Here is a 90,000-nt window from a genome sequence, read left to right as displayed (position 1 = left end):
GCACCCCGGAAGGGGAGTGAAATAGATCCTGAAACCATGTGCCTACAAGTTGTCAGAGCCCGTTAATGGGTGATGGCGTGCCTTTTGTAGAATGAACCGGCGAGTTACGATTCCATGCAAGGTTAAGCAGTGAATGCGGAGCCGCAGCGAAAGCGAGTCTGAATAGGGCGATAGAGTATGGGGTCGTAGACCCGAAACCAGGTGATCTACCCATGTCCAGGGTGAAGGTAAGGTAACACTTACTGGAGGCCCGAACCCACGTACGTTGAAAAGTGCGGGGATGAGGTGTGGGTAGCGGTGAAATTCCAATCGAACCTGGAGATAGCTGGTTCTCTCCGAAATAGCTTTAGGGCTAGCCTCAAACTTAAGAATCTCGGAGGTAGAGCACTGTTTGGACTAGGGGCCCATCCCGGGTTACCGAATTCAGACAAACTCCGAATGCCGATGATTTATGTTTGGGAGTCAGACTGCGGGTGATAAGATCCGTAGTCGAGAGGGAAACAGCCCAGACCACCAGTTAAGGTCCCCAAGTATTCGTTAAGTGGAAAAGGATGTGGCGTTGCCCAGACAACCAGGATGTTGGCTTAGAAGCAGCCATCATTTAAAGAGTGCGTAATAGCTCACTGGTCGAGTGGCGCTGCGCCGAAAATGTACCGGGGCTAAACGAATCACCGAAACTGTGGATTGACATCTTAGATGTCAGTGGTAGGAGAGCGTTCCAAGGGCGTCGAAGCTAGACCGTAAGGACTGGTGGAGCGCTTGGAAGTGAGAATGCCGGTATGAGTAGCGAAAGAAGGGTGAGAATCCCTTCCACCGAATGCCCAAGGTTTCCTGAGGAAGGCTCGTCCGCTCAGGGTTAGTCAGGACCTAAGTTGAGGCCGAAAGGCGTAGACGATGGACAACAGGTTGATATTCCTGTACCACCTCCCCGCCGTTTGAGCAATGGGGTGACGCAGTAGGATAGGGTGAGCGCGCTGTTGGTTATGCGCGTCTAAGCAGTGAGGTGTGGAATGAGGCAAATCCCGTTCCTATAACATTGAGCTGTTACAGCAAGGGGATTTATCCCTGAGTCCCTGATTTCACGCTGCCAAGAAAAGCCTCTAGCGAGGCGGGAGGTGCCTGTACCGCAAACCGACACAGGTAGGCGAGGAGAGAATCCTAAGGTGATCGAGAGAACTCTCGTTAAGGAACTCGGCAAAATGACCCCGTAACTTCGGGAGAAGGGGTGCTCTGGTAGGGTGTTAAAGCCCGAGAGAGCCGCAGTGAATAGGCCCAGGCGACTGTTTAGCAAAAACACAGGTCTCTGCAAAACCGCAAGGTGAAGTATAGGGGCTGACGCCTGCCCGGTGCTGGAAGGTTAAGAGGAGAGGTCAGCGCAAGCGAAGCTTCGAATTGAAGCCCCAGTAAACGGCGGCCGTAACTATAACGGTCCTAAGGTAGCGAAATTCCTTGTCGGGTAAGTTCCGACCCGCACGAAAGGCGTAACGATCTGGGCACTGTCTCAACGAGAGACTCGGTGAAATTATAATACCTGTGAAGATGCAGGTTACCCGCGACAGGACGGAAAGACCCCGTGGAGCTTTACTGTAACCTGATATTGAATTCCGGTGCAGCCTGTACAGGATAGGTAGGAGCCTTGGATTCCGGAGCGCTAGCTTCGGATGAGGCGTTGGTGGGATACTACCCTGGCTGTATTGGACTTCTAACCCATGCCCCTTATCGGGGCAGGAGACAGTGTCAGGCGGGCAGTTTGACTGGGGCGGTCGCCTCCTAAAGAGTAACGGAGGCGCCCAAAGGTTCCCTCAGAATGGTTGGACATCATTCGTAGAGTGCAAAGGCATAAGGGAGCTTGACTGCGAGACCTACAAGTCGAGCAGGGTCGAAAGACGGGCTTAGTGATCCGGTGGTTCCGCATGGAAGGGCCATCGCTCAACGGATAAAAGCTACCCCGGGGATAACAGGCTTATCTCCCCCAAGAGTCCACATCGACGGGGAGGTTTGGCACCTCGATGTCGGCTCATCGCATCCTGGGGCTGTAGTCGGTCCCAAGGGTTGGGCTGTTCGCCCATTAAAGCGGTACGCGAGCTGGGTTCAGAACGTCGTGAGACAGTTCGGTCCCTATCCGTCGCGGGCGCAGGAAATTTGAGAGGAGCTGTCCTTAGTACGAGAGGACCGGGATGGACATACCTCTGGTGTACCAGTTGTCTTGCCAAAGGCATCGCTGGGTAGCTATGTATGGACGGGATAAATGCTGAAAGCATCTAAGCATGAAGCCCCCCTCGAGATGAGATTTCCCATTACGCAAGTAAGTAAGATCCCTCAAAGAAGATGAGGTTGATAGGTCTGGGGTGGAAGCACGGCGACGTGTGGAGCTGACGGATACTAATCGATCGAGGACTTAACCAATTTTGAAAAGGGCTTGATTACCCTGATTCGTGTAGCACAATGTCTGTTTTATTCAGTTTTGAGCGAACAAGCTCAAAGAGTCTGGTGACGATTGCGAAGAGGTCACACCCGTTCCCATCCCGAACACGGAAGTTAAGCTCTTCAGCGCCGATGGTAGTTGGGGGTTTCCCCCTGCGAGAGTAGGACGTCGCCGGTCTCATTGAAAGGTCATTACCTTATAGGTAGTGGCTTTTTTTGTGTTTATTTTTAATGACAATTTGAGATCGTGTTTGGCGATAAGTAGGAGTATGAAGTGGAAATTAGAAATTAAAAAGAGAAACGTATGTCTATCATTTAAAAATGAATCTAGCTGTAATTAATTCGATTATATAATAGGCCTGTGATGCGTTATGACTGGTCAAACTGAAACAACACACGCCATCTTTCAATCCCGAATCCTTGTAATTATCTTTGATAAAGCCTATTGTTTGTAGACAACTAAAGTTAAAGGAGCTAATCCTATGAGTACAGTCTATGAATTCTCAGTCAAAAAAATAAACGGTGAAATTCAATCAATGGAAGACTATAAAGGAAAGCCTTTGATTATCGTAAATACAGCAAGTAAGTGTGGCTTTACTAGCCAGTTCAAAGAATTGCAGGAACTATATGAAGAACATAAAGAGCAAGGTCTTGTCGTACTTGGTTTTCCATCGGATAATTTCAATAACCAGGAATTCGATGACATTGAAAAGACAATGGAGTTTTGTGAAATCAATTTCGGCGTAACTTTTCCGATGTTTGCAAAAGTCGATGTCAAGGGCGGCCAAGCCGAACCACTTTTCACATATCTTACTTCCCAAAAGAAAGGGATGCTTACAGAGGGCATCAAGTGGAACTTTACGAAGTTTTTGATTGACCGTGAGGGGAATGTTGTAGAACGCTTCGCACCCCAAACATCACCACTTAAAATGAGTAATGCCATTAACGATATTATTCAGTGAATAATAGGAATACTTTTACTTGTTATCACTGACTTGACAGGTATTGTAGCCGCTGATAACCTTTTAATAATATTCAATTGAAACTAATAGGGGGTATATTGAAATGTGGGAATCAAAATTTACGCGTGAAGGGCTTACTTTCGATGATGTGTTGCTTGTACCGGGACCTTCTGAAGTATTACCTAAAGATGTGTCGCTCTCTGTCAATCTGACGAGTAAGATAAAATTAAACATTCCGGTTATCAGTGCAGGAATGGATACAGTTACTGAGTCGAAGATGGCAATTTCCATGGCACGTCAAGGTGGCCTTGGTGTCATCCATAAAAACATGAGTATTGAAGAACAGGCTGAACAAGTTGTTACGGTAAAACGCTCTGAAAATGGCGTAATTACTAATCCATTCTTCCTGTCACCTGAACATCAGGTTTTTGACGCTGAGCATTTGATGAGTAAATACCGCATTTCTGGTGTTCCAATTGTGAATAATAATGAAGAACTAAAACTTGTCGGTATCCTGACGAACCGTGATCTTCGTTTCATTCAAGATTACTCACTTGTTATCGATGATGTTATGACCAAAGAAAACCTTGTGACAGCACCTGTAGGCACAACATTGGAAGATGCAGAGAAAATCTTGCAAAAGTATAAAATCGAGAAGCTTCCAATTGTCGATGAAAATGGAATCCTTAAAGGTTTGATCACAATCAAGGATATTGAGAAAGTAATCGAGTTCCCAAATGCAGCGAAAGATAAACAAGGTCGACTACTTGTTGGTGCTGCTGTTGGTGTTACTACTGATACGATGGTACGTGTAGAGAAGCTTGTGAAAGCGGAAGTCGATGTTATCGTTATTGACACGGCACATGGGCATTCTAAAGGTGTTCTAGACGTAGTTGCTCAGATCAGACAGCGGTTCCCAGAACTTGAAATTATTGCGGGTAATATTGCCACTGCAGAAGCTACACGTGCGCTCTTTGAAGCGGGCGCTGACGTTGTCAAAGTTGGAATTGGCCCTGGTTCAATTTGTACAACGCGTGTCGTTGCTGGTGTTGGTGTTCCGCAAATTACAGCTATCTACGAATGTGCTTCAGAAGCACGTAAGTTAGGCAAAACGATTATTGCTGATGGTGGCATTAAATATTCTGGTGATATCGTCAAAGCACTTGCTGCTGGTGGACATGTTGTCATGCTTGGAAGTCTTCTCGCAGGAACGACGGAAAGTCCAGGGGAAACTGAAATTTTCCAAGGACGCCGTTTCAAAGTCTATCGTGGTATGGGATCGATTGCTGCAATGGAGCAGGGTTCTAAAGATCGTTACTTCCAAGACGATGCAAAAAAACTTGTACCCGAAGGAATCGAAGGGCGTATGCCTTACAAAGGTCCCTTGTCTGATACGATTCATCAGCTAATCGGTGGTGTTCGTGCAGGAATGGGCTATTGTGGTACTAAAGATCTGCAAGATCTGCGTGAAAAAGCACAGTTCATTCGTATGACGGGTGCAGGATTACGTGAAAGTCATCCACACCAAGTACAAATTACAAAAGAAGCTCCGAACTATTCACTTTGATAAAAGGCTTTAACCCAGGAACTAATGTTTTTTGAGTTTTAGGTCGGAATGAAGGAACTTCAGCACCTTTCCTGCGTCTCCATATGAGCAGAAAGGTGCTTTTTTGGTTTAATACCCAAAGAGTAGCCGAAATATGATAAAATGACTTAGGGAAATAGCAATGATGGAGGTATTATGGTGAAGCGAGAAATGAGACGATGGGTGGCATTTTTGTTAGTGCCGCTACTACTAATAATGACACTCGGGACGGTTCCAGTTTACGCCGACTCAGCACTAGGACTCCATGTAGATGGTGCAATATTAATTGACGCGGAAAGTGGAAAAATATTATATGAAGAAAATGCAGATACGCCACTAGGTATTGCAAGTATGACGAAAATGATGACTGAATATATCCTTTTCGAGGCAATCGAAGAAGGTAAAATAAGCTGGGATCAGGAATATAAAGTGAACGATTATACATATGCGGTTTCACAAGACCGTCGGCTTAGTAATGTTCCACTGCGGAGAGATGGTACATACACGATTCGTGAATTGTATGAAGCAGTAGCCATCTATTCTGCAAATGGGGCGACGATAGCCGTTGCAGAAACAATTGCAGGAACAGAAACTGAATTTTTGAAGCTGATGAATGCGAAAGCAGAAGAGCTTGGCTTGAAAGATTATAAATTTGTCAATTCCACGGGTTTGAATAATAGTGACCTTCAAGGAATGCATCCACAAGGGACAGGTGCAGAAGACGAAAACGTCATGCCTGCAAAATCTGTCGCAAAACTAGCTTACCATTTGTTACATGATTATCCGGAAGTTTTGGAAACGACGAAAGTCAAAACAAAAATATTCCGTGAAGGTACTTCTGATGCTATCAAAATGGACAACTGGAATTTCATGCTTCCAGGGTTTGTTTATGAATACGAAGGCGTTGACGGTCTCAAGACAGGTACGACTGACTTTGCAGGACACAACTTCACCGGGACGGCAACACGCGATGGTAAACGGGTCATTGCAGTTGTTATGAAAGCGGTTGATGCGAAAGGTGTAGGCTCGTACAAAGCACGATTTGATGCGACGCGTGCTTTGTTCGACTACGGTTTCGGTCAATTCTCAGAAGTTGAATTTGTTCCGGCTGGTTATCAGTTCAAAGATTCTAAAACGCTCGACGTTGTCAAAGGGAAAGCGAAAACTGTCGCTGTAGAGGTAAAGGAACCGATCCGTATGATGGTGAAAACGAGTGAAAAGGATCTCTATGTACCTGAACTTGTGATTGATGAATCAAAAATGAAGGACAATGCACTTCAGGCACCTATTAAAAAAGGTACAGTTGTCGGTCATGTCAATCTCGTGAAAACAGAAGGAACGGATTATGGCTTCATTGATTCAACTAATCCGGGAGCTGATGTTGTTACGAAGGATGCAGTTGAGAAGGCTGGCTGGTTCTCGCTTACAATGAGTGCAATCGGTGACTTTTTCGCAAGCATTTGGAGTAGTGCAACAGGATTTGTAAAAGGTTTGTTTAAATAAAACATCAAGGCGAGGAATCCTTAAATGGATTCTTCGCCTTTTTCAATGGACCATGCATACATGAGATCCTCGATTGCTTGTTTAATGGCCTCTGTAGAAAGGCCGCCGAAGCCGAGAAGGAAGGATGGTTCACCTTCTTTGGGAGCTGTTCTGTAACCGTTTAAGCCGTATACGCGGATGCTTGCCTTCTTTGCTGCTATTGCTAGGGATCTTTCATTTGTTTCAGTGTGGACGGTAAGAATAATGTGCATGCCTGCTTCATCGCCTGAAAATGAAACATGCGGAGCGTAGGATGACAGGGCCTCTGTGAGAACTTGAAGTTTACGTTTATATATTTTCCGCATCCTATTTAAATGGCGTGAAAAGTGACCGTCAGCCATGAAGCGGGCCAGGATGTGCTGGTCGAGCCTTGGTACTGTTGCTGAATAATGAATGAATGCTTTTTCATAACGACTTAGTAACATAAGGGGAAGCACCATATAAGCAATCCGTAGCGATGGCATCAGAGATTTTGAAAATGTACTTAAATATATGACGTTGCCGCCTTTATCCATACCTTGCAAGGAAGGGATTGGCCTTCCAGTATATCGGAATTCGCTGTCATAATCGTCTTCGATGATAAAATGTTCGTCACCTGATGATGCCCAGTTCAATAAAGCAGTCCTACGCGCTGCTGAGAGGACGATGCCGGTAGGGAATTGATGAGAGGGAGTCACATAGGCAACAGTCGCACCTGAGTGTTGTAGAGAGCTTACATCCATCCCTTCTTCATCGACTGCAATCGGAATTGCTTCCCGGTTGTTGTGGAAAAAAACGTGATGAGTAAGCGGGTAGCCGGGATCTTCGATTGCATATGTCGCTGCCGTTCCTAGAATGCGGATGACAAGCGGCATAAGTTGTTCTGTACCTGAACCAATGATGACTTGCTCCGGCGTACAGTCAACGCCGCGGGAGTGATATAAATAGCGTGCAATTTCTTGACGAAGTTCCCAATCACCGTGAGGGTGCCCGAGAAGCAGGAGATCCTTGGAAGACTCGTCCATCACATCTTTTGCGTACTTTCGCCATTGTGTAAAAGGAAATGATTCTGTATCGATTTTACCGGGTGAAAAGTCGAAGGTTATATCTTCAATTTTTTCAACCGGCCTTTTTACGGACAGCTGCATCGGTTGGGCGTAAGCTAGTTCTTCAATTGCCTGCACATAAAAACCTTTTCGAGGTTTCGATGAAATAAACCCCTCTGCTGCAAGCTGTGCATAGGCAAGTTCAACCGTCGTCTGACTGACATCAAGAAAGTCACCAAGTTTTCGTTTAGATGGAAGTTTCATGCCAACTGGCAATTTCCCATCTGTAATATCCCGTCGTATTTGGTTGTACATTTGTTCATATAGCGGCGTATCTGTACTTTTTTCCAATTTGATTAATAGCATCTCCACAGCAACCACTCCATCTGACCCCTTCAACTTGTTTGGAACTGGATGTTTCAATAAGGTCATATTCTATTATACTGAACAATAAGAAAAGAGGGAAGCGCCTGTTCAGAGGCAACAGGCATAAGACGGGCTGACGGAACGGCGCACTTTGCCGTATAGTCGGCACGGCTTATGACCCGAGCCTCTAGGCGCTGGACTCTAGACAATAAGAAAAGAGGGAAGCGCCTGTTCAGAGGCGACAGGCATAAGACGGGTATATAGGAAGGCAGTCTAAGTTCGCGACGTCGTGTCGCAACGACTGCATGACCTGCATCCGGCAGGCCCAAGCGGCGTTCTTTGCCGTATAGTCGGCACGGCTTTCAATGATCACAGCCTAAATTCGCCGCTTCCTGCGGCAATGTCTGTGTGACCCACATCCTGTGGGCCTCCGAGCCTCTAGGCGCTGGACTCTAGACAATAAAAAAAGGGGGAAGGTAACATGAATTTTAAATACGGAGGCGTCATCATGGACGTCATTAATGCGGAGCAGGCAAAAATAGCGGAGGCGGCAGGGGCAATTGCAGTAATGGCACTTGAGCGCGTCCCTTCTGATATAAGAAAAGCGGGCGGTGTTGCACGCATGGCGGATCCACGAATCATTACGGACGTACAAGGTGCTGTTTCAATTCCGGTGATGGCGAAAGCACGTATCGGTCATATTTCCGAAGCCCGCGTACTTGAGGCACTTGGTGTTGATTATATCGATGAAAGTGAAGTACTTACTCCTGCGGATGAGGAATTCCATTTACTGAAGAGCGCATACAGTGTGCCGTTCGTTTGTGGAGCTCGTGATCTTGGAGAAGCAGCGCGTCGTCTTGGTGAAGGGGCTAAAATGCTTCGTACAAAAGGCGAACCGGGAACGGGGAATATTGTCGAAGCGGTACGTCACCTTCGTATGGTGAATGCCCAAGTGAGTAGACTTGTTCATATGAATGACGACGAAGTAATGACGGAAGCGCGCAATCTTGGTGCACCTTATGAAATCCTTCTTGCCATCAAAAAACACGGACGTCTACCTGTGACAAACTATGCAGCGGGCGGCGTGGCGACACCTGCAGATGCCGCACTTATGATGGAACTTGGCGCAGATGGCGTATTCGTAGGTTCAGGTATTTTCAAATCCGAAAATCCTGAGAAATTTGCACGTGCAATTGTTAAAGCAACAGAAAACTTCAAAGACTATAAACTGATTGGTGAACTGTCTAAAGACATTGGTGAACCGATGAAAGGGTTAGAAATCGGAACCCTTCAAGTGGAAGAGCGTATGTCAGAACGCGGTTGGTAATTAATTAAGAAAAAAGTGGGGGAGAAATCCCTCGCTTTTTTGTATACTTAATTATAGGGGTGATAAGAATGGAACAATTAAAGGTCTTCGATGAAAACTATACCTATTTGAGAAATGAAAATAGAGCCAAGGTCCACTGTGAGGGACTGTGGCATGAAACCTTCCATTGCTGGCTAGTCGATGATCAGTTTGTCTATATTCAAAAAAGAAGCGCTATTAAAAAAGACTTTCCGGGATTGTTTGATATTACCGCTGCAGGGCATATTCTCTCAACAGAAACTGTGGCAGATGGCATTCGTGAGGTGGAAGAGGAATTAGGCATAGAAGTCGATATTACGAAGCTGCATTCGAAAGGTGTTGTGCAGAACATTATCAAATTGCCCACCTTTATTGATCGTGAGTTTTCGAATGTCTTCTTATATGACTCAACTTTTGCAGCAAGCGAATTTTCATTGCAACAAGAGGAAGTAGAAAGTGTCCATGTCGTGGAGCGACAAGCACTAATTGACCTTTTCGTTAATGAAGTAATGACAGTTAAATGCATCAATATTTTCGAGGGAACATTGGCGGAAATTGGTCTCAGCGACTTTGTTCCACACGAAAGAAATTATTTTGAACAAGTTGCACATATCTTTAAAGAGTAATCTTAAGAAAGCGGATACATTTTTTCTTTGAGTGACTTGCCAAAAAAACCAGCTTGTAGTAAAGTAAGGGTAATTTCAAACATGAGACGATGATGGGAAGCAGTAACAAGCACGTTTTTTGAAGAGAGCCGGCGGGTGGTGTGAGCCGGTAAAAACACTTGTGAATCCGTCCCTGAGTAGCCGGGCTGAAACGTTTAGTAGGCCTGAGCCGGCAGTTGAGCCGTTATTTCAATGGAGTGGGTTGGACTTGGTTGTCCGGTCAATTTGGGTGGCAACGCGGGTAGTTCTCGTCCCTTTTATAGGGAATCGAGGGCTTTTTTTGTTGTCCAGCTTCAGGTGTCAGCCCCTCGAGTCACTTCCGTCTTACTGATAAAGGCAAAAAGTACCTTTGTTAGCAAGCCTTTCAGCGCTTGTCGGAGCTAAGTGACACCTTACGCTTTTCTTTGTTGTCCACTTTCCATTATCGTCTAAAAATTAAGGAGGAATTATTCATGCTAGATATTAAAAAAGTCCGTGCAAATTTTGATGAAGTGAAAGAGAAGCTATCTAAACGCGGAGAGGATATTTCTCAGCTCGATAAATTCCAAGCACTTGATGATAAGCGTAGAGAATTGATTGCAAAAGTTGAAACCTTGAAAGCGGAACGTAACGAAGTATCTCAAAAGGTCGCTGAAATGAAGCGTAATAAAGAAAATGCAGATGACGTTATTGCACGTACGCGTCAAGTTGGGGAAGACATCAAAAAACTTGACGAAGAACTGCACACAGTTGAGGAAGAATTGAATTATATTATGATGCGTATCCCTAATATCCCGCATGACAGTGTTCCTGTTGGCGATAGCGAAGACGACAATGTCGAAATTCGCGTGTGGGGAGAGAAGCCTGAATTTGGATTTGAGCCAAAGCCACACTGGGAAGTGGGAACGGATTTAAATCTCCTTGATTTTGAACGTGCTGCAAAAGTGACGGGAAGCCGTTTTGTTTTTTACCGAGGACTGGGAGCTCGTCTTGAGCGCGCATTGATTAACTTCATGCTTGACCTTCATATTGAAGAGCACGGCTACGAAGAAATGTTGCCGCCGTATTTGGTGAATCGCACAAGCTTAACGGGTACAGGACAGTTGCCGAAGTTTGAGGAAGATGCATTTTTAATCAACGAAGAGGATTACTTCCTTATTCCGACATCTGAAGTGCCTGTAACGAACTTCCACCGCGACGAAATCTTGAATGTTGCACAATTACCGGTGGCATTTGCGGCGTATAGCACGAACTTCCGTTCAGAGGCGGGATCTGCTGGCCGTGATACGCGCGGTCTAATCCGTCAGCACCAGTTCAATAAAGTTGAGCTTGTTCGTTTCGTGAAGCCGGAAGATTCTTATGATGAACTCGAAAAATTGACAGGTCACGCTGAAAAGGTATTGCAGTTATTGAAATTGCCATACCGTGCGCTAAAAATGTGTACAGCAGATTTAGGATTCACAGCTGCGAAGAAATATGATTTAGAAGTGTGGATTCCAACACAAAACCTGTACCGCGAGATCTCTTCTTGTTCAAACTTTGAAGATTTCCAGGCGCGTCGTGCAAATATTCGTTTCCGCCGAGAAGCGGGTGCGAAACCGGAATACGTTCACACATTGAATGGCAGCGGGCTAGCAATTGGCCGTACTGTGGCGGCAATCCTTGAAAATTATCAGCAGGAAGATGGTTCTGTCGTTATTCCTGAGGTTCTTCGTCCGTATATGGGTGGAAAAGAAGTTATTACCCTTTAAAAAAAGAAAACGTGCAAGGCGTCATTCGACGTCCTGCACGTTTTCTTTTTTCTCCTGTCTAGGATTCAAGCTCTTGATCAAGGCGCTTACGCTTTTGGTCACTCTTTTTCCGTTCACGAATGGCCCTGAAAAATGCCGTAAGCATCTCCCCGCATTCATCCGCCGACACGCCTTCAACCACATCACATTCATGATTAAATCGTGGATCGTTCAATAAGCGATAGAGTGAGTCGACGCAACCGCCTTTTGGATCACGAGCACCGTAGACAACACGTGGGATTCTAGACTGTAAAATAGCACCTGCGCACATTGGACATGGCTCTAGTGTCACATATAGAGTTGTATCTTCAAGGCGCCAGCTGCCAATTTCTTGACATGCATCTTGAATTGCCGACAACTCTGCATGGGTAACTGCGTTTTGGGTGGTTTCTCGCAAATTATGTGCCCGTGCAATTACTTTATCCTCATGAACGATGATTGCGCCAATCGGTACTTCGCCAAGAGCCTGTGCTTTCATCGCTTCGTCAATTGCCATCTGCATATATAGCCGGTCTTTATTAAAAGTATCCAAAGTCATCACTCCTTGGTGATAGTGTAGCATTATCTAGTGGTGAATGAAGGATGTTTTCTTAATCGAGGTGTTGTCTAACTACAGCGTCCAGTTGCGGGGTCAGAAGTCGGTACGGCTAGGAAGGATTAAGCTGCATCCATCCCGGATATAGGGCACTGCTTCACCGTTCCTTAAAATTGTTCCACGTGGAAAAAGTCTGAATGTTGAAGAGTGTGAAACATTTGCTACACTCTATTTTTCATTTCAACCGTGTGATAAAATAAAGAGTACTATATATTATGACGACGTGAAGGAGGATTTCTGATGTCTGTTCCGTTCATAACGGTCGAAGGTCCGATTGGAGTTGGAAAAACGTCACTTTCCAAGGCAATCGCGGACACACAGCAATTCCATCAGCTAAAAGAGATTGTGGATGAAAATCCATTTTTAAATAAATTTTATGACAACATCGAGGAATGGAGTTTCCAAACCGAAATGTTTTTTCTTTGCAATCGATATAAACAGCTTAGCGATATTAAAACCGAGATATTGAGTGAACAAAAACCGGTTGTTGCTGATTATCATATTTTTAAAAACCTCATTTTTGCAAAACGTACATTAGATCCAACAGAATATGTGAAGTACGAGGAAATCTATAAGATTTTGACGAAGGACATGCTTGTTCCGAATATAATTGTTTACCTACACGCGAGCCTAGACACACTTATGAAGCGTATTTCACAGCGTGGGCGTGCATTTGAGAAAAACATGGATCCCGCTTATTTGCAGCAACTTGCGGAAGATTACGAGACGTTCATCACGTATTTTGAATCGGCACATCCTGAAATTCCTGTTCTTCGGTTCAACGGAGATGATCTAGATTTCGTTAACAGCGAAGAGGATCTGCAATTCATTTTAGATACTGTCGATGCGACGATACGAAAAGGAGTTACATTGAATGAACTTACGTGAAAAATACGGCATCCCTCAAAATGCTGTCATTACAATTGCAGGGACGGTGGGGGTCGGCAAGTCAACGATGACGCAGGCACTTGCGGATGCACTGAATTTCAGGACATCATTTGAAAATGTCGATCAGAATCCCTACCTCGATCTTTTTTACAATGACTTTGAAAAGTGGAGCTTCCATTTACAAATTTACTTCTTGGCAGAGCGATTCAAGGAGCAGAAACGTATATTTGAATATGGCGGCGGATTTATCCAAGACCGTTCGATTTATGAAGATACAGGTATTTTTGCAAAAATGCATATGGAAAAAGGGACGATGAACCCGGTTGATTATGATACGTATACGAATCTGTTTGAAGCAATGGTTATGACACCCTATTTTCCGCATCCGGATTTGCTGGTTTATTTGGAAGGACCGCTTGACGGCATCATTTCACGTGTCAAAGAACGCGGTCGCGTGATGGAACAGGAGACACCGGTTTCATACTGGGAAGAGATGCACGGACGCTATGAGAATTGGATCAATTCGTTCAATGCATGCCCGGTATTACGTCTAGATATCAATGATTATGATCTTCTTACTAATCCGCGAGAAGTGGAAACGATTGTTGAGAAAATAGGACATTCCCTGAAGCAAACGTCACTTTTGAAAAAATGAAATCATCCCCAAAAATATAACGGATACTCTTTTTGAGGACAAAAAATTAGCAGGGCAAAACAGGGGCCAATTCGCATTAGCGGACAGGTCCCTATTTGTTCAACTAACTGGCCAGTTTGATCTTTAAGCCGACAAAAACAACAAACAGGCCTTTACACGATGTGGTAAAAGAGAACTGTTCTTTTCTCTAAACCTAATCGTCTGTCTTGGATGTCAACTTGATGTCAGCCAGGTGCTTCGCGACAACCTTCTTCCCTTCTTCCACTTGCTCGTCCGTGAAACCTTTACTCGTCATATTCGACTGCCACCTTACAAGATAGTCGCTTACTCTGTCCACTCGATCTGCTGTGCTGGCCGCGGATACTTCATGGCTAAAGCTGAGTTCCTCCTCAGCCCAATCATCAATAAAGTGGGCGCTGGCTAAAACCAAAACTGAACATGCAATGGCGACTATTGAACACACTATGGCTATCACTTTGTACGGCATTCCCATTCCCCCCAGACAGCTTCTTTTCTTAACTGTACAGGAACTTCAGGGTTAATTAAAACTAAAAATTCCGATAAATAACGAGAGATACCCATTTATTTCGGAAGGAATTTCATCTTATCCATTTCCTTCGACAGCTTAATTTGTCTAATGCTGATGGTGTGTAGGGGAAATTTCTTTTTTCGCGAGTCATTAAAATTGTTGCGATAGAAAAGCGGTTAATTCGTGGGAAATACGGAAAAAGCCCTAGTACTTGGAATGAATTAGGATTCCCACTAATACCGCTTCGACGCTTTGTGGATGCCTCCCGCGATAAGCCAGAAAGGAGACCGCTTTCAGTCTTATCGCTCCGGCTACCACGAAGACGCGCCTGCGCTTGATAGTCTATGTGAGAAAGCGCATTTCATAATCAGGGATTAGACCCGCAATCTGTATTGCAAATTTCTCGAATTAAATTTATATCAAATAGTAATCACCTTACATTCTCGCCATATACATCTCAAAATCGCATTTCTCTCGATATTGAATACCCTAGCGCAGGCGTGGCAAAGGGTTCGCCAAAGCGCCAAGCGTTCTACAATTCACACCCCGAATTACACCTCGTTTATTATTGAGTGCCATGGCAGATTCAATGGGATTCTTTAACTCAACTTATCATAGAGAATGGAGAAATAATCATACATAAAAATCCGTCGATTGATGGAGAATCAGATTGATAGTCACAACTGTTGATTAACCATTTTCTCGCATAAAAAACAGGTAAGAAAGGCTTGAAAAACTCTGTTTTCACGGGATCATTTCCGGTCAGCTTTTGGCAAACCAGCCACACCCTTTTTAGTAATCCCGTTATGAATAGTTACCTGTCGCATTCCTATACATCAAAACATCTCGGTAATCGTATAGAGGTCGTTCAATCCAAAGATACTGTACAAGAAGTGCCTAGTGTTTGATTCAGTTATTCACTGGTATTTTTTGGTTAATCAACCCATGTGATTGAAAGTAGAACTATAAACACCCATCTCACATAGAAGCAGTTTCCGGGTATGTTTACGCCACTAATTTAAGACAAACGGCACATCATCTCATTTAGATGGTGTGCCGTTTTATCTATATGTATATTGAATAATTGGATACCTATATAAACTCATTAAGTGCAGGCGCCTTAACAGGGGGAGCCAACCGAAAAACGAAGAATACAGTTAATGCCAAGAGGCATCCCCGAGCGTCGTAGCGTATTCAATGGCATTTCTTATTTAAAATGTTTTTCTTTGTAATCGATATAAACAGCTTAGCGATACGAAAACCGAGATATTGATTGATCAAAAACCGGTTGTTTCTGATTATCATATTTTTAAAAACCTCATTTTCGCGAAACGGACATTAAGTCCGTAAGAGTATATGAAGTACGAGGAAATTTATAAGATTTTGACGAAGGACATGCCTGTCCCAAACGTCATTATCTACCTTCACGCAAGCTTGGACACGCTTGTAAAGCGTATTTCCCAGCGCGGGCGTGATTTTGAAAAAAACATGGATCCCGTTTATTTGCAGCAACTTGCGGAAGATTACGAGACGTTCATCACGTATTTTGAATCGGCACATCCTGAAATTCCTGTTCTTCGGTTCAACGGAGATGATCTTGATTTCGTCAACAGTGAAGAGGATCTGCAATTCATTTTAGATACTGTCGACGCGACGATACGAAAAGGAGCAAGATTGAACGAACTAACGCGAAAAATACGGCATCCCGCAAAATGCTGTTATTACAATTGCGGGGACAGTTGGCGTTGGCAAGTCGACGATGACGTAGGCGCTTGCGGATGCACTCCACTTACAGATTTACTTCCTGGCAGAGCGCTTCAAGGAACAGAAACGAATTTTCGAATATGGCGGCGGTTTTATCCAAGACCGTTCGATTTATGAAGATACAGGCATTTTTGCGAAAATGCATATGGAAAAAGGGACGATGAATCTCGTTGACTATGATACGTATACCAATCTGTTTGAAGCGATGGTTATGACACCGTATTTCCCGCATCCGGATTTACTTTCCTACTTGGAGGGGCCGCTTGACGGGATTATCTCGCGTGTGAAAGAGCGCGGTCGTATAATGGAACAGGAGACACCAATTGCTTACTGGGAAGAGATGCATGGGCGGTATGAGAATTGGATTAATTCATTCAATACGTGCCCAGTATTACGTTTCGATATTAATGACTATGATCTTATTAATAATCCTATTGAAGTGGAAACGATTGTCGATAAAATCGGGCATTCCCTGAAGCAAACGTCACTTTTGAAGAAATGAACTAAACTACAAGAATGTAGCCGGTATTATGGGCTGCATTTTTTATTTCACAAGTTTTACCCATTTTGAATAGGATGTAATGGTTACACCTGTGGGAGACTTGGGAGTTAAGAATGATTGCGGATACGATTGTTAAGCAATTTCCTTATCTGTTTATTTGAATGAAACTATGGCTTAAAGGAGTGATTGTGAAGTGAACCCTTATTCGAACGGATTACCCTCTTATCCTGTCGGGCCGAGTTATCAAGGGCCATATTCACATTATACGGCGCCCGTCAGGTATATCTTAAATAACCAAACTGATGTATATGGCAGATGTTGCATAAGTAAGGCGAAAGCCGACTTTATGAGCATGAACCGGCTTCTCTGGATGGAGCATGTCAACTGGACGAGGATGACGATTATGGGCATCGTATTCGGCTTGCCGGATTTACCGTCTGTCCAAGAGCGTCTTTTGAGAAATGCGACGGATTTGGGGAATTGCTTACGGCCCTTTTATGGCGATAATATAGCGGATAGATACGCCGCACTGATTAAAGAACATTTAGTGCTAGCTGCTGAATTAGTAACGGCAGCTGCAAAAGGGGATCCGAACAAGGCGGCGGAAGCGGAGAAACAATGGTATAGGAATGCAGACGATATCGTCGACCTTTTAAGTAGCATCAATCCGTATTTAAACAAAGAAGAATTTAGAAAAATGTTTTATACGCATTTGGCTTTAACCAAACAGGAAGCAGTTTATATGCTTCAGAAAAACTATAAGGCTGATATTGAAGTGTTCGATAAAATCGAAGCGGAAGCTTTAGAAATGTCGGATTTGATAGCGGGTGGCATTGTTAAGCAGTTTCCAGGTATGTTTATGCCGCTATGTTAAGACAAATGGCACACCATCTAATGAGATGGTGTGCCGTTTTATCTATATGTATATTGAGTAATTCGATACCTAAATAAACTCATGGAGCGCAGGCGCTTTAACAGGGGGTAGCCAACCGAACGACGAAGAATATTGTTAATTCCAAGAGGTTAATCCATATAGGTTAATGGATACTTTATCTGGCTTATGGTGGGAGGAATCCCCGAGCAACGTAGCGAATTCAATGGAATTTTTTATTAGTTGGAAAGAACCGCAGATTTCAGAAAAAATTCAGCGTACAGTTCTTTTAAGATTTTTGTTTCGTCTTTTTTATGAACGCCGAAGACAAGGCTGACTTCTGATGAACCTTGGTTGATCATTTGGATACTAGCACCAGTGCGTGCGATGGCTGAGGCGGCACGTGCAGCCAGTCCAGTAGAATGACGCATTCCTTCGCCTACAAGAACGATCATGGAGTAATTAGAATGCATATGGACGTGATCCGCGTTCAATTCCTCTTTTGCTCGGCGTACAATCCGTGCTTCTTTATCCGCATTGAGAAATTTACTTCTGATGATGACAGACAAGTTATCAATACCGGAAGGCGTGTGCTCAAATGGAATTTCTTCTTCCTCTAGGATTTGCAATAACTTTCTTCCGAAACCAATTTCCTGGTTCATTAAATATTTGTCGACAAACAGTGTGGAAAATCCACTATCAGCGGCAATACCAATGACCGGCTGTGCAAAGTAATTTCGTTCATTGACGATAAGTGTTCCCGGAGCCTCCGGATTATTGGTGTTTTTAATGCACACAGGAATGGAACGACGGAATGCGGGCATTAGCGCTTCGTCGTGAAAGACGGAGAATCCTGCATAGGCTAGTTCCCGCATTTCACGGTAAGTCATTTTATCGATGCCGACCGGATTGTCGACAACATTCGGGTTGGCTGCAAAGACTGAGTCAACGTCTGTAAAATTTTCATACAGCTCAGCTTCTGTCGCTGCGGCAAGTAGAGATCCTGTGATGTCCGATCCACCTCTGTTGAATGTCCGAAGTGTTCCGTCTGTCGTGTAGCCAAAAAAGCCTGGGAAAACGATAATACCTGGTTTGTCGCGTAATTGTGCAAGCTGGTCATCGCCTTCAGGGAGTGCGCGTACCCGTTCTGGTCGTTCATTGACCAGTAGACCGGCCTCTTTTGGACACATATAGTGTGCATCCATTCCAATGTGTGTGAAGTAGGCAGCAATTAGCTTCGCGTTGTTGTCTTCCCCAGATGCTTTCAAGCAATCCATGAAGAGATTGGCGTCATTTACATCGTTAGCGAGACGTCCATGCAAATCATTTTCGATAACGGATACGATCTCCATTGAAAGACCAAGTCCTGCAGCGATCTGTTGGTAGCGGGCTACTACTTCCTTAAATTCAATTTCTGTGTCTTCCCCCCTAAGGGCTTTTTCAGCAAGTTGGATTAGTAGATCTGTTACTTTTTCATCTGAGCCAAACCGTTTGCCGGGTGCTGAGACAACAATGATTTTACGACTGGGATCAGTTTTTACGATTTGAGCGACTTTTTTTATTTGATCGGAAGACGCTACTGAAGTACCTCCAAATTTGCAAACTTTCACAATCATCAAATCCTTTCTATTATATAATGGGATGAATGTATTTATTCTATGACTTTATCACAAAAAGGTTGTTATTATCCGAATATTTCACTATAATGTCTTTATGCAAAGAACAATTGTTTTTTCATAGTGTACATACAGTTAGGAGAATCGTCAATGAGAAATGAAATTAATATTGGATTATTAGGATTTGGGGTTGTCGGCAGCGGGGTGGCTAAAATCTTGCAAGATCACCAAGAAGACCTCCATCATAAACTCGGCGTTCCTGTCAAAATTAAAAAAGTTCTTGTGAAAAATTTACATAAAAATCGGGAAACAACACTTTCATTGGAAACATTCACGGATAATTTGTATGAAGTGCTTGAAGACTCGTCTATAGATTTAATAGTAGAAGTGATGGGCGGGACCTTCGATGCGAAAGAAGCGATTGAAAGTTCCCTGCGCGCTGGAAAAGGTGTCGTAACTGCCAATAAAGACGTTATGGCAGAATTCGGACCTGGATTATTGAAGCTGGCGGATGAAAACAAGTGTGATCTGTTTTACGAAGCAAGCGTCGGGGGCGGAATCCCGTTAATTCGCACCCTTGAAGATGGACTTGCTTCTGACCGAATCCGTGCATTGACAGGTATTGTGAATGGAACAACGAACTTCATCTTAACAAAAATGAAACATGAAAAAATGTCTTATGAAGATGCATTGGCAGAGGCGACAGCACTTGGTTTTGCAGAGGCAGATCCATCGGCGGATGTTGATGGCATTGATGCAGCGCGCAAAATGGTTATTTTGGCTTCATTGTCTTTCTCAACCGAAGTCCGTCTAGGCGATGTTTTTGTGAGAGGGATGAAGGAAATCCAAGAAGGCGATCTAGAACTGGCTGAGCAGTTTGGCTATACGGTGAAGTTAGCGGGGTCAGCTAAGAAGAATGAGGATGGTATTGAAGTAGCTGTAGAGCCTGTGTTTTTCCCGAATTCGCATCCTTTGGCATCAGTGAACAATGAGTTCAATGCCGTATATATTTATGGAGATGCAGTTGGAGAAACAATGTTCTATGGACCGGGGGCTGGATCAATGCCGACTGCCACGTCTGTAACGGGAGATATTATTGCAGCGTGCCGTAATTTGCTGCTAGGTGTCAACGGCAAAAGGTTACACGCACCTCAGTATGAGCGAAAAGTGAAAAGTGATAGTAATAAGTTCGCACGTTATTTCCACCGAATTCGCGTGAGAGACGAAGTAGGTGTCCTGACGAAATTAACGTCTATTTATAGCAAGCACGGTGCAAGTCTGGCGACGGTTGTTCAGCATTCCGATAAAAAGGCGGCTGACGCGGACCTGATTTTCATCACGCATCAAATTTCGAGACAACAGCATTTAGATATTGTGAATGAATTGAACGAGACACCAAAGGTAATCGGCGTACTAAGCCATTACCGGGTAGAGGGGGAAGAATGATGAAAAGATGGAATGGATTAATTGAGGAATATAAAGAATGGTTACCGGTGACAGAAAATACGCCGGCGTTAACGTTGCAGGAAGGGAATACCCCTCTTATTCACATGCCAAATTTATCTGAACAATGGGGCATTAACCTTTACGTGAAAACGGAAGGAACGAATCCAACTGGTTCATTTAAAGACCGGGGCATGGTTATGGCGGTCGCAAAAGCGAAAGAAGAAGGAAAAAAAGTTCTTATTTGTGCATCAACGGGTAATACGTCTGCAGCGGCGGCGGCATACGGTGCTCGTGCTGGAATGCGGACAATTGTAGTTATTCCGGAAGGTCGAATCGCACTTGGCAAGTTGGCTCAGGCGAAAATGTATGGCGCAGAAATTGTAGAAATCGAAGGCAACTTTGACGAAGCATTGGCTATGGTGCGTGCGGCTGGCGAGGGAGACGTTGCGCTCGTGAACTCGGTTAACCCGTATCGCCTTGAAGGTCAAAAGACAATTGCGTTTGAAACGATTGAGCAACTTGGAAAAGTACCGGATATTTTTGCACTTCCGGTTGGGAACGCAGGTAATATTTCGGCGGCTTGGAAAGGTTTCAAAGAATATGCTGATAAGAAGGGTACTGAGTTACCGGTTCTTCTTGGTGTACAAGCCGACGGAGCTGCACCGATTGTTTATAATCGCGTATTCGAAAACCCCGAAACGGTTGCAACGGCAATTCGAATCGGTAATCCCGCAAGTTGGGAACTGGCGAACAATGCCTTGGCGGAGTCGAATGGAACAATTCTCGCTGTAACAGATGAAGAGATTTTAGAAGCATATAGTTTAATCGCTTCATCTGAAGGTGTTTTTGCAGAACCAGGCTCGTGTGCTTCAATTGCGGGCGTTAAAAAACAAGTGGAGAGCGGCTTGTTGAAAAAAGGTTCAACTGTAGTTGCTGTATTGACGGGTAACGGTCTAAAAGATCCAGATACAGCAATTGAAGTAAATAAAGAGAAACCAATGATGTCACGGGAACAATTTGATGCGTTTCTTAGTGAGTTAAAGGCGGGGGCAAAGTAATGGCAGAATCCAATTTTTCCGTTGTCGTACCTGCATCGACGGCAAATCTTGGGCCAGGCTTCGATAGTATCGGACTTGCACTTAATCTTTATATGACGGTGAATGTATCGCCGTCAGAGGATTGGGAAGTTACGTATAAAGACGATGGTTTTGAAGATTTACCGACCGGTGAAAATAATTTAATTGTGAAGACAGTTACTAATATAGCTGAGCGAAAAGGGCGTGTTGCACCAGCATCACGACTTATCATTCAGTCGGATATTCCGCTTGGTAAAGGACTTGGAAGCAGTGCAACGGCAATTGCAGCAGGAATTGAAATTGCAAACCAACTTCTTGAATTGAATCTTTCCGCGAAGGAAAAAGTGCTTCTAGGTAGTGGATATGAAGGGCACGCGGATAATATCTCGGCTGCACTTCTTGGGGGAGTGACAATTTCTTATTTTGATGGCGTGGAAATGGATGTCGTTCATATAAGAGAACCAAAAATGGGAGCTGTGATACTTGTTCCGCCTGAGGCATTGCTGACGGAAGCATCTAGGGGGCTTCTGCCAGGCCAACTCTCACATTCAGAAGCAATACGTAGTAGCGCAGCGGGGAATGTACTTTCAGCAGCGATTGCCCGGGATGATTGGGAAACGGCGGGGCGTATGATGGAAAAGGATATCTTTCATGAGCCGTATCGTAAGAAGTTATTTCCTGAGTTCGACCGGATCCGTGAAGTTTGCCACGAGTACGGTGCGTATGGCATGACAATTAGTGGAGCGGGTCCTTCTCTTTTCGTGGCTGTGAAACAAGGTAACGAGGGCGAATTGGCAAAGCGATTGGCAGTTGCGTTCCCGTACTATGGTTGTATTGCTGTCAAACCGTCTAATGCGGGTGCTGTGGTTAATTGAATAGAGAAAAGCGCTGGCCGACTAAATTCACCACGTCCTGTGGCAACGTCGGCACTAGTACGTCCTGTACGTCGGAGGGTCTGAAGATAAAGGCGCTCTTTGCCTTTAACTTAAGGACTGAAGCAACAGAGGAAGGCAGCTTAGGATCGCGACATCCTGTCGCAACAGCTACATGACCCACGTCCTGTGGGCCCAGGGGCTAGGCGCTGGAGCCTAGACAGAACAAAAAAGAAGCGGACCAGTAAAATGGCTCCGCTTCTTAAAGTTTAATTACTATAATAGGCAAAATAAAAATTCGTTATCTACTAACGAATTCGATTTCAAGCATATACGTTTAGTTGGAAAAATGGAGGAGGTAGAGGGATTCGAACCCCCGCGGGATTTGACTCCCCTGTCGGTTTTCAAGACCGATCCCTTCAGCCGAGCTTGGGTATACCTCCGTATCAACAATTAATAATTTATCATGTTTGAAATGAAGTGTCAACAGTTTTATAAAAATAACTTTGTTCACATGATATTAATTGATTTAATCTAGCAGATTGAGTATACTTGTAAATGCCGTGCTAGGTGGGGAGATAGCGGTGTCCTGTAACTTGCAATCCGCTCTAGCAAGACTGAATCCCTTCCCGAGGCTGTCCGTATTGTAGGGTCTGCCTCTTGCACGCAGTGTTGACGTTTGGGTCCCGCGCAATGGGAACCTATGAACTATGTCAGGTCCGGAAGGAAGCAGCATTAAGTAGAATTTCTCATGTGCCGCGGGGTCGCCTAGACCGAGCTGGCGACAGGAGTAACGCTTATGTGTGGCTGTCGGAGGAAGGTGCACGGCATTAATTTCACAATTCGACTCGTCCGTTTCTGCGGACGAGTTTTTTGTTGCGCTAATAAAGGATTCGTATAGGCGTTTGTGCTATAATGGAAACATTAGCGCATTGCGTCAAAAGGAGAGGAAACTGTTGGTGTATCAAGCTTTTTACCGCGTATATCGGCCTCAATCATTTGCTGAGATGTCCGGACAGCAACATGTGAAACAGACACTTCAGAACGCCCTCCTTCATAATAAGACGACACATGCTTATCTTTTCTCGGGTCCAAGAGGTACAGGGAAGACAAGTGCGGCGAAAGTTTTTGCGAAAGCGTTAAATTGCGAAAATGGTCCAGCAAAAGAACCGTGCAATGAGTGTCCGACGTGTATCAGCATCACGGAAGGGTCGAATACGGATGTCATCGAATTTGATGCAGCTTCGAACTCACGTGTTGAGGAAATGCGAGACATTATTGAAAAGGTACGGTTTGCCCCGTCGAATGCTCGTTTTAAAGTATATATTATCGATGAGGTACATATGTTATCAAATTCGGCATTCAATGCGCTTTTGAAAACTCTTGAGGAACCGCCATCGCATGTCGTATTTATCTTAGCAACCACAGAACCGCATAAACTACCATTGACGATTATTTCGAGGTGTCAGCGCTTCGATTTTAAACCAATTACACCGGCTGATATTACTAATCGAATGAAGACGGTACTTGCGGATACGGGTATTGAGTCTGATGAAAGTGCTTTGAAAGTAATTGCGCAGGCGGCTTCTGGAGGAATGCGTGATGCACTCAGTATGCTTGACCAAGTTGTGTCGTTTAGTGGAGACAAGATAACAATTGAAGATGCACTGCTTGTAACTGGATCAATTGGTGAAGACATTTTCCATCAGTTGGCGGAAGCGCTACTTGGTAAAGACGCTGGCATGGTACTGACATTGCTTGATCGACTTATTGCGGAGGGAAAAGATGTTTCCAGGCTAGCAGAAGATTTAATCACGTTTTTCCGGGATCTTCTTCTTCTGCGAACAGCACCCAGCTTAAAAGATTTACTCGAACTCATACCTGGCGATGAACGGTTTGTAGAAATGGCACAACGATTTGAAATGGATACGTTGTACTTATTCATTGACATACTGGCAAAAACGCAACAGGAAATGCGGTTCTCCAATCATGCAAAAGTCTATATTGAGTCTGCCTTTTTGAAAATGATTCATCTTGACAGCCCTGTGCAGGTCAGTGGAGGCAATCATGCCATTGATCCGGGGCTTACGCAGAAGGTAGCAGATCTTGAGCGCACAATTATGGAGTTGCAACAGCAGATGTCTAGTGGTGGAATGAATAAGCAGACGGCTGCAGATCAATCCGCTCAACCACGGAAAAATGCGTCGAAATCGTCGCAAGGCTTCAAAGTTCCGACGGGTAAAATTCACGAAGTATTGAAATCTGCGACAAAACAAGACATCCAGACGATTCGGGAAGAATGGGCGGGGATGATGCAGACAATGCAAAGGTCACATGCCGCGCTTCTCGAAGAGACAGAACCAGTCGCAGCATCAGAGAATGCTTTTGTGTTAAAATTCAAATATGAAATCCATTGCCTCATGGCGTCTGAAAATCCGTCACTTCGGTCGGGCTTGTCAGATGCCTTACGTTCACGAACCGGGAAAGCATATGAAGTCGTGTATGTGCCTGAAGAAGGTTGGTTGAGTGTAAGGGGAGACTTCATTCGGAAAAATGGGCTCGCTAAACAACAAGAGCCGGAAAGTTCTGATGAAGGGGTGCCTGGTGAAGAAATGCTTTCTTTCGTAAAGGAAGCAGAACAGGAAAATGCGGATCCGATTGTAACTGAGGCGGAAAAGATTTTCGGTAAAGATTTCATAGAAGTCCATGACGATTAAAAATTAGAGGAGGAAACAAACATGAAGGGTATGGGAAATATGCAAGGCATGATGAAACAAATGCAGAAAATGCAAAAACAAATGGCTGTAGCACAGGAAGAGCTTGGTGAAAAACGTCTTGAGGGTGCAGCAGGTGGCGGTATGGTAAAAGTCATCGTATCTGGAGATAAGCAGGTTGTCGAAGTAATCGTTGACCCGTCCGTAGTGGATCCGGAAGATGTTGAAATGTTACAAGACCTTATTGTCATTGCTACGAATGATGCTATGGCTAAAGCGGAAGAATTAACGAACTCGACGATGGGTCAATTCACAAAAGGATTGAATCTGCCAGGAATGTTCTAGGAGGCACATAAATGCATTATCCTGAACCAATATCAAAACTGATGGATAGTTTTATGAAATTGCCAGGTATCGGCCCGAAAACAGCGGGTCGTCTGGCGTTTTTTGTCTTAAGCATGAAGGAAGATACTGTGTTGGATTTTGCAAAAGCTCTGGTTGACGCTAAACGGAATCTGCGTTTTTGCTCAGTTTGCGGTCATATTACAGATATCGATCCCTGCCACATTTGTCAGGATACACAACGCGATGGTTCGATAATTTGTGTTGTTCAAGACCCGAAAGACGTTATTGCCTTGGAGAAGATGAGGGATTTCAAGGGGCTTTATCATGTCCTTCACGGTGCTATCTCGCCGATGGATGGAGTTGGCCCTGAGGATATTAATGTCCCGTCGCTACTTGTTCGATTGCAGAATGAAGAGGTTGAGGAATTGATCCTAGCCACGAACCCTACAATAGAAGGAGAAGCGACTGCGATGTACATCTCGAGGCTTGTTAGACCTTCAGGAATCAAAACAACTAGAATTGCGCATGGACTACCTGTCGGCGGTGATCTCGAATACGCGGATGAAGTTACATTATCGAAGGCGCTGGAAGGTCGCCGGGAGTTATAGGGGGTCCGCTTCGGTGTTTAGACGAAAAAGTAAGCTGAAAAAAGAGTTTGATGAACGCCTTCATTCATTAATGGTAGCAACGAAAGAAGACTGGGAACAGGCAAGAGGGATTGAGCGCTATCTCAATGATTATGATCAAGAAGTAATTGTTAGACGTAAAATAGCCGAGTGTAAACACTTTTACTTATATAAAGAAGCAAAAGCTCGACAGTTAGGCAAGGATTGATATATTTTCACGGGATCGCATAGAATGGATCATTCATTGAAAAAGGAGTGTTTCCCGTGAAAGTTATCGGTATTGTTGTCGTTATATTGGTTCTCCTTCTATTAGTAGTGGTGGATAAGAAACATATCCACCGAGCTTTGGAACATTTATCGGTCTATTGGTTTCGGTTGGCATTCGCGTTCCTTGTTCTTTTTGCAATGAATGTTGCAGGAGGTTTTGTGGGTATCTATGTGCCTGTAAACATCACGTCTGGACTATTACTCGCGATTTTAGGGATACCAGGAATCGCCACGCTATGCGCTTTTGCAATATTTTTATGAAAGTTTGTTATAAAGTGTTGACTTATGTTCAGAGACGTAGTAATCTTATGTATGTCGCCAGTGAGGGACGCGAAACACACGAGGGATTGCAAGTTGATTCCATTACAAATGAACCTTGAAAACTGAACAGCAAAACATCAATGAAATACAGCGAGAGTGCTAACGCATTTGAGCAAAACGTTTCTAACTAAATCAGCTTCGGTTGGTTGAAAAGAAACACACACAAGAATCTTCGGATTCGAGTCAGCAAGAAATGAGCTATTCATTTTCTTCTATTATGGAGAGTTTGATCCTGGCTCAGGACGAACGCTGGCGGCATGCCTAATACATGCAAGTCGAGCGGAATGATGAGAGCTTGCTCTCTGATTTTAGCGGCGGACGGGTGAGTAACACGTGGGCAACCTGCCCTACAGATGGGGATAACTCCGGGAAACCGGGGCTAATACCGAATAATCAGTTTGTCCGCATGGACAAACTCTGAAAGACGGTTTCGGCTGTCACTGTAGGATGGGCCCGCGGCGCATTAGCTAGTTGGTGGGGTAATGGCCTACCAAGGCAACGATGCGTAGCCGACCTGAGAGGGTGATCGGCCACACTGGGACTGAGACACGGCCCAGACTCCTACGGGAGGCAGCAGTAGGGAATCTTCCACAATGGACGAAAGTCTGATGGAGCAATGCCGCGTGAGCGAAGAAGGTTTTCGGATCGTAAAGCTCTGTTGTAAGGGAAGAACACGTACGGGAGTAACTGCCCGTGCCATGACGGTACCTTATTAGAAAGCCACGGCTAACTACGTGCCAGCAGCCGCGGTAATACGTAGGTGGCAAGCGTTGTCCGGAATTATTGGGCGTAAAGCGCGCGCAGGCGGTTCTTTAAGTCTGATGTGAAAGCCCACGGCTCAACCGTGGAGGGTCATTGGAAACTGGAGAACTTGAGTACAGAAGAGGAAAGCGGAATTCCACGTGTAGCGGTGAAATGCGTAGAGATGTGGAGGAACACCAGTGGCGAAGGCGGCTTTCTGGTCTGTAACTGACGCTGAGGCGCGAAAGCGTGGGGAGCAAACAGGATTAGATACCCTGGTAGTCCACGCCGTAAACGATGAGTGCTAAGTGTTAGGGGGTTTCCGCCCCTTAGTGCTGCAGCTAACGCATTAAGCACTCCGCCTGGGGAGTACGGCCGCAAGGCTGAAACTCAAAGGAATTGACGGGGACCCGCACAAGCGGTGGAGCATGTGGTTTAATTCGAAGCAACGCGAAGAACCTTACCAGGTCTTGACATCCCACTGACCGGTGTAGAGATACGCCTTTCCCTTCGGGGACAGTGGTGACAGGTGGTGCATGGTTGTCGTCAGCTCGTGTCGTGAGATGTTGGGTTAAGTCCCGCAACGAGCGCAACCCTTGATCTTAGTTGCCAGCATTCAGTTGGGCACTCTAAGGTGACTGCCGGTGATAAACCGGAGGAAGGTGGGGATGACGTCAAATCATCATGCCCCTTATGACCTGGGCTACACACGTGCTACAATGGATGATACAGAGGGTTGCCAACCCGCGAGGGGGAGCCAATCCCATAAAATCATTCCCAGTTCGGATTGGAGGCTGCAACTCGCCTCCATGAAGCCGGAATCGCTAGTAATCGTGGATCAGCATGCCACGGTGAATACGTTCCCGGGTCTTGTACACACCGCCCGTCACACCACGAGAGTTTGTAACACCCGAAGTCGGTGGGGTAACCCTTACGGGAGCCAGCCGCCGAAGGTGGGACAGATGATTGGGGTGAAGTCGTAACAAGGTAGCCGTATCGGAAGGTGCGGCTGGATCACCTCCTTTCTAAGGATTATTACGGAATGTAAACCACGGGTTTACACATTGATGTTTTGCGTTCAGTTTTGAAGGTTCATTAAGCTTTTTAAGCGTTTTTTCGCTTGAAGAAGCCTCTATATATGAACATTCAAAACTTGTTCTTTGAAAACTGAATGAAACGACATTGATAGCAACAAATCAAGTAATCAACGTAGAGAAATTCGTTTCTCTAGATTAGCGCATGCAAATGAGCTAATCATGCAATGCCTTTTACGAATTCCGATTTACATCGCTGTAAAGGAGAATTCACCAAAGAGGAATTCAAGAAGCGTAAGCTTGTTGAAAACCAAAGGGTTAAGTTAGAAAGGGCGCATGGCGGATGCCTTGGCACTAGGAGCCTAAGAAGGACGGCACTAACACCGATATGCTCCGGGGAGCTGTAAGTAAGCTTTGATCCGGAGATTTCCGAATGGGGAAACCCACTGTCCATAATGGGACAGTACGTTTACGTGAATACATAGCGTAAACGAGGCACACCCGGAGAACTGAAACATCTAAGTATCCGGAGGAATAGAAAGAAAAATCGATTCCCTGAGTAGCGGCGAGCGAAACGGGAAGAGCCCAAACCAAGAAGCTTGCTTCTTGGGGTTGTAGGACACTCTATACGGAGTTACAAAGGAATGGATTAGACGAAGCGACCTGGAAAGGTCCGCCGTAGCGGGTAAAAGCCCCGTAGTTGAAAGTCCATTCTCTCCAGAGTGTATCCTGAGTACGGCGGAACACGTGAAATTCCGTCGGAATCCGGGAGGACCATCTCCCAAGGCTAAATACTCCCTAGTGACCGATAGTGAACCAGTACCGTGAGGGAAAGGTGAAAAGCACCCCGGAAGGGGAGTGAAATAGATCCTGAAACCATGTGCCTACAAGTTGTCAGAGCCCGTTAATGGGTGATGGCGTGCCTTTTGTAGAATGAACCGGCGAGTTACGATTCCATGCAAGGTTAAGCAGTGAATGCGGAGCCGCAGCGAAAGCGAGTCTGAATAGGGCGATAGAGTATGGGGTCGTAGACCCGAAACCAGGTGATCTACCCATGTCCAGGGTGAAGGTAAGGTAACACTTACTGGAGGCCCGAACCCACGTACGTTGAAAAGTGCGGGGATGAGGTGTGGGTAGCGGTGAAATTCCAATCGAACCTGGAGATAGCTGGTTCTCTCCGAAATAGCTTTAGGGCTAGCCTCAAACTTAAGAATCTCGGAGGTAGAGCACTGTTTGGACTAGGGGCCCATCCCGGGTTACCGAATTCAGACAAACTCCGAATGCCGATGATTTATGTTTGGGAGTCAGACTGCGGGTGATAAGATCCGTAGTCGAGAGGGAAACAGCCCAGACCACCAGTTAAGGTCCCCAAGTATTCGTTAAGTGGAAAAGGATGTGGCGTTGCCCAGACAACCAGGATGTTGGCTTAGAAGCAGCCATCATTTAAAGAGTGCGTAATAGCTCACTGGTCGAGTGGCGCTGCGCCGAAAATGTACCGGGGCTAAACGAATCACCGAAACTGTGGATTGACATCTTAGATGTCAGTGGTAGGAGAGCGTTCCAAGGGCGTCGAAGCTAGACCGTAAGGACTGGTGGAGCGCTTGGAAGTGAGAATGCCGGTATGAGTAGCGAAAGAAGGGTGAGAATCCCTTCCACCGAATGCCCAAGGTTTCCTGAGGAAGGCTCGTCCGCTCAGGGTTAGTCAGGACCTAAGTTGAGGCCGAAAGGCGTAGACGATGGACAACAGGTTGATATTCCTGTACCACCTCCCCGCCGTTTGAGCAATGGGGTGACGCAGTAGGATAGGGTGAGCGCGCTGTTGGTTATGCGCGTCTAAGCAGTGAGGTGTGGAATGAGGCAAATCCCGTTCCTATAACATTGAGCTGTTACAGCAAGGGGATTTATCCCTGAGTCCCTGATTTCACGCTGCCAAGAAAAGCCTCTAGCGAGGCGGGAGGTGCCTGTACCGCAAACCGACACAGGTAGGCGAGGAGAGAATCCTAAGGTGATCGAGAGAACTCTCGTTAAGGAACTCGGCAAAATGACCCCGTAACTTCGGGAGAAGGGGTGCTCTGGTAGGGTGTTAAAGCCCGAGAGAGCCGCAGTGAATAGGCCCAGGCGACTGTTTAGCAAAAACACAGGTCTCTGCAAAACCGCAAGGTGAAGTATAGGGGCTGACGCCTGCCCGGTGCTGGAAGGTTAAGAGGAGAGGTCAGCGCAAGCGAAGCTTCGAATTGAAGCCCCAGTAAACGGCGGCCGTAACTATAACGGTCCTAAGGTAGCGAAATTCCTTGTCGGGTAAGTTCCGACCCGCACGAAAGGCGTAACGATCTGGGCACTGTCTCAACGAGAGACTCGGTGAAATTATAATACCTGTGAAGATGCAGGTTACCCGCGACAGGACGGAAAGACCCCGTGGAGCTTTACTGTAACCTGATATTGAATTCCGGTGCAGCCTGTACAGGATAGGTAGGAGCCTTGGATTCCGGAGCGCTAGCTTCGGATGAGGCGTTGGTGGGATACTACCCTGGCTGTATTGGACTTCTAACCCATGCCCCTTATCGGGGCAGGAGACAGTGTCAGGCGGGCAGTTTGACTGGGGCGGTCGCCTCCTAAAGAGTAACGGAGGCGCCCAAAGGTTCCCTCAGAATGGTTGGACATCATTCGTAGAGTGCAAAGGCATAAGGGAGCTTGACTGCGAGACCTACAAGTCGAGCAGGGTCGAAAGACGGGCTTAGTGATCCGGTGGTTCCGCATGGAAGGGCCATCGCTCAACGGATAAAAGCTACCCCGGGGATAACAGGCTTATCTCCCCCAAGAGTCCACATCGACGGGGAGGTTTGGCACCTCGATGTCGGCTCATCGCATCCTGGGGCTGTAGTCGGTCCCAAGGGTTGGGCTGTTCGCCCATTAAAGCGGTACGCGAGCTGGGTTCAGAACGTCGTGAGACAGTTCGGTCCCTATCCGTCGCGGGCGCAGGAAATTTGAGAGGAGCTGTCCTTAGTACGAGAGGACCGGGATGGACATACCTCTGGTGTACCAGTTGTCTTGCCAAAGGCATCGCTGGGTAGCTATGTATGGACGGGATAAATGCTGAAAGCATCTAAGCATGAAGCCCCCCTCGAGATGAGATTTCCCATTACGCAAGTAAGTAAGATCCCTCAAAGAAGATGAGGTTGATAGGTCTGGGGTGGAAGCACGGCGACGTGTGGAGCTGACGGATACTAATCGATCGAGGACTTAACCAATTTTGAAAAGGGCTTGATTACCCTGATTCGTGTAGCACAATGTCTGTTTTATTCAGTTTTGAGCGAACAAGCTCAAAGAGTCTGGTGACGATTGCGAAGAGGTCACACCCGTTCCCATCCCGAACACGGAAGTTAAGCTCTTCAGCGCCGATGGTAGTTGGGGGTTTCCCCCTGCGAGAGTAGGACGTCGCCGGGCACCATGGATAACACAAAACGAGATGATTCTTTAGAATCATCTCGTTTTGTGTTATCTGCATGTTTTTTCCGGAAATTAAAGCAAAAGTACATAGAAAACATGGATTTGAAGAAATGTAGTCATTGCCAGCAAGTAGGTAATGACTTTTTGTTCGTCTAGAGTCGCCTTCTGTCCTGTAAGTAAAGGTAATAAGAACGCCTTGTCGGGGCTGAACAGGCGCTACATGACTGGTTGAACTCATATCTGTTGATTAACCAAAATAACCAGTGAATAAAGTAATCAAACACTAGGTGCTTCTTGTATGGTTGTCGTTCATCCGTCGATCTCCATGGCTATAATAGGTACTCAAAGTGCTGAGGCTTTGGGGGATGAGGGAATAGATGGCTTCTCCGGAAACATACTAGTCCAAATGAAGACTTTGGAGCCTCCTTTACCAGTATGTTGTGTAAGAAAATGGTTATTCAACAGATGTGGGTTGTACTGGTTATATGATCGGTCTGAAATACTATATAATAGAAGGAAAGGAAGTGTGATTTACAATGAAAGATCCTAATCGGCCGCTTATTGAAGCGTTAACTAAGTTCAAAGAAGCAAACCCGATTTCATTCCACGTGCCTGGACATAAAGGGGGAATACTTTCTGGACTACCGACCGAGTTACGGATGGCTCTTCAATATGATTTTACTGAGTTAGAGGGACTTGACGATCTTCATGAGCCGAGTGGTGTAATTGAAGAGGCGCAACAGAAGCTGTCGTTACTCTATGGTTCGGATCAAAGCTTCTTTCTTGTGAATGGTTCAACGGTAGGGAATTTGGCAATGGTCTATGCGGCGTGCCGTGCGGGTGAAACAGTTATTGTTCAGCGCAATGCACATAAGTCGATTTTCCATGCGATTGAGCTGACTGGTGCAAGGCCAGTGTTTGTGTCACCGGTTTGGGATGTGACTACAAAGACAGCGGGAGGCGTGACCGCTGCGCAAGTCGGCGAGGCGCTCAAGGCCTATCCTGGGGCCAAGGCTGTTATTCTTACCTACCCGACGTACTATGGCCTAACAGGGGCCGAGTTAGAAGAGACTATCAACCTTTGTCATACATATGGAGTTCCAGTCTTGGTAGATGAGGCACACGGTGCACATTTTGTTGTAGGTGAACCGTTTCCTCGTTCAGCGTTGGAGATGGGTGCGGATGTAGTTGTTCATTCAGCGCATAAAACATTGCCAGCGATGACGATGGCTTCTTTTTTACACGTACGCTCAGACTTCATCGCTGCAGAAAAAGTTGCCCGTTATTTAGGGATGCTACAGTCTAGCAGTCCATCTTATTTGTTGATGGCATCGCTTGACGATGCCAGAGCTTATGCAGAGTCTTATAATGAAGAAGATAAAAAGGTCTTCGTGGAATGGCGGGTATCTTTTATCAAACGTTTGAAACTGATACCAAGACTTCGAGCGTTTGAAACGGATGATCCGTTAAAGCTTATTTTACGCATTGAAGGTTATTCTGGTTTTGATCTACAAAAGAAACTGGAAGCGGAAGGAATTTATAGTGAAATTGCAGATCCCTATCAAGTGTTGTTCGTGTTACCGTTATTAAAAGTGGGGTCGATTTATCCTTTCGATGAAGTTTACGAGAAAATTAAAACTGCGGTTACTTGTTTGGATGGAGTGGATAAGATAATAAGTACAATAGAAGCACCACTACTTGGGGAGGGACTTTCTCGTCTTGCTTACACGTCAGAGGAAGTGGCGAATATGGAAGTGGAGTGGATTCCATACGTGGATTCCCTGGGGCGTGTGGCGGCCGCTTCCGTGATTCCCTATCCGCCGGGTATCCCGCTTTTAATTGCCGGAGAAATTGTAAAGGATGAGCATGTTCAAACTTTAGGGAAATTGCTCCAAATGGGGGCGAAATTCCAGGGGGAAATTCGAATTAACGAAAAACAGATAGTTGTAGTAAAGAATAGAGTGGAGGAATAACATGATACAGAAAGGTGTATTCATTACATTTGAAGGACCTGAAGGGGCTGGAAAGACAACAGTCATCAAAGAGTTATATAAACGTATGGAAGAACAAGGATTGAAGGTCATTCTTACGCGCGAACCGGGTGGAATTCGTATTGCGGAGAAAATCCGTGAAATAATCCTCGATAATGATCATCAGGAAATGGATGCGAAGACGGAAGCACTTCTCTATGCAGCCGCACGAAGGCAGCATCTTGTTGAAAAAGTGATGCCTGCACTTAAGGACGGAATGATTGTCCTATGTGATCGTTTTGTTGATAGTTCGCTAGCTTATCAGGGGCATGCGCGCGGACTTGGAATTGATGAGGTTCTATCGATTAATGAGTTTGCTATAAGTGATACGATGCCGGATCTGACGGTCTTTTTTGATATTAATCCAGAACAAGGACTTGCGCGAATTGCGGCAAATGACAAACGAGAAGAGAATCGATTGGATAATGAAAGTATCCATTTTCATCAAAACGTTTATGAGGGTTATCAGGAGCTCATTCGTCGTTACCCAGAACGGATTCACTCAACGGATGCATCGCTCTCTAAAGAGCAAGTAACGGAAAATGTTTGGAAAATCATATGCTCCCAACTCATTAAATAGTCAGATTCATGATATAATAGTTGGAAAGCGGAAAAGGGGAGATTATCGTGAAATTGATTGTGGCAGTTGTACAGGACCAAGACAGTAACCGGTTGTCTACGGCTTTGACCAAAGGTGACTTCCGAGCGACGAAATTGGCTAGTACGGGAGGATTTTTACGGTCGGGAAATACGACATTTTTGATTGGTACCGATGATGCCCTCATTCCGAAGGCGCTTGAACTTATTCGAGAAAATTGCCGTTCACGAGATCAAATGGTAGCTCCAGTTTCTCCAATGGGTGGAAATGCAGACTCATACATTCCTTACCCGGTTGAAGTCGAGGTTGGCGGTGCTACCGTATTCGTCCTTCCAATTGAACATTTTCATCATTTTTGATGAATAAGAGGTGAACCTAAATGAAAGTCAATAGTGACTACCGGTCAGGCCTCGATAAGATGAGGAACGATCCTTTACATTCATCTCAAGGTGGAGCGCGGTTCGGCCAAATGGTCGTTAAACAAGAGCAGCGCCTCCAAGGAGAGCAGGTTACTAAGCTCCTCGGCGATATTTCATCGGCAGGGGACCGAATTGCCCGTTCTCGCAATTTGCGCGATATGGCTAAATTTAAAATGCTAGTTCGACGTTTTCTTAAAGAAGCCGTTGAATCTGGAATGGGACTTAAACAGTCTCATACATGGAATCGTTTCGGTGAGGGACGCAGGTTGAAAATTGTCGAAACGATAGATGAAAGGCTTATTGAGTTGGCAGAAGACTTGTTGAATGAAGAAAAAACATCTGTCGATCTATTAGCTAAAATTGGTGAGATCAAAGGGCTACTCATCAATCTATACATGTGATTCCGTGTTTTCTGTCGTTTAAGAAACACGGTTTTTTTTGAACACGGAGGTGTGTGCTTATGCAAGATCAAATGAATAACCGACTTGTAGTAGAGCAAAAAAAAATAACTGAACGATTAAGTTCTTCTTATAAAAATGGGCGAATTGGACATGCATATATGTTTGACGGTGAACGTGGAACAGGAAAAGAAGCAGTTGCACTTTTTTTCGCCAAACTTCTTCTTTGTGCTAGTCCTGAAAACTTTGTTCCATGTGAAACATGTCATTCTTGTCGACGAGTGACGTCCAGTAATCATCCAAACGTAACGCTTATTCGACCAGATGGTCAGGATATCAGGAAAGAGCAGATGTCCAATCTTGTGTATAGCATGACGAAAAAGGGTTACGAGTCGGGTAGGAAAATATATATTATTACTAGGGCAGATCGGATGAACGTTGCTGCGGCGAATACGTTGCTTAAGTTTCTTGAGGAACCCGAAGGCGATGTAACGGCAATCCTTTTAACGGATTCATATCAATCGATATTGCCAACGATCCAATCACGGTGTCAACGGTTATCTTTTCTACCGCCGTCTAGAGAAATGATGATTAGTGAGCTAGTCGAGAAGGGGATTACACCTTCAATGGCAGCGACCGTTACGATGGTCACTGCCAATCTGGATGAAGCTTTTCGACTGGCTGGAGATGATCAATTTGCACACATGCGAAAAACAGTGTTAAAATTGGTTGAAGCATCGGATAGACATGTCCATGAAGCGTTGTTATTCATTCAATCAGAATGGGCCCCTTTATTTAAAGAGAAGGAAGAGACTGAGAGTGGACTGGATTTACTGCTTTATGCTTACAGAGATGTGGTGGCATCCAAAGCCGGTTTGCAGTCAACAGCAACATTTCCCGATCAGCAAGAACTAGTTAGAGGTCTTTCGATGAAGATGACATATAGCCAGCTGTCTGCTAATATGGAGGCAATATTGCAGTCGAAAAAGCAATTGCATGGCAATATGAATCGCACACTTTTAATGGAACAATTGGTGCTCAGCATGCAGGAGGGGTTACTTGTTGTATAAAGTTGTAGGTGTCCGCTTTAAGAAAGCGGGTAAAATATATTATTTCGATCCACTGGAGTACACGCTCGACGAAGGTGACTACGTCATCGTTGAAACAGCACGTGGAATCGAATACGGTAAAGTTACAGGTAAGGTAAGAGAAGTTGGTGAGAATGATGTTGTCTTGCCACTCAAAAAGATCATTCGTCCAGCGCAAACGGAAGACCTCGAAAAAGTAGAGGAGAACCGTCTTGAGGCTGAACGGGCTTTTAGTACAGGTGTAGAAAAGATTGTAGAACATTCGTTAGAGATGAAGTTGGTTGATGTCGAGTATACATTCGATCGAAACAAGATTGTCTTTTACTTTACGGCTGAAGGTCGCGTTGATTTCCGGAATCTTGTTAAAGATCTTGCTTCGATTTTCCGGACACGTATTGAACTGCGACAGATTGGTGTACGTGATGAGGCGAAAATGCTTGGTGGCATTGGACCATGTGGCCGGATGCTTTGCTGTTCAACATTCCTAGGTGATTTCGAACCGGTTTCGATAAAAATGGCAAAAGATCAGAACTTATCACTTAATCCTTCTAAAATATCAGGTCTGTGCGGACGTCTTATGTGCTGCTTGAAATATGAGAATGATGATTACGAAGAAGCAAAAGCGCTTATGCCAGATGTAGGAACACGTGTCCAAACACCTGAGGGGCCTGGAAAAGTAGTTGGACTGAATCTGCTTGAACGCCTTCTTCAAGTAAGTATGACGGATCAGGATTTGGTATTGGAGTATACGTTGGAAGAAATAATGGAACAACAAAAAAATATGGCTCAATTGATGAAATAATGAGGTGGGATAGTTGAAAGAAAAGAGTTTTCTGGATAGGGTTATGGAATTCGAGCAAGAACTCGAATCTATGCAAAAGCAATTCCGCGAATTGATTGGATTCGTCGCGCAGATGACGGAAGAGAACCATTCGCTTCAACTCGAAAACCATCATTTGCGCAAGCGGCTTGAAGAAATGGACAAACAAATTGATGAAGAAGTACAGACAATCAACACAAGGCAACATCGGAAAAAAACGAATAAAATAGACGTTGGAGAAGGCGTTGATAATTTAGCGCGCCTATATAATGAAGGATTTCACGTCTGCAATGTCCATTACGGTGGTATTCGTAAAGGGGAAGATTGTCTGTTCTGCCTCTCTTTCTTAAATAAACAAAACGTGTAAAATGAGCCGATCCTATTGCAACGTAGGCATCGGCTTTTCTTTTATTGTGGGCCCACAGGGGGTGGGTCATGCATCGGAGAGGGATTGATCTACACCCCTCTTTGTTGCCGCAGGACGCGGCGTACTTAGGATGTGTCCCTTAATTCGGCGCTTCACGCATTTTTATTATGGAGGAAAATATTATGGATGAAATTTTACAAGATGATGAACGACTCGATTATTTATTAGCGGAAGATTTGCGGATTATTCAAAGTCCGTCTGTATTTTCTTTTTCTTTGGATGCAGTACTACTTGCAAGATTTGCCTATGTCCCGCTACAACAAACTGGAAAAATTGTAGATATATGTGCAGGTAACGGAGCGATTCCGTTGTTTTTAAGCGCCAGAACGAACGCTACTATTACTGCTGTTGAATTACAGGAGCGGCTTGCAAATATGGCGGTAAGAAGTGTCCGGTATAATGGGCTGGAAAGCAGGATTCGCATCCTTAATGATGATGTCATTGGCATTGCGGCAAAAATCGGCTATGAGAAATACGATACAGTAACATGTAACCCTCCCTACTTCCCAGCGCATGAGGCAAGCGAAAAGAACTTATCGGAGCATCTGGCAATTGCCAGGCATGAAATCCATCTAACGCTTGAACAGGCTATCCAGTCGGCAAGCGAATTGTTAAAGCAGGGGGGAAAGGCAGCGTTTGTCCACCGTCCAGGACGTTTACTCGACATTGTCACTGCAATGCGTGCAAATCGACTTGAGCCAAAACGAATTCAGTTTATTTATCCGAAAGAAGGTAAAGAAGCAAATACATTGCTAATTGAGGCGATTAAAGACGGTAAGCCAGATTTGAAAGTATTACCGCCTCTCTATGTGTATGGTGCTGATAATGAATATACGGAAGAAGTGAGGCTCCTCCTTTATGGACAAAATGGGTGATCACTTATTTTATGTATTAGAATGCAAGGATGGGTCCTATTATGCCGGTTATACGAATGATTTGGAAAAGCGTGTTCGTGTACATAATGAAGGGAAGGGCGCTAAATATACACGCGCAAAACGACCTGTACAATGTATTTACCATGAGAACTTCGAAACAAAACGTGAAGCTATGCAGGCAGAGTATCAATTTAAACAACTGAAGAGGAATGCGAAAGAGATCTATATTAGAAAGAGGCGAAACGTAAATGAAGTCACAGAAAAGTGCTGAACCAGGCGGTGGAAAACTGTTTTTAGTCGGAACACCAATCGGTAATCTTGAAGATATGACATACCGAGCGATTCGTATCTTGAAAGAGGTAGATATGATAGCGGCAGAGGATACGCGAAATACAATCAGGTTATGTAACCATTTTGAAATTAAGACACCGCTAACAAGTTACCATGAACATAATATTGAAGTTGGTGGCGAAAAGATTTTGGCCATGCTTGCGGATGGAAAGACGGTTGCACTCGTGAGTGATGCGGGTATGCCATGCATTTCTGATCCGGGGGCAGACATTGTAGCCAAGGCAATTATTGCAGGGTACGACGTAGTTCCTGTTCCAGGTGCGAATGCAGCAATCAGCGCGCTAGTTGCTTCAGGGTTAGTACCGCAACCTTTTATGTTCTTTGGTTTCTTATCACGTCAGAAGAAGGCCAGGAACATTCAATTAGACGATTTAAAACAACGAGAAGAGACGGTTATTTTATATGAGGCACCTCACAGGCTAAAGGAGACTTTACGCGCGTTACAGACGAGCTTCGGTGGGACACGCTCTGTTGTCCTGGCAAGGGAATTGACAAAACGTTTTGAGGAATTTCTTCGTGGTACGCTTGAAGAAGCTGTTTTATGGGCAGAATCAAATGAAATACGTGGCGAGTTCTGTATTGTAATCGAAGGCAGTGACGGAGTAATTGTAGAAGAGCAACAGGAGTGGTGGAACGACTTAGAAATTCGTGATCATGTGACAGAATTGATGGAAAGAAAAGGTCTTCGTTCAAAAGAGGCAATCCGAGAAGTAGCAAATGACCGTGGATTAAGCCGTCGCGATGTTTATAAAGAATTTCATGTCGAAGATGAATGACAGACAGTAGTACATAAGAAATGCACTGTAGTCTGGACGTGAAATTTATATGTTGCAATGTATTCACAGTATGAGGTTTCATAGTATCCTAAGCAACGAAAAAAAATCCAGAACGGTTAACCGATCCGGACAATACTATTATTGATTTACTTTTTTAAGCTATCTTCAATTTCCTTGATGAGTTGTTTTGCGCCTTCTGGGCTCAAAATTAACTTGCCATCGATAAGACTTAAATTGTCGTCAGACACATCGCCCGTAATCGAGCATGTCATATTCGGCATATATTTCTTCAAGATGATTTTATCTTCATCAACGTAAATTTCCAAAGCGTCTTTTTGTGCAATACCAAGTGTACGGCGTAATTCAATTGGAATTACTACACGTCCAAGTTCATCGACTTTTCTTACAATACCAGTTGATTTCATGAGTTTAACTCCTTTCGATACATTTAGTTTCGTCAAAATTCGACAAAATTCTCTTAACAACTTTTATCATACCAAGTCTTCCAATTAACGTCAATACTAGGCGCTTAAAACTATGAGAAAAATAGTAGTTATTTAAAAAAATGCGCTATTTTTCGACAAAAATAGACTAATAGACACGGAAATAACAATGACGTTAGCTGTTGTCGAGGAATTTCATTGTATCGCCAGTACGCTTTAGATAGAATAGATAGTACATACTTATACACTGGAGGAATATTCGTGGCTGATCAGAAAAAGACTTTCTATATTACTACACCTATTTATTATCCAAGCGGGAATTTCCATATTGGTACCGCATATACCACTGTCGCTTCAGACGCGATGGCTCGTTACAAACGACTGCGCGGGTATGATGTTCGGTTCCTGACTGGAATGGATGAGCACGGTCAAAAGATACAGGAAAAAGCGCAAGAGGCCGGACTGCCACCGCAGGAGTTTGTCGATGGTATCGCAGAGACAGCGAAAAAGGTCTGGAATACAATGGACATTTCATATGACGACTTCATCCGTACGACGGAAGAGCGCCATAAAGTGATTGTCGAAAAGATTTTTAAAACATTCCTTGATAACGGCGATATTTATAAAGGGGAGTACGAAGGATGGTATTGCCTACCTTGTGAAACATACTTTACGGAAGGGCAGCTTGAAAATGGCAACTGTCCTGATTGTGGACGACCTGTCAAAAAAGTGAAGGAAGAATCATACTTCTTCAATATGAAGAAGTATGCTGGAAGACTGTTGAAGTTTTACGAAGATAATCCGAAGTTTATCGAACCGGAATCGCGTAAAAACGAAATGATTAATAACTTTATCAAACCGGGGCTTGAAGACTTATCTGTTTCTCGTATGTCGTTTGATTGGGGCATAAAAGTTCCTGGGGATCTGAAGCATGTCATTTATGTATGGGTCGATGCGTTGACGAACTACATCACAGCGCTTGGCTATCAGTCAGATGACGATTCGTTATTCAAAAAGTATTGGCCGGCGGATGTCCATGTTGTTGGAAAAGATATTGTTCGTTTCCATACAATTTATTGGCCGATTTTCTTAATGGCACTCGATTTACCGTTGCCGAAGAAAGTTTTTGCGCATGGTTTCATCATGATGAAAGATGGAAAAATGTCGAAATCTAAAGGCAATGTCGTCTATCCGGAAATGCTTGTTGAGCGCTACGGACTCGATGCGACACGTTATTTCCTTCTTCGTGAATTGCCGTTTGGGCAAGATGGTGTATTCTCACCCGAATCCTTTGTGGAGCGGACGAATTATGACCTTGCAAATGACCTCGGAAATTTATTGAACCGATCAATTTCGATGATCAATAAATATTTCGACGGAGAGATTCCGACACAAGGCCTTGTCGCAACAGATTTCGATGACAGCTTGACGAATTTCATGACGACTACAGTCGGGAAATACGAAGCATCAATGGAGAACATGCAGTTTAGCGCTGTCCTTGGCGATTTGTGGGCTCTTATATCGCGGACCAACAAATACATCGACGAGACGTCTCCATGGGTGTTAGCGAAGGATGAGGCGGATAAAGGGAAACTAGCGTCTGTTATGATGCATCTTGCGACATCACTCCGTCACATTGCTGTATTATTGCAACCGTTTATGACGGAAGCGCCTAAACAGATTATGACGCAACTGGGTCTGGATGAAAAACTGCTTGCTTGGGATACGCTGGGGAATTTCAACGCGATTCCGACAGGCACAAAAGTCGTAGAAAAGGGTGTACCAATCTTCCCGCGCCTGGATGCGGACGTTGAAGTCGTTTATATCCGTGATCAGATGGCGATTACTGCACCGGCTGAAAATGCGCCTGCTGAGCAACCTGCAAAAGTGGAAGTTGAAGAGCCGGTAGTGGCGGAGATTTCAATCGATGATTTCTTGAATGTCGATTTACGCGTTGCGACAGTAACTGCATGTGAAAGAATTCCGAAAGCAGATAAATTGCTGAAGCTCCAACTAGATATGGGTTATGAGAAACGACAAGTTGTATCGGGCATCGCAGAACATTACGAACCTGAGGCACTAGTCGGGCAGAAAGTAATTGTTGTTGCCAACTTGAAACCTGTAAAATTACGTGGAGAGCTATCCCAAGGTATGATTTTGGCTGGGAAATCAGATGGTATTTTGAAACTTGCCACAGTCGATCAGTCACTTGAAAATGGTGCACAAGTTAAATAAGAATAGAAACGGCGTCCCTCATGGAAACGCCGTTTTTCTTTTTTTGAGTATATTATCAACTATATATGTTGAATTAAAGAATCCCATTGAATCTGCAGTGGTACTCAATAATGAGAGAGTTGTAATTCGGGGTGTGGATTGTAGAACACTTGGCGCTTTGGGGATGCCTCTCACCGTAAGCCTGGATTAGCGCTTCGCATCCAGTCTTACGGCTTCGGCGACCCCTTTGCCGCGCCTGCGCTAGGGTGTTCATTATCGAGAGATATATGATTTTGAGATGTATATGCTGAGATTATAATGTGATTACTAGTTGATACTACTTATAGTCAAGAAAGATGCACTCCAGGTTGCAGATTTCATCCCTGAAAATGAAAAGCTCTTTCTCACATAGACCATCCAGCGAAGGCGCGACTTCGTGGTAGCCGGAGCGATAAGACTGAAAGTGGTCTCCTTTCTGGCTTATCGCGGGAGGCATCCACAAAGCGTCGAAGCGGTATTCGTAGGATTTCTATTTCATTCTAATTATTTGGGTTTTTTCAGTTGCTTCTCGAAAGCCCCTGTAAAGCGCATATGTCGTATTCATTTGTTCAACATATATAATAAACGATAAATATTGAACATATAACTACAAGTGAAAACTAAGCGAAGGTAATATTTATATCAACATATATAGTATGTAATGGAAGCTATAATCCGTTCGATTAAAATAAAACAATTGTGAGGCGAAAATAATGTATATAGATACACACGTTCATTTAAATGCAGATCAGTATGAAGAAGATATAGATGAAGTGATTCAACGTGCCCAAGAAGCCGGTGTTGACAAGATGGTGGTCGTTGGATTTGATCGCAAGACGATTTTGAAGGCAATGGAACTGACTGAACAGCACGCTTTCATTTACGCCGTTGTCGGTTGGCATCCTGTAGATGCAATCGACTGCACAGAAAAAGACTTAGAATGGATTGAATCACTCGCCGCGCACCCTAAAGTGGTTGGTATTGGGGAAACAGGATTGGATTATCATTGGGATAAATCACCGCGAGATGTGCAACAGGAAGTGTTCAGAAAACAGATTCAGCTTGCCCAGAAAGTAAAACTGCCAATTATTATCCATAACCGAGATGCAACGGCGGATGTCGTTCGTATCTTGAAAGAAGAGGGAGCAGAAAAAACGGGCGGAATTATGCATTGTTTTGGTGGAAGTGTCGAGACTGCAAATGACTGCATAAAAATGAATTTCATGATTTCATTGGGAGGACCAGTTACATTTAAAAATGCAAAGGCGCCAAAACAAGTTGCAACGGAAATTTCGCTTGATCATTTATTAATCGAAACAGATGCGCCTTATCTCGCACCTCATCCGTACCGTGGAAAAAGGAATGAACCGGCATGGGTGACGCTTGTTGCGGAAGAAATAGCGAGACTTAAAGGTCTCCCCATTGAAGAAGTGGCAAAAAGAACGACCGCAAACGCTTTGAAAGTATTTAACATAACATGAATAAGATGGTAGGAAGTTTTCCATGCTTTTTATATGAAGGGCTTCCTAAATTTGTTATTCACCAAATTCATACGGGTTGACATGCCGAAGAGTACCCTTTATAATCAGCCGAGTGATGAAGGAGGAGTTTTTTTCATGTCAAAAAGTACCATGAAAAACCTGTTCTATAAGTCATTGAGGAGTAAAAAAGTAGCGATTACCGTAGTTTCGCTAACGCTATTTGTTACTGTTATTTCACTTGTTCTCTTTGAGGGAACAAAAAAATCGATCACGTTGGACGTGGACGGTAAAGAACTTAACATTAAAACGCACGCACATACAGTTGGTAAACTTCTCTCCGAACAGGAAATTGAAGTTGCCAAACACGATCTAGTAATACCCTCAGTGAATACACCTATCGAGGATGGTCTATCGATTAGGTGGGAACAGTCGCAACAAGTTGTAATAAATGTCGATCAGGATACCAAATCCATATGGACGACTAATCATAAGGTGGAAGAGATACTTGCTGAAGCAGATATCGAAATTACCGAATATGATGTTGTAAACCCAGTGCTAGATGAACAGCTAGGGAAAGAAAATAGCATTACCGTCCAAAAAGCGTTTGAAGTAACGTTGAATGACGGCGGAGAAGAAAAGAAGGTCCGGTCAACTTCGACTACGGTCGCTGACTTTTTAAAGAGAGAGAACATTCATTTGAATGATGACGATCGTCTGAATAGAAAGGCAGATGGGTATCTAAAGCCTGGCTCTATAGTGGCAGTCGTACGAGTGGAAAAAGTCACCGATGTAGTGGAAGAACCGGCGAACTTTGCAGTTGAAACACGCAACGATCCATCTTTACTGAAAGGGCGAGAAAAAATCGTCCAAGCGGGAAAAAAAGGAACGGTTTCACGGAAGTTTGAAATTGTGAAAGAAAACGGGAAGGAAATTTCCCGTAAGCTTCTAGAAGAGAAGTCAATTAAAAAACCACAAACGAAGATCGTTTCCGTAGGCTCGCAAGTGATGGTCGCAAGTGCATCAGCTGGGACGTCTAATTCAAAAACTGTATCGCGTAACGATTCATCCGCGGAAGGTGGGGAGTTCTACGTAACCGCTACGGCCTATACGGCGCATTGTAATGGTTGTTCTGGAATTACACGAACAGGCATTAATTTACGTGCGAACCCTAATTTGAAAGTTATTGCAGTCGACCCAAGCGTTATCCCGCTCGGTTCTAAAGTGTGGGTTGAAGGATACGGCTATGCCGTTGCAGGGGATACAGGCGGTGCAATCAAAGGCAAGAAGATTGATCTGCACGTAGCAACGAAAGGCGATGCCTATAAATTCGGCAGACGCCAAGTGAAAATTAAAATCATCGATTGATATATACATCCGCAGGACTGATATTAGTCCCGCGGATTATTGTGTTATAGCCATCTTCTGCTGAAGGAAGTTAAACCTCTGGGGGATATTATAAATTTTGAATTACGCCGAGGCGTAATTGATCGCCTGCCCATCTGTACATCCGCTTGCCGTCAGAGTAGAATTAGGGAAAGAATGCAATGGGAATGAGGATTTTTGTGAACATTAAAGAAATTATTGTTGTTGAAGGCAAGTCTGATACAGTAGCCGTGAAACGGGCAGCAGGTGCGGATACGATTGAAACGAACGGTTCTGCAATCGACGAGTTAACGCTCACGCGTATTCGGCATGCTCAGGAAACGCGAGGCGTCATCGTATTCACGGATCCCGACTTTCCTGGCAGAAGAATCCGCGCCATCATTGAAGAGCGTATTCCAGGTGTTAAACATGCTTTTCTTGAAAAGAAGCTGACGATTGCCAAAAATGGATCGGGGCTAGGTATTGAGCATGCACATGATGAGCATATACGGGCTGCGCTAAGTGCGGTTTACACCGTGGACGACCAGCCTGCTGTTGATATACCACTAGCAGATTTGATGACGGCTAGGCTTATCGGACATCCTGATGCAAAAAGGCGCCGTGAGCGCTTAAGTGAGCTGTTGCAAATCGGTCAAGTGAATGGCAAAGGATTAAAGAAGCGGTTGGAAATGTTCCGAATTGGTTATGATCGATTGGGAGAAGTATTAAAGGTTCTAGACGAGGAGGAAACGGAAAATAATGAATAAAGATATTGCGACTCCGGTCAGGACGAAAGAGATTCTCGCTAAATACGGTTTTTCGCTCAAAAAAAGTTTAGGTCAAAACTTCTTGATTGACCCCAATATTTTACGCAATATCGTTTCGCACGCAGGCTTGTCCGAAAAAACAGGTGTTATTGAAATCGGACCCGGTATTGGTGCATTGACAGAACATCTTGCAAGAAGCGCAGGAAAAGTCGTCGCTTTTGAAATTGACGGACGCCTCCTTCCTGTATTGGAAGATACCCTGTCGCCTTACGACAACGTGACAATCGTTCATCAGGACATACTGGAAGCTGACCTTCTACAAGTAATGCAGGACCACTTCGCGGATTATGAGGATGTTGTAGTTGTTGCAAACTTGCCTTATTATGTGACAACGCCAATTATCATGAAATTCTTACTTGGTAAAGTTCCAGTATCAGGTATGGTAGTTATGATGCAGAAAGAAGTAGCAGATCGCATTACCGCCGTTCCAGGGACAAAAGCATACGGTTCTCTATCCATAGCTATTCAGTACTATATGGATGCGGAAGTGGCTATGATTGTACCGAAGACGGTATTCATGCCGCAACCAAACGTTGAGTCGGCTGTTCTACGTTTGACAAGAAAAGAAACGGCGCCAGCAAAAGTAATCGATGAAGACTTTATGTTTGTAGTTTCTAGAGGTTCATTCGTCCAGCGCCGGAAGACGATTTTGAACAACTTGCAATCCTCACTTCCTAATGGCAAGTTGAAGAAAGAAGTGATCTTGCAAGCTTTCGAACAAATTGGCATGGACCCTGGCCGACGTGGAGAAACACTGACAATAGAAGAATTTGCAAACTTGTCGAATGCCTTGTATGAGGACTTCTTTGAGAAGAAGAAAAAACGATAGAGTTAGGACGTTTTTATTAGAAAAATACCCTTTTTTCTAATAAAAAGATTGACAAAGTAGACCAGCAATTGTTAAAATGAAGATTTTAATTGACAGAAACTTTTAAAAGTGTTATGCTTATACTTAGTGAGGTGTAAGCGACGTGCCAAAAACATTAGCGGACATTAAGAAGTCATTGGATTCTCATCTGGGAAAACGTTTGCACTTAAAAGCAAACGGTGGTCGGAAGAAGACAATCGAGAGAGCTGGAGTGCTGCGGGAAACATATCGTGCAGTATTCGTAGTTGAACTTGACCAGGACGAAAATGCATTTGAAAGAGTATCTTACAGCTACGCAGACATTTTAACCGAAGCGGTTGAAATAACAATTCTTGAAGGTGCAGATCCTACTGCATTCATTATCAAATAATTACAGTCTTAATGATTTAATTCATTTTTAAACAACACCTGTGCAAGCATTCTGAAAATGGATGTCTTGTGCGGGTGTTTTTTCTTTCGTTTGGTTCATACTACAATTGTCAGCCAAAAGGAGGAAAACCGAATGGCGAAAAAACGTGGCATTATGTCTGAAGGCTTGAAGGTAGAAATTGCGAAAGAGCTTGGATTTTATGATGTTGTGGAGCGAGAAGGTTGGGGCGGCATCAAATCACGCGACGCGGGCAATATGGTGAAGCGAGCAATTGAAATGGCCGAACGAGGAGTAGCACAAAAGAAATAACGCTATGAATTACCCATTATCCAACTAACAGGCTGACAAAAGAAGAGCTGAATCCGGGAGCATCAAGATATCCGGCCAGCTCTTCTTTTTAGTGCCTGGGAAGTTGTGCGATATAGATAGGATTGGTCGTCCGTTGTTTATGAATGGTAGGTATGATTATATGGTCGGTTGTGTTTCCACATTTGTTCTGAAACCGAGGCTTTCAAAAATCAATTATCCTATTATTATCATTTCACAGCGCAAATATTTCACCCTATGCTAAAATAGGGGGATACAGACTAGCTGGAATGGAGGGAGCCGGATGCTTTATGAAAAGGCACCAGCAAAAATCAATTTAACACTCGATGTATTACATAAGCGACCGGATAATTTTCATGAAGTCGAAATGATTATGACTACGGTTGATTTAGCAGACAGAATCTGGCTTCGTCCGACAGATAACGGGAAAATCATCATCAAGGCGTCAGAACGACATGTACCCAATGATCGAAAGAACTTGGCTTATCAAGCTGCTGAATTGTTACAAATTGAATGTGGTATTACAAAAGGTGTTGAGATTACACTAGAAAAAAGTATTCCTGTTGCTGCAGGGCTCGCGGGCGGAAGTTCGGATGCTGCTGCTACGCTACGGGGATTGAATAGGCTATGGAATTTAAAATTGAGTGTCGAAGAACTCGCGAGGCTTGGGGCACGAATTGGTTCGGATGTTTCATTTTGCGTACATGGCGGTACAGCACTTGCGACGGGGCGCGGAGAATTAATTGAAATCCTACCTCCCCCACCAAACTGTTGGGTCATTCTCGCGAAACCGGCCATTTCGGTTTCGACAGGAGATATATACGGAAAGTTGAATTTATCTGCGATTGATCATATCGATACGGTTCGAATGATTGAAGCATTAAGGGCGGAAGATTACGACAAAATGTGCAACTCAGTCGGAAATGTCCTAGAAACCGTCACAATGGATCTGTATCCACAAGTCGTTGTTCTGAAAGAGCAGATGAAGAGATTTGGTGCAGATGCAGTTTTAATGAGTGGTAGCGGCCCGACAGTTTTCGGTCTCGTTAAACATGAATCCAGGGTACCGAGAATTTATAACGGGCTAAAAGGGTTCTGTCCAGAAGTATATGCGGTTAGAATGGTCGGTGGACATACAATTCTTGATTAAATACGTACGATTGTGGTAATGTACATTAAAATATTCGGGTTTAGGAGATGGTACTATGAAGTGGAAAAGGAGCGAGCGGCTTGTAGATATGACTAGCCAATTGTTAGAATCTCCACATGAACTTATTCCACTGACCTTCTTCTCCGAACGTTACCAAGCGGCTAAATCCTCGATTAGTGAGGATTTGACGATTGTAAAAGAAACGTTTGAGGAAAAAGGCACAGGAAAACTGGTGACGGTTTCCGGAGCAGCGGGAGGAGTGAAGTTCATCCCGAAGATGGTAGAATCCGACGTTCGTGAAGTGATGTCGCTTCTAATGGAGAAACTTGGGCATTCGGATCGATTGCTGCCAGGCGGTTATTTATTCATGACGGATCTTCTTGGCAATCCGCGCATTATGGATCGTGTGGGTAAAGTATTTGCTTCAGCGTACGCGGAGACAGACATTGATGTGATTATGACGGTAGCGACGAAGGGTATTCCGATTGCCCATGCAATTGCGCGTCACCTGAATGTCCCAGTCGTTGTCGTTCGCCGTGATAGCAAGGTGACCGAGGGACCAACTGTGAGCATTAATTATGTATCTGGTTCAACCAGACGTATTCAAACAATGGTATTATCGAAAAGAAGCATGCAAAGCGGACGCAAAGTCCTCATTACAGACGATTTCATGAAAGCAGGCGGTACGATGCTTGGGATGAAGAGTCTTCTGGAGGAATTTGGTTGCGAACTGGCAGGTATAGCTGTTCTAGTAGAATCCGATCATGCTGAAGAGGTTCTCGTCGATAACTACTTATCTCTTGTTAAGCTTCATGCAGTAAATGAAAAGAATGGGACCATCGAGTTAGAAGAAGGAAACTATTTTGCGGAAGGTGGAAAATGATATGAATTATGTAGCGACAGAAAACGCACCACAGGCAATTGGACCTTATGCACAAGCGGTTAGTGTGAACGGAATGGTATATACATCCGGGCAAATTCCATTGACACCGGAAGGACTGCTTGTTGAGGGGACTATCGAAGATCAAACGCACCAAGTGTTCGCCAATTTAAAAGAAGTGCTGAAAGCAGCAGGTTCATCTTTGGATAAAGTAGTCAAAGCAACTGTTTTTATTAAAGATATGAATGAATTCGTTGCTGTCAATGACATTTACGCACAGCATTTTGGGTCTCATACACCTGCACGTTCAACTGTTGAAGTTGCTAGATTACCGAAAGACGTAAAAATTGAAATAGAGGTTATTGCTCTAGTAGCCAAATAACAGATACCCGCCCAAATATCACTTTGGGCGGGTTTTTTATTTCCGTGTCTTTCAAAATGTTTAAATAATTGTGTTTATAAAGAAGGGAAACGCTTACTTTTGTGGAATATAGTCGTCATGCACTGTAAAGACAAAAGGAGTGGTAAGAGATGGAAGTAACAGATGTGAGGTTACGAAAGATGGAAACTGATGGAAGGATGAGGGCAATTGCTTCGATTACAATTGACGATGAATTTGTCGTGCATGACATTCGGGTCATCGATGGAAATGAGGGATTGTTCGTAGCGATGCCGAGTAAACGAACGCCTGATGGAGAGTTTCGTGATGTAGCACATCCAATTAATACAAGTGCTCGAACCAAAATCCAAGATGCAGTAATGGCGGCATACCACCTTTCTGCAGAAGAAGCAGTATTTGAAGGCGCTGGTGCATGATGTGGCCCCTTCGTTTTTACCTATACTTATCGTGAAATAATATAGACAGCCTGTGGATAATTTACAATATAGAAGTTTCACGTCTAGGCTCCGGGCACAAAATGCTCGGAGACCTGCAGGATGTGGGTTCCGTTGAAGCGGGATTGAACTACGATTCACTTTGTGCTAGATGATAAGGACAACTTAGGTTGTGTTCACTTGCAGGTTCCCTGCGCTTTTTTTATGGATTTTTTTGGCATTAAAAAGCTGAATAAAAAAGAGAAAATAATGATAAAAGATTGTAATCAACTTGTCAAGAGGTATGAGGTTGAAAATTAGCCCGTTTTCAGCTATAGTCAATAGTGAAAACATTCGAGGGGGATTCGCCTTCATCCCTCATTCATGGGGGCTATTAAATGACAAATACATATGCCGTTGTCCTGGCTGCAGGGCAAGGTACACGGATGAAGTCCGATTTATATAAAGTACTGCATCCCGTTTGTGGAAAACCGATGGTCGAACACGTAATTGATCATATACGCGGTCTTGGTATTGGTCGAATTGTTACGATTGTTGGACATGGTGCAGAAACGGTAGAAGAAACGCTTGGAGAGAAAAGTGAATATGCGCTACAGCAAGAGCAATTAGGCACGGCACACGCTGTTCAGCAGGCTGAGAGGCTTATTGGTGACTTGGATGGTACGACTATCGTTGTATGCGGAGATACGCCGCTCATTCGTTCTGAGACAATGGAGGAATTGATTGCGCATCATAAAGCAACAGGAGCAAAAGCAACTATCTTGACGGCTAATGCGGATGATCCAACAGGATACGGGCGCATTATCAGGGGAGAGAGTGGCCAAGTCCTCCGAAATGTTGAACAGAAAGATGCAACTCCTGAAGAACAAAAAGTGACGGAAATCAATACAGGTACCTATTGCTTTGACAATCGGACACTTTTTGAAACGTTGAAAAAAGTGAAAAATAATAATACGCAAGGGGAATACTATCTCCCTGATGTTGTCGGTATTTTGCAATCTGAAAATGCACTCGTTTCAGCATACGTGACAGGGGATTTCAGTGAAACACTCGGTATCAATGACCGCGTAGTCTTGGCAGAAGCAGAGCGTGTCATGCGTAGACGTATAGCTGAAAAGCATATGCGGAATGGTGTAACAATTATCAACCCCGAAAGCACGTATATAAGCGCGGCAGCCGAAATTGGCCGTGATACAGTTCTTCAACCGGGTACAATGATTGAAGGTCATACCGTTATCGGCAATAAGTGTGTAATAGGACCAAATAGCCAGATTGTCGACAGTGTAATCGGTGATAATACAAATGTGCATTCATCTGTTGTACTATCTAGCAGAATTGGTTCAACTACGGCAATAGGACCGTTCGCACATATCCGCCCGGACTCTGATCTTGGAGACAGTGTGAAAATCGGTAACTTTGTGGAAGTGAAAAAGGCGACACTAGGTGAAGGTAGCAAAGTGTCACATTTAAGCTATATTGGTGACGCAAAAATTGGGTCGCATGTAAATGTAGGTTGTGGAACAATCACTGTTAACTACGATGGCAAGAACAAGCATCTTACAACAATCGAAGATAATGCATTTATTGGTTGTAATTCCAATTTAGTCGCTCCAGTTACAGTTGGAAAAGGTGCATATGTAGCAGCTGGATCGACAATTACTAAAAGTGTGCCAGAAAGTTCACTTGCAATTGCGCGTGCACGGCAGGAGAATAAAGAAGGATATGCAAACAAACTAAATCTCAGTTAAACAGGGGGAACATGATGGCTAATCACTATCCTAACGATAAACTTAAGATATTTTCTTTGAATTCGAACCAAACACTTGCGGTGCAAGTAGCGGAAAAAATCGGACGTCCACTTGGCAAATGCTCGGTCAAACAATTCAGTGACGGAGAAGTCCAAATCAATATCGAAGAAAGTATCCGTGGCTGCGATGTATTCGTCATCCAGTCGACATCGTACCCTGTCAATGAAAACTTGATGGAACTTCTTATTATGATTGACGCTTTGAAACGTGCGTCAGCACGCACAATCAATGTCGTTATGCCTTATTATGGCTATGCGCGCCAAGATCGTAAAGCACGTTCACGTGAACCGATTACAGCGAAACTTGTTGCAAATTTACTTGAAACAGCAGGAGCCCACCGTGTCATTGCAATCGATCTGCATGCACCACAAATCCAAGGTTTCTTCGATATCCCAATCGATCATCTTGTTGCTGAGCCAATCCTTACAGAATACTTTAAAGGAAAAGGCTTGAACATCGATGAGCTTGTTATTGTATCACCGGATCATGGCGGTGTAACGCGTGCGCGTAAGATGGCGGACCGCATGAAAGCACCTATTGCGATTATTGACAAACGTCGCCCACGCCCAAATGTTGCTGAAGTGATGAATATCGTTGGCAATGTTGAAGGGAAAACAGCAATCCTAATTGATGATATTATCGATACAGCAGGGACAATCACAATTGCGGCGAGCGCTTTAATCGAAAGTGGAGCAAAAGAAGTGTATGCTTGTTGTACACACCCAGTGTTGTCAGGTCCAGCAATCGAACGAATTGATAATTCGCAAATTAAAGAATTGGTTATTACAAATTCAATTGAGCTTCCGGCAACGAAAACATCCCCAAAAATCAAGCAACTTTCGATCGCTTCATTGCTTGCAGAAGCGATCGTGCGTGTGTTCGAAGAGAAATCTGTTAGTACATTGTTTGAGTAAATTTAATTTAGATGTTTCATGTCGCTTGTCATTGGGTATTTATTAGTTAACACAACTTTTTTTAAAGAAGGGTGATTAAATAAAATGAGTACAACTATACAATCAGAAGCGAGAGTACCATCAAAACAATCAGCACTAACTGGATTACGTAAAGAGGGCTATGTTCCAGCGGTCGTCTACGGTTATAAAACAGAAGCTACATCGATTTCAGTAAAAGAGCGAGACTTACTAAAAACATTACAAATAACGGGCCGTAATGGCGTTATTAAACTTAATATTGACGGGAAGGACCTTAATGTTGTCCTAAACGATTATCAATCTGACGTATTAAAAGGTGAAATTCGACATGCGGACTTCCTTGCTATCAATATGACAGAGGAGCTTGAAGTAGATGTTACTATACATCTTATTGGCGAATCTGTTGGCTTGAAAGAGGGAGGCGTACTTCAACAACCGAACCGTGAAGTGACCATCAAAGTGAAACCTTCGGATATTCCGGAGACATTTGATATCGACATTTCAAAACTTCAAATCGGCGAAACGATTACAGTAGCTGAAATTCGTGCGAATTCGAAATATGAGATTTTAAACGAAGATGATCATGCACTTGTTCTAATTTCATCACCACGTACAGCGGCGGAGATGGAAGAACTTGAAAGCGAAGCTTCTGAATCAGAAGAGCCAGAAGTAATTGGTGAGAAGAAAGAAGCGAAGTAATACAAACATGAGCGCACGGAAATCCGTGCGCTTCTTTTCTGTTTCATAGTTAAGTAATTATAGGTTTTTTAACTTGGAATAGTGTCTTAGCACTAGTCACAAGGCTCCTAGGATATAGCTATGCAGTCGTTTGCGACAGGGAGTCGCTCACTTAGACTGCCTTTTTTGCTCTCTTTAAGCCCATGGCATCTGTATCGTTTCCTTGTGCTTTTCTCAAGGATAGGAAAGTATAACTTTATCTACATGAATCGGTGTCTAGACTCTAGCGCTTTTCTAAATCCTCTAGTGTAAAAGGAAGATGAAATCTATGAAAATGATAATAGGACTCGGAAATCCGGGTAAACAATATGAAAAAACACGCCATAATGTGGGGTTTCATGTCATTGACGAGCTTAGTACTCGTCTGCCAATCACTGCAGTACAATCGAAATTTGGTGGCATGTATACGGTTGTCCATCGTCCGGAAGGAAAAGTAATGCTTGTCAAGCCGCTTACTTATATGAACCTATCTGGTGAATGTGTTCGGCCATTGATGGATTACTTCGATATCGACGTAGAAGATATCGTTGTTCTGTATGATGATCTTGATATTGCTCCCGGAACAATTCGACTGCGTCAAAAAGGCAGTGCGGGTGGCCATAACGGCATGAAATCACTTATTGCTCATCTTGGTACGGACCAGTTCAATCGAATCCGAATCGGTGTTGGTCGTCCCATCGGTGGTATGAAAGTGGCTGATTACGTTCTAGCACCTTTCGGCAAAGATGAAAAACCATTAATTGAAGACATGGTGAAAAAAAGTGCATCCGCATGTGAAGCGTGGCTGGGCAAACCATTTAATGATGTCATGAACAACTTTAATGGTGTATAAGGAATAATAAAGCCGTCTTGCGCCTATACTTTGAGAAAAGGGGCGGAGACTAAAATGGCGATCCGTTATACTTGCCGGCATTGTGAGACTGAAATTGGCACACTTCCGTTTGAATCTGCGAAGGAGGCTATCCTTCTGCTGCACAAGATGGACGAAGAGGAAGTTGAGCATTTTCTGACGTATGAAAAAGACGGGGCATTGACGGTGCGATGCATCTGCGAACAGTGTGAGCAATCGCTTCAACGATTCCCGGACTACTATACACTTAACAAATGGCTTCAATAAGATGTACGCTTTGGCGCTAAATGCGTCCAAAGCTTTTTCTGTTTTTCTGTCTAAAGGTATTTGTGTTGAACTATTAAATTATTTTGAATTGGCTGCGGCATAAGGGGATGTCTTAGGGCTTCGGTTACTTGATGTCCAGTTAATGAGATAATTTCCAGCAAAGGCGTCTACTGGGTTAGCCGAAGCAATAAGTCTGACAGTGATTTTCTATCCGGCTTATTGTGGGAGGCATCCCCTAGTGCCAAGCGTTGTTGGTAGGATTCTTTATTACAACATATATAGATAATTATTTTTCCAATATATAAATATAGTTTGGACTTGGCGCACTTGAATGGCCTAGCCCTTTTTGAACGCCTACTATTATTATGAAAGAAAGGATGTGTAGCATTGGAATCACTAATAGATTTGTTTTTACAAGAGAAAGAGATTGACGAACTAGTGGGAGAGTTGGAGGCGGGAATAGACCGTCAACTTATCGCGGGATTGTCAGGCGGGGCGAAGTCGATTCTTTTCAAAGTGCTTCAGCAGTCGAGCAAACGGCCCATTCTTATCGTATCCCCAAATTTATTGCAAGCCCAGCGTACATATGAAGACCTCGTCAAAATGTTGGGCGATTCACTCGTCCACCTTTACCCTGCAGAGGAACTCATTGCTGCGGACTTTTCTGTTTCGAGCTATGAACTTCGCGCCCAGCGCATCGATACATTAGATCATATGGTACGAACTGGGAAGGGGGTTTATATCACGCCGATTGCAGGCATGAAAAAACTATTACCTGAAAAAGCACGCTGGCTATCCAATTCATTATCAACGACAATAGGCGCAGAAATTAATATGGAAGAATGGCTTGAAAGACTTGTGTCAATGGGTTATACGAGACAGTCAATGGTAACAGCGCCAGGTGAGTTTGCATTGCGTGGGGGTATCCTGGATTTGTATCCGCTGAATTTGGAAGAACCCGTACGGATTGAATTATTTGATACGGATGTTGACTCGATTCGCACATTCTCGGCGGAAGATCAGCGCTCAACAGGTAAGTTGAAAGACGTATCAATTCTTCCCGCTGCCGAATTTGTTTGGAAGGCTGAAGATTTGACGATCATCGCAGAAAACCTGGAGAATGCGCTTGGCGTTAGTTTGAAGAAGATGAACGATGTGGATGCGAAAGAACGGTTAACCATTAATATGAAGGGGGATATTGCTTTAATGAGGGAGGGATCCATTCCGGAAAACATGTTGAAATATGCATCGTTTTCAGCTGGAACGACTTCCCTTGAAAGTTATTTTCCAAGTAACGGAATCGTTTTATTTGATGAAATCGGACGGGTCCTTGAGGTTGTTGCATCACTAGAGTCGGATGAAAAGGAATGGATGGTTGCTCTTCTTGAAGAAGGGAAAATTGTTCATGATGCAAAAACTTCATATTCATTCGAAGAGGTACATGGAACATTAAAGCAACGAAAAGTATATTTATCCCTTTTCGTGCGCACAGTTCCAGGAATTGTTGTGAAAAAGACAGTGACGTTTTCTTGTAAACCGATGCAGCAGTTCCATGGGCAGATGAGTTTATTGAAAAATGAGATAGAACGCTGGCACCAAGGACGTTTCAATATTTTCATTATCGCAGACGGCAATGAACGAATGCAGAAAGTCCAATCTATCCTTGAAGATTACGATATGCAATCTGCCTTGTCTGGCAAACCGTCAAAAGCAGGTGGCATAATTGTCATTGATGGCGATTTGTCTGCTGGCTTCGAGCTGCCGTTTCAACGGATGGCAGTTATAACAGATTCTGAGCTCTTCAAAGGGACACCGAAACGGAAAGCACGTCCGCAAAAGATGACCAATGCAGAACGCATCAAAAGTTACTCGGAAATCAAGCCAGGTGATCATATCGTTCACGTTCATCATGGAATTGGGAAGTATTACGGGGTTGTAACGCTCGAAGTAAGCGGTATTCATAAAGATTACCTCGACATCAGGTACCGCGGAGAAGATAAGCTATTCGTTCCTGCCGACCAGATCGATTTAATCCAGAAATATGTCGCCTCCGGGGAAAAAGAACCGAAACTGCATAAGCTGGGTGGGGCAGACTGGAAGAAAACGAAAACAAAAGTTATCGCAGCAGTACAAGACATTGCGGACGACCTAATTGAGCTGTATGCCAAACGGGAATCGGAAAAGGGACATGCATTTGCAGTGGATGACGACATGCAAATGGCATTTGAAAACGCGTTCCCTTACGACGAAACCGATGATCAGCTCAGATCTATCGCTGAAGTGAAATTGGATATGGAAAAAGAACGTCCAATGGACCGCTTACTTTGTGGGGATGTTGGTTATGGTAAAACGGAAGTTGCAATTCGTGCTGCATTCAAGGCTGTATCAGATGGCAAGCAGGTAGCATTCCTTGTACCTACAACGATTTTAGCGCAACAGCATTACGAAACAATGAAAGAGCGTTTTTCTGGTTTCCCAGTTGAAGTTTCCCTCTTAAATCGTTTCCGTAAAAAGAAGGAACAAACGGAGACGTTGAAAAGATTGAAAGCGGGAACAGTCGACGTTATCGTTGGTACACATCGCCTTCTTTCTAAAGATATCGCCTACCATGATCTTGGTTTACTTGTTGTCGATGAAGAACAGCGATTTGGCGTAACGCATAAAGAAAAACTTAAACAGTTAAAAACACATGTCGACGTCCTGACATTAACCGCAACACCTATTCCACGGACGCTCCATATGTCGATGCTCGGTGTTCGTGATTTGTCCGTTATTGAAACGCCACCAGCAAACCGTTTCCCTGTCCAGACTTATGTTATGGAGCAAAACTTTGCACTTGTCCGCGAGGCAATTGAAAGGGAAATGGGCCGTGGTGGGCAAGTATTCTACTTGTATAATCGGGTGGAAGATATGGAGCGTAAAGTCGATGAAATCAAGCAGCTTGTGCCTGAAGCGCGAGTTGGATTTGCCAATGGTCAGATGGGCGAGTCGGCACTTGAGTCGGTGATTTTAAGTTTCCTTGAAGGTGAGTATGATGTTCTTGTAACGACAACCATCATTGAAACGGGTATCGATATTCCGAATGTCAATACACTTATCGTTCAAGACGCTGACCGTATGGGGTTATCACAGCTCTACCAACTACGTGGGCGCGTTGGGCGTTCGAATCGTGTTGCCTATGCCTATTTCCTTTATCAGCGTGATAAGGTGCTGACAGAGGTTGCAGAAAACCGTCTTCAAGCAATTAAGGAATTTACGGAACTTGGCTCGGGCTTCAAAATTGCGATGCGTGATTTATCAATTCGTGGTGCGGGTAATTTACTTGGTTCTCAGCAACATGGCTTCATCGACTCGGTTGGTTTCGATCTTTATTCTCAATTGTTGCAAGAAGCTGTTGAGCAGAAGCAGACAGGTATTGTAAAAGCGGATATACCAGACTTGGAAATTGCGTTGCCGCTTAATGCATATATTCCAGATGAGTATGTACGTGATGGATTCCAAAAGATTCAAATGTACAAAATGGTTAAAGCGATTGAAAATGAAACCGACTACAATGAACTTGTCGATGAAATGACAGACCGATTCGGTGATATGCCGCTCGAGGCTGACTTGTTACTACGTGTTGCAAGGGTAAAAGCTTGGGGACGTATCGCGGGTGCCGAATCCATCAAGAAACAACAATCGCTTATTGAAGTTCGCATATCGCCTGAAGGAACTGCGAAAACAGACGGCGCAAAACTGGTATCCGATTCAATGGCGTTTGGTCGTGCAGTTGGGTTCACGATGGAAAATGGTTGTCTTATCATGAGAATCGATGAGCGTCATACAGGGAAACAGACTGCATTTGATGTACTTGAAGAAATGATGCGAATTCTTCAGTCGTCTTTAAAGGAAACTGTTGTTAGTGATTCCGTCTAAAGGGCATGTTGCATATTTTGTCCATCCTTGATGCATACTACAATTGAAACAAAGTTAACGTTCAATTTTGTGGAAAGTGAGGCATCATGTATGAAGGCAACGGGAATCGTCCGCAGAATCGACGATCTTGGCAGGGTAGTTATCCCTAAAGAGATTCGAAGGACACTAAGGATTCGTGAAGGGGATCCACTTGAAATTTTTACCGACCGGGATGGCGAAGTAATTTTGAAGAAGTATTCGCCGATATCAGAACTCGGTCAATTTGCAAAAGAGTATGCGGAAACATTGTACGAAACACTAGGCACGCCTGCGCTCATTAGTGACAGGGATGAAATGATTGCCGTGTCCGGATTATCGAAAAAAGATTATTTGAATCGCCAGTTGTCGCCTGATCTCGATGAGATTATGACAGGCCGTAAAATCGTTACCGAAAAACTTGAAAAGGCGATTGAGTGGGTGCCTGGACAAGTGGAGCAGGTGAAGTCTTATTGTATTGCACCCATTATTGCTGCGGGGGATACGATTGGTGCTGTTTACCTGTTATCAAAGGTGCATTTTATCGGCGAAACTGAAATGAAAGCGGCGGAAACGGCCGCGCATTTTTTAGCGAAACAGATGGAACCATAAAAACAGCCCACACGAACCGGATATTGACGGTTTGTGTGGGCTGTTTTTAACGTCTAGGAAATTATAAAATCTCGAACTGAGGATAATTTCCAACATAGAATTTATACGTCTAGACTTCGGACGCAAAATGCGCGGAGGAAGTGAGTTACGCAGTGGGTAGGAATTGACCTAAATCCCCCCTTGTTGCGGCAAGACGGTGCAAATTTAGAATACCTTCTATAAATGGCTTTATGCCTGTTGCCTCTGAACTTAGGCGTTTGTACTTTTACTCTTTGCCAGTGGACAATAGGGGCATTTTTCCGTGTTCGGAAGCTCCTTATACAAACAACATGTTAATCGTTTATAATTCGCCATAGCGTCCAGAGCCTGTTGGTTGTTCAAATATTGTTTGAAAGGGGAGCGGCGCATTGCAGGTTTCCAAGCTTCATCATCCAATAAAACATCTAAATCTTGCTGTGCAAATAAGGAGTTTTCTTGAAGCAGCATCGAGTACATCCATAAGACGTACCCCCATATGTTTTCCCACAAAATTAACTTCGCGATTTTTGCACGCTTGCTTAAATAGTCAACGACAGGGTATCCGTAGGTCTCAAGAATAATGCGGATATCTTTTTCACGGTTTTGTACGAGTCTAAAGCCGGCAGGTGGAACGGAAAAAAAGATTGTATCATTTTCGATGAATAACGATACATCGTCCAAATCACCAGCCCAAAGTAAATTATGTTCACTCATTAAATGTAGTTGGGCAGCAATGAAAAAACCATGCCTTCTCATATAAATAGATGTAGCGACAGTATTCGTTGGGGCACCAGACAAACTTTGAATTATCTCAAATAGTTTGTCGCAACCTGATTCGGATAACATATCTGCCGCCGACATAAACGTGGTCGCCTGTTCACCGATACGCACACTGAAACGTTCTAGTGCAGAAATGTGTTCTGCGTGTAACTTAAGCACCCGTATTTTTCCGAAGTTCCGGTACGATACAACGGCCCCGTCCGAATGGAACACAGTGTGGTGTACCGAAAAGAGGGTCTGTGGAAACTTGACACTCCATCCCAAACACAGCTCGAACTAAATCGCAGGTAATAATATTCTCTGGCTTGCCTTGCGCATGGACACCGCCATCTTTAATGGCGACGATATTGTGCGCATAACGGGAGGCCAAATTCAAATCGTGTAGCACCATTACAATGGTACGGCCTTTTTGTTCATTTAATTCGAACAGTAGATCAAGAATTTCAATCTGATGCGTCATGTCGAGGTAGGTCGTTGGTTCATCCAATAAAATGACGTCTGTATCTTGAGCCAGTGTCATTGCAATCCATGCACGCTGCCGCTGACCACCTGATAACGTGTCGATCGATTGATCTCGTAGATCACTTATCCTAGTCGCTGTCATTGCAGCTTCTGTTTTCTTCGTGTCCTCTTCAGTCCATCTTGAGAGCCACGATTGGTGTGGATAGCGTCCTTGTTTCACAAGATCATGTACCGTAAGCCCTTCAGGTGATACAGGTCCTTGTGGAAGAATACCCATTTTCTTAGCTACATTACGTGAAGACAGCGAGTGGATATCCTTACCTTCAAGTAAAATAGAGCCGTCAGATGGTTTTAAAAGACGGGCAATTGAACGGAGTAACGTAGACTTACCACAGCCGTTACTACCGACGAAAACAGTGATTTCGCCTTTAGGAATCGATAAATTCAGGTTTTCAAAGAGTAGATTATCTTGATAGCCAATCGATAGGTTTTCAGCTTTTATTGAGGTATGCATTGGAATGCCTCCATATCTATAGGGAATCTAAATGATTTTCATTTTCAATTAGAGATAAGCATAGCATATTTAGCATCTATTGAGAATGATGGTCATTTATTTTTGAATAAACTTTACAAAGCCGTCTAATCAAGTTTAAACTACTAAATGAGAATAATAATCAAGATATAGATAAATGGAGGAATGTTAAGTATGAAGAAGTCTTTAAAATCCCTGCTTATTTTAGCGCTTTTTGCGGTGTTGTTGGTAGGTTGTTCTTCGAAGAAAGAAGATAAAGCTGCAGACAATAAAAAAGTAGAAAATAGTATAACAATTACGGGTGTTAATGGTGAAGTGACGCTCGATAAGCCTGCTAAAAAAATCGTTGTTTTAGAATGGACATATGCGGAAGATTTATTGGCAGTAGGCATTCAGCCTGCTGGGATGGCGGATATACAAGAATATCATGATTGGGTGAATATCGATGCAGAGCTTAGCAAAGACGTAGCAGATGTTGGAGGTCGCCAAGAACCGAATTTGGAGGCGATTGCTGCATTGGAACCGGATTTGATCATCGGTACTAGCTTCCGTCATGATGGGATGATTGCGGATTTAGAGAAAATTGCGCCTACGGTCATTTTTAATCCGTATCCTGAAGATGAAAAAATGGATTTGTATCAAGAAATGATAACAACATTTAACGAGATTGCAAAAGCGGTTGATAAAAAGGATGAAGCGAAACAGGTATTAGCTGACCTGGATGTGAAATATGAAGAAGCGAAAACGACTATCGAAAATGCCGGTTTGAAAACAAAAGATGTTGTCTTAACACTTGCCTATACGGGACCTCAAGCACCTGAAGTTCGTGTATTTACGCCAAACTCAATGGCTTCAATTATGTTAGAGAAAATTGGCTTAAACAACATCCATATTCCAGATCAATTTGAAATTTACGGTTCGAGTACGTATAACGTCGAGGGGCTAACGAAGTATGAGGATGCAAACTATTTGTATATCGTTCAGGCCGACGACAATATTTATGAGAAACAATTAAAAGATAATGCAGTTTGGAAGAACTTGAATTTCGTGAAAGAAGACCGTCTGTATGATCTAGGCGGGGATACTTGGTTATATGGAGGTCCTCTTTCAGCTGAAACACTGCTTAATAAAATTACAAGCACGATGGTAAGTAAGTAATGGCAAGAAAGACTTCAGGAAAACGATCCTTTTTAGTTATGATTATTGGGTTGTTCCTGTTGGTTTTATTATCTTTTATTCACTTAACACAAGGTCAAGCGGATTATACTGTTACCCAATTAGTAAAAGAAGTGTGGACAGAGGGGCGCGTGCAGGACATCGTGCTCTCTCTACGTCTTCCGCGGTTAATAATCGGGATACTTGCTGGTGGTGCCCTTGCAGTGGCGGGGGCTGTATTGCAGACGTTGACGAACAACCCATTAGCATCTGCAGGCACACTAGGAATTAATGCAGGCGCTTATTTTTTCGTCGTTGTTTCAATGATTTTCTTCCCATCGCTACTCGGGAATTTTCCGTTTATTGTTGCATTGATGGGTGCTGTACTGTCATCCGTTCTCGTTGTAATGCTAGCAGGTAAGCAAATGGAGCCCGTTCGTGTCGCGCTGACAGGAATGATTATTTCGTTATTGTTTGCGTCGATGACAGGTTCTTTGCAGCTATTATTCGAAAATCAGACGAACGGTCTCTTTTTATGGGGCTCCGGGACACTTGTTCAATTAAATTGGGATGGTGTATCGTTTGCAGGACCGGTTATCATTGTGTTCTTCGTCCTCGCGTTAGTGTTGGCAAAGTCATTGGATACGTTGTCGCTGGGTGAAGATATTGCATCGTCTCTTGGGCAAAATGTTAGGTTTGTTAAATTACTCGCGTGGGCTGTTGCAATTGTCCTTGCGGCTGCAACAGTAAGTGTAGTCGGCCCAATCGGTTTTATCGGATTAATGGCCCCGCATATTGTTCGAATGCTTGGCGTTCGAGGGCATTTGAACATTCTCCTCCAGTCATTTTTATGGGGAAGTGTCATGCTGATAGGAGCCGATGTGTTAGGGCGATTGGTTCAACCTGGACAAGAAGTACCGGTTGGTGCAATGACAGCGTTGATCGGCGGACCGTGGCTGTTGTACTTGGCATGGAAAACTGCAAAAACGCATAGTCGGGGCGACCGTCAAATGGGCGGTACATTGAAACCAGTGAAACTATCTGTTGTCATTACAATCGTTGTCGCACTTATTGTTGTTATTATTTCATTGGCTTTATCATTCAATGGCACTGCATGGACGACCGAATGGTTGAAACCTGTTGTGTGGAATTTCCGAGTCCCGCGCGTGTTAACGGCGTTCATCGTCGGGGTTATGCTTGCAGTTGCGGGGGTATTATTGCAGGGGGTATTACGAAATCCATTGGCGGATGCAAGTATTTTAGGTGTTACATCAATGGGTGGTGCCGGAGCGATGATGCTTCTCGTGTTATTTCCTGCCATTCCGATCAAATATATGCCGCTAGGTGCAGTCGTGGGAGCTGCCATTGCACTCGGTATAATTTTAGGGACGTCATGGAAAAACAATTTCCAACCGATGCTTGTAGCACTTATGGGAATTGCGATTTCTGCATTCGGCTCGGCCGCCACACAAGTGTTTGTCGTGAAAGCGAAACTCGCCGTAGCGGCTGCGCTCGTCTGGTTGTCGGGAAGTACGTACGCAAAAGGATGGGACGATGTACAGCTAGCCTTATTGCTATTTGCGTTGTTCATCGGTCCGGCCATTTTCTTGACACGCAGTTTGGATACGTTGACGTTCGGTGATGATGTGGCGGCGGGTCTTGGACTTTCAGTAAAGTCGACCCGTGTTTGGGCATTGATCGTTGGTGTCGCGATAAGTACGGCAGCCGTTTCAATTGTAGGGACGATTGGCTTTGTCGGGCTCGTAGCACCTCATATTGCACGTAGATTGGTCGGTTTCCGTCATCTGCCTTTGCTTGCCGTATCTGGATTATTAGGCGGACTGCTTCTTGTCACAGCAGATTTTGTCGGAAGGATTCTTATTGCTCCGAAAGATATTCCGAGCGGTCTGATTGTAGCGCTGATTGGCACGCCGTATTTGCTTTACCTTCTTCGGAAAATGAAATGAAAAGCGAGTCGCCACTGGCGACTCGCTTTTCATTTTGATATATATAAAACCCATTAAAATCAATCATTCTCCAAAAAAGGAGTCATTCAAGTATATACTTATTTCGGTATACTGATTTCCGTGAATGGATAAATACGCAGCTTCACTTCACCAATGACAGCATCCTCAGAAATGAATCCGAAATATCGACTGTCATTACTCTTTAAGCGATGATCGCCAAGTACAAAAAAAGCGCCTTCAGGTACTTCCTCTTGCCCTGTAATTTCCGCTAACGTGAAATCTCCAGTTATCCGATCCGTGATTGGATCGCCATCAATACGCTTAGCATAGGGCTCATCATACACACTTCCATTAACGTACAATATGTCTTCAATCATCTCAATACGATCTCCGGGTACTCCGATGACCCTTTTAATGTATTTATCTGTTGCATTAGGGGCATGAAAAACAATCAAATCGAATCTGTCAATCATGCTCACTTTACTCACAATAACACGGTTATTATCTTCGAAGGTCGGCAACATGGATTCTCCTTGCACCTTCGTTGGTACAAATAAAAACTGGTAACAGATAAAAACAATTGCAGATGCAAATAATAGTGATTGTATCCAAGAAAACAACTCACTTTTCACAGTTTTCTCCAATCATATCTCCCCTTCCGATTAACGTCTTTATCTATTAGTGTACAAGACGGGACCCATTATTAATACTTTAAATATGAATTTTACCCACTATAAGTAAATTTAGGGTGATGGTTAGGGAAATACATACCTATGTAGGAAGTAGATAATTGAAGAAGGATTTAATAGTTAATGGATTTCACTTGGATTATATAAAGGGAATTTGAAACATTGGAACAAATTGAACGTCTAAATATGTTGACATAAAAAATCCACTCAACAACGCTCGGCGCTAGGGGATGCCTCCCGCAATAAGCCAGACAGAAAACCGCTGTCAGTCTTATTGCTTCGGCTACCCCTATGAGGCGCCTTCGCTGGAGATTATATAGAATCATTAGTTCAACATATATACTATATTTTTTGTAATAAATATTCCCTTTTTAAATCCGCTTCGGCGACTCCTTTAAAGGCTTCAAAACTATAATCTATATTGTGTATCTTTCTAGCAATTTTCTGTATAACGATCTTTTGGAGTTTGAGTTATTTTTTTGTATATTCGGCGGGGAGCCGTGGGACATAAATATTAATAGTGCCTGTTCAACTTAAAAGTAAGCTAAACAAGCAGAATCTAACTATGCGAAAAGGAGAATGATTTTATTGAAACCAATTATAAAGGCTGGATTTATAATTGTAATCTGCATGTGGCTTGTAGCGTGTGGAAACAGCGTACAAGTGGGACATAAAAGCGGAGAGATTTTTACACCACATGAAACTGACATTATTCAAGTAGGAAGTGATGTAGAGAACTTGGAAGCTATGGATCAATTTGTAGAGGATTCAAAGAATGAAATGGAAAGAGAAGTTCGCTATGTAGTTTTTGAAAACGAAAGCGCTGATCCCACAGCAGTTTATACGTTAAAAGCTCGTAAAGACTTGGAAGCTGGACAAAGTTGGGTTGAGATATCACGGGACTGGAACTATGATGCAGAGGGTCATGACCTTATTGAGCCGCAACAGTGTAGCAGCGTGTCCAAGGATATAGAACGAGGTGCATTTTATCTGAATGAATGCTTCCATACGTGGGAGATTAAACTTATGCCCATTGGTGAAAGTAATAACAATACCTCAGATGCAACAGCCGCCTTTGGAAAGATGGATCAAAATGATACCTATTATGATGCAGAAACTGTACATACTATATCGCCTAGCGACACTACATGGTGAATTTGCGACAATACTTACACTAGAGCAAGTCCTAAAAAAGTATTTATAGCATTTTTCTTTGACTACTGTGAAAGTTAATCTTTGTGGGTACATTAGCTTTATGGATTTTGTGAATAGTATTCTGAAAATTTGTATTCAAACATATCAAATTGACGTATAATAGAGTTATATAACTCATTCTTACTACCTCTATAAACATTATTATATTGTAGCATTTTGTGATTTTTTTGCATTTTGTATTTTGTGTTGTAAAACAATAGATTTTAGGAGGTATTTGTCGAGTGTAAAACTACCCTGTACTAATCAGAATTAAATTTTGATTGTAAAGGGGTAGTAAGAATGAAGAGTGCATCTTTCCGTTTTCTTTGGATTGGCCAATCAATGGCCAATTTAGGTGATATTTTTTATATTGTGGGGCTTATTTCAATTTTATATGCTTCGACAGAGTCACCATTTATATTGGCATTGGTACCATTTCTTAGTATGTTTGGTCGTTTTATTAGCGGGATGATTTCCCCGCTACTGTTAAATCGATATCCATTAAAGACCCTGCTTGTTCATTCGCAAGTAAGTAAGACATTATTATTGTGTTTGCTAGCGCTTATCTTAGTATTTCACATAACGTCGAGCATACTCGTTATAGTAAGTTTCGTATTTACGATTGCATTCTTAGACGGTTGGGCAGCACCAGCAAGCCAAGCAATGTTACCACGCTTGGTTCCCAAAAATGAACTTGTGAAAGCCAATAGCTTCTTCTCCATCATTTACGAAACAGTAAATTTAGGGGGCTGGGCACTTGGCGGTCTGCTTGTTGCAATTTTCAGCGGTCAAGATGTAATTTTAATCACGTTGGCATTGTATCTGGTTGCTACTTTACTGATGACTAAAATTGTTGATCCAACCGAGTTTTACAGGAAATTTTCCGAAGGTCGTCAAAGCGGTGAGCTAAAAGAAGGTTGGCAAATCGTTTGGAGAAACCCGTTGTATAAGAGTCTTTATGTGATCATCGCATTTGAAGCAGTCGCAAATGTTGTATGGATTGCTTCTATACTCTACGTCTTCGTGGCTGAAATTCTTGGTGAGAATGAGTCTTGGTGGGGATATATTAATACATCGTTCTTTTTGGGAATGGTTGTCGGTGGGATCATATGCTCACGTTTTACCACGGTATTTGAGAAAAACTTAAAGTATGTTTTGATTACTTTTTCCTTTGGAATCAGTATCCTGACACTTCTTTTCGGTTTAACGACAATTGCTTGGCTGTCTCTTGTCCTTATGGGACTCGTTGGGATTTTTCAACAACTAAAAGCAATTGCTGCGAACACATTTCTTCAAAAGTCAGCCAGTCCTGAAGAACTCCCAAAAATTTATGCTGTAGAGAGTTCGCTGGTGTCGTTATTATTTGCAGTTTCCTCTTTACTGTTTGGCGCACTTGCCGAAATATGGGATGTGCGAATTACTTTTATAATTTCAGCCATATTGTTAGGAATAGCAGCAATGTATGCTGTGACTCGCCATCGTCATTTTTCTGTAAAGGAATCAATGATCAATCAGTAATGGTGAAAAGTGCAAAAAGGAGCTAAAACCATAGCGGTTTATAGCTCCTTTTGCCGTGTTATATAGTGAAGTATTGAATCCAGTGTAGGCGCCTTGCAGGGGTAGCCAAAGCGTTATTCAGTGGAATCATTTAGTCAGCTCGTATTGTTGACTATTTGTGTTCAGAAGACGACACATCATTAGGTCATTGTATAGCCCGGATCCCCTGATATCGATTCAATAAGGTGTCCAGCTCTTGGCTACGTGCAACGACAACCGGATGACTTAAACCAAAATGCTTTGCCGTCGCGTACATATCATTTCTTTTTAATTTTATTAATACGGATAGAACTCGCTTTTTAGGAATTGTTTTTACCATCCTTGGTCCCCTCCTATTTTACCTTTTTTATCAGTTTTATTTTTTGATATAATTTAACAGTTATATGTTTACAAAACTTATACCTATGTCTTTCCCATAACGTTGCACAATTAAACCTCTTAATAATTTAAATTAGAATATTCGATGTTATCCTGAATATCGTCATTATTCGTTCATGATATAATGGGTGTACTATGTACGAAAGAAAGAGGCACGATTATGGCGCAACAATGGGACATGAAAACGTTTATGAAAGGTGCGTCGATTCTGACCATCTCTGCAATCATTGTGAAATTACTTGGGGCAGTCTATCGAGTTCCGTTCCAAAACCTTGTCGGTGACAAAGGGTTTTATATTTATCAGCAAGTGTATCCGTTCATTGGCATTTTTATTGTCTGGACGTCGTACGGTTTTGCAGTGGCGGTATCGAAACTGCTTGCAGGAAGTACGAGTCGCGGTGAAGCAAAAGCGATGATGCGTGTGGCATTTACCTATCTACTTTTATTATCAGTGGCCTTTTTTGCTCTATTAACTATTTTCGCGCCATTTTTCGCGCGCTCCATGGGCGATGTTGAGCTCGTACCTCTCCTGCGTGCTGGCGCGTATATTGTTTTACTGATGCCGGCGTTAGCAGTTTTGAAGGGTTCATTTCAATCGGAAGGTCGAATGGTACCTGTTGCGGTTTCAGGCGTTGGTGAGCAGGTTTTCCGTGTAACGGTCATTCTCATAGGCACATGGATTGCGGTGCGATCAGGTGCTTCTCTCTATGTGGCAGGTGAGGTAGCGATGTGGGGGGCAGTTGTCGGGGAAGGTGCTGGCGTTATTATACTTGCACTCTATTTTCGGAATACGTTCAAAGGACCATTAGAAAAAGTGGACACGTGGCGAGTGGTGAAAGAATTGACGATTGTCAGTTTGGGGATCAGCGCAAGTTCACTTATTCTCCTGCTGTTTCAATTGGCCGATTCATTTACAATCTATAATATCCTGCTATCTAATGGTTTTGCGGCGGATGCAGCCATGGTGATGAAAGGTGTCTACGATCGTGGGCAACCGCTTGTACAAATGGGGATTCTGATTGCTTCGACATTAGCGCTCGCGATTGTTCCACTTATCGCTCATCATTCGGCAAAAAAAGCGGGACGAGGGGCATTACCGTTTATCCAGCTAACGTTCCGAACTGCTTTCCTATTCGGTTGGGCTGCAGCGGCAGGGCTTGCACTTGTTTTGCCTTATGTGAATGAAATGCTGTTTGAAACACGTGATGGTTCTGTAGCCCTCATTATTTTCTCATTACAAATTCTCTGGTTATCGCTTATTTTACCGTTAACAGCGATGCTTCAAGGTGCGGGGAAAGTTAAAGTGCCAACGCTCCTGCTTATCGGTGGGTTGGTTATAAAAATCTTCGCGAATCAACTTCTGGTTCCTTTATGGAATGTCACGGGAGCGGCGATTGCCGGCAATATCGGTTTCGCGGTAATTGCATTTGGGTTGCTGCTTTACTTTAAAACAGTATGGCCAATTCGCCTTGCACCAACACGTTTTTACGGATGGGTGATAGTGGCAACTACTCTCATGATAGCCATTGTTTTACCGTGGATGCTCATTGCAGACGGGTTTTTATTCGACCAATTACCAGATCGGATTGAGGCGACACTTATCGCATTAACATCTGTTTCGGTGGGAGCGGTTGTTTTCCTTTTCGTCATTATGAAATCACGTATAATGGCAGAGAAGGAATGGTTTCTTCTGCCATTCGGTAAACGTTTAGCTACATTGCAATTACGACTTACTAAAAGAAAAGGTGAATAGGATGCATCAGTTAACAATTATTGGTCTCGGCGCGGGTGACCTCGACCAATTGGCGCTAGGGACATATCGAAAGTTGAAAGAAGCGAAATATATTGTCGCGCGTACGGACCAGCACCCTGCTGTCGCTGAATTAAGAGCGGAAGGCATTGTTCTAATGAGCTTCGATGAAATTTATGAAAAACACGACTCGTTCGAGCATGTATATGATGAAATCGTAGAACAACTGCTCCTTATGTGTGCACAACAACCAGTGACCTATGTAGTACCGGGACATCCGCTTGTTGCGGAACGGACAGTCCAATTATTAGTCGAGAAAGAACGCGAAGGTTTAATCCAAATGGAAATTGCGGGTGGAAATAGTTTTCTTGACCCGATTTTTGCAGCGTTGCGCATCGATCCGATTGAAGGGTTTCAGCTACTCGATGGTACGGATATGAAACGCGATGATGTCCAGATGAAGCAACATATTTTAATTGGACAAGTGTACGATGCGTTCGTGGCATCTGAAGTGAAACTGTCATTAATGGAGAAATACGCCTACGACCATCCAGTGACGGTTGTAACGGCGGCAGGTTCTACGGGCGAGCAATTGATTACAGTTCCGCTATTTGAACTGGACCGTGTCACTGAAATTAATAATTTGACTACCGTTTATGTACCGCCTGTAGTTGAAAGAGAAGCGCGATTGAAAGATTGGTCGACGTTCAGGGAAATCATCGCTACACTGCGCGCTCCGGGCGGGTGCCCATGGGATCGTGAACAGACGCATGCATCGTTGAAGCGGTATTTGCTTGAAGAAACACACGAACTGCTTGAGGCGATTGATAGTGAAGATGACGACGCAGTGATTGAAGAGCTTGGTGATGTACTGTTACAAGTATTCCTTCATGCTCAAATTGGCGAAGACGACGGTTATTTTGCCATGGAAGATGTGCTTCAATCGATAGGATCGAAAATGATTCGCCGCCACCCTCATGTTTTTGGAGATAAAAGCGTGGTAAATTCAGAAGAAGTTCTGCAAAATTGGCAAGAAATCAAGCAACAGGAAAAACCGCAAGCCGACTCACTCTTGGAAGGTCAAGAACGTCCTTCTTCATCACTTTTAACGTCACTTAATTATCAAAAAGAGGCGGCAAAGGTTGGGTTTGATTGGCCAACGATTGACGGCGCTTTAGAAAAATTTGATGAAGAATGGTTGGAGTTCCGTAAAGAACTAGAGAGTGGTACGAAATACAGTCAAATGGACGAGCTAGGTGACGTTCTGTTCACAATCGTTAACATTTCACGCTTCCTCAAGTTATCTCCAGAAGAAGCAATGGTCCATGCAAATCAAAAGTTCAACAGACGGTTTTCATTTGTCGAAAAGAGTGTGAAAGATGGACAAGGCAAGTTTACTGACTATACACTTGATGAACTTGAAGAGTTTTGGAAACTAGCAAAAAAAGGGGAAGATAATGATGAGACTCGATAAATTTTTGAAAGTATCTCGACTAATTAAAAGACGGACACTCGCAAAACAAGTAGCTGATCAAGGGCGTATAACAATAAATGAAAAAGTGGCAAAAGCGTCATCGGTTGTAAAAGAAAGCGATGAATTGGCGATCCGTTTCGGTCAGAAGATTGTAACGGTAAAAATCAACATGCTGAAAGAGACGACGAAAAAAGACGATGCAGCCTCAATGTACACGATTTTGAAGGAAGAGAAGCTTGAAAAAGTGGAACCGGAATTCATGGATGATGAAGACTGAACAACATGACAGGGAATTTTCCTGTCATGTTTTTTTATGTCCTAGCATAAGATAGCTGTGAACGTACAAGCAAAGGGGGAAGCATATAATGCAATTTCAAACTGATAGTCCTACGTACGCAATTCCATCAGGAGACCATGTCGTCACTATGCGCAACAGAAAACGGATGGATCTCACGTCTGTAAAATCAATCGACCGCTTCGATCAGGAAGAATTTCTCGTTCGAACATCGCAAGGATTATTGCAAATCCGGGGAGAGGAACTGCGCATTGTTCATCTCGATGTCGATAAAGGGCTTCTAACGCTAGAAGGAACGGTCGGCACTATTCAATACGATGAAGAAGAATCAGGTTCAAAAGGTTTCCTCCATAAATTGTTTGGATGAGTCTATCCGTTCAATTTCTTAGCCTGCTTGCTATGATTGGGACGGGCATTGTTGCTGGGGCATTCATGGACATGATTGGAACAAGTACCGCGCACGCCGGGAAGAAATCGATTATTCGAAAGCGTGCGGTTTGGCTCGAAGTCATTGGATGGGTACTCGTCGGATGTTGGACGTTTTACATCCTTTATCTCGTCAGGGATGGGGCGTGGCGGATATATGATCCAGTTGCACAGATTAGTGGAATGTTGCTATACGTAACTATTTTTTATAAGCCGTTCCGGTTTTTCGGGAGGATCTTGTTGGTGTTGTTAATAAGGCCGCTCTTGTTCCTCGTGCGTCTGATTGTATCTATTATCAGTCTAGTCATTCGTTTTATAGTGAAAGTCTTTGCAGTCCTCTTTACACCATTTGTTAAAATATTCCGTATCATTTCCGGAAAACTCTTTAAAAGAAGGGTGAAATGATATATAATTTATGGACTAACAAATTGTAGTGTGTGAAGAGGGGAAGTGCAGGACGTGGAACAGAAACAGCAGAGGAAATCGTCCGAAAGGGTCGCATCGATTCAAACTGAATATGTCCGCTCACTTCAAAAGAAAGAGACTAGGAAGAATGCGCGGAAAGTCCGTTTATACCGTAGACTGGCTGTGTTTGCTATTGTGGCAGCCGTTATTCTAGGTGGTCTGACGAATATGTTCATCAACCAGAAACAGACGTTGGCAGCGAAAGAGTTGCAAAAAGTCGAGGTGCTGGCCCAGCTTGAAGGGGTACAGGAAGAACAAGAAATGCTAAAAAGACAACTTGTGAAATTGAATGATGATGACTATATCGCAAAGCTTGCACGCAAGGAATATTTCTTGTCTGAAAAGAGCGAAATCATTTTTTCAATACCCGAAAACAATAAAAAAACAGATGAACAAGACAAAGGAAAAGAGTAGTCTTATTGACACTCTTTTTTTATTGGCTATAATGGAAGTAAGGATCCTGCAATTTGCAGGGCTCATTAATACGGTTGCAAGGCTCCCAGCGCGGGGCCCGCTTAAATTTTAAGGAGGAGCATTTTTTTTATGTCAATTGAAGTAGGCAGCAAGCTAGAGGGTAAAGTAACAGGAATCACAAACTTCGGGGCGTTTGTTGAGCTACCGAATGGCTCAACAGGCCTGGTCCATATCAGTGAAGTGGCGGACAATTATGTCAAGGACATCAACGATCATTTTAAAGTCGGTGACATGGTTGAAGTGAAAGTGATGAACGTCGGTGCAGATGGTAAAATTGGGTTGTCGATTAGAAAAGCGAAACCTGAATCTGAACAGCGTCCAGAACGTCCTCAGCGCCCGCAACGTCCGCGTCAAGGTGGTGGCCGTCCTGCTATGGATCGCCCAGAGAACTTTGAACAAAAAATGGCAAAGTTCATGAAAGATAGCGAAGAGCGTCTCTCTACTTTGAAAAGAGCGACAGAATCGAAACGCGGTGGCCGTGGCGCAAGCAGAGGGTAACTTGCTAGCTGTTTCAATTCATGAAAAAGTGTACGAATAGTATGAAGGAAAGTAGTGAACAAAGGGAATGACCCTTGTTCACTGTTTTTTTGTGCGGAGAATTGTCATGGCAATCGCGAATTGTCATGGTAAATGGTGAAACTGTGACGGCAATCGTCTGAACTGTCATGGTAAATGACGAAACTATCACGGGAAATCACATAAACCGTCACAGCTCCCCAAACAATCGCGCATTTTTTCATTGCAAAAAAAGGCAGTTCCTACATCGTGAATTCACGATGTAGGAACTGCTTTTTTAGTGATTTATTGTCCAACTCCTGGACGGTTGTATCTGCATTTCATAAATGGCGGCAGAGGGGATCGAACCCCCGACCTCACGGGTATGAACCGTACGCTCTAGCCAGCTGAGCTACGCCGCCTTCGTATATTCTAGTTAGCACTTGTTTCCGCTTGATCAGAACAACAATACTTATAATACAAGTGAATCAATGCAGTGTCAACCCGTCTTAGGAAAAAAGAAAAAACAGTTCGGAATGAGTCGAAACATTTTGTTTTCTTGTTGTCATGAACAGACAATTTCTTTCCATCTGCCTATGTATACTCAAGGCATAGCAGACATAGGGGGAATGAGGAATGAAACTAATTGATCATTTAGCACGTCCAGTGGGCCATCCAATTGGTATGTATGTCGAGATGATTGGAAAACGAAAAATGCATATTTTAGTTGCGACTCTATTCTTGTTTGGATCTTTTTTCTTGTCGCAAGCCGTATTATTCGATGCAGCGGTTCCTTTTTTCTTGCCGGTGTGGGCACTTGCACGGGCTCGCTTCAGAAAGCATCTCATATGGGTGTTCATTGGTGGGATGTTTGGAAGTGCATTCCTTGGTCTTGGACAGGCTGTTATCCATCTATTGATGCTCGCGTTATTTAATGCGGTAATTAAATATCCGCTCATGCGAAAATCAGTACCGCTAACAGTGGCAGGATGCATTATCATTGTTCAAGTGTTGTGGCAGTTCATAATGCATATCGGGCAACCACCAGTAAATGTTCAATTATATATTGGCTTTGAAGCAGTTCTTGCTTTGTTCATGACTTTTTTCCTCTTTGTTGCTTTTCCTGCCGCAGATCGAATCTTCTTTGGTAAATGGACACCTGAACGACTTGGAGCGGCTTGCCTTGTCGGTGCGCTGGCTACAACTGGAATGAGTGGACTTATGCTAGGTCCTGTTTCGGTTTCAGGTACACTCATTCATCTGACAATCTTGCTTGCGGCGCTTGTGGGGGGGCTTCCATTTTCAACAACAATCGCAATGATCATCGCTGCTATTGTGGGGGTAGCAGAATTGTCCTTCACTGGAATGATGGCGGTGTATGGTATGACCGGATTTTTTGCAGGCACACTCCGCCGTTTCGGGAAAATTGGCATCGTGTTAGGAGGGGCCTCTGTATCGGGATTTTTCCTTATGTATGATCTGACCTTGCCTCTTGATACTTCACACTTTATAACACTCGCAACCGCGACGATTATTTTTTTACTGATCCCTTCGAAAAAACTAGAGTCGATTAAACGCATTTTTTATCCGGAGAATACAGAGACTACTGACAAACAACAAAAATGGTTAGCAGAGCGGCTCGATGATCAACTAGCTGATTTCAAAAAGTTCTCTGAATTTATGTCGACGCTTGTTGGCGACCGATCTTCCCCCCACGATAATGCAGATGTATTACCTCAGCAGGTTATTCCAAAAACTTGCCAGTCTTGTTTCCGTTATGCCAAGTGCTGGGAAGGTGCAGATAATGATATGGGCGGGCTTCTTAGTGAGTGGGAAATGACCTATTCTATGACGAAAAAAGCTAAGCGTCATCGTGTTGAGGAAAAGATTAAATATAAATGCGTCCGATTCAATGGATTAGTTACGGAACTTGAGGAACAAGCTGCCAGTCGTTTATTGACGGGACAACTTCAGCATGGACGAAAAATGCTTGCCCTCCAGTTGCGTGATATGAGCACCCATCTGGACAAAATCATGAATGAAGTAAAAGAAGATTTGACTGTTTATAAGCCTGCCGAGGAAGATTTGGCAAAACGGCTCCAAGAGAAAGGTATTGAGTACTTCCAGATTGATGTTTTACCAGGAGAGAGGGGTGCGCGTCGCATCATCTGCTGTATTCCTGAGAAAAGATCTGATTTTGAAACGGATACGACAGTTGCGGAAAGATTTATACTGCCGATTCTTGAAGAAATGTACGATGAGCCGTTCCGGGTCGCCAAATCTGCCGTTTTACAGGACCCTTTTCCACATATACAACTAACGTTTGGTTCGGCAGTTCGTTTTACCCTTGATTATGGTATCGCGGCAACAGCAGGCGGCGAAACATTTCACGCCGGTGATGCATATGAAGTGTTCCCAATTCATGAAGGGTTGACGGCGGTTTTGTTGTCGGATGGAATGGGCCAGGATTTAAATGCATATCGTGAGAGTCGAAAGGTAATTCGTTTAATGCGAGAATGTTTGGACCGGAAAATGGATCCTGAAACAGCCATGCATACGTTGCATTATATGATGTCTTTGAATGGGCTTGATGATATGTACGCCACGCTTGATCTGGCCCTCGTAGATTTGCAAGATGGTCGCATTTGGTCTTGGAAGGCAGGATCGATGAGCACATATATTAAACGCGGTGACGACTTTTTAAGACTGGATAGCAAATCGGTCCCTGTCGGTTTTCTTCCATCCTTTTCTGTAGAGGCAAAAAAAGAAGAGTTGAAGTCAGGAGACATTATACTTATGTTAACGGACGGGATTTTTAATGGGGATATCCCGCTTGAGAAGCAAGAGAGGTCGTTGTACAGTACGCTTGAAAAATATGGAGGATTCGAATGTGACAAAATTGCAGACCGTATTATGCATGAAATGGAGCGGAAGTTTGGTGTGATTGGAGACGATCGTACTGTGTTAGTTATGAAAATCGATCATGTTCTGCCGAAGTGGTCAAGTTTCACACCCTATTCACAAACTATTTCCCGGGAAAGGGTCATCGGATGAATATGTAAGTAAGTGAGTCCCCTCCTTTAGATATTCTATGGTAAAATTCGAGTAAGAATAAATTAGAAAAGAGGAGGGAGCGGAGCAATGGATAAATTTAAACAGACGATATTCCGTTTTATCAAGGAATGGTCACTCATCGCTCCGGGGGACCGTATTTTAATCGCCTGTTCGGGTGGAGTAGATTCGGTAGCGCTTTTACATTTCATGGCTTCAAATCAAGACAGCATGGAGATTGAAGTTGCCGCAATTCACGTCGATCATAATTTGCGCGGAGAAGAGTCCGCGGCAGACGGCACATTTGTGGCAAGGCTGTGTGAAGTGTATGGGATTCCTTTTTTTGGCGGAAGTGTACCGGTTCCGGCTATTATCGAGAAAGACGGTGGCAATGTGCAAGCTGTCTGCCGAAATGGACGGTATGCATTTTTCGAGGAGATCATGACAAAGCACGGTTATGATGTTTTAGCAACGGCACATCACGCAGAAGATCAGTTGGAAACGGTCTTGATGCAAGTAACGAAAGGCAGTCAGCCATTGGGGATGTCGGTGAAGCGTGAAGTTGAAGGTGGAATTCTTATTCGACCTTTCCTTCCGGCTATGAAAGCGAACCTCTATTCATATGTTGGAGAGCATGAATTACATTTTCGAGAAGATCCAAGTAATGAAAGTGATGCCTATCTGCGTAATCGTTACCGTCACAAAATCGTTCCGTTTATTCTGGATGAAAACCCGGGAGCTGCTGAAAATGCAGTGAGAATGTCTGGTTATCTACAGGAAGATGAAGAATTGCTTGAAATGCTGGCGCAGGAACGTTTTGATGAAATTACTAAGTTCACAGAAGCGGGCCTGCCTGTCGTCGACGGAAATGCTTTTTCCCGCATGCACCAAACTTTACAAAGGCGGATAATTACACTACTATTGAGGTATCTTTACAATGGGGAAATTATGCCCGTAAAATATAATTCCGCGCTTATAAGTCAACTGTTACACCATCTATCTTCGCAAGACGGGAATGTATCCATTCACCTTCCACGCGGTTACCGATTCATTCGGGAATACGGCGTGCTGACGTTCGTTCGTGATACATCAATTGAAGAAGTGGAGTTGCAAAAAGTGTTGCCGAAAGGCGTTTGGACCCGTTGGGGAAATGATTTTCAGCTTTATTGGAATGAAGTGAGTAATCTCGATACGGAGTTATTCATGGATACTGATGACATCATGTATTTTGACTTGCCTCACTCTGCACTTCCCTTGTCTATCAGGAGAAGAGAGGATGGGGATCGAATCTTGTTGTCGGGGATGACACACCCGAAACGTTTATCCAGGTTGTTTATCGACGAAAAGGTTGGCATGACAGAACGCGACCGATTGCCGGTAATCATTACAGCGCAAGGTGAAATTTGTGCAGTTCCAGGAGTGCGGTACGGAGTGATATTTTCACGACACAAGACAGATCAAAGTAAGTACATAGTTAGTACAAGAAAGTTATAATGATCTGTATGAAAGAGGAGGAATTTCGATGTTGGGGAAAGATATCGAAGAGGTACTAATTACAGAAGAACAGATTCAAGAGAAAATCCGTGAACTTGGTGCGGTATTGACAGAAGAATACCAAGACAAGTATGTACTAGCGATTGGTGTGCTCAAAGGTGGATTACCTTTCATGAGTGACCTCATTAAGCGTATCGATGCTTATATCGAACTCGATTTCATGGATGTTTCAAGTTACGGAAATGCAACAGTGTCATCAGGGGAAGTTAAAATCGTCAAAGACTTGAACACAAGTGTTGAAGGACGCGATGTACTCATTATTGAAGATATTATCGATAGCGGGAAAACATTAAGTTACCTTGTCGAACTGATGAAATACCGAAAAGCGAATTCTATTAAAATTGTTACTCTCCTTGATAAGCCAACTGGCCGAAAAGTAGACTTAAAAGCAGATTACGTTGGTTTCGACGTACCGGATGCGTTTGTTGTAGGCTACGGCCTTGATTATATGGAGAAATACAGAAACTTACCTTATATTGGTGTACTGAAAAAGGAAATCTATTCTTTCTAAACAATTGCAGGAAAATCTTTTAAGGGTCGTGGAATTCTACTTTGATGATAAGAGGCGCTTGCGCTTTTCCGTCAAGGCATTTCCTTTGTAGGATGAATCAGACCTGTGATAAGATTTACACTAGTTTTCTGTCTAATGAAATGAGGAGGCTTGGGATGAATCGAATACTTCGATACTTTCTATTATACGGACTGATATTTCTTGCAATCATGGGGATATTTAGTTCACTAAACAATACAAACCCGAAACAGAAAGAGATTCGGTATGACGAATTTATTACTGCGTTGGAAGATGGAAAAGTAACAACAGTAAGTTTACAGCCAGTTCAACTTGTCCTTAATGTGAAGGGCACAATGAAAGGCTATAAAGAAGGCGAAGAGTTCGTCACGAATATTATGAACGATACCAAGACGCAGGAAGATATCCGTGCACTTGCTACGCAAACTCAAACGGAAATCGACATCTTGCCGACTCCTGTTGCAAGCGCGTGGGTATCCTTCTTCACGGGTCTTCTACCGTTCATCATCATCTTCATCTTGTTCTTCTTCCTGTTAAATCAGGCGCAAGGCGGAGGAGGCGGCGGTGGCCGTGTTATGAACTTCGGTAAGAGTAAGGCGAAGCTTCATACGGATGACCGTAAAAAAGTTCGTTTCACGGATGTTGCTGGTGCTGACGAAGAAAAAGCTGAACTTGTGGAAGTTGTTGACTTCCTGAAAGATTCACGTAAATTCGTTGAAGTTGGCGCGCGTATTCCGAGAGGGATCTTGTTAGTTGGACCTCCTGGTACGGGTAAAACATTGTTAGCGCGTGCGGTTGCGGGTGAAGCGGGTGTACCGTTCTTCTCAATCTCAGGTTCTGATTTCGTTGAAATGTTCGTTGGAGTTGGGGCATCACGTGTACGTGACCTTTTCGAAAACGCTAAAAAGAACGCACCATGTATTATTTTCATCGATGAAATCGATGCGGTCGGTCGTCAACGTGGCGCAGGCCTCGGCGGTGGACACGATGAACGCGAACAAACATTGAACCAACTCCTTGTTGAAATGGATGGTTTCGGTGAGAACGAAGGGGTTATCATTGTTGCGGCAACAAACCGCCCTGATATTCTTGACCCTGCACTTCTGCGCCCAGGACGTTTTGACCGTCAGATTACAGTTGGTCGTCCGGATGTAAAAGGAAGAGAAGCAGTTCTTCAAGTTCATGCGCGCAACAAGCCGCTTGACGACACTGTCAACTTGAAGGCACTTGCACAACGTACACCTGGATTCTCGGGTGCAGATCTTGAAAACTTATTGAACGAGGCAGCACTTGTTGCTGCAAGACGCGATAAAACGAAAATCGATATGTCAGACATCGACGAAGCGACGGACCGTGTTATTGCGGGACCTGCGAAGACGAGTCGCGTCATTTCGAAAAAAGAACGCGATATTGTGGCGTTCCATGAAGCGGGTCACGTAGTTGTAGGGCTAATGCTCGATGACGCTGAAATCGTTCATAAAGTAACAATCGTCCCTCGCGGACAGGCGGGCGGTTATGCCGTCATGCTTCCGAAAGAGGATCGTTACTTCATGACGAAACCTGAACTTCTCGATAAAATCGCAGGACTTCTCGGTGGTCGTGTTGCAGAGGAAATCGTTCTTGGCGAAGTTTCAACTGGAGCTCACAATGACTTCCAGCGTGCAACTGGTCTCGCTCGTTCGATGGTAACTGAATACGGAATGAGTGATAAACTTGGACCAATGCAGTTCGGTCAGGCTCAAGGGCAAGTATTCCTTGGACGCGACTTCAACTCTGAACAGAACTATTCTGAAGCGATTGCGTATGAAATCGACCAAGAAATGCAACGTATCATTAAAGAACAATATGCGCGTACGAAAGAAATTCTTTCGAGTAAACGCGAGTTGCTTGATCTGATTGCAACGACACTTCTTGAAGTGGAAACACTCGATGCAGAGCAAATTAATCATCTGAAAGATCACGGCACATTGCCTGATCGCCCATATGGCCGTTATGGCTTGGACAATAAAGATGAAGCAGTTAAGAGTGTGGATATTTCGAAAGAAGGAGATGACACAGTCATTTCTGATGCAACTGGAGCGCCTACGGACCCAGCTATCGGTGATTTACCGAAAGAGTATAAAGTGGACGAAGCTCTTAAATCAATTAACGAAGAACGCAAAGACTGAACACCTAATAAGAGCTGACTGTTTCTTTTGAAGCAGTCAGCTTTTTTCTATACCCGGATATGTGGTATGATGTGTTGGAAAATGACGAAGTTAGCGAGGAAACCATTATGCTATTAGTGCTAGATACAGGAAATACGAATATTGTCCTTGGTGTCTATGAACAAGGACAGCTTAAACATCATTGGCGCATGGAAACTTATAGACATAAGACAGAAGATGAATATGCGATGCAAGTGAAATCTTTATTTTTACACGTTGGACTCTCTTTTGACGATGTAACCGGCATTATCATTTCATCAGTAGTCCCGCCAGTCATGTTTCCTCTGGAGCAGATGTGCAGGAAGTATTTCAACCAAAAACCGCTTATTGTTGGCCCTGGTCTCAAAACTGGATTGAATATCAAGTATGAAAACCCACGCGAAGTTGGTGCAGATCGGATTGTCAATGCCGTTGCGGCTGTTCATGAATATGGAAGTCCGCTGATCATCGTTGATTTTGGAACAGCAACAACCTATTGTTATGTGAATGAAAAAGGCGAATACATGGGTGGAGCAATTGCACCAGGTATCGGAATTTCCATGGAGGCTTTGTTCGACAGGGCATCTAAATTGCCAAGAATCGAACTGGCAAAACCGGATCAAGTTGTAGGGAAAAGTACGGTAGCTGCTATGCAGGCTGGGATTGTTTACGGTTATGTTGGGCAAGTTGATGGTATTGTTGCCCGCATGAAAGCACAAAGTAAGGAAGAACCGACCGTCATCGCTACGGGAGGGCTTGCTGGTTTGATCGCAAGTGAAACGACTGTGATTGATGTCGTTGACAACTTCTTGACGCTAAAAGGGCTTCATCTAATTTATGAACGAAACATGTAAAAGGAGCAGATAAGAAATGAATGATTATTTAGTAAGAGCGCTTGCGTTCGACGGGACAATCCGGGCATACGCAGCTCGCTCGACCGAAACAGTATCAGAAGTGCAACGTCGTCATTTGATGTGGCCAACTGCAACGGCAGCATTAGGACGTTCAATGACAGCGGCAGTCATGATGGGTGCGATGTCAAAGGGTGATGATAAACTGACAATAAAGGTTGATGGCAATGGACCAATTGGTTCGATGGTCATTGATGCAAACGCGCATGGCGAGGTTCGGGGTTATGCATCTAATCCGCAAACGCATTTTGATTTAAATGAACAGGGTAAACTTGACGTAAGGCGTGCAGTTGGAACGGACGGTATGTTGTCGGTCGTCAAAGATCTAGGGCTTCGTGATTTCTTTACGGGGCAAGTTCCGATTGTATCGGGTGAGATCGCTGAAGATTTTACGGAGTACTTTGTCGTTTCGGAGCAGGTACCTTCAGCAGTGGGTCTTGGTGTGCTGGTTAACCCGGACAACACAGTGAAAGCTGCCGGTGGCTTCATTGTCCAAGTTATGCCTGGCGCAACGGAAGAAACAATTGTGGCATTGGAAGAGCGTATTGCCAACGTTGAACCAATTTCAACGTTGATTGCCCGCGGCCTCACTCCTGAGGAGATTCTTGGTGAAGTTCTGGGTGCGGCGAACGTGGAAATTCTTGACCGGATGGATGTTTCATTCGCATGTAATTGCTCGAGGGAACGTTTTGGAAATGCGATCATCGGTCTTGGGGAGCGCGAAATTCGAGACATGATTGAAGAGGACGGACAAGCGGAAGCACATTGTCACTTCTGTATGGAAACATACGTGTATCCGAAAGAAGTTTTGGAAGGTTTTATCGATGAAATACAATCGGAAGCCTGAAGGGACAACAAGTTTACAGAAACGAAAACTGAAGACGAAACCGCTCATTCTGTTAATTGGAATCCTTTTAGCCTTCAATATCTTCTGGCTCGTTGGGTGGCTTATACCGGACAAACCTAAGCAGACAGATGAAGAAGTTGCTTCGGTAGCTGGTAAGCCTATTACGAGAGAACAATGGATGTCGGCAATGGAAAAGGAAGTTGGACGTGAAACTCTTCTTGACCTTGTGAATGAAAAAGTGATGGCGGTAGCTGCAGAACAATACGGGATTGATGTATCGGAAAAGGAAGTTGATCTTGAAATTGCGCTTATTCGTTCCGTGGACGGTCGCTCTCATTCTGGTCAAGATGAGGAAGGAATGCGGAAGAAAATCCGTTCTAACCTCATCCTTGAAAAGGTATTAACGAAAGATATCGTTGTTAAAGATAATGCGGTAAAGAAGCAGTATGATGAAAATACTGCACTTTACAATATTTTAACTGCTTACAGAACCGCTATTATTGTTGTTCCAACGAAAGCTGATGCAGAGCAGACAATTGAAGAGCTTTCAAAAGGTTCAAGCTTTGACGTTCTCGCAAAAGAGCGATCGACGGATTTGGCTTCGGCTAGTCTGGGTGGAGATATAGGCTATATCAACGATTCGACTGATTCAATAGACAAGGCAATCGTAGAGACTGTAGCCGATGCGAATGAAGGAATGACGAGTGGAGTTATTGCTTTGAGTGATGGTACATATGCGGTTACTCATGTAAGTGAAGTGGTGAAAGGGCAGTCGTTTAAATTTAAAGAAGTAAAAGATCATATCAAGCGTGAAATTGCACTTGAGCAACTTCCGCAAACTGTTAGTCCGGAAGCGTTTTGGAAAGAATTCGACGCAAAATGGTTTTACGGTAAATAATGGAAAGCTGTTTGGAAACCGATATAAATTGGTAATTCCGGACAGCTTTTCTTAAAAGGGAAGAAAGTGTAATTTTTTCTACATAAATCAGTGTCTAGACTCCGGTTTGCCTTCTTTAGATTCAGTCTGAAAGCATTGGGCAAAGAATACATATAGTGGGCATTCAATTGTTGACAATGTTCACATAATGGTAGTAATATTAATATTATAAGACATATCAAAATAGTAGGAATTGGAGAGGGTATAAATGACGCTAGTTGGAAACTCTATTGCGGATCTTGTTGGGAAAACACCCCTTGTTAAAATGAACAGAATGACAGGCGCAGATGATGCGGATGTTTATTTGAAACTAGAATATATGAATCCGGGATCTAGTGTAAAAGATCGTATTGCGCTTGCGATGATCGAAGCGGCTGAAAAGTCCGGAGATTTAAAAGAGGGCAGTACAATTATTGAACCAACAAGTGGCAACACGGGAATAGGCCTTGCGATGATTGCTGCGGCAAAAGGGTATAAGTCTGTTTTGGTTATGCCGGATACGATGAGTACAGAGCGGCGCAATCTACTTCGTGCTTATGGCGCGGATCTTGTGTTAACGCCGGGTGCTGAAGGAATGAAAGGCGCTATCGGAAAAGCGGAAGAACTTTCAAAGGAAAATGGTTGGTTCATGCCGCAACAGTTCAACAATGAAGCAAATCCCGAAATTCACCGTTTAACGACAGGCCCTGAAATCGCAGATGCACTAGACCGTGTAGATGCGTTCGTTTCTGGAATTGGAACGGGTGGCACGATTACGGGTGTGGGTAGCGTCTTAAAAGAACGTTTTCCTGAAGTAAGTATCATTGCTGTTGAACCGACGGACTCGCCTGTACTATCAGGTGGAAAGCCGGGTCCACATAAAATTCAAGGAATCGGTGCTGGATTCATTCCAAAAGTGCTCGATACTGATATCTATGATGAAATCGTCCAAGTAACGAACGACGAAGCGTATGACACAGCAAGACGTGCAGCACGCGAAGAAGGTATTCTTGGTGGTGTTTCATCCGGAGCGGCAATCTTTGCAGCTCTACAAGTGGCGAAGAAGCTTGGTAAAGGGAAGAAAGTCGTTGCGATTCTTCCGTCCAACGGTGAGCGCTATTTGAGTACTCCGCTATATCAATTTGACGAAGAGTAATAGTGTGGGAGGGGGAAGGGCTGAGATGCTCTTTCTTTTTTGTTGTTTAAATTTGTTTGTTATGATCGGTCTGTGGTGGGATATGGTCGCCCCTCAAATGAAAAGATATAATCTGCTTTTCTTTTTATAGCGTAAAACGGCTTTCACGCGGTAAGATGAAGATACTAATTGTTATCGGGAGGAAACTGGGATGAACAAACAAAAGATCGCTTATATGACATCAGCCATGACGAAAGAACAGCTCTTCTATGCTTATAAAGAGTTGGCACACAAGCATGAAAGTCATATCCTTCTTGAAAGTGGACGCGGCGGTGCGCTATGCATGGCTGGAATTGACCCGCTCGTTACGTTACGGACATTGGACGGCGACAAATTACAACTTGTCTGGCGTGATGGTACGGAGGAAGTAAGAGAAGGAAATCCGCTGGAATTGCTAAATGATTTTGTTCAATCCCATGAAATGGAATCTATTCCTGAACTGCCAGACTTCCAAGGCGGTGCGGCAGGATTCATCAGTTACGATTATGTCCGTACTTATGAAAATATCCCAGTCGATACGATAGATGATCTCGATACACCTGATTTGTTCTTTTATATATTTGACCGCTGGGTAGTGCTTGACGTTAAGACTGAAATGGCTTATTTCATGACACTTCCGAATTGTGGATTGGAACCAGCAGAGTTGGAAGCTGAATGGATGACTGCGGTTTCGGAAGGACTAAGCAAGCAAGTCTTCACGCCGAGTAAAGCGGCGGAAGTAGTAGTAGGTGAAGATGATCTTGCTGTATCTGTAACTGGAGCGCAGTTTGAACAAATGGTCCGAGACGTGCAGACTTATATTGCTAGTGGAGATGTTACTCAAGTTAATCTTTCAGTGAGACAATCAAAACCGTTGTCAGCACATCCGCTAGATATGTATGAAGCACTTCGTTCATTCAATCCGTCACCTTATATGGCCTCAATGGGTTCGCCGGAATTTGCTGTCGTATCTGGTTCACCGGAACTGTTATTGAAAAAGCGTGGGGATGAAATAAGTACACGACCAATCGGTGGAACACGGCCGAGAGGGAAAGATGAAAACGAAGATGCTGCGCTTCAAGCGGAATTATTGTCGAATGAAAAAGAGACTGGCGAACATATTATGCTCGTAGATCTGGAACGGGAAGACTTTGAGCGGGTTTGTGCACCGGAAACGGTGGAAACGGATGAATTCATGGTTGTGGAGAAATATTCTCACGTTATGCACCTTGTATCGAACGTTCGTGGAACTGCGGCAGAAGGTATTTCGAATGCAGAAATCGTTAAAGGCGTGTTCCCGGGGGGGTCAATTACCGGCTCACCAAAACTCCGGACGATGGAAATCATTGAAGAACTTGAGCCGACGCGCAGAGGGCTATATACAGGATCTATTGGTTGGTTCGGCTTTAACGGTGATTTCGAACTGAATATCGTTATCCGAACGGCATATATCAAGGATGGTATTGCGCATATTCAGGCTGGCGCAGGTCTTGTCGCTGATTCAGTACCAGAAGCGGAGTATATAGAATCGTTGAATAAGGCAAAAGCGCTTTGGCAAGCAAAGGCGATGGCGGAAAAGTGAGATTGGGGGATTCGGTATGTGGTGTTGGATGAATGGTGAATTCCTGCGTGCGGAGGAGTTAAAAATCTCCCCGTTCGATCATGGATTTCTATATGGTGCTGGATTTTTTGAAACCTTCAGGACATACGGCGGCAATGTGCTCTTGTATGATGAACATATGGATAGGTTGCATACGGCACTTACAGAGTACCGCATTACGATGCCTTATGATGAAACCGAAATTCTTGCGGCTGTGCGTAAATTAGATCAGTTAAATGGCGGACAGGATGGCTATTTTCGGTTGAACGTCTCTGCGGGTGTTCATGATATCGGTCTTGCACCCTCTTCATACGCATCACCGAACGTAATCTTATTCAGAAAAGAATTGGCTCCGACTGTTCGTGGTACGGAAAAGAAGGCGGTCTGGCTAGATACTCTGCGTGATAAACCGGAGAGCACTGTGCGCCACAAATCGCATAACTTTCTTAATAACGTACGGGGGCGGCTAGAGCTTCCTTCATTGAAAGAGTTGGAAGGCCTTTTCGTAACAGAGGAAGGTTTTGTAGCGGAGGGTATTACGTCAAATGTTTTTTGGGTGAAGGACGGTGCGTTATTTACTCCAGCTATCGAAACAGGGATTCTGCCGGGGACGACACGTGCGTTTATTATTAAATGCGCTAAAGTTGAGGGAATTCCTGTGAATGAAGGATTTTATGGTAAGGAACATGTAGAAGACGCGGACGAGTTATTCGTCACGAATGCCGTGCAGGAAATTGTGCCGCTATCTATGATTGAGGAAATCTCACTACCGGGGGCGACGGGCATTTATTATAAAAAACTACATGCATTTTATATGCAGGCAATAGATGATATGGAAGAAGGTTGCTGTTGATGGAATTGGCTCGTGCACGTGATAAATATCGGTTTGGTAAGACGGAAATGGATTTCAAAAAAGAAACGGTAATTATGGGTATTTTGAATGTGACACCGGATTCGTTTTCGGATGGTGGAAAATACGGTCGTATCGATGCGGCGCTTAAGCGTGCGGAAGAGATGCTTCGCGACGGGGCAAAAATTATCGATGTGGGTGGGGAATCAACGCGCCCTGGGCATATCCCGATTTCATTGGAAGAAGAGCTAGAACGAACGGTTCCGGTTATCAAGGCTTTGACGAGAGAGCTTGGATGTACGGTGTCGATTGATACATATAAGGCGGGTGTCGCGGAAGAAGCGATTCTTGCGGGAGCGCAGATAATAAATGATATATGGGGAGCGAAGCGTGAACCTTACATCGCGGACGTTGCAGCAAAACACGGTGTGCCGATTATATTGATGCATAATCGTGAGCAGGCAGAGTACGAGGGCAACTTTATGGATGAAGTTATCGCTGACTTGGAAGAAAGTGTCGGTATTGCGATTGCGGCTGGTGTAGCACACGATAATATCTGGCTCGATCCGGGCATCGGCTTCGCGCGAAATGCAATTCAAAACATATGGACGATGCAAGGACTAGATCGAATTTCTGAAATGGGCTACCCGGTTCTTCTTGGAACTTCGCGGAAGTCGCTAATCGGCAACGTACTTGGATTGCCGGTCGAGGAACGGTTGGAAGGTACAGGTGCAACGGTATGTTATGGAATCGAACACGGCTGCCATATTATGCGGGTTCATGACGTGAAGGAAATCGCGCGAATGGCGAAAATGATGGATGTACTGACGGGGAAAACAGATTTTGAACAATAGGAGGGTGCGCTATGGATTATATTCATTTAAATGAATTAGAGTTTTATGGTTATCATGGGGCGTTGCCTGAAGAAACGAAGCTTGGCCAACGTTTCCGTGTGACGGTCTCTCTTGCTACGAATCTTTCTGAGGCTGGAAAAACGGATAATCTGGATAAAACAGTGAATTATGCGGAAGTATACAGTGTGTGTCAATCGATTGTTGAAGGCGAACCCGTAAAATTGATTGAAACGGTTGCTGAAAAAATTGCAACTGCTGTATTAGCCGAATTTGTGGATAAAGTGACTGGTGTTCGTGTCGTGCTTGTGAAACCAGATCCGCCGATTCCGGGTCATTATGCATCGGTGTCCGTTGATATCACAAGGGGGCACTTCCAGTGAACGTAGCTTACCTCTCGATTGGTTCGAACATCGGTGATAGGTTACTTCATCTGACAGAGGCGGTGCGGGCACTTCATTCACACGAAGGTCTAACAGTTACTTCGGTATCGTCGATTTACGAAACAGCGCCCGTCGGCTTTACAGATCAAGCGGATTTTCTCAATATGGTGGTATGCGTGGAAACGGACTTGGCGGCGCAGGAACTTCTGGGCGTTTGTCAAAAAATTGAACACGGGCTTGGCCGGATTCGTGATATAAGATGGGGTCCGCGGACTGCAGACCTTGATATTTTGCTGTATAATAACGACAGTATTGAAACAGAGAGCTTGGTTGTACCGCACCCAAGAATGCATGAGCGGGCCTTCGTTCTTATTCCACTTCTTGAAATTGCTCCTTTAATGGGCAATCCAATGGTAGACACGGGTGTCATACTTTGGAGGAAGGTTAATGGGGTCAATAATTTATTGCAAGAGGGCGAATGAAAATGCTAAAGCAAACAGGGATATCATCCGTCAAATGAAAGAAGCGGTGTCGATTCCTATAATCGGGAACGGCAATGTAGAAACACCTCAAGATGCGAATTGAATGATTAATCCAATGGAAACAGCTGCTGACTTAATTAACCTAATGAACGGCTTTGCCGATGTAATGATGGAACGCGAACAAGTGGCGGTTAGTGTAAGTGCTGTTTGAGTCGGATAATCCAGGCCGCCACGTATTGTGGGGGCTCTTTTTTGTAAATGAATCATACAATGCGAATAAGTAAAGCGTGTCCGGGCGGCACAAATTGTGTACAATAGATGCATGCTATCTAATGCAGCGGATAATGATGAAGGAGTGAAAGAAATGTCACACTTAGATGAAATGAACGACCAGCTTTTGGTGAGACGCCAGAAGATGGAAGATATACGGGAAAGTGGATTAGATCCATTTGGCTCAAGATTTGAACGTACACACCTATCGAATGAAATCCGGGAGCGGTTTGAAGAGATTTCGAAAGAAGATCTTGATGAAACGCCTCACGAAGTAACAATTGCAGGTCGTATCATGACGAAGCGTGGAAAAGGGAAAGCTGGATTTGCAAATCTGCAAGATCTTGGCGGTCAGGTTCAAATTTACGTAAGACAAGATGCAATCGGTGAAGATGCTTATAAACTCTACAATAGTACAGACCTAGGAGATATTATCGGAATTACAGGGACAATCTTCAAAACGAAAGTTGGAGAACTTTCTATTAAAGCGACTGAATTCACATTCCTTACAAAAGCGCTACGTCCGTTACCTGAGAAGTTCCATGGTCTAAAGGATATTGAACAACGTTACCGTCA

At 43.9% G+C, this 90,000-nt stretch carries 77 protein-coding genes, 2 tRNA genes, 5 rRNA genes, 1 other RNA gene, 5 pseudogenes and 1 other annotated feature (2 of these 91 only partly in view); of the genes and pseudogenes, 80 read left to right on the top strand and 10 right to left on the bottom strand.

Annotated features, from left to right (window positions below; genetic code table 11):
* From ACGLYD_RS19140 to ACGLYD_RS19120, 5 genes are all read left to right on the top strand, one after another.
* Positions 1-2,406: ribosomal RNA gene (locus tag ACGLYD_RS19140) — 23S ribosomal RNA — on the top strand; it begins 526 nt to the left of the window's first position.
* An 80-nt stretch (positions 2,407-2,486) separates the two neighbouring features.
* Positions 2,487-2,602, top strand: a 5S ribosomal RNA gene (gene rrf / locus ACGLYD_RS19135).
* A 304-nt stretch (positions 2,603-2,906) separates the two neighbouring features.
* Positions 2,907-3,386, top strand: coding sequence for a glutathione peroxidase (locus ACGLYD_RS19130; RefSeq protein ID WP_187046277.1), 480 nt, complete (start codon positions 2,907-2,909; stop codon positions 3,384-3,386).
* 103 nt (positions 3,387-3,489) lie between these two features.
* Positions 3,490-4,953 carry an IMP dehydrogenase gene (guaB, locus tag ACGLYD_RS19125; protein ID WP_067213783.1) on the top strand — a complete coding sequence of 488 codons (1,464 nt, stop codon included), beginning with the start codon at positions 3,490-3,492 and terminating at the stop codon, positions 4,951-4,953.
* Between the two features lie 174 nt (positions 4,954-5,127).
* Positions 5,128-6,474 carry a serine hydrolase gene (locus ACGLYD_RS19120; RefSeq protein WP_067213782.1) on the top strand — a complete coding sequence of 449 codons (1,347 nt, stop codon included), beginning with the start codon at positions 5,128-5,130 and terminating at the stop codon, positions 6,472-6,474.
* Between the two features lie 20 nt (positions 6,475-6,494).
* Here the strand turns inward: ACGLYD_RS19120 and ACGLYD_RS19115 are convergent, their stop codons facing one another.
* Positions 6,495-7,910 carry a PLP-dependent aminotransferase family protein gene (locus ACGLYD_RS19115; protein WP_399629918.1) on the bottom strand — a complete coding sequence of 472 codons (1,416 nt, stop codon included), beginning with the start codon at positions 7,908-7,910 and terminating at the stop codon, positions 6,495-6,497.
* A 475-nt stretch (positions 7,911-8,385) separates the two neighbouring features.
* On the opposite strand from ACGLYD_RS19115, the gene pdxS reads away from it, so the two are divergent.
* The 3 genes from pdxS (at position 8,386) to serS (ending at position 11,644) form a co-directional block, all read left to right on the top strand.
* The gene (pdxS, locus tag ACGLYD_RS19110) at positions 8,386-9,231 is read left to right on the top strand and encodes a pyridoxal 5'-phosphate synthase lyase subunit PdxS (RefSeq protein ID WP_067213781.1); all 846 of its coding nucleotides are present in this window, start codon (positions 8,386-8,388) and stop codon (positions 9,229-9,231) included.
* A gap of 68 nt (positions 9,232-9,299) precedes the next feature.
* Positions 9,300-9,875: an NUDIX domain-containing protein gene (locus tag ACGLYD_RS19105; protein WP_399629915.1), complete on the top strand. Its 576-nt coding sequence runs from the start codon at positions 9,300-9,302 to the stop codon at positions 9,873-9,875.
* Between the two features lie 80 nt (positions 9,876-9,955).
* Positions 9,956-10,173, top strand: a binding site (T-box leader).
* A gap of 193 nt (positions 10,174-10,366) precedes the next feature.
* Positions 10,367-11,644 (top strand): serine--tRNA ligase, encoded by a 1,278-nt coding sequence (gene serS / locus ACGLYD_RS19100; protein WP_067213779.1) that lies wholly within the window; start codon positions 10,367-10,369, stop codon positions 11,642-11,644.
* Between the two features lie 58 nt (positions 11,645-11,702).
* Here serS and tadA read toward each other — a convergent pair whose 3' ends face one another.
* Entirely contained in the window at positions 11,703-12,215 is a 513-nt protein-coding gene (gene tadA / locus ACGLYD_RS19095; RefSeq protein WP_338654429.1) for a tRNA adenosine(34) deaminase TadA, read from the bottom strand.
* Between the two features lie 303 nt (positions 12,216-12,518).
* Here tadA and ACGLYD_RS19090 point away from each other — a divergent pair, with 303 nt between their 5' ends.
* From ACGLYD_RS19090 to ACGLYD_RS19070, 5 genes and pseudogenes are all read left to right on the top strand, one after another.
* On the top strand, positions 12,519-13,166 hold the full coding sequence (locus tag ACGLYD_RS19090; protein WP_067213777.1) for a deoxynucleoside kinase: 648 nt from the start codon (positions 12,519-12,521) through the stop codon (positions 13,164-13,166).
* Positions 13,153-13,821 (top strand): deoxynucleoside kinase, encoded by a 669-nt coding sequence (locus ACGLYD_RS19085; RefSeq protein ID WP_067213776.1) that lies wholly within the window; start codon positions 13,153-13,155, stop codon positions 13,819-13,821. The genes ACGLYD_RS19090 and ACGLYD_RS19085 overlap by 14 nt, the downstream gene beginning before the upstream one ends.
* 1,750 nt (positions 13,822-15,571) lie before the next feature.
* A pseudogene (locus ACGLYD_RS19080) lies at positions 15,572-16,015 on the top strand (deoxynucleoside kinase); the annotation flags it as partial.
* 37 nt (positions 16,016-16,052) lie between these two features.
* A pseudogene (locus ACGLYD_RS19075) lies at positions 16,053-16,616 on the top strand (deoxynucleoside kinase).
* A 193-nt stretch (positions 16,617-16,809) separates the two neighbouring features.
* Positions 16,810-17,490: a hypothetical protein gene (locus tag ACGLYD_RS19070; protein ID WP_399629911.1), complete on the top strand. Its 681-nt coding sequence runs from the start codon at positions 16,810-16,812 to the stop codon at positions 17,488-17,490.
* A 236-nt stretch (positions 17,491-17,726) separates the two neighbouring features.
* On the opposite strand, the gene ACGLYD_RS19065 is transcribed toward ACGLYD_RS19070, so the two are convergent.
* Positions 17,727-19,097, bottom strand: a complete 1,371-nt coding sequence (locus ACGLYD_RS19065) for an aspartate kinase (protein ID WP_338654435.1) — start codon at positions 19,095-19,097, stop codon at positions 17,727-17,729.
* A gap of 156 nt (positions 19,098-19,253) precedes the next feature.
* Between ACGLYD_RS19065 and ACGLYD_RS19060 the strand changes: the two genes are divergently transcribed.
* The 3 genes from ACGLYD_RS19060 to thrB are packed head-to-tail and all read left to right on the top strand — an operon-like array spanning position 19,254 to position 22,500.
* Complete coding sequence (locus ACGLYD_RS19060; RefSeq protein ID WP_067213774.1) at positions 19,254-20,549, top strand: homoserine dehydrogenase; 1,296 nt, start codon at positions 19,254-19,256, stop codon at positions 20,547-20,549.
* Positions 20,549-21,607: a threonine synthase gene (gene thrC, locus ACGLYD_RS19055; protein WP_067213773.1), complete on the top strand. Its 1,059-nt coding sequence runs from the start codon at positions 20,549-20,551 to the stop codon at positions 21,605-21,607. Before ACGLYD_RS19060 ends, thrC begins: the two co-directional genes overlap by 1 nt.
* The gene (thrB, locus tag ACGLYD_RS19050) at positions 21,607-22,500 is read left to right on the top strand and encodes a homoserine kinase (RefSeq protein WP_338654438.1); all 894 of its coding nucleotides are present in this window, start codon (positions 21,607-21,609) and stop codon (positions 22,498-22,500) included. Before thrC ends, thrB begins: the two co-directional genes overlap by 1 nt.
* A gap of 347 nt (positions 22,501-22,847) precedes the next feature.
* Here thrB and ACGLYD_RS19045 read toward each other — a convergent pair.
* Positions 22,848-22,940, bottom strand: a tRNA-Ser gene (locus ACGLYD_RS19045).
* Between the two features lie 118 nt (positions 22,941-23,058).
* Here ACGLYD_RS19045 and ffs point away from each other — a divergent pair.
* The 19 genes from ffs (at position 23,059) to rsmI (ending at position 39,774) form a co-directional block, all read left to right on the top strand.
* Positions 23,059-23,325: signal recognition particle sRNA large type (gene ffs / locus ACGLYD_RS19040), an RNA gene on the top strand.
* A 128-nt stretch (positions 23,326-23,453) separates the two neighbouring features.
* Positions 23,454-25,214 carry a DNA polymerase III subunit gamma/tau gene (gene dnaX / locus ACGLYD_RS19035; RefSeq protein ID WP_187046270.1) on the top strand — a complete coding sequence of 587 codons (1,761 nt, stop codon included), beginning with the start codon at positions 23,454-23,456 and terminating at the stop codon, positions 25,212-25,214.
* 21 nt (positions 25,215-25,235) lie between these two features.
* Positions 25,236-25,556 (top strand): YbaB/EbfC family nucleoid-associated protein, encoded by a 321-nt coding sequence (locus ACGLYD_RS19030; RefSeq protein WP_067213770.1) that lies wholly within the window; start codon positions 25,236-25,238, stop codon positions 25,554-25,556.
* A gap of 11 nt (positions 25,557-25,567) precedes the next feature.
* Complete coding sequence (gene recR, locus ACGLYD_RS19025) at positions 25,568-26,164, top strand: recombination mediator RecR (RefSeq protein ID WP_067213769.1); 597 nt, start codon at positions 25,568-25,570, stop codon at positions 26,162-26,164.
* A gap of 13 nt (positions 26,165-26,177) precedes the next feature.
* On the top strand, positions 26,178-26,390 hold the full coding sequence (locus ACGLYD_RS19020) for a YaaL family protein (RefSeq protein WP_255428540.1): 213 nt from the start codon (positions 26,178-26,180) through the stop codon (positions 26,388-26,390).
* Between the two features lie 56 nt (positions 26,391-26,446).
* Positions 26,447-26,710: a pro-sigmaK processing inhibitor BofA family protein gene (locus ACGLYD_RS19015; protein WP_255428539.1), complete on the top strand. Its 264-nt coding sequence runs from the start codon at positions 26,447-26,449 to the stop codon at positions 26,708-26,710.
* Between the two features lie 274 nt (positions 26,711-26,984).
* Positions 26,985-28,536: ribosomal RNA gene (locus ACGLYD_RS19010) — 16S ribosomal RNA — on the top strand.
* A gap of 325 nt (positions 28,537-28,861) precedes the next feature.
* A 23S ribosomal RNA gene (locus tag ACGLYD_RS19005) occupies positions 28,862-31,793 on the top strand.
* A gap of 80 nt (positions 31,794-31,873) precedes the next feature.
* Positions 31,874-31,989, top strand: a 5S ribosomal RNA gene (gene rrf, locus ACGLYD_RS19000).
* Together the 16S, 23S and 5S rRNA genes form the textbook arrangement of a ribosomal RNA operon.
* Before the next feature lie 539 nt (positions 31,990-32,528).
* Positions 32,529-33,965, top strand: coding sequence for an aminotransferase class I/II-fold pyridoxal phosphate-dependent enzyme (locus ACGLYD_RS18995; RefSeq protein WP_399629904.1), 1,437 nt, complete (start codon positions 32,529-32,531; stop codon positions 33,963-33,965).
* A gap of 1 nt (position 33,966) precedes the next feature.
* Complete coding sequence (gene tmk, locus ACGLYD_RS18990; RefSeq protein WP_399629901.1) at positions 33,967-34,602, top strand: dTMP kinase; 636 nt, start codon at positions 33,967-33,969, stop codon at positions 34,600-34,602.
* A 47-nt stretch (positions 34,603-34,649) separates the two neighbouring features.
* Positions 34,650-34,979 carry a cyclic-di-AMP receptor gene (locus tag ACGLYD_RS18985; protein WP_067213764.1) on the top strand — a complete coding sequence of 110 codons (330 nt, stop codon included), beginning with the start codon at positions 34,650-34,652 and terminating at the stop codon, positions 34,977-34,979.
* Positions 34,980-34,999: 20 nt separating this feature from the next.
* Positions 35,000-35,440, top strand: coding sequence for a YaaR family protein (locus ACGLYD_RS18980; protein ID WP_067213763.1), 441 nt, complete (start codon positions 35,000-35,002; stop codon positions 35,438-35,440).
* 59 nt (positions 35,441-35,499) lie between these two features.
* Positions 35,500-36,507, top strand: a complete 1,008-nt coding sequence (gene holB, locus ACGLYD_RS18975) for a DNA polymerase III subunit delta' (protein WP_187046267.1) — start codon at positions 35,500-35,502, stop codon at positions 36,505-36,507.
* Positions 36,500-37,327: a stage 0 sporulation family protein gene (locus tag ACGLYD_RS18970; protein WP_067213762.1), complete on the top strand. Its 828-nt coding sequence runs from the start codon at positions 36,500-36,502 to the stop codon at positions 37,325-37,327. The genes holB and ACGLYD_RS18970 overlap by 8 nt, the downstream gene beginning before the upstream one ends.
* A 13-nt stretch (positions 37,328-37,340) precedes the next feature.
* Positions 37,341-37,712, top strand: a complete 372-nt coding sequence (yabA, locus tag ACGLYD_RS18965; protein WP_067213761.1) for a DNA replication initiation control protein YabA — start codon at positions 37,341-37,343, stop codon at positions 37,710-37,712.
* Positions 37,713-37,894: 182 nt separating this feature from the next.
* The gene (locus ACGLYD_RS18960; RefSeq protein ID WP_187046265.1) at positions 37,895-38,647 is read left to right on the top strand and encodes a tRNA1(Val) (adenine(37)-N6)-methyltransferase; all 753 of its coding nucleotides are present in this window, start codon (positions 37,895-37,897) and stop codon (positions 38,645-38,647) included.
* Positions 38,631-38,918 carry a GIY-YIG nuclease family protein gene (locus ACGLYD_RS18955; RefSeq protein WP_067213759.1) on the top strand — a complete coding sequence of 96 codons (288 nt, stop codon included), beginning with the start codon at positions 38,631-38,633 and terminating at the stop codon, positions 38,916-38,918. The genes ACGLYD_RS18960 and ACGLYD_RS18955 overlap by 17 nt, the downstream gene beginning before the upstream one ends.
* On the top strand, positions 38,896-39,774 hold the full coding sequence (rsmI, locus tag ACGLYD_RS18950) for a 16S rRNA (cytidine(1402)-2'-O)-methyltransferase (protein WP_067213758.1): 879 nt from the start codon (positions 38,896-38,898) through the stop codon (positions 39,772-39,774). Before ACGLYD_RS18955 ends, rsmI begins: the two co-directional genes overlap by 23 nt.
* Before the next feature lie 146 nt (positions 39,775-39,920).
* Here rsmI and ACGLYD_RS18945 read toward each other — a convergent pair whose 3' ends face one another.
* Complete coding sequence (locus ACGLYD_RS18945; RefSeq protein WP_067213757.1) at positions 39,921-40,199, bottom strand: AbrB/MazE/SpoVT family DNA-binding domain-containing protein; 279 nt, start codon at positions 40,197-40,199, stop codon at positions 39,921-39,923.
* 279 nt (positions 40,200-40,478) lie between these two features.
* Here ACGLYD_RS18945 and metG point away from each other — a divergent pair, with 279 nt between their 5' ends.
* From metG to spoVT, 18 genes are all read left to right on the top strand, one after another.
* Positions 40,479-42,452, top strand: a complete 1,974-nt coding sequence (gene metG, locus ACGLYD_RS18940) for a methionine--tRNA ligase (protein WP_399629893.1) — start codon at positions 40,479-40,481, stop codon at positions 42,450-42,452.
* A gap of 731 nt (positions 42,453-43,183) precedes the next feature.
* On the top strand, positions 43,184-43,951 hold the full coding sequence (locus ACGLYD_RS18935) for a TatD family hydrolase (RefSeq protein WP_399629890.1): 768 nt from the start codon (positions 43,184-43,186) through the stop codon (positions 43,949-43,951).
* 135 nt (positions 43,952-44,086) lie between these two features.
* A complete protein-coding gene (locus ACGLYD_RS18930; RefSeq protein ID WP_399629887.1) occupies positions 44,087-45,316 on the top strand; it encodes a ubiquitin-like domain-containing protein in 1,230 nt (409 codons plus the stop codon).
* A 197-nt stretch (positions 45,317-45,513) separates the two neighbouring features.
* Positions 45,514-46,080 carry a ribonuclease M5 gene (gene rnmV, locus ACGLYD_RS18925; protein WP_067214112.1) on the top strand — a complete coding sequence of 189 codons (567 nt, stop codon included), beginning with the start codon at positions 45,514-45,516 and terminating at the stop codon, positions 46,078-46,080.
* Positions 46,073-46,969, top strand: a complete 897-nt coding sequence (rsmA, locus tag ACGLYD_RS18920; RefSeq protein WP_187046260.1) for a 16S rRNA (adenine(1518)-N(6)/adenine(1519)-N(6))-dimethyltransferase RsmA — start codon at positions 46,073-46,075, stop codon at positions 46,967-46,969. The genes rnmV and rsmA overlap by 8 nt, the downstream gene beginning before the upstream one ends.
* Positions 46,970-47,111: 142 nt before the next feature.
* Complete coding sequence (gene veg / locus ACGLYD_RS18915) at positions 47,112-47,378, top strand: biofilm formation stimulator Veg (RefSeq protein WP_067213752.1); 267 nt, start codon at positions 47,112-47,114, stop codon at positions 47,376-47,378.
* Between the two features lie 132 nt (positions 47,379-47,510).
* On the top strand, positions 47,511-47,687 hold the full coding sequence (locus ACGLYD_RS18910; protein ID WP_067213751.1) for a small, acid-soluble spore protein, alpha/beta type: 177 nt from the start codon (positions 47,511-47,513) through the stop codon (positions 47,685-47,687).
* Positions 47,688-47,988: 301 nt separating this feature from the next.
* Positions 47,989-48,855 carry a 4-(cytidine 5'-diphospho)-2-C-methyl-D-erythritol kinase gene (gene ispE / locus ACGLYD_RS18905; RefSeq protein ID WP_399629883.1) on the top strand — a complete coding sequence of 289 codons (867 nt, stop codon included), beginning with the start codon at positions 47,989-47,991 and terminating at the stop codon, positions 48,853-48,855.
* Positions 48,856-48,910: 55 nt separating this feature from the next.
* Positions 48,911-49,738, top strand: coding sequence for a pur operon repressor (gene purR / locus ACGLYD_RS18900; protein ID WP_067213749.1), 828 nt, complete (start codon positions 48,911-48,913; stop codon positions 49,736-49,738).
* Position 49,739: 1 nt separating this feature from the next.
* Complete coding sequence (locus ACGLYD_RS18895) at positions 49,740-50,117, top strand: RidA family protein (protein WP_067213748.1); 378 nt, start codon at positions 49,740-49,742, stop codon at positions 50,115-50,117.
* Between the two features lie 149 nt (positions 50,118-50,266).
* Positions 50,267-50,551, top strand: coding sequence for a septation regulator SpoVG (gene spoVG, locus ACGLYD_RS18890; RefSeq protein WP_067213747.1), 285 nt, complete (start codon positions 50,267-50,269; stop codon positions 50,549-50,551).
* 395 nt (positions 50,552-50,946) lie between these two features.
* Entirely contained in the window at positions 50,947-52,317 is a 1,371-nt protein-coding gene (gene glmU / locus ACGLYD_RS18885; RefSeq protein WP_340741127.1) for a bifunctional UDP-N-acetylglucosamine diphosphorylase/glucosamine-1-phosphate N-acetyltransferase GlmU, read from the top strand.
* Between the two features lie 14 nt (positions 52,318-52,331).
* A complete protein-coding gene (locus ACGLYD_RS18880) occupies positions 52,332-53,291 on the top strand; it encodes a ribose-phosphate diphosphokinase (RefSeq protein WP_067213745.1) in 960 nt (319 codons plus the stop codon).
* Between the two features lie 84 nt (positions 53,292-53,375).
* Positions 53,376-54,008 carry a 50S ribosomal protein L25/general stress protein Ctc gene (locus tag ACGLYD_RS18875; protein WP_067213744.1) on the top strand — a complete coding sequence of 211 codons (633 nt, stop codon included), beginning with the start codon at positions 53,376-53,378 and terminating at the stop codon, positions 54,006-54,008.
* A 307-nt stretch (positions 54,009-54,315) separates the two neighbouring features.
* On the top strand, positions 54,316-54,879 hold the full coding sequence (pth, locus tag ACGLYD_RS18870; RefSeq protein ID WP_067213743.1) for an aminoacyl-tRNA hydrolase: 564 nt from the start codon (positions 54,316-54,318) through the stop codon (positions 54,877-54,879).
* A gap of 54 nt (positions 54,880-54,933) precedes the next feature.
* Positions 54,934-55,164 (top strand): anti-sigma-F factor Fin, encoded by a 231-nt coding sequence (locus ACGLYD_RS18865; RefSeq protein WP_067213742.1) that lies wholly within the window; start codon positions 54,934-54,936, stop codon positions 55,162-55,164.
* Positions 55,165-55,551: 387 nt separating this feature from the next.
* Positions 55,552-59,082 (top strand): transcription-repair coupling factor, encoded by a 3,531-nt coding sequence (gene mfd, locus ACGLYD_RS18860; protein WP_067213741.1) that lies wholly within the window; start codon positions 55,552-55,554, stop codon positions 59,080-59,082.
* A 90-nt stretch (positions 59,083-59,172) separates the two neighbouring features.
* Complete coding sequence (gene spoVT / locus ACGLYD_RS18855; RefSeq protein ID WP_067213740.1) at positions 59,173-59,709, top strand: stage V sporulation protein T; 537 nt, start codon at positions 59,173-59,175, stop codon at positions 59,707-59,709.
* 249 nt (positions 59,710-59,958) lie between these two features.
* On the opposite strand, the gene ACGLYD_RS18850 is transcribed toward spoVT, so the two are convergent.
* Both ACGLYD_RS18850 and ACGLYD_RS18845 read right to left on the bottom strand, forming a co-directional pair.
* The gene (locus ACGLYD_RS18850) at positions 59,959-60,666 is read right to left on the bottom strand and encodes a hypothetical protein (RefSeq protein WP_399629875.1); all 708 of its coding nucleotides are present in this window, start codon (positions 60,664-60,666) and stop codon (positions 59,959-59,961) included.
* Positions 60,659-61,483, bottom strand: a complete 825-nt coding sequence (locus tag ACGLYD_RS18845) for an ABC transporter ATP-binding protein (protein ID WP_067213739.1) — start codon at positions 61,481-61,483, stop codon at positions 60,659-60,661. Before ACGLYD_RS18845 ends, ACGLYD_RS18850 begins: the two co-directional genes overlap by 8 nt.
* A gap of 192 nt (positions 61,484-61,675) precedes the next feature.
* Here ACGLYD_RS18845 and ACGLYD_RS18840 point away from each other — a divergent pair, with 192 nt between their 5' ends.
* On the top strand, positions 61,676-62,659 hold the full coding sequence (locus ACGLYD_RS18840) for an ABC transporter substrate-binding protein (protein WP_187046256.1): 984 nt from the start codon (positions 61,676-61,678) through the stop codon (positions 62,657-62,659).
* Positions 62,659-64,623 (top strand): iron ABC transporter permease, encoded by a 1,965-nt coding sequence (locus ACGLYD_RS18835; RefSeq protein WP_399629871.1) that lies wholly within the window; start codon positions 62,659-62,661, stop codon positions 64,621-64,623. The genes ACGLYD_RS18840 and ACGLYD_RS18835 overlap by 1 nt, the downstream gene beginning before the upstream one ends.
* A gap of 98 nt (positions 64,624-64,721) precedes the next feature.
* Here ACGLYD_RS18835 and lepB read toward each other — a convergent pair whose 3' ends face one another.
* Positions 64,722-65,267 (bottom strand): signal peptidase I, encoded by a 546-nt coding sequence (gene lepB / locus ACGLYD_RS18830; protein WP_399629870.1) that lies wholly within the window; start codon positions 65,265-65,267, stop codon positions 64,722-64,724.
* A 624-nt stretch (positions 65,268-65,891) separates the two neighbouring features.
* Between lepB and ACGLYD_RS18825 the strand changes: the two are divergent.
* The 3 genes and pseudogenes from ACGLYD_RS18825 to ACGLYD_RS18815 form a co-directional block, all read left to right on the top strand.
* Positions 65,892-66,221 (top strand): annotated as a pseudogene (locus tag ACGLYD_RS18825) (hypothetical protein); the annotation flags it as partial.
* A gap of 147 nt (positions 66,222-66,368) precedes the next feature.
* Positions 66,369-66,516 (top strand): annotated as a pseudogene (locus tag ACGLYD_RS18820) (cysteine hydrolase); the annotation flags it as partial.
* 290 nt (positions 66,517-66,806) lie between these two features.
* Positions 66,807-68,024, top strand: a complete 1,218-nt coding sequence (locus ACGLYD_RS18815) for an MFS transporter (protein ID WP_338654489.1) — start codon at positions 66,807-66,809, stop codon at positions 68,022-68,024.
* Positions 68,025-68,208: 184 nt separating this feature from the next.
* On the opposite strand, the gene ACGLYD_RS18810 is transcribed toward ACGLYD_RS18815, so the two are convergent.
* Complete coding sequence (locus tag ACGLYD_RS18810; RefSeq protein WP_082786772.1) at positions 68,209-68,382, bottom strand: aspartyl-phosphate phosphatase Spo0E family protein; 174 nt, start codon at positions 68,380-68,382, stop codon at positions 68,209-68,211.
* A 219-nt stretch (positions 68,383-68,601) separates the two neighbouring features.
* On the opposite strand from ACGLYD_RS18810, the gene ACGLYD_RS18805 reads away from it, so the two are divergent.
* The 7 genes from ACGLYD_RS18805 (at position 68,602) to ACGLYD_RS18775 (ending at position 73,823) form a co-directional block, all read left to right on the top strand.
* On the top strand, positions 68,602-70,194 hold the full coding sequence (locus ACGLYD_RS18805; RefSeq protein ID WP_399629868.1) for an oligosaccharide flippase family protein: 1,593 nt from the start codon (positions 68,602-68,604) through the stop codon (positions 70,192-70,194).
* 1 nt (position 70,195) lies between these two features.
* Positions 70,196-71,665 carry a nucleoside triphosphate pyrophosphohydrolase gene (gene mazG / locus ACGLYD_RS18800; RefSeq protein WP_399629866.1) on the top strand — a complete coding sequence of 490 codons (1,470 nt, stop codon included), beginning with the start codon at positions 70,196-70,198 and terminating at the stop codon, positions 71,663-71,665.
* The gene (locus tag ACGLYD_RS18795) at positions 71,652-71,942 is read left to right on the top strand and encodes an RNA-binding S4 domain-containing protein (protein ID WP_187048032.1); all 291 of its coding nucleotides are present in this window, start codon (positions 71,652-71,654) and stop codon (positions 71,940-71,942) included. Before mazG ends, ACGLYD_RS18795 begins: the two co-directional genes overlap by 14 nt.
* 88 nt (positions 71,943-72,030) lie before the next feature.
* A complete protein-coding gene (gene yabP, locus ACGLYD_RS18790) occupies positions 72,031-72,327 on the top strand; it encodes a sporulation protein YabP (protein WP_067213728.1) in 297 nt (98 codons plus the stop codon).
* The gene (gene yabQ, locus ACGLYD_RS18785) at positions 72,324-72,791 is read left to right on the top strand and encodes a spore cortex biosynthesis protein YabQ (RefSeq protein ID WP_067213727.1); all 468 of its coding nucleotides are present in this window, start codon (positions 72,324-72,326) and stop codon (positions 72,789-72,791) included. Before yabP ends, yabQ begins: the two co-directional genes overlap by 4 nt.
* A 54-nt stretch (positions 72,792-72,845) precedes the next feature.
* The gene (locus tag ACGLYD_RS18780; RefSeq protein WP_067213726.1) at positions 72,846-73,265 is read left to right on the top strand and encodes a septum formation initiator family protein; all 420 of its coding nucleotides are present in this window, start codon (positions 72,846-72,848) and stop codon (positions 73,263-73,265) included.
* Positions 73,266-73,394: 129 nt separating this feature from the next.
* Positions 73,395-73,823 carry a S1 domain-containing RNA-binding protein gene (locus ACGLYD_RS18775; protein WP_067213725.1) on the top strand — a complete coding sequence of 143 codons (429 nt, stop codon included), beginning with the start codon at positions 73,395-73,397 and terminating at the stop codon, positions 73,821-73,823.
* A gap of 345 nt (positions 73,824-74,168) precedes the next feature.
* Here ACGLYD_RS18775 and ACGLYD_RS18770 read toward each other — a convergent pair.
* Positions 74,169-74,242: transfer RNA gene (locus ACGLYD_RS18770), tRNA-Met, on the bottom strand.
* A 214-nt stretch (positions 74,243-74,456) separates the two neighbouring features.
* Between ACGLYD_RS18770 and ACGLYD_RS18765 the strand changes: the two genes are divergently transcribed.
* From ACGLYD_RS18765 to lysS, 15 genes and pseudogenes are all read left to right on the top strand, one after another.
* Positions 74,457-76,874, top strand: coding sequence for a SpoIIE family protein phosphatase (locus tag ACGLYD_RS18765; RefSeq protein WP_399629862.1), 2,418 nt, complete (start codon positions 74,457-74,459; stop codon positions 76,872-76,874).
* Between the two features lie 87 nt (positions 76,875-76,961).
* Positions 76,962-78,365 (top strand): tRNA lysidine(34) synthetase TilS, encoded by a 1,404-nt coding sequence (gene tilS / locus ACGLYD_RS18760; RefSeq protein ID WP_067213723.1) that lies wholly within the window; start codon positions 76,962-76,964, stop codon positions 78,363-78,365.
* A gap of 28 nt (positions 78,366-78,393) precedes the next feature.
* The gene (gene hpt / locus ACGLYD_RS18755) at positions 78,394-78,936 is read left to right on the top strand and encodes a hypoxanthine phosphoribosyltransferase (protein WP_067213722.1); all 543 of its coding nucleotides are present in this window, start codon (positions 78,394-78,396) and stop codon (positions 78,934-78,936) included.
* A gap of 155 nt (positions 78,937-79,091) precedes the next feature.
* The gene (ftsH, locus tag ACGLYD_RS18750; protein ID WP_187046248.1) at positions 79,092-81,122 is read left to right on the top strand and encodes an ATP-dependent zinc metalloprotease FtsH; all 2,031 of its coding nucleotides are present in this window, start codon (positions 79,092-79,094) and stop codon (positions 81,120-81,122) included.
* 107 nt (positions 81,123-81,229) lie between these two features.
* Positions 81,230-81,994 (top strand): type III pantothenate kinase, encoded by a 765-nt coding sequence (locus ACGLYD_RS18745; protein ID WP_187046247.1) that lies wholly within the window; start codon positions 81,230-81,232, stop codon positions 81,992-81,994.
* A gap of 16 nt (positions 81,995-82,010) precedes the next feature.
* Positions 82,011-82,898: an Hsp33 family molecular chaperone HslO gene (gene hslO, locus ACGLYD_RS18740; RefSeq protein ID WP_067213720.1), complete on the top strand. Its 888-nt coding sequence runs from the start codon at positions 82,011-82,013 to the stop codon at positions 82,896-82,898.
* Complete coding sequence (locus ACGLYD_RS18735) at positions 82,876-83,796, top strand: peptidyl-prolyl cis-trans isomerase (RefSeq protein ID WP_187046245.1); 921 nt, start codon at positions 82,876-82,878, stop codon at positions 83,794-83,796. The genes hslO and ACGLYD_RS18735 overlap by 23 nt, the downstream gene beginning before the upstream one ends.
* A 247-nt stretch (positions 83,797-84,043) precedes the next feature.
* Positions 84,044-84,970, top strand: coding sequence for a cysteine synthase A (gene cysK / locus ACGLYD_RS18730; protein WP_067213718.1), 927 nt, complete (start codon positions 84,044-84,046; stop codon positions 84,968-84,970).
* Positions 84,971-85,160: 190 nt separating this feature from the next.
* Entirely contained in the window at positions 85,161-86,570 is a 1,410-nt protein-coding gene (locus ACGLYD_RS18725) for an anthranilate synthase component I family protein (protein ID WP_399629855.1), read from the top strand.
* A gap of 16 nt (positions 86,571-86,586) precedes the next feature.
* Positions 86,587-87,441: an aminodeoxychorismate lyase gene (pabC, locus tag ACGLYD_RS18720; protein WP_338654513.1), complete on the top strand. Its 855-nt coding sequence runs from the start codon at positions 86,587-86,589 to the stop codon at positions 87,439-87,441.
* Complete coding sequence (folP, locus tag ACGLYD_RS18715; RefSeq protein WP_399633313.1) at positions 87,441-88,292, top strand: dihydropteroate synthase; 852 nt, start codon at positions 87,441-87,443, stop codon at positions 88,290-88,292. Before pabC ends, folP begins: the two co-directional genes overlap by 1 nt.
* A gap of 11 nt (positions 88,293-88,303) precedes the next feature.
* The gene (gene folB, locus ACGLYD_RS18710) at positions 88,304-88,672 is read left to right on the top strand and encodes a dihydroneopterin aldolase (protein WP_067213714.1); all 369 of its coding nucleotides are present in this window, start codon (positions 88,304-88,306) and stop codon (positions 88,670-88,672) included.
* Entirely contained in the window at positions 88,669-89,154 is a 486-nt protein-coding gene (gene folK / locus ACGLYD_RS18705) for a 2-amino-4-hydroxy-6-hydroxymethyldihydropteridine diphosphokinase (protein WP_399629851.1), read from the top strand. The genes folB and folK overlap by 4 nt, the downstream gene beginning before the upstream one ends.
* 7 nt (positions 89,155-89,161) lie before the next feature.
* Positions 89,162-89,251: pseudogene (locus ACGLYD_RS18700) on the top strand (tRNA-dihydrouridine synthase); the annotation flags it as partial.
* Between the two features lie 267 nt (positions 89,252-89,518).
* Positions 89,519-90,000, top strand: partial view of a lysine--tRNA ligase gene (lysS, locus tag ACGLYD_RS18695; protein ID WP_067213712.1) — the 5' end (the start) only. The gene runs 1,009 nt beyond the window's last position; only the first 482 of its 1,491 coding nucleotides appear in the window; its start codon is at positions 89,519-89,521; its stop codon lies beyond the right edge, outside the window.

Source organism: Sporosarcina sp. SG10008 (assembly GCF_044569405.1).
GTDB classification, from domain to species: domain Bacteria; phylum Bacillota; class Bacilli; order Bacillales_A; family Planococcaceae; genus Sporosarcina; species Sporosarcina psychrophila.
The sequence above is the reverse complement of the archived record's forward strand: the minus strand, read 5'-3'. Positions and strand labels throughout refer to the sequence as shown.

What these genes read in the sequence shown, in the direction of transcription:
- ACGLYD_RS18955 (WP_067213759.1), top strand. Translation starts at nt 38,631, where the DNA reads ATGGACAAAATGGGTGATCACTTATTTTATGTATTAGAATGCAAGGAT.
- spoVT (WP_067213740.1), top strand. Translation starts at nt 59,173, where the DNA reads ATGAAGGCAACGGGAATCGTCCGCAGAATCGACGATCTTGGCAGGGTA.
- recR (WP_067213769.1), top strand. Translation starts at nt 25,568, where the DNA reads ATGCATTATCCTGAACCAATATCAAAACTGATGGATAGTTTTATGAAA.
- ACGLYD_RS19120 (WP_067213782.1), top strand. Translation starts at nt 5,128, where the DNA reads ATGGTGAAGCGAGAAATGAGACGATGGGTGGCATTTTTGTTAGTGCCG.
- ACGLYD_RS18835 (WP_399629871.1), top strand. Translation starts at nt 62,659, where the DNA reads ATGGCAAGAAAGACTTCAGGAAAACGATCCTTTTTAGTTATGATTATT.
- rsmI (WP_067213758.1), top strand. Translation starts at nt 38,896, where the DNA reads ATGAAGTCACAGAAAAGTGCTGAACCAGGCGGTGGAAAACTGTTTTTA.
- ACGLYD_RS18775 (WP_067213725.1), top strand. Translation starts at nt 73,395, where the DNA reads ATGTCAATTGAAGTAGGCAGCAAGCTAGAGGGTAAAGTAACAGGAATC.
- ACGLYD_RS19085 (WP_067213776.1), top strand. Translation starts at nt 13,153, where the DNA reads ATGAACTTACGTGAAAAATACGGCATCCCTCAAAATGCTGTCATTACA.
- ACGLYD_RS18980 (WP_067213763.1), top strand. Translation starts at nt 35,000, where the DNA reads ATGAAAGTCAATAGTGACTACCGGTCAGGCCTCGATAAGATGAGGAAC.
- ACGLYD_RS18735 (WP_187046245.1), top strand. Translation starts at nt 82,876, where the DNA reads ATGAAATACAATCGGAAGCCTGAAGGGACAACAAGTTTACAGAAACGA.
- ACGLYD_RS18765 (WP_399629862.1), top strand. Translation starts at nt 74,457, where the DNA reads ATGAAACTAATTGATCATTTAGCACGTCCAGTGGGCCATCCAATTGGT.
- ACGLYD_RS18840 (WP_187046256.1), top strand. Translation starts at nt 61,676, where the DNA reads ATGAAGAAGTCTTTAAAATCCCTGCTTATTTTAGCGCTTTTTGCGGTG.
- thrC (WP_067213773.1), top strand. Translation starts at nt 20,549, where the DNA reads ATGAAAAGATGGAATGGATTAATTGAGGAATATAAAGAATGGTTACCG.
- folP (WP_399633313.1), top strand. Translation starts at nt 87,441, where the DNA reads ATGGAATTGGCTCGTGCACGTGATAAATATCGGTTTGGTAAGACGGAA.
- serS (WP_067213779.1), top strand. Translation starts at nt 10,367, where the DNA reads ATGCTAGATATTAAAAAAGTCCGTGCAAATTTTGATGAAGTGAAAGAG.
- ACGLYD_RS18995 (WP_399629904.1), top strand. Translation starts at nt 32,529, where the DNA reads ATGAAAGATCCTAATCGGCCGCTTATTGAAGCGTTAACTAAGTTCAAA.
- ACGLYD_RS18910 (WP_067213751.1), top strand. Translation starts at nt 47,511, where the DNA reads ATGGCGAAAAAACGTGGCATTATGTCTGAAGGCTTGAAGGTAGAAATT.
- ACGLYD_RS18725 (WP_399629855.1), top strand. Translation starts at nt 85,161, where the DNA reads ATGAACAAACAAAAGATCGCTTATATGACATCAGCCATGACGAAAGAA.
- ACGLYD_RS18810 (WP_082786772.1), bottom strand. Translation starts at nt 68,382, where the DNA reads ATGGTAAAAACAATTCCTAAAAAGCGAGTTCTATCCGTATTAATAAAA.
- ACGLYD_RS19060 (WP_067213774.1), top strand. Translation starts at nt 19,254, where the DNA reads ATGAGAAATGAAATTAATATTGGATTATTAGGATTTGGGGTTGTCGGC.
- mazG (WP_399629866.1), top strand. Translation starts at nt 70,196, where the DNA reads ATGCATCAGTTAACAATTATTGGTCTCGGCGCGGGTGACCTCGACCAA.
- ACGLYD_RS18745 (WP_187046247.1), top strand. Translation starts at nt 81,230, where the DNA reads ATGCTATTAGTGCTAGATACAGGAAATACGAATATTGTCCTTGGTGTC.
- ACGLYD_RS18865 (WP_067213742.1), top strand. Translation starts at nt 54,934, where the DNA reads ATGGCGATCCGTTATACTTGCCGGCATTGTGAGACTGAAATTGGCACA.
- ACGLYD_RS19090 (WP_067213777.1), top strand. Translation starts at nt 12,519, where the DNA reads ATGTCTGTTCCGTTCATAACGGTCGAAGGTCCGATTGGAGTTGGAAAA.
- folB (WP_067213714.1), top strand. Translation starts at nt 88,304, where the DNA reads ATGGATTATATTCATTTAAATGAATTAGAGTTTTATGGTTATCATGGG.
- ACGLYD_RS18945 (WP_067213757.1), bottom strand. Translation starts at nt 40,199, where the DNA reads ATGAAATCAACTGGTATTGTAAGAAAAGTCGATGAACTTGGACGTGTA.
- ACGLYD_RS19105 (WP_399629915.1), top strand. Translation starts at nt 9,300, where the DNA reads ATGGAACAATTAAAGGTCTTCGATGAAAACTATACCTATTTGAGAAAT.
- ACGLYD_RS18930 (WP_399629887.1), top strand. Translation starts at nt 44,087, where the DNA reads ATGTCAAAAAGTACCATGAAAAACCTGTTCTATAAGTCATTGAGGAGT.
- pabC (WP_338654513.1), top strand. Translation starts at nt 86,587, where the DNA reads ATGTGGTGTTGGATGAATGGTGAATTCCTGCGTGCGGAGGAGTTAAAA.
- ispE (WP_399629883.1), top strand. Translation starts at nt 47,989, where the DNA reads ATGCTTTATGAAAAGGCACCAGCAAAAATCAATTTAACACTCGATGTA.
- ACGLYD_RS18845 (WP_067213739.1), bottom strand. Translation starts at nt 61,483, where the DNA reads ATGCATACCTCAATAAAAGCTGAAAACCTATCGATTGGCTATCAAGAT.
- ftsH (WP_187046248.1), top strand. Translation starts at nt 79,092, where the DNA reads ATGAATCGAATACTTCGATACTTTCTATTATACGGACTGATATTTCTT.
- ACGLYD_RS18935 (WP_399629890.1), top strand. Translation starts at nt 43,184, where the DNA reads ATGTATATAGATACACACGTTCATTTAAATGCAGATCAGTATGAAGAA.
- hslO (WP_067213720.1), top strand. Translation starts at nt 82,011, where the DNA reads ATGAATGATTATTTAGTAAGAGCGCTTGCGTTCGACGGGACAATCCGG.
- yabQ (WP_067213727.1), top strand. Translation starts at nt 72,324, where the DNA reads ATGAGTCTATCCGTTCAATTTCTTAGCCTGCTTGCTATGATTGGGACG.
- ACGLYD_RS19030 (WP_067213770.1), top strand. Translation starts at nt 25,236, where the DNA reads ATGAAGGGTATGGGAAATATGCAAGGCATGATGAAACAAATGCAGAAA.
- cysK (WP_067213718.1), top strand. Translation starts at nt 84,044, where the DNA reads ATGACGCTAGTTGGAAACTCTATTGCGGATCTTGTTGGGAAAACACCC.
- ACGLYD_RS18805 (WP_399629868.1), top strand. Translation starts at nt 68,602, where the DNA reads ATGGCGCAACAATGGGACATGAAAACGTTTATGAAAGGTGCGTCGATT.
- spoVG (WP_067213747.1), top strand. Translation starts at nt 50,267, where the DNA reads ATGGAAGTAACAGATGTGAGGTTACGAAAGATGGAAACTGATGGAAGG.
- tmk (WP_399629901.1), top strand. Translation starts at nt 33,967, where the DNA reads ATGATACAGAAAGGTGTATTCATTACATTTGAAGGACCTGAAGGGGCT.
- ACGLYD_RS18875 (WP_067213744.1), top strand. Translation starts at nt 53,376, where the DNA reads ATGAGTACAACTATACAATCAGAAGCGAGAGTACCATCAAAACAATCA.
- ACGLYD_RS18895 (WP_067213748.1), top strand. Translation starts at nt 49,740, where the DNA reads ATGAATTATGTAGCGACAGAAAACGCACCACAGGCAATTGGACCTTAT.
- pth (WP_067213743.1), top strand. Translation starts at nt 54,316, where the DNA reads ATGAAAATGATAATAGGACTCGGAAATCCGGGTAAACAATATGAAAAA.
- guaB (WP_067213783.1), top strand. Translation starts at nt 3,490, where the DNA reads ATGTGGGAATCAAAATTTACGCGTGAAGGGCTTACTTTCGATGATGTG.
- hpt (WP_067213722.1), top strand. Translation starts at nt 78,394, where the DNA reads ATGTTGGGGAAAGATATCGAAGAGGTACTAATTACAGAAGAACAGATT.
- yabP (WP_067213728.1), top strand. Translation starts at nt 72,031, where the DNA reads ATGCAATTTCAAACTGATAGTCCTACGTACGCAATTCCATCAGGAGAC.
- purR (WP_067213749.1), top strand. Translation starts at nt 48,911, where the DNA reads ATGAAGTGGAAAAGGAGCGAGCGGCTTGTAGATATGACTAGCCAATTG.
- thrB (WP_338654438.1), top strand. Translation starts at nt 21,607, where the DNA reads ATGGCAGAATCCAATTTTTCCGTTGTCGTACCTGCATCGACGGCAAAT.
- rsmA (WP_187046260.1), top strand. Translation starts at nt 46,073, where the DNA reads ATGAATAAAGATATTGCGACTCCGGTCAGGACGAAAGAGATTCTCGCT.
- ACGLYD_RS18880 (WP_067213745.1), top strand. Translation starts at nt 52,332, where the DNA reads ATGGCTAATCACTATCCTAACGATAAACTTAAGATATTTTCTTTGAAT.
- pdxS (WP_067213781.1), top strand. Translation starts at nt 8,386, where the DNA reads ATGAATTTTAAATACGGAGGCGTCATCATGGACGTCATTAATGCGGAG.
- ACGLYD_RS18795 (WP_187048032.1), top strand. Translation starts at nt 71,652, where the DNA reads ATGAGACTCGATAAATTTTTGAAAGTATCTCGACTAATTAAAAGACGG.
- ACGLYD_RS18960 (WP_187046265.1), top strand. Translation starts at nt 37,895, where the DNA reads ATGGATGAAATTTTACAAGATGATGAACGACTCGATTATTTATTAGCG.
- tilS (WP_067213723.1), top strand. Translation starts at nt 76,962, where the DNA reads ATGGATAAATTTAAACAGACGATATTCCGTTTTATCAAGGAATGGTCA.
- ACGLYD_RS19130 (WP_187046277.1), top strand. Translation starts at nt 2,907, where the DNA reads ATGAGTACAGTCTATGAATTCTCAGTCAAAAAAATAAACGGTGAAATT.
- ACGLYD_RS18815 (WP_338654489.1), top strand. Translation starts at nt 66,807, where the DNA reads ATGAAGAGTGCATCTTTCCGTTTTCTTTGGATTGGCCAATCAATGGCC.
- glmU (WP_340741127.1), top strand. Translation starts at nt 50,947, where the DNA reads ATGACAAATACATATGCCGTTGTCCTGGCTGCAGGGCAAGGTACACGG.
- holB (WP_187046267.1), top strand. Translation starts at nt 35,500, where the DNA reads ATGCAAGATCAAATGAATAACCGACTTGTAGTAGAGCAAAAAAAAATA.